At 72.6% G+C, this 114517-nt stretch carries 102 protein-coding genes (2 of these 102 running past the window's edge); 47 read left to right on the top strand and 55 right to left on the bottom strand.

Annotated elements, in window-relative coordinates; genetic code table 11:
• Positions 1–2812, bottom strand: the 5' portion of a protein-coding gene (secA, locus tag BM339_RS10645; protein WP_075020734.1) for a preprotein translocase subunit SecA. Its footprint begins 68 nt before the window's first position; only the first 2812 of its 2880 coding nucleotides appear in the window; it begins with the start codon at positions 2810–2812; its stop codon lies beyond the left edge, outside the window.
• Positions 2813–2995: 183 nt separating this feature from the next.
• Here secA and BM339_RS10640 point away from each other — a divergent pair, with 183 nt between their 5' ends.
• Complete coding sequence (locus BM339_RS10640; RefSeq protein ID WP_021598983.1) at positions 2996–3334, top strand: HGxxPAAW family protein; 339 nt, start codon at positions 2996–2998, stop codon at positions 3332–3334.
• 5 nt (positions 3335–3339) lie between these two features.
• On the opposite strand, the gene BM339_RS10635 is transcribed toward BM339_RS10640, so the two are convergent.
• The 7 genes from BM339_RS10635 to mtrA form a co-directional block, all read right to left on the bottom strand.
• On the bottom strand, positions 3340–4596 hold the full coding sequence (locus BM339_RS10635; protein ID WP_256255291.1) for a winged helix-turn-helix domain-containing protein: 1257 nt from the start codon (positions 4594–4596) through the stop codon (positions 3340–3342).
• Positions 4597–4657: 61 nt separating this feature from the next.
• A complete protein-coding gene (locus BM339_RS10630; protein WP_021598985.1) occupies positions 4658–5407 on the bottom strand; it encodes a response regulator in 750 nt (249 codons plus the stop codon).
• Positions 5408–5580: 173 nt separating this feature from the next.
• The gene (hpf, locus tag BM339_RS10625; RefSeq protein WP_075020733.1) at positions 5581–6222 is read right to left on the bottom strand and encodes a ribosome hibernation-promoting factor, HPF/YfiA family; all 642 of its coding nucleotides are present in this window, start codon (positions 6220–6222) and stop codon (positions 5581–5583) included.
• 691 nt (positions 6223–6913) lie between these two features.
• On the bottom strand, positions 6914–7579 hold the full coding sequence (locus BM339_RS10620; RefSeq protein WP_024934327.1) for a ComF family protein: 666 nt from the start codon (positions 7577–7579) through the stop codon (positions 6914–6916).
• A gap of 78 nt (positions 7580–7657) precedes the next feature.
• The gene (locus tag BM339_RS10615; protein ID WP_075020732.1) at positions 7658–9454 is read right to left on the bottom strand and encodes an LpqB family beta-propeller domain-containing protein; all 1797 of its coding nucleotides are present in this window, start codon (positions 9452–9454) and stop codon (positions 7658–7660) included.
• On the bottom strand, positions 9451–11076 hold the full coding sequence (gene mtrB, locus BM339_RS10610; protein WP_075020731.1) for an MtrAB system histidine kinase MtrB: 1626 nt from the start codon (positions 11074–11076) through the stop codon (positions 9451–9453). Before mtrB ends, BM339_RS10615 begins: the two co-directional genes overlap by 4 nt.
• A gap of 23 nt (positions 11077–11099) precedes the next feature.
• A complete protein-coding gene (mtrA, locus tag BM339_RS10605) occupies positions 11100–11777 on the bottom strand; it encodes an MtrAB system response regulator MtrA (protein ID WP_021598338.1) in 678 nt (225 codons plus the stop codon).
• Between the two features lie 287 nt (positions 11778–12064).
• On the opposite strand from mtrA, the gene BM339_RS10600 reads away from it, so the two are divergent.
• Genes BM339_RS10600 through BM339_RS10580 form a run of 5 tightly spaced genes read left to right on the top strand, consistent with a single transcriptional unit; the run spans position 12065 to position 17352 of the window.
• Positions 12065–13156: a hypothetical protein gene (locus tag BM339_RS10600; protein ID WP_075020730.1), complete on the top strand. Its 1092-nt coding sequence runs from the start codon at positions 12065–12067 to the stop codon at positions 13154–13156.
• Positions 13153–13830 (top strand): DUF4129 domain-containing protein, encoded by a 678-nt coding sequence (locus tag BM339_RS10595; protein WP_024934325.1) that lies wholly within the window; start codon positions 13153–13155, stop codon positions 13828–13830. The genes BM339_RS10600 and BM339_RS10595 overlap by 4 nt, the downstream gene beginning before the upstream one ends.
• Complete coding sequence (locus BM339_RS10590) at positions 13824–15029, top strand: DUF4350 domain-containing protein (RefSeq protein ID WP_075020729.1); 1206 nt, start codon at positions 13824–13826, stop codon at positions 15027–15029. The genes BM339_RS10595 and BM339_RS10590 overlap by 7 nt, the downstream gene beginning before the upstream one ends.
• 29 nt (positions 15030–15058) lie before the next feature.
• The gene (locus BM339_RS10585; protein WP_021598334.1) at positions 15059–16060 is read left to right on the top strand and encodes an AAA family ATPase; all 1002 of its coding nucleotides are present in this window, start codon (positions 15059–15061) and stop codon (positions 16058–16060) included.
• Positions 16060–17352: a DUF58 domain-containing protein gene (locus BM339_RS10580; RefSeq protein ID WP_021598333.1), complete on the top strand. Its 1293-nt coding sequence runs from the start codon at positions 16060–16062 to the stop codon at positions 17350–17352. Before BM339_RS10585 ends, BM339_RS10580 begins: the two co-directional genes overlap by 1 nt.
• 21 nt (positions 17353–17373) lie before the next feature.
• On the opposite strand, the gene BM339_RS10575 is transcribed toward BM339_RS10580, so the two are convergent.
• Complete coding sequence (locus BM339_RS10575) at positions 17374–18369, bottom strand: stage II sporulation protein M (RefSeq protein ID WP_075020728.1); 996 nt, start codon at positions 18367–18369, stop codon at positions 17374–17376.
• Positions 18370–18440: 71 nt separating this feature from the next.
• On the opposite strand from BM339_RS10575, the gene BM339_RS10570 reads away from it, so the two are divergent.
• Positions 18441–19478: an RDD family protein gene (locus BM339_RS10570; protein ID WP_075020727.1), complete on the top strand. Its 1038-nt coding sequence runs from the start codon at positions 18441–18443 to the stop codon at positions 19476–19478.
• A gap of 4 nt (positions 19479–19482) precedes the next feature.
• Here BM339_RS10570 and BM339_RS10565 read toward each other — a convergent pair whose 3' ends face one another.
• The 4 genes from BM339_RS10565 to ahcY (BM339_RS10550) all read right to left on the bottom strand — a co-directional run bounded on the left by BM339_RS10565 (position 19483) and on the right by ahcY (BM339_RS10550) (position 24064).
• Positions 19483–20454, bottom strand: a complete 972-nt coding sequence (locus BM339_RS10565) for an LppU/SCO3897 family protein (protein ID WP_143118351.1) — start codon at positions 20452–20454, stop codon at positions 19483–19485.
• Between the two features lie 58 nt (positions 20455–20512).
• Positions 20513–21091 (bottom strand): hypothetical protein, encoded by a 579-nt coding sequence (locus BM339_RS10560; protein ID WP_021595981.1) that lies wholly within the window; start codon positions 21089–21091, stop codon positions 20513–20515.
• Positions 21091–22347, bottom strand: coding sequence for an adenosylhomocysteinase (gene ahcY / locus BM339_RS10555; protein WP_024934321.1), 1257 nt, complete (start codon positions 22345–22347; stop codon positions 21091–21093). Before ahcY (BM339_RS10555) ends, BM339_RS10560 begins: the two co-directional genes overlap by 1 nt.
• A gap of 286 nt (positions 22348–22633) precedes the next feature.
• On the bottom strand, positions 22634–24064 hold the full coding sequence (ahcY, locus tag BM339_RS10550; RefSeq protein WP_021595983.1) for an adenosylhomocysteinase: 1431 nt from the start codon (positions 24062–24064) through the stop codon (positions 22634–22636).
• 167 nt (positions 24065–24231) lie between these two features.
• Between ahcY (BM339_RS10550) and BM339_RS10545 the strand changes: the two genes are divergently transcribed.
• Together BM339_RS10545 and BM339_RS10540 are read left to right on the top strand one after the other, a co-directional pair.
• Positions 24232–24585: a MerR family transcriptional regulator gene (locus BM339_RS10545; protein WP_021595984.1), complete on the top strand. Its 354-nt coding sequence runs from the start codon at positions 24232–24234 to the stop codon at positions 24583–24585.
• Between the two features lie 38 nt (positions 24586–24623).
• Positions 24624–25085, top strand: a complete 462-nt coding sequence (locus tag BM339_RS10540) for a hypothetical protein (protein WP_075020725.1) — start codon at positions 24624–24626, stop codon at positions 25083–25085.
• Here the strand turns inward: BM339_RS10540 and BM339_RS10535 are convergent.
• The 10 genes from BM339_RS10535 to BM339_RS10490 all read right to left on the bottom strand — a co-directional run bounded on the left by BM339_RS10535 (position 25082) and on the right by BM339_RS10490 (position 35738).
• Positions 25082–25756, bottom strand: a complete 675-nt coding sequence (locus tag BM339_RS10535; RefSeq protein WP_075020724.1) for a response regulator — start codon at positions 25754–25756, stop codon at positions 25082–25084. The two genes, BM339_RS10540 and BM339_RS10535, sit on opposite strands and share 4 nt — an antisense overlap.
• Positions 25757–25810: 54 nt before the next feature.
• Positions 25811–27382 carry a sensor histidine kinase gene (locus BM339_RS10530; RefSeq protein WP_021595987.1) on the bottom strand — a complete coding sequence of 524 codons (1572 nt, stop codon included), beginning with the start codon at positions 27380–27382 and terminating at the stop codon, positions 25811–25813.
• Between the two features lie 431 nt (positions 27383–27813).
• Positions 27814–28869, bottom strand: coding sequence for a cation diffusion facilitator family transporter (locus BM339_RS10525; protein WP_021595988.1), 1056 nt, complete (start codon positions 28867–28869; stop codon positions 27814–27816).
• Positions 28870–30015: an SIS domain-containing protein gene (locus BM339_RS10520; RefSeq protein WP_075020723.1), complete on the bottom strand. Its 1146-nt coding sequence runs from the start codon at positions 30013–30015 to the stop codon at positions 28870–28872.
• On the bottom strand, positions 30012–30194 hold the full coding sequence (locus BM339_RS10515; RefSeq protein WP_021595990.1) for a Trm112 family protein: 183 nt from the start codon (positions 30192–30194) through the stop codon (positions 30012–30014). The genes BM339_RS10520 and BM339_RS10515 overlap by 4 nt, the downstream gene beginning before the upstream one ends.
• 43 nt (positions 30195–30237) lie before the next feature.
• The gene (locus tag BM339_RS10510; protein ID WP_075020722.1) at positions 30238–31593 is read right to left on the bottom strand and encodes a phosphomannomutase/phosphoglucomutase; all 1356 of its coding nucleotides are present in this window, start codon (positions 31591–31593) and stop codon (positions 30238–30240) included.
• 154 nt (positions 31594–31747) lie between these two features.
• Positions 31748–32128: a DUF3499 domain-containing protein gene (locus BM339_RS10505; protein WP_021595992.1), complete on the bottom strand. Its 381-nt coding sequence runs from the start codon at positions 32126–32128 to the stop codon at positions 31748–31750.
• A 111-nt stretch (positions 32129–32239) separates the two neighbouring features.
• A complete protein-coding gene (locus BM339_RS10500) occupies positions 32240–32905 on the bottom strand; it encodes a response regulator (protein ID WP_075020721.1) in 666 nt (221 codons plus the stop codon).
• A complete protein-coding gene (locus BM339_RS47505) occupies positions 32902–34131 on the bottom strand; it encodes a sensor histidine kinase (RefSeq protein ID WP_075020720.1) in 1230 nt (409 codons plus the stop codon). Before BM339_RS47505 ends, BM339_RS10500 begins: the two co-directional genes overlap by 4 nt.
• Positions 34119–35738, bottom strand: a complete 1620-nt coding sequence (locus tag BM339_RS10490; protein ID WP_177287665.1) for a substrate-binding and VWA domain-containing protein — start codon at positions 35736–35738, stop codon at positions 34119–34121. The genes BM339_RS47505 and BM339_RS10490 overlap by 13 nt, the downstream gene beginning before the upstream one ends.
• 166 nt (positions 35739–35904) lie before the next feature.
• Between BM339_RS10490 and BM339_RS10485 the strand changes: the two genes are divergently transcribed.
• Positions 35905–36342, top strand: a complete 438-nt coding sequence (locus tag BM339_RS10485) for a metallopeptidase family protein (RefSeq protein ID WP_256255289.1) — start codon at positions 35905–35907, stop codon at positions 36340–36342.
• Here BM339_RS10485 and BM339_RS10480 read toward each other — a convergent pair.
• The 4 genes from BM339_RS10480 to BM339_RS49725 form a co-directional block, all read right to left on the bottom strand.
• A complete protein-coding gene (locus BM339_RS10480) occupies positions 36321–37784 on the bottom strand; it encodes a DUF5719 family protein (RefSeq protein WP_075020717.1) in 1464 nt (487 codons plus the stop codon). The two genes, BM339_RS10485 and BM339_RS10480, sit on opposite strands and share 22 nt — an antisense overlap.
• A complete protein-coding gene (locus BM339_RS10475) occupies positions 37784–41002 on the bottom strand; it encodes a glycosyltransferase family 2 protein (RefSeq protein ID WP_143118349.1) in 3219 nt (1072 codons plus the stop codon). The genes BM339_RS10480 and BM339_RS10475 overlap by 1 nt, the downstream gene beginning before the upstream one ends.
• 148 nt (positions 41003–41150) lie before the next feature.
• Positions 41151–41414 (bottom strand): WhiB family transcriptional regulator, encoded by a 264-nt coding sequence (locus tag BM339_RS10470; protein ID WP_021594342.1) that lies wholly within the window; start codon positions 41412–41414, stop codon positions 41151–41153.
• A 236-nt stretch (positions 41415–41650) separates the two neighbouring features.
• Entirely contained in the window at positions 41651–42616 is a 966-nt protein-coding gene (locus BM339_RS49725) for a hypothetical protein (protein WP_075020716.1), read from the bottom strand.
• 121 nt (positions 42617–42737) lie between these two features.
• Here BM339_RS49725 and cofD point away from each other — a divergent pair, with 121 nt between their 5' ends.
• From cofD to BM339_RS10445, 4 genes are all read left to right on the top strand, one after another.
• Positions 42738–43691 carry a 2-phospho-L-lactate transferase gene (gene cofD, locus BM339_RS10460; RefSeq protein ID WP_075020715.1) on the top strand — a complete coding sequence of 318 codons (954 nt, stop codon included), beginning with the start codon at positions 42738–42740 and terminating at the stop codon, positions 43689–43691.
• Complete coding sequence (locus tag BM339_RS10455) at positions 43688–44974, top strand: coenzyme F420-0:L-glutamate ligase (RefSeq protein WP_021594345.1); 1287 nt, start codon at positions 43688–43690, stop codon at positions 44972–44974. Before cofD ends, BM339_RS10455 begins: the two co-directional genes overlap by 4 nt.
• A gap of 87 nt (positions 44975–45061) precedes the next feature.
• Complete coding sequence (locus BM339_RS10450; protein ID WP_075020714.1) at positions 45062–47620, top strand: bifunctional FO biosynthesis protein CofGH; 2559 nt, start codon at positions 45062–45064, stop codon at positions 47618–47620.
• Between the two features lie 7 nt (positions 47621–47627).
• On the top strand, positions 47628–47894 hold the full coding sequence (locus tag BM339_RS10445) for a hypothetical protein (protein WP_075020713.1): 267 nt from the start codon (positions 47628–47630) through the stop codon (positions 47892–47894).
• An 82-nt stretch (positions 47895–47976) separates the two neighbouring features.
• On the opposite strand, the gene BM339_RS10440 is transcribed toward BM339_RS10445, so the two are convergent.
• Together BM339_RS10440 and BM339_RS10435 are read right to left on the bottom strand one after the other, a co-directional pair.
• Complete coding sequence (locus BM339_RS10440; protein ID WP_075020712.1) at positions 47977–48921, bottom strand: LysR family transcriptional regulator; 945 nt, start codon at positions 48919–48921, stop codon at positions 47977–47979.
• Between the two features lie 288 nt (positions 48922–49209).
• Positions 49210–50058, bottom strand: a complete 849-nt coding sequence (locus BM339_RS10435) for a DNA-3-methyladenine glycosylase family protein (protein ID WP_021594348.1) — start codon at positions 50056–50058, stop codon at positions 49210–49212.
• Positions 50059–50219: 161 nt separating this feature from the next.
• Here BM339_RS10435 and BM339_RS10430 point away from each other — a divergent pair, with 161 nt between their 5' ends.
• Positions 50220–50702 carry a hypothetical protein gene (locus tag BM339_RS10430; protein ID WP_021594349.1) on the top strand — a complete coding sequence of 161 codons (483 nt, stop codon included), beginning with the start codon at positions 50220–50222 and terminating at the stop codon, positions 50700–50702.
• A gap of 51 nt (positions 50703–50753) precedes the next feature.
• Here the strand turns inward: BM339_RS10430 and BM339_RS10425 are convergent, their stop codons facing one another.
• Together BM339_RS10425 and BM339_RS10420 are read right to left on the bottom strand one after the other, a co-directional pair.
• Entirely contained in the window at positions 50754–50957 is a 204-nt protein-coding gene (locus BM339_RS10425) for a DUF397 domain-containing protein (RefSeq protein ID WP_075020948.1), read from the bottom strand.
• Between the two features lie 16 nt (positions 50958–50973).
• Positions 50974–51831 carry a helix-turn-helix domain-containing protein gene (locus tag BM339_RS10420; protein ID WP_075020947.1) on the bottom strand — a complete coding sequence of 286 codons (858 nt, stop codon included), beginning with the start codon at positions 51829–51831 and terminating at the stop codon, positions 50974–50976.
• 312 nt (positions 51832–52143) lie between these two features.
• Here BM339_RS10420 and BM339_RS10415 point away from each other — a divergent pair, with 312 nt between their 5' ends.
• Entirely contained in the window at positions 52144–52797 is a 654-nt protein-coding gene (locus BM339_RS10415; RefSeq protein ID WP_075020710.1) for an ATP-binding protein, read from the top strand.
• A 20-nt stretch (positions 52798–52817) separates the two neighbouring features.
• On the opposite strand, the gene BM339_RS10410 is transcribed toward BM339_RS10415, so the two are convergent.
• The 5 genes from BM339_RS10410 to BM339_RS10390 all read right to left on the bottom strand — a co-directional run bounded on the left by BM339_RS10410 (position 52818) and on the right by BM339_RS10390 (position 57984).
• On the bottom strand, positions 52818–53636 hold the full coding sequence (locus tag BM339_RS10410; protein ID WP_143118347.1) for a class I SAM-dependent methyltransferase: 819 nt from the start codon (positions 53634–53636) through the stop codon (positions 52818–52820).
• Positions 53633–54820 (bottom strand): hypothetical protein, encoded by a 1188-nt coding sequence (locus BM339_RS10405; RefSeq protein ID WP_143118346.1) that lies wholly within the window; start codon positions 54818–54820, stop codon positions 53633–53635. Before BM339_RS10405 ends, BM339_RS10410 begins: the two co-directional genes overlap by 4 nt.
• Before the next feature lie 80 nt (positions 54821–54900).
• Complete coding sequence (gene manB / locus BM339_RS10400) at positions 54901–55968, bottom strand: mannose-1-phosphate guanylyltransferase (protein ID WP_075020707.1); 1068 nt, start codon at positions 55966–55968, stop codon at positions 54901–54903.
• Between the two features lie 38 nt (positions 55969–56006).
• Complete coding sequence (locus BM339_RS10395) at positions 56007–57155, bottom strand: glycosyltransferase family 4 protein (protein ID WP_024934315.1); 1149 nt, start codon at positions 57153–57155, stop codon at positions 56007–56009.
• 124 nt (positions 57156–57279) lie between these two features.
• Positions 57280–57984, bottom strand: a complete 705-nt coding sequence (locus tag BM339_RS10390) for a methyltransferase domain-containing protein (protein WP_075020706.1) — start codon at positions 57982–57984, stop codon at positions 57280–57282.
• A gap of 66 nt (positions 57985–58050) precedes the next feature.
• Here BM339_RS10390 and BM339_RS10385 point away from each other — a divergent pair, with 66 nt between their 5' ends.
• Together BM339_RS10385 and trxA are read left to right on the top strand one after the other, a co-directional pair.
• Complete coding sequence (locus BM339_RS10385) at positions 58051–59019, top strand: lysylphosphatidylglycerol synthase domain-containing protein (protein WP_033330243.1); 969 nt, start codon at positions 58051–58053, stop codon at positions 59017–59019.
• The gene (gene trxA, locus BM339_RS10380; RefSeq protein WP_021594357.1) at positions 59016–59339 is read left to right on the top strand and encodes a thioredoxin; all 324 of its coding nucleotides are present in this window, start codon (positions 59016–59018) and stop codon (positions 59337–59339) included. Before BM339_RS10385 ends, trxA begins: the two co-directional genes overlap by 4 nt.
• Here the strand turns inward: trxA and BM339_RS10375 are convergent.
• The 3 genes from BM339_RS10375 to BM339_RS10365 all read right to left on the bottom strand — a co-directional run bounded on the left by BM339_RS10375 (position 59314) and on the right by BM339_RS10365 (position 63596).
• Positions 59314–60462: a glycosyltransferase family 4 protein gene (locus BM339_RS10375; protein WP_075020705.1), complete on the bottom strand. Its 1149-nt coding sequence runs from the start codon at positions 60460–60462 to the stop codon at positions 59314–59316. The two genes, trxA and BM339_RS10375, sit on opposite strands and share 26 nt — an antisense overlap.
• A 4-nt stretch (positions 60463–60466) precedes the next feature.
• The gene (locus BM339_RS10370; RefSeq protein ID WP_218163629.1) at positions 60467–61372 is read right to left on the bottom strand and encodes a glycosyltransferase family 2 protein; all 906 of its coding nucleotides are present in this window, start codon (positions 61370–61372) and stop codon (positions 60467–60469) included.
• A gap of 130 nt (positions 61373–61502) precedes the next feature.
• On the bottom strand, positions 61503–63596 hold the full coding sequence (locus BM339_RS10365) for a hypothetical protein (RefSeq protein WP_337959907.1): 2094 nt from the start codon (positions 63594–63596) through the stop codon (positions 61503–61505).
• Between the two features lie 70 nt (positions 63597–63666).
• Between BM339_RS10365 and BM339_RS10360 the strand changes: the two genes are divergently transcribed.
• From BM339_RS10360 to BM339_RS10325, 8 genes are all read left to right on the top strand, one after another.
• A complete protein-coding gene (locus BM339_RS10360) occupies positions 63667–64578 on the top strand; it encodes a TIGR03089 family protein (RefSeq protein WP_075020702.1) in 912 nt (303 codons plus the stop codon).
• 113 nt (positions 64579–64691) lie between these two features.
• Entirely contained in the window at positions 64692–66113 is a 1422-nt protein-coding gene (locus BM339_RS10355; RefSeq protein WP_024934313.1) for an LCP family protein, read from the top strand.
• A 12-nt stretch (positions 66114–66125) separates the two neighbouring features.
• Positions 66126–67358 (top strand): acyltransferase family protein, encoded by a 1233-nt coding sequence (locus tag BM339_RS10350; protein ID WP_081842270.1) that lies wholly within the window; start codon positions 66126–66128, stop codon positions 67356–67358.
• A 16-nt stretch (positions 67359–67374) separates the two neighbouring features.
• Positions 67375–68547, top strand: coding sequence for an acyltransferase family protein (locus BM339_RS10345; protein ID WP_075020701.1), 1173 nt, complete (start codon positions 67375–67377; stop codon positions 68545–68547).
• A 59-nt stretch (positions 68548–68606) separates the two neighbouring features.
• The gene (locus tag BM339_RS10340) at positions 68607–70853 is read left to right on the top strand and encodes a bifunctional glycosyltransferase/CDP-glycerol:glycerophosphate glycerophosphotransferase (RefSeq protein ID WP_337959906.1); all 2247 of its coding nucleotides are present in this window, start codon (positions 68607–68609) and stop codon (positions 70851–70853) included.
• 112 nt (positions 70854–70965) lie between these two features.
• Complete coding sequence (locus tag BM339_RS10335; RefSeq protein WP_075020700.1) at positions 70966–74367, top strand: bifunctional glycosyltransferase/CDP-glycerol:glycerophosphate glycerophosphotransferase; 3402 nt, start codon at positions 70966–70968, stop codon at positions 74365–74367.
• 91 nt (positions 74368–74458) lie between these two features.
• Positions 74459–75238, top strand: coding sequence for a hypothetical protein (locus BM339_RS10330; RefSeq protein ID WP_143118345.1), 780 nt, complete (start codon positions 74459–74461; stop codon positions 75236–75238).
• A complete protein-coding gene (locus BM339_RS10325) occupies positions 75235–76416 on the top strand; it encodes a glycosyltransferase family 4 protein (protein ID WP_021599348.1) in 1182 nt (393 codons plus the stop codon). Before BM339_RS10330 ends, BM339_RS10325 begins: the two co-directional genes overlap by 4 nt.
• Here the strand turns inward: BM339_RS10325 and BM339_RS10320 are convergent.
• Positions 76413–77912: a hypothetical protein gene (locus tag BM339_RS10320; RefSeq protein WP_021599347.1), complete on the bottom strand. Its 1500-nt coding sequence runs from the start codon at positions 77910–77912 to the stop codon at positions 76413–76415. The two genes, BM339_RS10325 and BM339_RS10320, sit on opposite strands and share 4 nt — an antisense overlap.
• A 125-nt stretch (positions 77913–78037) precedes the next feature.
• Between BM339_RS10320 and BM339_RS10315 the strand changes: the two genes are divergently transcribed.
• Positions 78038–79042, top strand: a complete 1005-nt coding sequence (locus BM339_RS10315; RefSeq protein WP_075020699.1) for a CDP-alcohol phosphatidyltransferase family protein — start codon at positions 78038–78040, stop codon at positions 79040–79042.
• A 38-nt stretch (positions 79043–79080) separates the two neighbouring features.
• Here the strand turns inward: BM339_RS10315 and BM339_RS10310 are convergent, their stop codons facing one another.
• A complete protein-coding gene (locus BM339_RS10310) occupies positions 79081–79890 on the bottom strand; it encodes a class I SAM-dependent methyltransferase (RefSeq protein ID WP_075020698.1) in 810 nt (269 codons plus the stop codon).
• Positions 79891–80004: 114 nt separating this feature from the next.
• On the opposite strand from BM339_RS10310, the gene BM339_RS10305 reads away from it, so the two are divergent.
• Entirely contained in the window at positions 80005–80679 is a 675-nt protein-coding gene (locus tag BM339_RS10305; protein ID WP_075020697.1) for a winged helix-turn-helix transcriptional regulator, read from the top strand.
• A gap of 14 nt (positions 80680–80693) precedes the next feature.
• Here BM339_RS10305 and BM339_RS10300 read toward each other — a convergent pair whose 3' ends face one another.
• Genes BM339_RS10300 through wecB form a run of 3 tightly spaced genes read right to left on the bottom strand, consistent with a single transcriptional unit; the run spans position 80694 to position 84737 of the window.
• Positions 80694–82823: a glycosyltransferase family protein gene (locus BM339_RS10300; protein WP_075020945.1), complete on the bottom strand. Its 2130-nt coding sequence runs from the start codon at positions 82821–82823 to the stop codon at positions 80694–80696.
• Positions 82824–82876: 53 nt separating this feature from the next.
• On the bottom strand, positions 82877–83605 hold the full coding sequence (locus BM339_RS10295; protein ID WP_075020696.1) for a hypothetical protein: 729 nt from the start codon (positions 83603–83605) through the stop codon (positions 82877–82879).
• Positions 83598–84737 carry a non-hydrolyzing UDP-N-acetylglucosamine 2-epimerase gene (wecB, locus tag BM339_RS10290; RefSeq protein WP_033330215.1) on the bottom strand — a complete coding sequence of 380 codons (1140 nt, stop codon included), beginning with the start codon at positions 84735–84737 and terminating at the stop codon, positions 83598–83600. The genes BM339_RS10295 and wecB overlap by 8 nt, the downstream gene beginning before the upstream one ends.
• 24 nt (positions 84738–84761) lie before the next feature.
• On the opposite strand from wecB, the gene BM339_RS10285 reads away from it, so the two are divergent.
• From BM339_RS10285 to BM339_RS10275, 3 genes are all read left to right on the top strand, one after another.
• Positions 84762–86201 carry a glycosyltransferase family 4 protein gene (locus BM339_RS10285; protein ID WP_244938439.1) on the top strand — a complete coding sequence of 480 codons (1440 nt, stop codon included), beginning with the start codon at positions 84762–84764 and terminating at the stop codon, positions 86199–86201.
• A gap of 19 nt (positions 86202–86220) precedes the next feature.
• Positions 86221–87483: a nucleotide sugar dehydrogenase gene (locus BM339_RS10280; RefSeq protein ID WP_024934309.1), complete on the top strand. Its 1263-nt coding sequence runs from the start codon at positions 86221–86223 to the stop codon at positions 87481–87483.
• A gap of 125 nt (positions 87484–87608) precedes the next feature.
• Positions 87609–88748: a glycosyltransferase gene (locus BM339_RS10275; RefSeq protein ID WP_075020695.1), complete on the top strand. Its 1140-nt coding sequence runs from the start codon at positions 87609–87611 to the stop codon at positions 88746–88748.
• Positions 88749–88780: 32 nt separating this feature from the next.
• Here the strand turns inward: BM339_RS10275 and BM339_RS52270 are convergent, their stop codons facing one another.
• Positions 88781–90676, bottom strand: coding sequence for an outer membrane protein assembly factor BamB family protein (locus tag BM339_RS52270; RefSeq protein ID WP_143118344.1), 1896 nt, complete (start codon positions 90674–90676; stop codon positions 88781–88783).
• A 152-nt stretch (positions 90677–90828) separates the two neighbouring features.
• On the opposite strand from BM339_RS52270, the gene BM339_RS10265 reads away from it, so the two are divergent.
• The 6 genes from BM339_RS10265 (at position 90829) to BM339_RS10240 (ending at position 96724) form a co-directional block, all read left to right on the top strand.
• On the top strand, positions 90829–91425 hold the full coding sequence (locus tag BM339_RS10265; protein ID WP_021600104.1) for an HD domain-containing protein: 597 nt from the start codon (positions 90829–90831) through the stop codon (positions 91423–91425).
• A 32-nt stretch (positions 91426–91457) separates the two neighbouring features.
• Entirely contained in the window at positions 91458–91955 is a 498-nt protein-coding gene (locus BM339_RS10260) for an SRPBCC family protein (protein WP_075020943.1), read from the top strand.
• Positions 91956–92010: 55 nt separating this feature from the next.
• A complete protein-coding gene (locus BM339_RS10255) occupies positions 92011–92748 on the top strand; it encodes an acetoacetate decarboxylase family protein (protein WP_021600106.1) in 738 nt (245 codons plus the stop codon).
• The gene (locus tag BM339_RS10250) at positions 92745–93368 is read left to right on the top strand and encodes an SDR family NAD(P)-dependent oxidoreductase (RefSeq protein WP_075020694.1); all 624 of its coding nucleotides are present in this window, start codon (positions 92745–92747) and stop codon (positions 93366–93368) included. The genes BM339_RS10255 and BM339_RS10250 overlap by 4 nt, the downstream gene beginning before the upstream one ends.
• Before the next feature lie 91 nt (positions 93369–93459).
• Positions 93460–95910, top strand: coding sequence for a HelD family protein (locus tag BM339_RS10245; protein ID WP_075020693.1), 2451 nt, complete (start codon positions 93460–93462; stop codon positions 95908–95910).
• A 112-nt stretch (positions 95911–96022) separates the two neighbouring features.
• On the top strand, positions 96023–96724 hold the full coding sequence (locus BM339_RS10240) for a TetR/AcrR family transcriptional regulator (protein WP_075020692.1): 702 nt from the start codon (positions 96023–96025) through the stop codon (positions 96722–96724).
• Positions 96725–96837: 113 nt separating this feature from the next.
• Here the strand turns inward: BM339_RS10240 and BM339_RS10235 are convergent, their stop codons facing one another.
• Genes BM339_RS10235 through BM339_RS10215 form a run of 5 tightly spaced genes read right to left on the bottom strand, consistent with a single transcriptional unit; the run spans position 96838 to position 100695 of the window.
• The gene (locus BM339_RS10235) at positions 96838–97692 is read right to left on the bottom strand and encodes a glycosyltransferase family 2 protein (RefSeq protein ID WP_052357271.1); all 855 of its coding nucleotides are present in this window, start codon (positions 97690–97692) and stop codon (positions 96838–96840) included.
• A 23-nt stretch (positions 97693–97715) separates the two neighbouring features.
• Positions 97716–98579 carry a CDP-alcohol phosphatidyltransferase family protein gene (locus BM339_RS10230; protein ID WP_083597533.1) on the bottom strand — a complete coding sequence of 288 codons (864 nt, stop codon included), beginning with the start codon at positions 98577–98579 and terminating at the stop codon, positions 97716–97718.
• Entirely contained in the window at positions 98569–99624 is a 1056-nt protein-coding gene (locus BM339_RS10225; RefSeq protein ID WP_075020941.1) for an iron-containing alcohol dehydrogenase family protein, read from the bottom strand. Before BM339_RS10225 ends, BM339_RS10230 begins: the two co-directional genes overlap by 11 nt.
• Before the next feature lie 49 nt (positions 99625–99673).
• Entirely contained in the window at positions 99674–100405 is a 732-nt protein-coding gene (locus tag BM339_RS10220; RefSeq protein ID WP_021599501.1) for a phosphocholine cytidylyltransferase family protein, read from the bottom strand.
• On the bottom strand, positions 100402–100695 hold the full coding sequence (locus BM339_RS10215) for a hypothetical protein (RefSeq protein ID WP_021599500.1): 294 nt from the start codon (positions 100693–100695) through the stop codon (positions 100402–100404). The genes BM339_RS10220 and BM339_RS10215 overlap by 4 nt, the downstream gene beginning before the upstream one ends.
• A gap of 112 nt (positions 100696–100807) precedes the next feature.
• On the opposite strand from BM339_RS10215, the gene ispD reads away from it, so the two are divergent.
• Both ispD and BM339_RS10205 read left to right on the top strand, forming a co-directional pair.
• Entirely contained in the window at positions 100808–101512 is a 705-nt protein-coding gene (gene ispD / locus BM339_RS10210) for a 2-C-methyl-D-erythritol 4-phosphate cytidylyltransferase (RefSeq protein ID WP_021599499.1), read from the top strand.
• Positions 101509–102273, top strand: coding sequence for a glycerophosphodiester phosphodiesterase (locus BM339_RS10205; protein WP_021599498.1), 765 nt, complete (start codon positions 101509–101511; stop codon positions 102271–102273). The genes ispD and BM339_RS10205 overlap by 4 nt, the downstream gene beginning before the upstream one ends.
• 30 nt (positions 102274–102303) lie before the next feature.
• On the opposite strand, the gene BM339_RS10200 is transcribed toward BM339_RS10205, so the two are convergent.
• Positions 102304–103050 carry a hypothetical protein gene (locus BM339_RS10200; RefSeq protein ID WP_075020691.1) on the bottom strand — a complete coding sequence of 249 codons (747 nt, stop codon included), beginning with the start codon at positions 103048–103050 and terminating at the stop codon, positions 102304–102306.
• Between the two features lie 102 nt (positions 103051–103152).
• Positions 103153–104202 (bottom strand): glycosyltransferase family 2 protein, encoded by a 1050-nt coding sequence (locus BM339_RS10195; RefSeq protein ID WP_075020690.1) that lies wholly within the window; start codon positions 104200–104202, stop codon positions 103153–103155.
• A gap of 266 nt (positions 104203–104468) precedes the next feature.
• Between BM339_RS10195 and BM339_RS10190 the strand changes: the two genes are divergently transcribed.
• From BM339_RS10190 to BM339_RS50630, 3 genes are read left to right on the top strand one after another with little or no spacing between them, the layout of a single operon-like run.
• On the top strand, positions 104469–106124 hold the full coding sequence (locus tag BM339_RS10190) for an LCP family protein (RefSeq protein ID WP_075020689.1): 1656 nt from the start codon (positions 104469–104471) through the stop codon (positions 106122–106124).
• 60 nt (positions 106125–106184) lie between these two features.
• Positions 106185–106994 carry a thioesterase family protein gene (locus BM339_RS10185; RefSeq protein ID WP_021599019.1) on the top strand — a complete coding sequence of 270 codons (810 nt, stop codon included), beginning with the start codon at positions 106185–106187 and terminating at the stop codon, positions 106992–106994.
• Between the two features lie 60 nt (positions 106995–107054).
• The gene (locus tag BM339_RS50630; RefSeq protein WP_161790968.1) at positions 107055–107534 is read left to right on the top strand and encodes a hypothetical protein; all 480 of its coding nucleotides are present in this window, start codon (positions 107055–107057) and stop codon (positions 107532–107534) included.
• A 338-nt stretch (positions 107535–107872) separates the two neighbouring features.
• On the opposite strand, the gene BM339_RS52595 is transcribed toward BM339_RS50630, so the two are convergent.
• Entirely contained in the window at positions 107873–108049 is a 177-nt protein-coding gene (locus BM339_RS52595) for an acyl-CoA dehydrogenase family protein (RefSeq protein ID WP_420883408.1), read from the bottom strand.
• A 161-nt stretch (positions 108050–108210) separates the two neighbouring features.
• Between BM339_RS52595 and BM339_RS10165 the strand changes: the two genes are divergently transcribed.
• Complete coding sequence (locus BM339_RS10165; protein WP_021599022.1) at positions 108211–109545, top strand: UDP-glucose dehydrogenase family protein; 1335 nt, start codon at positions 108211–108213, stop codon at positions 109543–109545.
• A 40-nt stretch (positions 109546–109585) separates the two neighbouring features.
• Positions 109586–110005 carry a CoA-binding protein gene (locus BM339_RS10160; RefSeq protein ID WP_024934299.1) on the top strand — a complete coding sequence of 140 codons (420 nt, stop codon included), beginning with the start codon at positions 109586–109588 and terminating at the stop codon, positions 110003–110005.
• A gap of 68 nt (positions 110006–110073) precedes the next feature.
• Here the strand turns inward: BM339_RS10160 and BM339_RS10155 are convergent, their stop codons facing one another.
• Both BM339_RS10155 and BM339_RS48555 read right to left on the bottom strand, forming a co-directional pair.
• Positions 110074–110763 carry a hypothetical protein gene (locus BM339_RS10155; protein ID WP_075020688.1) on the bottom strand — a complete coding sequence of 230 codons (690 nt, stop codon included), beginning with the start codon at positions 110761–110763 and terminating at the stop codon, positions 110074–110076.
• A gap of 244 nt (positions 110764–111007) precedes the next feature.
• The gene (locus tag BM339_RS48555; RefSeq protein WP_177287663.1) at positions 111008–112150 is read right to left on the bottom strand and encodes an RICIN domain-containing protein; all 1143 of its coding nucleotides are present in this window, start codon (positions 112148–112150) and stop codon (positions 111008–111010) included.
• 76 nt (positions 112151–112226) lie between these two features.
• On the opposite strand from BM339_RS48555, the gene BM339_RS10140 reads away from it, so the two are divergent.
• From BM339_RS10140 to BM339_RS10130, 3 genes are all read left to right on the top strand, one after another.
• Positions 112227–113522 carry a sensor histidine kinase gene (locus tag BM339_RS10140; protein ID WP_075020686.1) on the top strand — a complete coding sequence of 432 codons (1296 nt, stop codon included), beginning with the start codon at positions 112227–112229 and terminating at the stop codon, positions 113520–113522.
• Complete coding sequence (locus BM339_RS10135) at positions 113519–114193, top strand: response regulator (protein ID WP_256255285.1); 675 nt, start codon at positions 113519–113521, stop codon at positions 114191–114193. The genes BM339_RS10140 and BM339_RS10135 overlap by 4 nt, the downstream gene beginning before the upstream one ends.
• 156 nt (positions 114194–114349) lie before the next feature.
• A protein-coding gene (locus tag BM339_RS10130) for a glycoside hydrolase family 16 protein (RefSeq protein ID WP_083597526.1) crosses the window boundary here: on the top strand, positions 114350–114517 show its start. The gene runs 762 nt beyond the window's last position; the window shows 168 of its 930 coding nt (coding positions 1–168); the start codon lies at positions 114350–114352; its stop codon lies off the right edge, out of view.

The raw sequence follows: 114517 nt of genomic DNA, 5'->3' as shown, positions 1-114517 counted from the left end.
GGTCGTTGCGGTTCACGCCCGCGTACTCGTCCGCGGCCTCCTCGCTGTGGTGCTCGACGCCGCCGTCACCGTCGACGGTCGGGGCCGAGTACTCCAGCTTCTTCGGACGCTTCGGCGCGTCGAGGCCCTTCGCCTTGATCGCGGGGGCGTCCTTGGCCTCCTCGGCGTCCTCGGCCTCGTCCTCCTCGGCGTCCTTCTCCAGGTCGACCGAGGAGGCCGACTTGGCGACCGAGACGGGCGCGGCGCCGACGGCGGGCTCCTCCGGCTGCTCGTCCACCTGGACCTCCAGGTTGAACAGGTAGCCGACCGACTCCTCCTTGATGCCGTCGAGCATCGCGTTGAACATGTCGAAGCCCTCGCGCTGGTACTCCACCAGCGGGTCGCGCTGCGCCATGGCCCGCAGGCCGATGCCCTCCTGGAGGTAGTCCATCTCGTAGAGGTGCTCGCGCCACTTGCGGTCGAGGACGTTCAGCACGACCCGGCGCTCCAGCTGGCGCATGACGTCCGCGCTGAGCTCCTCCTCGCGCTTGTCGTAGGCCGCCCGCGCGTCCTCGCGGATGCTCGCGGCGAGGGTCTCGGCGTCCAGGCCGGAGATGTCGCCGCCGACCTCCTCGACCAGCTCGTCCACCGTGACGGAGATCGGGTAGAGCTTCTCGAACGCCTGCCACAGCTTCTCGAGGTCCCAGTCCTCGGCGAAGCCCTCCGCCGTAGCGCCCGCGACGTAGCCCGCGACCACCTCGTCGATCATGTTGCGGACCTGCTCGCCGAGGTCCTCGCCCTCCAGCACCTTGCGGCGCTCGGCGTAGATGACCTTGCGCTGCCGGTTCAGCACCTCGTCGTACTTCAAGACGTTCTTGCGCATCTCGAAGTTCTGCTGCTCGACCTGGCTCTGCGCCGACTTGATCGCGTTAGTGACGATCTTGGACTCGATCGGAACGTCGTCCGGGATGTTCAGCCGGGTCATGATCGCCTCGACGCGGGCGGAGTTGAACAGCCGCATCAGGTCGTCCTCCAGCGACAGGTAGAACCGGGACTCGCCCGGGTCGCCCTGCCGGCCGGACCGGCCGCGCAGCTGGTTGTCGATGCGCCGCGACTCGTGCCGCTCGGTCGCGAGGACGTACAGGCCGCCGAGCTCGACGACCTCCTCGTGCTCGCCCTCCACGGCCTCCTGGGCCTTCTCCAGCGCCTCCGGCCACGCCGACTCGTACTCCTCGGGCGTCTCCAGCGGGGACAGCCCGCGCTGGTGCAGCTCCAGGTCGGCGCGGAAGTCGGGGTTGCCGCCGAGCATGATGTCGGTGCCGCGGCCCGCCATGTTCGTCGCGACGGTCACGCCGCCCTTGCGGCCCGCCTCCGCGACGATCGCGGACTCCTGCTCGTGGTGCTTGGCGTTCAGCACCTGGTGCGGGATGCCGCGCCGCTTGAGCATCTTGCTCAGCTTCTCGGACTTCTCCACCGACGTCGTGCCGACCAGGACCGGCTGGCCCTTCTCGTGCCGCTCGGCGATGTCGTCGACGACGGCCTCGAACTTGGCCTGCTCGGTCTTGTAGACGACGTCCGCGACGTCGTCGCGGATCATCGGCTTGTTCGTCGGGATCGGCACCACGCCGATCTTGTAGGTCTTGTTGAACTCCGCCGCCTCGGTCTCGGCGGTGCCGGTCATGCCGGACAGCTTGCCGTAGAGGCGGAAGTAGTTCTGCAGGGTGATCGTGGCGAGCGTCTGGTTCTCGTCCTTGATCGCCACGCCCTCTTTGGCCTCGATGGCCTGGTGCATGCCCTCGTTGTAGCGGCGGCCGTGCAGGATGCGGCCGGTGAACTCGTCGACGATCAGGACCTCGCCGTTCATGACGACGTAGTCCTTGTCGCGCTTGTACAGCTCCTTGGCCTTCAGCGCGTTGTTGAGGAAGCTCACCAGCGGCGTGTTCACCGAGTCGTAGAGATTGTCGATGCCGAGCCAGTCCTCGACCTTCTCCACGCCCGACTCGGTGATGCCGACGGTGCGCTTCTTCTCGTTCACCTCGTAGTCGCCGGGGCCGTACTCGTCCACCTGCCCGGCCGTGCTGATCAGCTCGGCGCGCTTCAGCCGCGGGACGATCTTGGCGAACTCCGAGTACCACTTGGAGTTCTGCTCGGCCGGACCCGAGATGATCAGCGGAGTCCGGGCCTCGTCGATGAGGATCGAGTCGACCTCGTCCACGATGGCGAAGTTGTGGCCGCGCTGGACGCACTCCTCCAGGCTCCACGCCATGTTGTCGCGCAGGTAGTCGAACCCGAACTCGTTGTTCGTGCCGTAGGTGATGTCGCAGTTGTAGGCCGCTCGGCGCTCGTCCGGGGTCATCTGCGGGAGGATGACGCCGACCTCCATGCCGAGGAACTGGTGGATGCGGCCCATCCACTCGGCGTCGCGCTTGGCCAGGTAGTCGTTCACCGTGACCACGTGCACGCCGTCGCCGGACAGCGCGTTCAGGTAGGCCGGGAGCACGCAGGTCAGGGTCTTGCCCTCACCCGTCTTCATCTCGGCGATGTTGCCGAGATGCAGGGCGGCACCGCCCATCACCTGGACGTCGTAGTGCCGCTGGCCGAGAACGCGCTTGGCGGCTTCGCGGGCGGTCGCGAACGCCTCGGGCAGCAGGTCGTCCAGGGTCTCGCCGTCGGCGAGACGTTCCCGGTACTTGTCGGTCAGCTCGCGCAACTCGGCGTCGCTCATCTCGAGGAAGTCCTCCTCGATCGAGTTGACCTGATCCGCGAGCTTCTTGAGCTTGCGCAGGGTTTTTCCCTCGCCCGCACGAAGGATCTTGTCGATGACTGGCGGCACTCTCGAAAGCTCCTTGCAGATCGTGGTTCACCGCTCCAGGCGGCGCGCACACCACACGTACGATGCCCATCGTAGGCCAGACCCAGAATGGTCTAGGTCACTCTGGAGCGCAATCCACCGCGTGTTCCGTTTGACCTTCCCGGTCCCGGACAGGATCACTGACACCTCAGGAGGGGAGGCGCAATGTCCGAAGAGTCGCACGGATCGCACGCCGGGCGGCCGAGCTCGTGGATCGCCGTCACCATCATCTTCGTGGGCTTCGTCGTCGGCGGCGTCGCGCTCTGCCTCGGCCCGAACTGGATCCTCTTCTACGCCGGCGTGGGCGTCATCGTCATCGGCATGATCGTCAGCTGGATGGTCCACCTGTTCTCGGACGTCGTCGTGGACGCCCCCCGCGTCATCCCTGAAATCGTCGACTACTCCCTGTTCGGCTCGCGCTCGGACAAGCGCCGCGGCGGCGATGCCGGCGAGGTCATCGACACGCCCGTCGCCACCGACACCCAGCAGGCCCCCCACGGCTGACCGCGTCAGGCCGGAGCGGCGGCCCTCAAGGCGGCGTCGACGAGGGGGGCCGCCAGCGTGGTCCGCTCCACGCGCACGTCGTCGCACCCGACCCACGAGGCGGCGCGCCAGAGGGCCGTGGCGAGGGCCGCCACCGACGACTCCGCCCGCGCGGCCGTGCGCGTCGCCCACGGCTCCATGGTCACCTGGCGGGCGATGAGCGTGCGCCCCTCCCTGGCGGGGTCGACCCGTCCGATGAGGCGCCCCCCGGCGAGCAGCGGCATCGCGAAGTAGCCGTGGACGCGCTTGCCCTTCGGCACGTACGCCTCCAGACGGTGGTCGAAGCCGAACACGCGCGAGGCGCGGGCGCGGTCCCAGACCAGCGAGTCGAACGGCGACAGCAGCGTGGTGGCGTGCCTGCCCCTGGGCGGCGCGTCCAGCGCGCCCGGGTCGGCCCAGGCCCGCTGCGACCATCCGGCGACCTCGACCGGGACGAGCCCGGTCGCCTCGATCACGGCGTCGACCTGGTCCTGCTTGATCCGGTAGTAGTCGGCGAGGTCGCCGCGCGTGGCCACGCCGAGCGCCCGCCCCGCCCGGGCGACCAGGGCGGTGAGGCAGGCGTCGTCGTCCGGCTCCTCGGCCAGCAGCTCCGGCGGGACGGCGCGCTCGGCGAGGTCGTACACCCGGCGCCACCCGGCCCGCTGCACGCACACGACCTCGCCGATGTCGAGCAGCCACTCGATGCCGATCTTGTGGTCGCTCCAGTCCCACCACTCGGCGCTCGCCTTCGCGCCGCCGAGCTCCTTGGTGGTGAGCGGCCCGTCCGCCTTCAGGCGGGTCCGGATCTGATCGCAGACGCCCTCGGGGACCTTGTGCCAGCGCCACCCCCGCCGCACGTAGGCCCGGCGGCGGAACGCGAACAGCGGCCAGTCGGCCATCGGGATGATGGACGCGGCGTGAGCCCAGTACTCGAACGCCTCCGGACGACGCCTCTCGCGATCGGCCGACCCGTTGCCCCAGTAGGCGGCCTCGACCTTGGCCCGTCCCACCGCCCCCAGCCGCGCGTAGGGGACCAGCTCGTGCGACCGCGCCAGGACCGAGATCGTGTCGAGCTGCACGGCCCCGAGCCGCTCCAGCACCGCCGGCACGCCCCCCTTCGGGAACGCCCCCAGAAACCCCTGGGCCCGCAACTGAAGCCGCCGCGCCTCGTCCGCACTGAGTTCCACGTCCGCACTGAGTTCCACGTCCGCACTGAGTTCCACGTCCGCACTGAGTTCCACCACGCCCGCGATGCTACGACACAACACCGACAAACCCGCTTTACCGGTCGCGCCTGCGGTGGGGTCAGGTGATCTCTAGGAGTTTTTCGCGGACGGCGTAGACGACGGCTTCCATGCGCGAGTGGAGCTGGAGCTTCTCCAGGATGTTGCGGACGTGGTTCTTCACGGTGTTCTCGGAGATGAAGAGCTCGCGGGCGATCTCGCGGTTGCCCAGGCCCCTGGCGACGAGGCGCAGGACCTCCATCTCGCGCTCGGTGAGGCGAGGGGCGGGGACCTGCTGCGTGCGCTCCTCGCTGCGCTTGGCCAGCGCGGCGAACTCGGTGATGAGCTTGGACGCCATCGACGGGCTGATCAGCGACTGGCCGCCGTGCACGGCGCGGACGGCCTGCGGGACCTCGTCGATGGAGATCTCCTTGAGCAGGTAGCCGCTGGCGCCGGCCTTGATCGCCTCGAAGAGGTCCTCCTCCTCGTCGCTGATGGTCAGCATGACGATCTTCGCGCTGGGCGCGGCGTCCTTGATCGCGGTGCAGGCCTCGATGCCGCTGCGGCGCGGCATGCGGATGTCCATCAGGACGACGTCGGGCAGCAGGTCGCCGGCCATCTCCACGGCCTCGTGCCCGTCGCCGCCCTCGCCGATGACCTCGATGTCGTCCTCACCCTGGAGGACCATCTCCAGGCCCCTGCGGAACAGCGCGTGGTCGTCGACGATGAGCACGCGGATGGGGTCGGCCGCCTCCCGGTCGGCGGGGGTGGCGCCGGCGCCGGACTGACGGGGTACCGCCGCGGCGTCGCGAGCCTCGGGATTCTCGCTCACCAGAGTCGCGGCGTGGAGGAGACGCCGCTTCCCCCCTTCACTATTCAGGGTGTCCCCCGGTCAACCGCCGCGCGTCCCGGGAAGTTCCCGGGACGCGCCGCGTCCGTGGATCGGCTGATGCGCCTTTTCAGATCATGGCATGGTTCGCGCGGTGACGTGAGGCGAGTGCCGCATCACTCTTCGACGAGCCTGATGACTCCGTAGTCCCAGCCTCTTCTCCTATATACGACCGAGGGGTGCCTCGTGGCCTTGTCGCGGTAGAGGAAGAAGTCGTGGCCGACGAGCTCCATCTCGAAGAGGGCCTGTTCGATGCCCATCGGCTCGGCCTTGTGGAACTTCTCGCGGACGACGAGGGGGCCGTCGCCGTCCATGGGGATCGGGACGAGGTTCTCGTCCTGCGAGACGGTCACGACCTCGTCCTCGACGGGACGCTTCACGGGTTCGGGAGGCACGGGCGGGAGCGGTTCGGGGAGCGGTTCCATCGTCGCGAGCTTGGCGCGTCCCTTCCCGCCGTGGCCCTTGCGCCGCTCGGAGTCGCGGCGCAGGCGCGACTCCAGCTTGTCGAGGGCGAGGTCGAGGGCGCCGTAGCGGTCGTCGGCGGCGGCTTCGGCCCGGATCACCGGGCCGCGGGAGCGGATCGTGAGCTCCACCCTTTCGCGCTGGTCGGCCAGCCGTGGGTTGCGTTCCTCGGACACCTCCACATCAACGCGGATGACCTTCTGGTTGAGCCGCTCGATCTTGGCGAGTTTGTTGTCGACGTGCCGACGGAACCTGTCGTTGACCTCGGTGTGCCGGCCCCTCACGGTGATGTTCACGCGGGACCCCCCTTCTCCCGGTTGCGTCTTCGCCCTGCCCGGGGTCCCTGGCCGGCCCCGGACGGGCACCACAGGACGGTGGGTCGCACCCGCCCGGCCGACCTGGTCTTCGTCCCCACATCCGCCTGCTGAGGGGCTCGCGGCGCTCTCGCCACTACTGCCCTTCTCCCGGTTCGGGGGATGTCGGATCCCTCGACGGGGCAGGACTTACCTCTAAGGCGCACCGTGATCGGTCGACGAGAAGTCGCCTTACGTGGGCCGTTTCGCCTGCGCCTGGCATCGGCTAGCCGGATCGTCTGCCGTGCCCCTGACGGGCACTGCGATCCGACGCAACCACGGACCCGGGCGGGTGCCATGTCAGGAACGCTAACCCCTTACGCCACGAATGTCAGGGGGGTGGGCGGAGGAAATACTCACTGACCGTCATCGATGACTGCCGCAGCGGGTTGCCCGGGCGCCCCGCGGACGCCCGTCACGTGCCGTGAGCCCCCGCCCGCCCGGCGCTCGCGGCCCCGGTGACCGGCCAGGTCAGGGGGTCCTGTCGCCGCGGTGAGTTTGGGAAATCTCTACTCCCTCATGACGTGATGTGACGTGAATTACCTGACGTCCCACGGCGAACACGGACAAGGCGGATATCTGCTCTCTACACATTGTCACTGACTGCCATCCCCGACGGCTCGGGGGAAGAAAGTCACCAGGATCTGTGGCGTGGAGTGGCGGCGATGGTCGCCGCTCCCGTCACGTCCGCGCCTGCCGCGCGTAGCGCCCGCGCGGCCTCGGCGAGGGACGCGCCCGTCGTGACCACGTCGTCGACCAGGAGGACCGGGCGTCCGGCGAGCGAGCCGCGCGCCTCGATGGCCCCGGCGAGGTTGGCGGCGCGCTGCGCCACCGAGAGCCCCACCTGGTCCGCGACCCTCCCACGCTGCCGTAACGCGTCCACCGCGGTCACCGGCACCCCGCTCTCCCGCAGCCGCCGGACCGCCGCCTCGACCGCCCCGCGGAGCGGATCGTGCCCGCGCCGCCGCACGGCCCGCCGGCCCGACGGGACCCAGACCACGAGCGGCGGGTCGGGGCCCGGGGTGAGGGCGGCGCGGACGGCGGTCGCCAGCGCCTCCCCCAGCGGGACGGAGAGCGCCGTGCGCCCGCGCTCCTTGTAGGCGCCCAGGATCGTCCTGAGAGGGCCCTCGTAGGCCGCCACGGTCCACGGGGGCGGCAGCCCGGCAGGGGCCGTTCTCGCGGGACGTGCCGCCCCCCGCAGGGGCTTGGCGCACCCGTCGCACAGCAGGGCCGGAGCCAGCCCGCACCCGGCGCAGCGTTCGGGCAGAAGGAACTCGATCAGGTCGGAGAGAACGTTCATGCCCCCGACGATGCCGCGCCGGCGTTGACGGCGTCTCCGGCTCCCTCAACTGTGGATAACTCGCCGCCCCCCAGAGGGTCAGCCAGGGTAGGTGGGGTCCTTGGCCGGGGTCGGGCAGATCCAGGGGCTGTAGGAGTTGCTCGGGGCGCGCTGGCGGCAGATCTGGTCCTTGCCGCCCGAGCGGGTGCCGATGAGGATCGGGGCGCCCGGGGCGGCGGCGATCGTGCGGGGCTCGCCCAGGGAGCCGACGCCGAGGGAGGTGATCGCGCTGCCGCTGATCGGCATCAGGAACGGGAGGGTCTGGGAGTCGCGCTTGGCGCGGCCGAGGACGGCGAGGGTGCCGAAGTCCCGCCACGCGAGGTCGACGGCGTCCTGGAGCTCGGAGCTCACCGGCAGGAACGAGCCCACGTCCAGGGAGCCGTCGGGGGCGTGGGCGATGCGGCCGAGCTGGACCTGGGGGCGGCCGTCCACGCGGGCGATCACCGCGGCGCGGACGCCGTCGCGGGCGACGCGGAAGGCGAGCACCTCGCGGCCGCCGAGGCCCCAGTGGGCTGCGCGGACGGGCGGCCCGCCGCGCGGGCGCACCCACAGCCACGACTCGTTCTCGCCGCTCTCCACGACCCACAGCGTGCCGTCATGGCTCCAGGACGGGGCCGTGAAGCGGGCGCCCCGGTGCGCGGTCAGCAGGACGCGGGACGTCGGCTGGCCGGTGACGGGCGCGGCGACGAGGACCTGCCCGCCGTCCGCGCTCAGCCCGGCGAACTCCTGGTGGTCGGGGGCGACGGCGGGACGGGAGAGGCTCCCGGCGGGGCCGGTCACGACGGGCTGGGCGCGGTCGCCCTCCAGGGTGCCGAGGAAGCCGGACGGGCCGACGACGTAGGCGTTCTGGTGGGCGCTCTCGGGGGGCGCCCCGCCGTCGGGCGAGTTGCCCTCCCAGCCGTTCACCGCCTGGGTGGCGTCCATGCCCTCCGGCGCGACGGTCTCGCCGTCGATCCGCAGCCGCAGCGACTTGATCTCCGAGAGCTGCCGCATCGTCCAGGCGAGCTGGGCCGACATCCGGTCGATGTCGCCGCCGCGGGCCTGCCTGCTGAGGTCGACGGTCGCGACGTCCTTCTCGATCCGGACGCCGTGCCGCAGCCGCGTGCCCTCGGGGAACGCGGTCTGCACGGCTCCGGTCAGCCAGGAGGTCGGTCCGGTCAGCAGCGCCTGGACGAGCTGCGTCGGCAGGGTCTGCCGGTTCACGACCGGCAGGAAGATGCCGTTCGGGACGAGGGTGCGCCGGTCGGGCGCGAAGAAGTACAGGTTGACGGTGCGCATGGCGCGCTCGACGTCGTCCTTGGTGAGCAGCAGGCCGGCCTTGTCGTCGCCGGGGAGGCCGGTGATGCGCCAGACGCCCTGCGGCGTCTTGGTGAGCTGGAACGTGGCGTCGAGGTTCTTCGGCGAGGCGGTGTACTGGCCGTCCGCGGTGATGGTGCCGAGCTCCTCGCCGGTCACGCGGACGGTCGCCTGCCCGCCGGACGACTTGATCACATGCGGGTCGGTGATGCGGCTCGAGAGGACGGTCACGAACGGCCGCAGGCCCGGGTTCCAGGACGTCCGGCCGCCGAGGTACATCTTGGCGACCTTGTGGCCGTCGTCGAAGCTCGCGGACGCCGCGAGGAAACCCGAGACGATCTGCGCGGGCCCCCACTCGGGGCGCGGCTTCACCGGGATGAGCCGGACGTAGGGGTCGTCGACGCGCTCGGCGCGCTCGGCGGGCCGGCCGCTGACCACCTGGCCGCCGCTCGGCACGTTCGCGCAGCCCGCGCCGCCGAGGGCCAGGACGGCGACCACGAGGAGGCACGTGACCCGCCGGGCCCCGGTGCACTCGGTCATTCGCCGGCCTCCAGTTCCGCGAACAGCGGGCGCGCGTCTCCGGCGCCCGGGGGGACGAGCGGCAGCGGCGAGCCCCGCAGCTCGGCGCCGGCGACGCGGGGCAGCGAGAGCCGGAACTGGGAGCCCGCGCCGGGCTCCCCCCAGGCCTGGAGCCAGCCGCCGTGCAGCTGCGCGTCCTCCCGGGAGATCGACAGGCCGAGCCCGGTGCCGCCGGTGGTGCGGGCGCGGGCGGGGTCGGCGCGCCAGAAGCGGTCGAAGACCATCTGCCCCTCCCCCGGCTTGAGCCCGACGCCGTGGTCGCGGACGGCGACGGCGACGGCGTCGCGGTCGGCGCCGACGGAGACGACGATGTCCTCGCCCTCGCCGTGCTCGACGGCGTTGACGAGGAGGTTGCGCAGGATCCGCTCGACGCGGCGGCGGTCGACCTCGGCCATGCACGGTTCGCCGGGGAGCTGCAGGACGACCTTGCTGCCCTTGCGTTCGGAGAGCCCCTGGATGTCGCCGACGACCCGCAGGACGAGGTCGCGCATGTCGAGGGACTCGGCGTCCAGGGTCGCGGCGCCGGCGTCGTGCCGGCTGATCTCCAGCAGGTCGGCCAGGAGCGACTCGAACCGCTCCAGCTGGCTCTGCAGCAGCTCCGCGGAGCGCCCGACGGCCGGGTCGTCGAAGGTGTCGCGGTTCTCGTAGAGCATGTCCGCGGCGATGCGGATGGTGGTCAGGGGCGTGCGCAGCTCGTGCGAGACGTCCGAGACGAACTGGCGCTGCACCTGCGACAGGTCCTCCAGCTCGCCGATCTTCTCCTGGAGGTTCGCGGCCATGTCGTTGAAGGAGCGGGCGAGGCGCGCCAGATCGTCCTCACCGCGGACCCTCATGCGCTCTTCGAGACGCCCGGCGGCGAGCCTCTGCGCGCCCTGGGCGGCCAGCCGCACGGGGATGACGACCTGCCGCGTGACCAGCGAGGCGATGGCCGCCAGGAGCAGCACCAGGACGATGCCCACTCCGGCCAGGGAGCGGCTGACGTTGGTCAGGGTCTGCTGTTCCTCCGTGAGGGGGAACAGGTAGTACAGCTCGAACTGGCCGGTCTTGCCGCCGACGATGAGGCCGCGTTCGTTCGGCCTGTCTCCGACGTAGGAGAGCTTGCCGTAGGTGTAGGCGCGCGCACCCGCGGGCGCGTTCCTCAGCTCTTCGCGCAGCCGTTTGGGGACGCTCTCCTGGCGTAGTTCGTTGGTGGTGTACCCGTCGAAGTACTGCTCGGTGGTGTCGCGGATGTACACCTCGTAGAGCCCGGACGGGCCGCTGCGGGCTTTCAGCCGGTCGATCGTCGAGTTCAGCCTGCTGCCGTCGCCGGCCGAGTTTCCGAGGTCGCGCTGTACCTGGGCCAGGCCGTCGTCCAGTTGGAGACGTGCCGCCTTGACCTTGCCGTCCATGAGGGCGGACGACACCTGCTGCATGAGGAACGCGCCCAGGATGGCCACCACGATCGCCGAGATGAACAGCGTGGACGTGACGACGCGCACCTGGATCGACCGGCGCCACCGCAGGTAGGCGGCCCGCGCGGCTCCGCGCAGCACGCGCCGCACCGTCCCCAGCCCGCGCCGGGCGAGCCGCTTCGCCCTCCTCATGTCGGGCCTCATGCCGGTGCCGGTCAGGCGGGGCCGGCCTTGTAACCGACACCGCGGACGGTGACCACGATCTCAGGCCGTTCCGGATCCTTCTCGATCTTGGCGCGGAGCCGCTGGACGTGCACGTTCACCAGCCGGGTGTCGGCGGCGTGCCGGTAGCCCCACACCTGCTCCAGCAGCACCTCGCGGGTGAACACCTGGCGGGGCTTGCGGGCGAGGGCGACCAGCAGGTCGAACTCCAGCGGGGTCAGGGGGATGTGCCGGTCGCCGCGCTTGACCGAGTGCCCGGCGACGTCGATCGTGATGTCGCCGATCTGCAGGGTCTCGGGCGCGGGCTCGTCGGTGCGCCGCAGCCGGGCGCGGACGCGCGCGACGAGCTCCTTGGGCTTGAACGGCTTGACGATGTAGTCGTCGGCGCCGGACTCCAGGCCGAGGACGACGTCCACGGTGTCGCTCTTGGCCGTCAGCATGACGATCGGCACGCCGGACTCGGCGCGGATCTGCCGGCACACGTCGATGCCGTCGGCCCCGGGCAGCATCAGGTCGAGCAGCACGAGGTCGGGCCGGGTCTCCCGGAACGCCTCGAGCGCCTTGTCGCCGTCGTGGACGAACGAGGGCTCGAAACCCTCGCCCCTCAGCACGATGCCGAGCATCTCGGCGAGCGCGAGATCGTCGTCGACGACCAGTACACGTCCTCTCATGGCCCTCATCGTCACAAAGTCGGGGTTCGGTGGAGTGGGGCGCGAGGCTCCGGCGCCACCTCGCCAGGGAGAGATATGCCTTGGCGTGCAAGGTTACCCGCGTTTGCGTCGTACATGGCTCTCCCGTAACGGGCGGGCGGCTCGGAATTGTAGAGGTGACTCCCGAAACCGGCGCAAGGTTCACAGCTCGCCCGTGACAGGATGACCTGACCGGCGGACGTGCCGGGGCCGGAAGAGGGCCCGGCCGGACGCGCCGCAGACCCCGCCGTAAATCGCAGGGAGACGGGATGCCGGGAACGGGAAGCTGGGACGACGACGCCACCGATGTGGTGCGGAATGTCCCGTTCCGTCCGATGTCTCTCTCGGAGATACTCGACGGCGCGATCACCGGGATCCGGCGCCGGCCGCGCACGACGCTGGGCCTGTCGGTGGCCGCCAGCACGGCGATCCAGGTGACGAGCTCGATCGCCGCCTACTTCTTCATCGGCGACGAGGCCCGCGACGAGGTCACGCCGGACGTGCTGCTGGAGTCGATCGGCGCGCAGTCCACGCTGACGGTGCTGGGGCTGGTGCTGTCGGCGTTCGGGATCCTGCTGCTGTCGGGGCTGGTCGCGCCGATCCTGGGCCGGGAGCTGGTGGGCCTGCCGGTCGCGCCGCGGCAGGCGTGGCGGGACGCGCGGCCGAGCCTGGGACGGCTGGTCGCCACCGCGGTGGCCGTCATCGGCATCTCGCTGGGCGCGCTCGTCCTGCCTATCGCGCCGTTCATCCTGCTGATCGCCGCGGGGGCTCGCCCTGCCTTCGGGGTGCTAGCGGGGATATTCGGCATCCCCATCGGCCTCGGGCTGATGGTGTGGCTCTACATTCTGTTCGTGCAGGCCGTGCCGGCGGTCGTCCTGGAACGGCAGACCGTGAGCGGTGCGCTGCGCCGGGCGGTCACGCTCTCCAAGAGACGATGGTGGCGGACGTTCGGAGCGCTCCTGCTGGCCACGCTGGTCACCGTGTTCATGGGCTTCTTCGCGCTCCGGATCCCGTTCCTGTTCGTGCAGCTGGTCTTCTTCGGCGACTCCTCTGGCAGCGGCTCGACGATGGGCGCGCTCGCGGTGGACACGCTCGGGCGGATCGTGAGCTGGTCGGTGGTGATCCCGTTCGACGCGGGCGTGATCGCGCTGGTCTACATGGACCGCCGGATGCGCCGCGAGGGCTTCGACCTCGACCTGCGCACCCGAGGACGTTCCGCCGCGGCCGTCGCCGCCGGCGAACGCGGTGACGGGCACGCGGACGACGGGCACGCGGACGACGGGGAGGACCCGGAGGGGTTCGCCGGCCTGTGGCGGACCGGTCCGGTACAGGCACGCCCGTGGACGGGGACCGGTTCATGATGCTCGATCCGATCGGCCGCGACGAGGCCCGCGAGATGGCCCGCCGCGAGCTGGAGAAGCAGGTCTACCAGCGCGACAAGCCGTCCTGGCTGGAGCGCGCCTGGGACGACTTCACCGAGTGGCTGCGGGAGCTGACGAGCCGGGCGCCGGACCCCCAGGGGCAGGGCGACGGCGGCGGCTGGCTCTCCATCGCCATCATGGTCGTGATCGCGCTCATCGCCGTCGCGCTGATCGTGTGGCTGATGCGGGGGCGCCGCAACCCGCGCTCCCGCAAGGACCCGCTGCTGGAGGACGGGCCGTCCCGCGCGGTCGACCACCGGGACGCGGCGGAGCGCTACGCCGAGGCCGGGCAGTGGGCCGAGGCGATCCGCGAACGGCTCCGCGCGATCGCCCGCGACCTGGAGGAGCGCGCGGTCCTCGCCGCGCGTCCGGGGCGGACCGCGGACGAGCTGGCGGCGGAGGCCGGGGAGGCCGTCCCCGACCTCGCCGAGGACCTGGGCGCCGGCGTGCGGATCTTCGACGACGTCTGGTACGGCGACCGCCCGGGGACGCCGGAGGGGTACGCGCGGATGACGGAGCTGGACGAGCGGCTGCGGGCGGCGCGGCCGAAACCGCTGGAGGCGGACGACCTCGCGCTCGCCGGGGCCGACGACGAAGGGGGCCCGCGATGGTGACGGCGTCCCCGCCGCGGAGCGGCCGGGCGGAGGGGGCCGAGCCGTCCGCCCGGCAGGTCGCCGGGCGGCGCTGGCGGTCGGCACGCGGCGTCGTCGCGGTCGTCCTCGCGATGATCGTGATCGCGATCGTCCTCGCCGCGCTGCGGCCGGCGACGTCGGCGGACGCGCTCGACCCCGGGTCGCCGAAGCCGGACGGCAGCCGGGCGCTCGCGGAGATCCTCCGGCAGAACGGCACCCAGGTGACGGTCGCCAGGAGCACCGACGACGCCCTCGCCGCCGCCACGCCCGGCTCGGCCATGGTCGTGACCCGTTCGGAGCGGCTCACCGAGGAGGACCTGGGCCGGCTCCGCGCCGCGCCGGTCTTCATGCTCCTCGTCCGGCCGACGTCGTTCGCGCTGGACGCGCTCGCGCCCCAGGTGCGCCGGGACGGGCCGACGTACGAGGAGGCCGACGAGCCGGGCTGCGCCCTGGACGCGGCGACGCTCGCGGGGAAGGTCGCCTTCCACCAGTCGGACACCTACGACGTCACGGGCTCCGGCACGTCCTGCTACCAGACGGAGTACGGCGCTCCCCGGCTCGTCCGGGTCCAGAACGGCGCGAGCACGGTGACCGTCCTCGGCTCCGCGGCGCCGCTGACCAACCGGCGCCTCACCGAGGAGGGCAACGCGGCGCTGGCCATGAGCCTGGCCAGTGGGGGCGGCTCCTCCGTGGTCTGGCTGGTGCCGGACCTGCCGGAGGCGGGCTCGGGCGCCGGGCAGCAGTCGATCGGCGACCTCCTCCCGTTCGGCGTCAAGCTGCTCATCCTCGAACTGCTCGTCGCGGTGGTCCTGGTGGCCCTGTGGCGGGCGCGCAGGCTCGGCCCGGTCGTGGCGGAGGCGCTGCCCGTCGTCGTCCGGTCCGCCGAGACGGTCGAGGGCCGCGCCCGCCTCTACCGCGCCGGGCGCGCCCGCGACCGCGCCTCGGACGCGCTGCGCTCCGGGGCCCGCGAGCGGCTCGTCCCCCTGCTCGGGCTCCCCCGCAGCAGCGCGCAGGACCCTTCGGCCGCGCAGGAGATCGTCACGGCGGTCGCCCGCCGCACGATGTACGACGAGACGTACGTCGGGGCGGCCCTGTACGGTCCTGAACCCTTGGACGACGCCGGGCTGATCGCCCTCACCGACGTCCTCGACGACCTGGAAAGGCAGGTACGCCAGTCTTGAACCACCCTGTAGAGCTCGGGAAGGACGACGTGCCGGGCGCCGGCGGCACGGGGCCCGGCGTGCCGTCCGAGGAGGCCCGGCAGCAGGCCGAGACGGCCCGCGCGGCGCTGACCGCGCTGCGCGGAGAGGTCGCCAAGACGGTCGTCGGCCAGGATTCCGTGGTGACCGGCCTGGTCATCGCGTTGCTCTGCCGCGGCCACGTGCTGCTGGAGGGCGTCCCCGGCACGGCCAAGACGCTGCTCATCAAGACGCTGTCGCGGGCGCTGGACCTGGACTTCAAGCGGGTCCAGTTCACCCCCGACCTGATGCCGGGCGACGTGACCGGGTCGCTGGTCTACGACAACCGGACCGTGGAGTTCGAGTTCCGCGAGGGCCCGGTCTTCACCAACCTCCTGCTGGCCGACGAGATCAACCGGACGCCGCCGAAGACCCAGGCGTCCCTCCTGGAGGCCATGGAGGAGCGGCAGGTCTCCGTGGAGGGCTCCGCGCGCCCCCTGCCCGACCCGTTCGTCGTCTGCGCGACCCAGAACCCGATCGAGTACGAGGGCACCTATCCGCTGCCCGAGGCGCAGCTCGACCGGTTCCTGGTCAAGCTGACCGTGCCCGTCCCCACGCGGGACGAGGAGATCTCCATGCTCCAGCGGCACGCGGCCGGGTTCGACCCGCGCGACCTGTCGGAGGTGAAGGCGGTGGCGGGCGCCGACGAGCTGGCCGCCGGCCGGGCCTCGGTGCGGTCCGTGCACCTCGATCCCAAGGTCGCCGCCTACGTGGTCGACCTGTGCAGGGCGACGCGGCAGTCCCCGTCGCTCCAGCTCGGCGTGTCGCCGCGCGGCGCGACGGCGCTGCTGGCCACCTCGCGCGCCTGGGCGTGGCTGTCGGGCCGCGACTACGTCACGCCGGACGATGTGAAGGCGCTGGCCAGGCCGACGCTGCGGCACCGCGTCCAGCTGCGTCCCGAGGCGGAACTGGAGGGCGCGACGGCCGACGGCGTGCTGGAGGGCATCCTCGCCCACGTCCCCGCCCCGCGCTGATGGCGCTGACCGGACGCCTGGGGCTGCTGGCCCTGCTCGGCGCGCTCGTCCCGCTGTTCGCGCCGAGCTGGTGGACGCTGTTCGCGGTGTGGGGCGTCCTGCTGCTCGGCGTCGTCGCCGACCTGACCATGGCCGGGAACGTGCGGGCCCTGCGGTTCCACCGCGCCGGCGACACCAACGTGCGCCTGGGCGAGACCGCCACGGTGTCGCTGATCGTGGAGAACCTCGGGCGGCGGCGCCTCAAGGCCCGCCTGCGGGACGTGTGGCCGCCCAGCGCGGGCGCCGCGCCCCGCACGGTCAAGGTGAACGTGCCCGCCGGCGAGCGGCGCCGCGTCGAGATGACCTTGACGCCGACCCGCCGCGGCGACCGGAAGGCGGTCACCGTCGTCGTCCGCTCCGTCGGGCCGCTCGGGCTGGCCGCCCGGCAGCTCTCCCGCAAGGCGCCCTGGACGGTCCGCGCCCTGCCCGCGTTCCCGTCCCGCCGCCACCTCCCGGCCAAGCTCGCCCGGCTGCGCGAGCTGACCGGCGCGCACGTGGCGCTGATCCGCGGGCAGGGCACCGAGTTCGACTCCCTGCGCGAGTACGTGGACGGCGACGACGTCCGCTCCATCGACTGGCGGGCCACGGCGCGCCGCCACGACGTGGTGGTCCGGACGTGGCGCCCCGAGCGCGACCGGCGGATCTACATGGTGCTCGACACCGGCCGCACGTCCGCGGGCCGCGTCGGCGACATCCCCCGGCTCGATTGCTCGATGGACGCCGCGCTGCTGCTCGGCGCCCTCGCGTCCCGCGCCGGCGACCGCGTCGACCTGCTCGCCTACGACCGGCGCGTCCGCACCCGCGTCGAGGGCGCGTCCCGCACGGACCTGCTGCCCTCGCTGGTCCACGCCCTCGCGCCGCTGGAGCCGGAGCTCCTCGAATTCGACGCCGCCGGGATGGTGTCGACGCTGCTGGCGCGCGTCCGCCAGCGCTGCCTGGTCGTGCTGCTCACCGAGCTGAACACGGCCGCGATCGAGGAGGGCCTGCTGCCCCTGCTCCCGCAGCTCACCGCCCGCCACCTCGTCATGATCGCCGCGGTGTCGGACCCGCGGGTCGGCGAGATGGCCGGGAGCCGCGGCGACCTGGCCGCCGTCTACGACGCGGCCGCCGCCGAACGCGCCCGCGCCGAACGCCGCCGCCTCACGGCGGAACTACGCGGCCACGGCGTAGAGGTGGTGGACGCCCCACCGGAAGAAATAGCGCCCGCCCTAGCAGACGCCTACCTGGCCCTAAAAGCCGCCGGCCGCCTGTAGCCCGTCGTAGGCGTCAACACCTCATGCCGTCACCGGCTGTTGGTCGGGGCGGAGGTCGGCGTCGCCGGTCTCGCCGGCGCGGACGGCGCGGCGGCCGAGGACGATCACGTAGGTGAGGAAGGCGGCCTCGGCGACGACGCCGATGGCGATGCGCAGCCAGGTGGTGTGCACCCAGCCGGTCACGAAGCCCTCGATGAGGCCGGAGACGAGCAGGACGGCGACGAGGCCGATGGCGATGCTGACCGCGGCGCGGCCTTCCTCGGCGAGGGCCTGGCCGCGGCGCCGCGGCCCGGGGTCGATGATCGTCCAGCCGAGTTTGAGGCCGCCGGCGCAGGCGAGGTAGACGGCGGTCAGCTCCAGCAGGCCGTGCGGGAGGATCAGGCCGAAGAACACGTCGCCCTTGCCGTAGGCGAACATCAGGCCGCCGATGAGGCCGAGGTTGAGCTGGTTCAGCAGCAGGACGTACACGGTGGGGATGCCGAGCAGGATCCCGAAGATCAGCGCGATCGCGGAGACCCAGGCGTTGTTGGTCCACACCTGGAACGCGAACGACGACGCCGAATGCTCGGTGTAGTAGTTCGCGAAGTCGTGCTCGACGAGCTCGCGGATCTCGGCCGGGGTGCCGACGCTGGCCTGCACCTCCGGGCTGTGCACGACCCAGATGGCCAGGGCCAGCGCGACCAGGTTGCCGAGGACGGCGTTGCCGAGCCACCACCACCGCATCCGGTAGGCGGTCGCGGGGAACGACACGGTCGCGAAGCGGCGGACGTCCCGCCAGAGCGGGGCCTGCGCGCCGGCCACGGCGGCCCTGCCCCGCGCCACGAGCGACGAGAGGCGGCTCAGCAGCTGCGGGTCGGGCGAGCTGGACCGGACGACCGACAGGTGCGTCGCCGTCCGCTGGTAGAGCTCGACCAGTTCGTCGGCTTCCGCGCCGCTCAGCCTGCGGCTGTGGTTGATGAGCCACTCCAGGCGCTGCCATTCGGCGTTGTGCGCGGCCACGTAGGCGTCGACGTCCACCCGGGGAGACTAACGCCTCGGTCCGTAGAACCGGCAAAATGGGTCGTCCACCGGCATTGGAGGCACGGGACATGGCCGAACTCGTCACCGGCGAGGCCGTAGCGCTCGACCTGCGCGTCGCGCGGCTGGCCAGCCGTGGCTGCGCCATCCTGCTCGACCTGCTCTTCCAGGCGGTCCTGCTCAACGTCCTCCTCTACGTCACGCTGATGACGTCGCTCGTCGCGGACGACGCGTGGACGGCCGGGCTGACCATCCTGGTCGTCGCCGCCGTCTTCGTCGGGTACCCGTGCCTGTTCGAGACGCTGACGCGGGGCCGGACGCTCGGGAAGATGGCCCTCGGCCTGCGCGTGGTCGCCGACGACGGCGGGCCGATCCGGTTCCGGCAGGCGCTGCTGCGGGCGCTGGCGGGGGTGGTCGAGTTCTGGATGTTCTACGGCTCGCCGGCGCTGATCACATCGTTCTGCAACCGGCGCGGCAAGCGGCTCGGCGACCTGTTCGCCGGGACGATCGTCATCCAGGAGCGGGTCCCGGTGTCGATGCTGTACGGGCCGGTCGCCGTGATGCCGCCGCAGCTCGCCTGGTGGGCCCGGACGCTGGAGCTGTCGATGCTGTCGGACGAGCTGGCGATGACGGCGCGGCAGTACCTGTCCCGGTTCTGGGAGCTGCTGCCGGAGGTCCGCGACTCGCTGGGGGAGCGGATCGCGTCGCAGGTCGTCGCGGTGGTGAGCCCGCCTCCGCCGCCGGGGGTGCGGCCCGAGATCCTGCTGTCGGCCGTGCTCGCCGAGCGCCGCCACCGGGAGGAGCGGCGGCTGGCCGAGCGGTGGGCGCGGCGGATGCGCCGGTTCGGGCCGCAGGCGTGGGGTGCCGCTCCCGCGCAGGCGCCCGCGATGGCGATGGCCGGGCCCGCGCCGTCGGGGCCGCCGCGACAGGGTCCGCCGGCCCCGCCGCCGTTCAGCACCCCCGGGCCGGGGCAGCCGCAGTTCCTTCCGCCGTCCGACTACGGCGCGGGGCCCTACCAGAACGTCCTGAACGCGCCCCCGCGGCCCGGCCCCTACCCGATGGGCCCGGCGGGTGCCCCGACGCCGCAGGGGCCGTATCAGGGCTACTGAGGCGTCAGCTCGGGAGCGACCGGAGCTTCTCGGTCAGGGTGGGGCGCAGCTTCTTCATGCACAGCACCGGCTTGAAGGCGCCCTCGCTGGTCATGAAGTGGGTGGCCTCGGCCGGGCATTCGCGCTCGGCCGTCACCCGTCCGACGACCTTGGCGACGGCCTGGCCGGACCCGCACTCGGCCTTGTCCAGGTCGCCGATGGTGAACGAGGGGTCCTCGATGCAGTCGCCGGGCGACAGGACGCCGCCTCCCGGGCCGAGGCACAGCACGGGCCGGGCGATGTTCCCGCCGCCGAAGGAGCGCAGCCTCATGGCCTCCAGCGTCTGGGACGGGCACGACTTCTCGCCGTCGACGCGGGCGATCACCTTGCCGTACCAGTCGTCCTCGGAGCACGGCTGCTCCTTGCCGAAGCCGATGGAGCCGCTGCTCACGCAGTCGCCGACCGACAGGAAGGCGCCGCCCGCGCCGGGGTCGCCCGGGTGGGGTCCCTTGAGGTTGCGGACGCAGGCCTCGTAGTACCGCTTGCCGTCCTTCTTCTCGCGGACGTTCGTGACGCCGTCCGTCCCGGCCGGGCAGTCGGGCTCGGCGCGGGTGCCGTAGCCGAAGCCCGAGGCCTCCCCCTTGTCGGTGATCTTCACGACCCTGGCCTTCGCTCCGGCGTCGTCGCAGCTCACGCGGAGGCTGGCCGGGATGCGGTCACTCCCCTCCGACCCGAAGCCGGTGTCGACGCACTGCCCGGCCTTCACCGGCCCGCTCGGGTCGCCGCCCGGCAGGAGCATCACGACGACGAGGCCGCCGAGCATGAGGGCGCCCGCGGCGGCCACCGCGACCCACACCAGCGGCGAAGGCCTCTTGGGGGCCGGGACGGGCCCGGGCGGGCCATAGGCCGCGTGCCCGCCGGGCGGCGGGACCGCGGGGCCCGGCGGCGGTGCGGGGTTCCCTGGCCGGCCTTGACCGTCCGGTACCTGTCCGTACACCGCCCGCCTCCCCTTTGATCTCGAAGCGGGATGAAGATACCAACCGCCTAGGACGGCGTCAGCTAAGGAAGCCGGGAGGCGATTCCAGGTCGGTCAGCTCGATCCCCGGCGCGGCCAGGACGACGTCGCCGGCGAGGTGGACCGTCTCGACCTCGCCCGTGGACAGGTCGGTGACCTCGTACTCCGAGACCCGCAGCGGCTCGGTCTCGGTCTCGTGGGAGGACGTCCCGGCGAGCCGCCAGCGCCACGTGGCGGTCAGCGCCGCCAGCGCCGTCCCGCTCAGCCGGACGAGTCGGACGTCGGCCTGCTCGTTCTCGCCGAGGTCGAGGGAGCGGGCGACGGCGACGAGGAACCCGGGCGAGTCGGAGACGAACCCGGCCGCGCGCTCGCCGTGCTCGGTGCCCGTCTCCCCGGCCGCCCGCACCCAGGCCAGCTCGGGACCGGTGACGCCGCCCCGCAGCCACCACTCCGGCGTGACCAGCTCGACGCGGATCTGGCGCCAGCGCGCGTCCACGACCAGGTCCAGGCGGACGCCGTCGGACCGCGTGGAGGTGTAGCGCCACCCGCCGGGGCCTGGCGCGCACCGGAAGCGCTCCTCCAGCTCCCCGTCCAGGTGCAGGTACGTGCCGGAGGGCATCAGGATCCGAGACGCCAGGAGTGCAGGTAGTCCTCCTGGTCCGGGGTGAGCCGGTCGATGGAGATGGACATCGAGGCCAGCTTGAGCCGCGCCACCTCCGTGTCGATCTCCTTGGGCACGTCGTGGACGGCCGGGGACAGCGTCGCGTGCGCGGTCGCGAGCCACGCGCAGGTGAGCGCCTGGTCGGCGAACGACATGTCCATCACCGCCGCCGGGTGCCCCTCCGCGGCGGCCAGGTTGACCAGCCGCCCCTCGGCGAGCAGGACGAGGCGCCGGCCGTCGGCGAGGACGTACTCGTCGGTCTGCGGGCGCACGCCTCGGTGCACCTCGACGGCCATGTCACCGAGCGCCCGCACGTCGATCTCGACGTCGAAGTGCCCGGAGTTCGCGAGGATCGCGCCGTCCTTCATCACGGCGAGGTGGTCGCCGTTCACCACGTCGCGGTTGCCGGTCACCGTGATGAAGACGTCGCCCTCCGCCGCGGCCTCCGCCATCGGCTGCACGGCGAAGCCCTGCAACGCCGCGTCGAGTGCCTTCACGGGGTCGATCTCGGTGACGACCACCCGCGCCCCCAGTCCGCGGGCCCGCTCGGCGAGGCCGCGCCCGCAGTACCCGAACCCCGCGATCACGATGGTCTTGCCGGCGAGCAGCGTGTTCGTGGCCCGGACGATGCCGTCCAGCGTCGACTGGCCGGTCCCGTACCGGTTGTCGAACATGTGCTTGGTGTCGGTGTCGTTCACCGCGACCATCGGGAACTTCAGCGCGCCCTCCAGAGCCATCTGGTGCAGCCGGATGACGCCCGTCGTCGTCTGCTCGCAGCCCGCCTTCACGGTGCCGAGCAGGTCCGTCCGGTCGATGTGCAGCGTGTTGACCAGGTCGCAGCCGTCGTCCAGGACGAGGTCCGGCCCGGTCTCCAGCGCCTGGTGGATGTGCGCGTAGTACCCCTCGCGATCGGTGCCCGCCCGCGCGAAGACCTCCGCCCCGTACTCCCGCACCAGCGCCGCGGCGGTGTCGTCCTGCGTGGACAGTGGGTTGGACGCCGCGAGCGCCACGCTCGCCCCGCCCGCCTGGAGGGTGCGGATGAGCCCGGCGGTCTCGGTCGTGATGTGCATGCACGCCGCGACCTTCAGCCCGTCCAGCGGGCGCTCGGCGGCGAACCGCTCCCGCACCTGCCGCAGCACGGGCATGCTCCGATCGGCCCACTCGATCCGCTTGACGCCCTCATACGCCAGCGAGACATCCGCGATATCGCTCATCACACCCCCAAATGCAGCTGCCGGACGGACCGAAACCCGCCCGGCAGCTTAGCCACGCCCACTCTCCCCCAACCACCATGGTCGTCGCTGCGCGACAACCTCAGCCACCACAGCAACCCCGCGACCACCCCAACACCCGCGATCGCGTGCGAAGCCAGGTTCGAGCTTGCGAGAACCTGATCGCGCAGCGAGCCGCTAGGCGAGTCGGATGCGATGCCAGCGATCGCCCGCGTTTCTCGACGATGGAGGGCCGCCAGGCCCGAAGGAGGAGAGGAATGCAAAAAACTCAGTAACGATAGTGGTCGGGCTTGTACGGCCCCTCGACGTGGACGCCGATGTAGTCGGCCTGCTCCTTGGTGAGCTCGGTGAGCTTGACGCCGAGGGCGTCGAGGTGGAGGCGGGCGACCTTCTCGTCCAGGTGCTTCGGAAGGACGTACACGCCGATCGGGTACTCGTCGGTCTTGGTGAAGAGCTCGATCTGCGCGATCACCTGGTTGGTGAAGGAGTTCGACATCACGAAGGACGGGTGGCCGGTGGCGCAGCCGAGGTTCATCAGGCGGCCCTCGGCGAGCACGATGATGGAGTGGCCGTCGGTGAAGCGCCACTCGTGCACCTGCGGCTTGATCTCGATCTTCTCGATGCCCGGGGTCTTCGCGAGGCCGGCCATGTCGATCTCGTTGTCGAAGTGCCCGATGTTGGACACGATCGCCTGGTGCTTCATCCGGGCCATGTGGTCGGCCGTGATGATGTTGAAGTTGCCGGTGGTCGTGACGAAGATGTCGGCCTTGTCGACGACCTCGTCCAGGGTGGTGACCTGGAAGCCGTCCATGGCGGCCTGCAGCGCGCAGATCGGGTCGATCTCGGTGACGACGACGCGGGCGCCCTGGCCGCGCAGCGCGTCGGCGCAGCCCTTGCCGACGTCGCCATAGCCGCAGACGACGGCGACCTTGCCGCCGATGAGGACGTCGGTGGCGCGGTTGAGGCCGTCGATGACGGAGTGGCGGCAGCCGTACTTGTTGTCGAACTTCGACTTGGTGACCGAGTCGTTGACGTTGATCGCCGGGAAGGCGAGGGTGCCGGCCTTCGCCATCTCGTACAGGCGGTGGACGCCGGTGGTGGTCTCCTCGGTGACGCCCTTGATCCCGGTGGCGGTCTCGGTCCAGCGGCCGGGCTTGTCGGCGATGGTGCGGCGGAGGGTGTCGAGGATGATGCCCCACTCCTCGGGGTCGTCCTCGGTGGCCGCCGGGACGGCGCCCGCCTTCTCGTACTCGGCGCCCTTGTGGACGAGGAGGGTCGCGTCGCCGCCGTCGTCCAGGATCATGTTCGGGCCGGCGCCATCCGGCCACTGAAGGGCCTGGTCGGTGCACCACCAGTACTCTTCGAGCGTCTCGCCCTTCCAGGCGAACACCGGGACGCCCTGCGGGTCGTCCTTCGTGCCGTCCTTGCCGACGACGACCGCCGCGGCGGCGTGGTCCTGCGTGGAGAAGATGTTGCAGGACACCCAGCGGACGTCGGCGCCCAGCTCGACCAGCGTCTCGATGAGCACGGCCGTCTGGATCGTCATGTGCAGCGAGCCCATGATCTTGGCGCCGCGCAGCGGCTTGGCGGCGGAGTACTCCTCGCGCACCGCCATCAGGCCCGGCATCTCGTGCTCGGCGAGCCGGATCTCCCGGCGCCCGAAGTCGGCCAGCGACAGGTCGGCGACCTTGTAGTCCATGCTTTCGTTGCTCCCTTGGTCGTGTGCGCGCTGTCGTACGCGAGGGCTTGACGCGTGTGCCCTGACGTGTGTGCGAGGCGGCGTCAACGCCGCGAGTCTACGGGCGGCGGGCACCTCGAAGCACGGTCGGAGGCGACTTTCTCACACAAATTTGTCAGAATTGCCGTATGCGCATCACGGAGGCCGCCCGGCGGCTCGGCACCTCGCCCCGCATGCTCCGCTACCGCGAGGCCCTCGGGCTGCTGCCCGCCACCCGGGACGCGTCGTTCACCAGGAGCGGAGGAGGCCACCGCCGGTTCGGGGACGCCGAGCTGCGCGCCGTGGCGCTCGCCCTCGCACTGGAGAAGCGCTACGACATCGGCCCGGCAGAGCTGGCGTTCGGGCTGCGCGTCCTGGCCGAGCCGCAGGTGCAGGCGCACGTCCGCGAACTGGGGGAACGCATCGGGCGGCTGTCCGCGCCGCCCACCCGCGCCCTCGACTTCGAGAAGGAGAAGGCGATGCGCCTTCTCCGCCGCCGGTAGCCACTACGATCCCGGCCGTAACCGGAGGAGGCGGCACAGTGCGTTCCATCGTCTACGGCGTGCTCGGCATCGTCATCGGCATCGGCCTCTTCGTGGGCGGCGTCGCATCGAGCGGCGACCGCGACGTCAAGTGCGGGAGCCGGACGATGTCGCCGGGCGACACGTGCACGACGATCCGCGACGGCCGCGCGACCAACCGCTCCTACGACGGGCAGAAGTCGAAGAACGGCCGCGAGAACGTCATCATGATGATCGTCGGGCCGATCGTGGCGATCGGCGGGGTGGTGTTCATCGCCGGCGCGTCCACCGGGCCCCGCCACCGTGCCACCCCGCACGGGACCGGCCCCGGGCAGCCCGCCGCGTACCCGCCCGCGCCGGCGTACCCGCCCGCGCAGCCCGCCGCACAGCCCGCGTACCCGCCCGCGCAGCCCGGATACCCGCCGCCCGCGCAGTCGTATCCGCCGCAGCCGCCCGGCGGGTACCCGCCCTCCCGCGGCTAGCCCGCGGCGTTCTCGCCGGGAACGACCACCCCGGACTCGTACGCCAGCATCACCGCCTGCGCCCGGTCGCGCAGGCCGAGCTTGGTGAAGACGCGTGCGACGTGCGTCTTCACGGTGTGCTCGCTGACGACGAGCCGCTCGGCGATCTCCCCGTTGGACAGGCCGCCCGCGATCAGCACGAGCACCTCGGTCTCCCGCGCGGTCAGCGTGGCGAGCTCCGACGGCGCCTGCGGCCGGTTGCGCCGCTGCTTGGTGAACTCGCGGATGAGCCGCCCGGTCACCTGCGGCGCCAGCAGCGAGTCGCCGCGCGCCACCACCCGGACCGCGGACACCAGCTCGTCGGCCGTCGCGTCCTTCAGCAGGAAGCCGCTCGCTCCGACGGCGAGCGCCTCGTAGACGTACTCGTCGACGTCGAACGTCGTCAGCACCAGCACCCGGACGCCCTCCGCGCCGGGCAGCGCGAGGATGCGGCGGGTGGCCTCGATGCCGTCCATGCCGGGCATCCGGATGTCCATGACGACGACGTCGGGACGGCTCCGCTCGGCGATCCGGACGGCCTCGCGCCCGTCGCCGGCCTCGCCGATCACGCTGATGTCGTCCTGCGCGTCGAGCAGGGCGGCGAACCCGGCCCGCACGATCGTCTGGTCGTCGACGATCAGCACGTTGATCACCGGGGCCGCCCCGCGGGCTCGTGGAGGAGGCGTCCGCCCGGGTGGGCGGCCGGATCAGCGGCCGGGGGGCGCCTGCGAACCGTGTCCACGGATGGAATTCCCCTCCCTCGTCAGCGGAAGCTCGGCCTCCACCAGGAACCCGCCCTCGGTGGCGGGGCCGGCGGAGAACCGCCCGCCCAGCATCGTCGCACGTTCTCGCATCCCCACGAGGCCGTGTCCGCCACCGGACTCCGGCGACTCCAGGCGGGTGCGTCCGGCGTCCACGGAGGTCGGGCCCGCGGGGTCCAGTATCGCTGTACGGGAACCGGGATCCTGCCGGTTCAGGACCTGGGTGGGCGCGGACGCGCCGTCGTCCCGGACGCGGACCGCGAGCCGGTCCGGCAGGAAGGTCAGGTCGACGCGGACGCCGGCGCCGGGCGCGTGCCGCCGCGCGTTGGTCAGCGCCTCCTGCACGATCCGGTACGCCGACAGCTCGACCGTCGCGGACAGGTCGCGCGGGTCGCCGTGCACGGCGAGGTCGACATGGCCGCCGGCGCCGCGGTGCTGGTCGATGAGGTCGGGCAGCCGGTCCAGGCGCGGCTGCGGCGAGTTGGCCGCCTCCGGTTCGGGCTTGGCGTCGGCGCGCAGCACCGACAGCAGCCGGCGCATCTCCACCAGCGCCTCCCGGGCCGTCTTGGCGATCTCGGTGTAGCCGGCGCGGGCCTCGGGCGACAGGTTCTCCATCGTGTACGGGGCGGTCTCCGCCTGCACGGCGATCATGGAGACGGAGTGCGCGACGACGTCGTGCAGCTCGCGGGCGATGCGGGCGCGCTCCCGCATCACGGCCTGCTCCCGCTGGACGGTGTTGAGCCGGGTGAGGGTCTCGTTGGTGCGTTCGGCGGCCTCCGCCTCCGTCCGCCCGGCGGTCTCGACGACGCGCCGCGCGTCCCCGAGCCCGATGGCGGCGAGGACGGCGACGATCGGGGCGGGCCACGGGACGTCGTCGAGCGTCCCGGCGGCGAGGTACACCACCGCGATGGTGGCGACGCTGCCGACCGCGAGGACGCCGGTCGACTGCCGGGGCAGCTGCCGTCCCAGCGCGTACAGCGTGTAGAGGGCGGCGAAGCCGGTGGTGACGAGGAGGATCTGCCCGGTCAGCAGGCTCGCCGCGAACGCGCTGAGCACGACCGCCGCGACCGGCCGCAGGTTCTCCCGGCGCCAGACGAGCGGGAGCGTCGCCGCGACCGCGAACCCGCCGGCGAGGCTGAGCGGCGTGTCGACGCGCGGCGCCAGCTCCGCCAGCGCCGCGATCGTCAGGGCGAGCCCGGTCAGCGGGGCGAAGTACCAGGAGCCGGCGACCTCCCTCCAGGCGTTGATCCACCGGGGCAGCGGCGCCGTCGCCCCCGCCGGGGCGGGCGGCGCTCCGGGCATGCCCGGGGCCGGCCGGCGTCCCGCCGAGCCGTTCAGCCGCGCGCCGAGCTTGACCGCGAGCGGGCGCAGCAGGGTGCCGATGCCGGTGAGTATCCAGAGGAGGAGTTGCCCGACGCCCGCGACGATCCGGCCGGACAGCCGCCACGCGTGGTGCGCGACGGCTGGGCCGAACCCCGCGGGGTCGGGTCCGGTCCGGGCCTTGTCATCGGTGCTCACCCCTCAATACTGACCGCTGAGGCGGGCGGACACCTCACCGTGCGGATGTATGCGGGTGACGGGGATCCACCTGGAGTACCACCCGTGATCCCTCCTTGAGGGGGACGTGCCGGAGAGCACCGCGAACGTAGTGTCTTACTCGTGACCGCGACGGTGGTCGCCGCCGACGTAGGGGGTTCGGCGGGACCGCCGCGGTCACACCAGAACCGCCCGGTTTTCAGGGGTCCGGGCGGGGAGGCATGGGAAAGCACCTCGCCGGACGGCCGCGGTCCGCCTCCTCGGAGGCACTCGCCGGTCTCGCCTGGGCTGGGGTCGGCCGGCACTTCCGCGGTCGCCCGGCGAGGGGTCCCGTGCCGATGACAGGCCCGTCGATGACAGGCCCGCCGGCGGCGGGCCCAGCCGATGTCCGGGCCCGCAGGGAACCGGCCCGTCTAGGACGAGGGCGGCGCGTCCGGGGTCACGACCGCGTCTCCACCCGAACCCCCGTCCGTTCCGGTGTCCGCGCCCGCATCCGCGTCCGCTCCGGTGTCCGCGTCCCCGTCCGGGGTCGCGCCGCCGTCCGCGGCGCCCGCACCGGACGGCTCGTCGAGCGCCGGCTCCAGGTAGATGAGCTTCGCCACCGGGAACTGCTCCCGGATCCTCGCCTCCGCGGCGTCGATGCCGCGGGCCACCTCGGCCGCCGTGTCGTCGTGGTGGACGGCGATCTTCGCGGCGATGAGCAGCGCGTCCGGGCCGATGTACTCGGTCCTGATGTGGATGAGCCGGGCGACCTCGTCGACCGACTCCAGCGCGGTGACGATCCGCCGCTCGGTCTGCGGGTCGACGCCCTCGCCGATCAGGAGGCTCTTGGTCTCGATCGCCAGGATCGTCGCGACCACGCCGAGCAGCAGGCCGATCGCCACGGTGCCGACGCCGTCCCAGACGCCGTCGCCGGTGACCACGGCCGCCGTCACGCCGAAGAGGGCCAGGAACAGGCCGACGAGGGCGGCGAGGTCCTCCAGCAGCACGACGGGGAGTTCGGGCGCCTTGGCGTGGCGGATGAACGACCACCACGACTGCTCGCCGCGGACCGCGTTCGACTCCTGGATCGCGGTGCGGAACGAGAACGTCTCCAGCACGATCGCGACGATCAGCACGCCGAACGCCCAGGCCGGGGCCTTGACCTCCTCCGGGTGGGAGATCTTGTGGTAGCCCTCGTACAGCGAGAACGCCGCACCCACCGTGAACAGGACGACCGCGACGACGAACGCGTAGAAGTAGCGTTCGCGGCCGTAGCCGAACGGGTGCTCCGGCGTCCGGTCCCGTTCGGACCGTTTGCGGCCGATCAACAGCAGGGCCTGGTTGCCCGAGTCGGCGACCGAGTGAATCGACTCGGCCAGCATGGACGACGAACCCGTGAACGCGAACGCGACGGCCTTCGACACCGCGATCCCGAGGTTGGCGGCCAGCGCGGCGACGATGGCCTTCGTTCCACCCTCAGCACTCATCTACGCAATCCTCGCTTTGAGCTCTTCGATGGCAGGCACGGGCGTCGGATCCACGCCCAGCGCGATAGCCAAGTAAACCGTGACATAGTCGGCCAACGCGATCAGAGTCGCGATTCTCTCCAGCGGGTGGGTCCCCTCGGCCCGCAGCTCGGTGACCGCGACGCCCCGGTCGCGGGCCATCATGGCGGACGCGTCGCACCGCCTGCGCACCCGCGGATGCTCTTCCACGTCCCGCAGGACGACGAGGTGCAGGCCGTGCTCGGGGTCGTCGACACGGTCGCGGAAGAAGTCATCGGGGTCGGACAGGTCGGACGAGGACCCGGCCCGCGCGAAGAACCCGTCGAACGCCATCACCTGGTCGTGGCCCGTCTCCGGGACCTCGCCGAGGACGGCCGGGTACTTGGCGTTCGCGTTCAGCTGGCCGCACAGCCGGGAGGCCGCGGCGCCCGCCACGGCGGACGAGCCCCACACCATCGGCACGTCGCCCGCCAGATCGAGCGCGATCCGCTTGGCCGGGTTGACGAACGGCTCGCTGGACGGCCGGCACCGGTGCGCGACGTCCTCCAGCAGCCCGGCCGTGGACTCCAGCACGGCGTCGGGGACGTCCACCAGGCGCAGGGTCCGGGCGGCGAGGACGAGCGGGACGGTCAGGCCCCACAGCGTCGAGCGGGGCTGCCCCGCCGACCGGACGGGGACGAAAACCCCGCGGCTCTGGCCGGCCAGGGCGGCGAGCGGCGAGTCCGCCGCGCCGACGAACAGGAGCCGGCATCCGCGGCGGGCCGCCTCCGCGGCGACCTCCAGCGTCTCCTCCGTGCTCCCGGAGCAGGACACCGCGACGACCAGGTCGGCCGCACCCACCCAGCCGGGCAGCCGGTATCCGCGCACGGTGAACACCGGGACGGCGCAGCCCGCGCCGCACACGGCGGCGAGCACGTCGCCCGAGGCGCCCGACGCGCCCATGCCGGCGACCACGACCGCGCGGGGCCTGCCGTCCTCGGCCAGGCCGGCGATGCCCGCCTCCGCGGCCGCCCGCTGCGCCTCCCTGACCTGGGAGGCCGACGAGGCGACCTGCCGCAGCATCCCGCCGGGGTCGGCGGCCTCGGCCGTCTCCGCGTCCTCAAGGCGCGAAGGGTCGAGGGTGTTCACGAGGCGGGGGTCCTGGCCTCGTCCACGAGGAGAACGGGGATGTCGTCCCGGACGGGGTAGGCGTAGCCGCACGAGCCGGTGCACACCAGCTCGCCGGCCGGCTCGTCGGCCCGCAGGTCGCCGCCGCAGTTGGGGCAGGCGAGGATCTCCAGGAGCCAGGAGTCCAGCTTCATCGTCATGGCAGCGTCACATCTCCCTTGCAGTCGCTTTTCCCTGACCGGGTCAGTTCGCCCTGACCAGGGCCAGGACCTCGTCGCGGATCGCCGCCATCGTGCGCTCGTCGCCGGCCTCCGCGTTGAGGCGCAGCAGCGGTTCGGTGTTGGACGGCCGCAGGTTGAACCACCAGCCGGCGGCCTCGTCGCTCACGGTCAGCCCGTCCAGCTCGTCGATCGCGGCGCCGGGCCGCCCGGCGAAGGCGTCGCGCACCGCGGCGGTGGCGGCGCCCTGGTCGGCGACCTCGCTGTTGATCTCGCCGGACGCGACGTAGCGGGTGTACTCGCCGAGCAGCTCCGACAGCGGGCCGTCCTGCTCCCCGAGGGCGGCGAGGACGTGCAGGGCCGCCAGCATGCCGGAGTCGGCGAACCAGAAGTCGCGGAAGTAGAAGTGCGCGGAGTGCTCGCCGCCGAAGACCGCGCCCGTCTCCGCCATCGTCTGCTTGATGAAGGAGTGCCCGACCCGCGTCCGGACCGGGGTGCCGCCGTGCTCGGCGACGATCTCCGGGACGGCCTTGGACGTGATCAGGTTGTGCACGATCGGGGAGCCGGGGTGCTTGGCCAGCTCCCGCGTCGCGACCAGCGCGGTGATCGCGGACGGGGCGACGATCTCGCCGCGCTCGTCCACGACGAAGCAGCGGTCGGCGTCGCCGTCGAAGGCCAGGCCGATGTCGGCGCCGGTCTCGCGGACCTTGGCCTGCAGGTCGCGCAGGTTCTCCGGCTCGATCGGGTTGGCCTCGTGGTTGGGGAAGGTGCCGTCCAGCTCGAAGTAGAGCGGCACCAGGTCGATCGGCAGGCCCTCGAAGACCGAGGGGACGGTGTGCCCGCCCATGCCGTTGCCCGCGTCGACGACGACCTTGAGCCGGCGGATCGTCGACAGGTCGACCAGGGTCTTCAGGTGCTCGGCGTAGCCCTTGAGGACGTCCCGCTGCGACACGGTGCCGGGCTCCCCGTCGTAGGCGGGGACGCCGTTCTCGATCATCTCGCGGATCTCGGTGAGCCCGGTGTCGCGGCCGACCGGCCGGGCGCCGGACCGGCAGAGCTTGAGCCCGTTGTACCGGGCGGGGTTGTGGCTGGCGGTGAACATCGCGCCGGGGAGGCCGAGGCTGCCGCTGGCGTAGTAGAGCAGGTCGGTGGACCCGAGCCCGGCCTCGATCACGTCCGCGCCCTGGGACGTCGCGCCGCGCGCGAACGCCGCCGCCAGCGGGCCGGACGACGCGCGCATGTCGTGCGCGGTGACGACCGCGTCCGCCCCGGTGACCCGGACGAACGCCGCGCCGGCCGCCTCGGCGACCGCGGGGTCGAGCTCGTCCGGCACGACGCCGCGGATGTCGTACGCCTTGAAGATCGTGGCGAGGTCGCCCACTCCTGCTCCCTGTCCGAAAGACCCCTGCGGAAAACGACGGGTTCACGAGCCTACCGGGAAGGGCGGGCGCCACCGGCCTCGACGCCGTGTCAGGTGGCGGGGTCGGGTGGCGGGGTCAGGGCGCGGGGTCGGCGGGCCGGAGCGGGGCGGGGCCTTACTCCTGGCCGGGCTGGGTTCCCGCGGGTTCGGAGCGCAGCACCCGCAGGTGCCCGCGGCGGCCGACCTCGGTGCCCTGGCCGACCGGCTCCTGACCGGACCCGGGGGCGGGCCTGGCGGCCTCGCGGACGGCGTCGGCGAGCGCCTCCAGGTCGTCGGCGCTGGGCTCGGACTCCTCCTCGACGGGGAGCCGCACCAGTTCCCACCCCATCGGGGCGGTGAGCCGCTCGGAGTGCTCCGCGCACAGGTCGTAGCAGTGCGGCTCGGCGTACGTGGCGAGCGGCCCCAGGACCGCGGTGGAGTCGCGGTAGACGTACGTGAGCGTGAACACTGCGGGCGCCTTGCAGGCGGTGCGGGAGCAGGTGCGGACGGGGCTCACGATGGCTGACCGTACCTCCCCCCACCCGGCTCCGCCACCACCCCGGCGCACGTGTCGCCGTTACCGGTCGATTTCCGGGGTAACAACTACATTCCGTATGGTCCCGAACCCCTACCGTGCGGTGCCCAGCCAGCGGGCGATGGCCGCGCCCCGGGTGCGCACCTGGAGCTTCGCGAAGATGCGGTTGACGTGGTTCTTCACCGTGTACTCCGACACCACGAGGGCCTGCGCGATCTCCCCGTTGGACCGTCCCTGGGCGATGAGGTCCATCACCTGGGCCTCGCGCGGGGACAGGCCGGGATCGTCGCGGACGGGCGGCGCGGGGACGGGCTCGGCCCGCAGCGCCTCGACGACGGCGCGGCTCGCGTGCGGCGACAGCGGGCTGGCGCGCTCGGCCACGGTGTCGCGGACGGCGGCGACCAGCTCGTCCACGGTGAACGCCCCGTGCACCAGGTAGCCGGACGCGCCGTTGCGGATGGCCCGGCCGATCACGTCCGCGTCGGTGTCGTAGGACAGCATCAGGACCTTCGCGACGGCGCTGAGCGGCCCGGCGGCGGCGACGCCGTCCACGCCGGGCATCCGCACGTCCAGCAGGACGAGATCGGGGCGCAGCAGCCTCGCCTGCTCCAGGGCGTGGGTCCCGTCGACGGCCTCGCCGGCTACGACCACCCCGCCGCCCTCCAGGAGGCTCACCAGGCCGGCGCGGACGACCGGGTTGTCGTCCACCACGAGGACGCGCACCCCGCCGCTCACAGGGCCGTTCACAGGGCCGCTCACGGGGCGTGCTCCACCGCTCCGGAGGCGTCCGCGGCGGGCCGCGACGCGTACGGGACGGTCACGGTGACGGTGACGGTGGTGCCGCGCCCGGGGGCCGAGCGCAGGCACAGGTGCCCGCCGGCGCGCCGGGCGCGTTCGGCCATGCCGACGACGCCGTAGTGGCCGTCGCGGGCGAGCAGGTCGAACCGCCCGCCCTCCGGCGGGACGAACCCGGCGCCGTCGTCGCGGACGGACAGCTCCAGCCCGTCCGCCGACCGGGTCAGCCGGACGTCCACGCGGCCGGCCCGCGCATGGCGTTCCACGTTGGTCAGCGCCTCCTTCAGAACCGAGACGATCTCGTAACGGACGGCCACCGGAATGTCATCGCCGGGTGATTCTCCGGAGGAGATGTCGACGGGGACCCCGGCGGTCTCGCTCCACTGCTCGGCCATGTGGGCGACCGCGGCGGGCAGCGGCAGCCCGTAGGCCTCCTCCCGCAGGTCGGCGATCAGCCCGCGGGCCTCCCGGGCGGCCACGTGCAGCGCGGACAGGATGGCGCGGGCGTCGCGTTCGGCCCGGTCGGGGGACGTGCGGATCCAGGCGGGCAGCGCCGCCGCCGACATCGTGATGCCCTGCAGGGTCTTGGCGAGCGAGTCGTGCATCTCGCGGGCCAGCCGGGTGCGCTCCTCGGCCGCGGCGAGGGCGGCCTCCCCGCGGCGGCGCGCCTCCTCCGCCTCGGCGTACTGGTCGAACAGGATCCGCAGGGCGACGCCGGCGCAGGCGGCGAGCGGGTAGAAGACGGGCAGGGCGATGAGGAGGCCGGGATCGTGCCGTTCGGCGGGCGGCGCGGTGCCCATGGCGGCGAAGCACAGCGCGACCTGCGCGGTGCACACCAGCAGCACCGGCCCCCACGCGTACAGGACGCCGGCCATCGCGGCCGTCATCACCGTGAACAGGAAGAACGGCCCGAAGACGCCGCCCTGCACGAGGACGGCGAAGACGAGCACGGCGTCCAGGCAGCAGGCCAGGGGCAGCCGCCGGACGAGCCGCAGCACGGGCCGCCACGCGGCGAGCGCGACGGCGGTCTCGGCGCCGAGCAGCGCGACCGCGACCGCGAGGTTCCGGGTGAGCCCGCCCCCGTGCAGGACGACGGCCATGGCGAGCAGCAGCCCGCGCAGCAGGAGGAGCAGCCGGAACGTGACGGCGAGCCGGGTCGTCGCCGGCCCGCTCCCGGCTAGTCCGGACACCGGGGCGCGTCGCAGACGCGGAGCTGGTCGGAGCGCAGGAAGAGCCGCATCACCGTCCCCGGGTTGTCGATCTTGTAGGCGCCGCCGTCGGTGACGGCCGCGACCTTCCGCAGCGCGGGGGCCGCCTCGGCGCCGAACCCGAGAACGATGACGCTCACCGGGCGCCGCGCCTCGAAGGCCCCCTTCAACTTCTCCACCGTTCGGGCGATCTGTGTTCGCTCGGTGCCGCGCGGCCCTCCCGCGGTGAGGACGAGGACCACGTTGAGCCTGTCCTTCTCGTAGTTGCGTTCGACCTCGCCGTAGGCGGCGCGGATCGCGGCGAACAGCCCGGCGGTCTCGCCCTGCCTCGGCTCGATGTGCTTGAGCGCCTCCTGGAGATTGAGGCGCTGGTTGCCGCCGTTCCGGGTGCGGGCGCCCAGCTCGCCCATCGCGTTGATCTGCCGGTAGGGACGGCCGGGGACGCCGGTGAGCGTCCAGAGACCGAAGGACGCGTCGTCCGGGACGAGCGTGAAGCCCGTGGAGAGGGCCTTCAGCATCGCGTCGAGGCGCGTCCCGGACGTGCCGGGCATCGGGGTGCCGCCGTGCGAGGGGTCGATGAGCGCGATGGCGTTCAGGCCCTGCCCGAGCTTGCGCCATGTTTCCTGGATGCCGGCTGCCGCACCAGGGCGGACCACCGGCAGCGGGCGCGGCGTCCGCCGGCCGGGGCCGCGCAGCCCGGCGCGCTTGAGGTCACCGGCGGTGCGGGCCGACCGCAGCTCCGCCAGGAAGCCGTCCGCGACGCGTTTCCGCTTGGCGTCGGTCGTGGCGACGACGTACGGGAAGTCGAGATAGGGCGTACCCGCGCGGGGGTAGACGGCGGTGATCTGCTCCGCGCCGCCCTTGTCGTGCTGGAGGACGACCTGCTCCGGGACGACGGCGACAGTCGACGCGGCCTCGCTCTGGCCGCTGAACACGCTTTCCGCGCCTTGCCCGTTCGGGAGGGTCGTGGCGGTGCGCAGCACGGCGGTGAACCGGTCGAGGGCCCCCTTGCCGCTCCCGGCGGACGCCTGGATGGCGAGCAGCGACGCCATGCCCGAACCGGTGCGCACGGGGTCGGGCAGCCTGAGCTGGAAGCCCGGCGCGTTCCGGCGTTCCTGGAAGGCGTTCCAGGACTGACGCTCCAGCTCCGTCCGGTACCGGCTCGCCGTGGCCGTGGACACCGCGAACACGATCGGGGACGACGCGACCGACGGCGCCTTTCCGGCGGCCGTCCGTCCCACCAGGTCCGGCCAGAGGGACGAGTCGGGGATCCAGACGTCCGGGGTGCCGCGGGCCGCGCGGAAGACGCCCGCGGTCTCGCCCGAGTCTCCGGCGACGACCCGCACCGACGCGCACTCCCCCGCGCTGCGCCGGTCGGCGTTGAACCGGTCGGCGGCGGACAGGGCGACCGGCGCGACCGCGGGGTCGGCGGTGACCGACAGCCATTGGCGCGTCCCGTCGCAGCCGGTGTCGCGCATCGCGAGGGCCCAGCCGCCGCCCCCGAGCAGGAGCCCCACGGCGAGGGCCATGGCCGCGGCGACGGTGACCTGGTCGCGGCTCCGGCGCGCATGCCGGAACAGGGGATTCACGGAAACCGGCCCTTCATGCACCAGCGGCCGCACGGGCCTGGGAGCCATTTCCTCGCCACTGTAACCACTCTTTTCACAACAGAGGGACATAAATGAGCCGTTGTGCGAGGTATCGCGGACCAGCCTGCTGCGGGGGCCGCCGCACCGGCGGAGGTACTCTTGAGGCGTGCGATCCCGTGTGGCAGGCGTGCGGCGCCGCGACCGGCACGGTCGTGGCCTCCGCGGTCCTCTGACACCCCCGCAGGCGCCGGTCTCGCGAACCCGGGCGGAACGGTTCGCCGACCTCGTGGACGACGAGGTCCGGCGGCTCGGCGCGCGCTGGGGCCGGGAGCTGGCCCGGGTGGAGTTCACGGTCGAGGAGGTTCCCACCGTCGAGCCGTGGTTCGACGGCCCGGTCCCGCTCGGCAAGACCGTGGCGCCGCCCCCGTCCGCCCGCGACCGGGCGGTGCGGATCGTCGTCTTCCGGCGTCCCGTCGAGGCCCGCGCGAACGGCGAGGCCGAGCTCACCCACCTGATCCGCGACCTGCTGGTCGAGGAGGTCGCCGACCTGCTCGGCCTGTCCCCCGAGTCCGTCGACCCGAGCTACGACGGCCCGGACGACTGATCCGGGATCAGGGCACCCTGGGAGTCGGCGGTGCCCGGCAGGCGGAGCGTCGTGGGGGCGGGCACGATCGGCAGCACCGTGAACAGGTAGCCGTCGCCCTTGCCCTTGGCGAGCGTGCGGGAGGCGTGGACGGGCCCCGATCCGGGCTGCGGTGTGAGCACGGCGCCGAAGGCGGTGTCCCCGCCGGCTCCGCCGGGCGCGGCCAGCTCGGCCTCGACCGTCCGGCCGGCCGGGACCTGGACCTCCTGGGGGGCGCCGGCTCCCTGCGCGTTCATCGTGGCGACCCGCACGGTCGCCGCTCCGGCCGGGGCCGTCAGGACGACGGACGCGTCGAACCGGTTGTCGGCGACGACGCCCGGCCCGGACGAGCGCAGCGGCGGCGTGGCGGTGCCGTAGGCGACGTCGGCGCCCCGCTCGGCGGCGAAGCCCGCGAGGATCGGGCGGTCGGCGGTGAGCCGGACGCTCGCGGTCCGGCCCGACAGGGCGGCGTCGAGGGCGACCGCGGTCACGCTCCTGCCCGGCGCGTCCAGGATGTCCTGGCCCTGCGGGGCGAACGAGCCCTCCGCGGTGATCACCCGCACGGTGATCCGGGCGTCGGCCTCGCCGGGCACCGCCACCAGCAGGCGGCGCTTGCCGGAGCCCTCCGGCACGCCGGGCACCAGGAGGGACGTCGCGGGCGCGGGCGACTGCGGCACCCACTCGATGCCCTTCCCCTCGCCGATCCGGGCGCGCAGCGACGCGGCCACCCGGCCGCTGGAGGTGTGCACGCGCAGCGCGAGGTCGGCGGCGGTCTTCACGATGTCGCCGAGCCCCTCGGCCGACCCGCCGATCCGGACGATCTTCGTGGTGTACGGCTCGACCGGCGTGCCGCGGCCCTCGGTGGTGTCGAGCGGCCCCTCGCCCGAGAGGGCGGTGAGGTCGACCGACGCGGGCTGGGAGTCGACATTGGTCAGGTACAGGTCGAGCTCGTCGGCGGAGGCCGGTCCCGGGCCCATGAACCACAGGTCGGTGCCGGGGCGGGCGCAGCGGGCGCCGGCGAGGCCCCGGTCCGGGCCGCCGCCCCAGTGGGTGGTCTGCTCGGCCTCCAGCCCGCCCGCGATGGCGCCGGTGGCGCGGAGCGTGAAGGAGTCCTTCCCGGACTCGGTGTCCTCGTCCCAGCCCTGGCCGGGCGAGGTCATGGACGCCAGCTCCGAGCCGCCCTTGGTCGGCGCCATGGCGACGCGGCCGCCGCGCTTCTTCTGCGGGAGGGACTGCACGGCGAGCCGCCCGCCCTCGTGCCCCGGGCAGACCATCACGGCGTTCGTGACCGGTGCCTCGCGGCCCTCCCCGGACGCCTCACCCGGACGGGAGAAGGACGCCGCCCCGTACAGGGCGGCGACGGCGACCAGCATCAGGGCGGCCGTGGCGTAGCGCATCCCGAGGAGCCGCACGACCTTCTCCATCAGGCCACCTCCTCGGGGCTGGGCTCTTTCACGGGCTCCTTGGGCGGCGCCTCGTGACGAATCCGGGGACGGTACCCGCGGCGGCGTCCTCGCCGTCCGCGGCGGCCGCGTTCCCGCTCACCGGTGAGCATCAAGGTGTCGGCCTGGGCGCCGGGCAGGGCGAGGACGGCCACGAGCAGGACGGCGATGCCCTGGACGACGACCCAGATGTGCCGCATCGTCATCGAGCGGGTCAGCTCGAACGTGCCTCCCGCGGCGGGGAGCGCGTATCCCTGCGCCCAGCCGTCCACCGTGCGTGCCTTGAGGTCCTTGCCGTCCAGCGTGGCCCGCCACCCGCCGTCGGCCGGCTCGGCCAGGAGGAGGGTACGGGCGCCCGTCCCCGCCGGGATCCGCACGCGGGCGTCGATCCGTCCCGCCGGAAGGGGCGTGAGCGTCGATCCCTGCACGAGCATCAGCCGGCCGGACGGCGCCTGGAGCCGCCAGACGGCGAACGTGCCGGTGCGGCTGAGCCGGGTCAGCTCGGGCGAGGCGTCCAGGACCTTGGTGAGCGGGTCCCGGGCGGGGTACGGCACCAGGAGGTACTGGACGCCCATCCGGCTCAGCGCCGTCCCGTCGTCGCCCTCGCGCCCGGCGGCCAGGCCGGCGACGAGGTCGTCCAGGCGGTCGTGGGCCCGCCCGCCGTCGCCGACCTCCGACTCCCCCAGACGGGGGCGCGCGTCCCGGAGGATCGTGTAGGAGATCCGGCCCGTCGGCTCCCGGTGCAGCACGAGCGTCCTCGGCCCGCCGGGACCGTGCACGAACTGCGGGACCGTGTCGGGGTCGGTCTTCCCGAGCGGACCGCTCGCGCCGCCGATCACCCAGAGCGCGGCGCACAGCAGCGGCGCCGTCAGCGCGACCAGCACCACCGCGACCCCGCCCGCCTTGTAGATCAGGTGGCTGCCCGCGGCGGCCTCCGTGGCGCGCTGGACGGCGGCGGTCGCGGCGAGCAGCGTCCCGGCGCCCGCGAACAGCAGCGCCGCCCCGGGCCACACGGGCGCCGCGTCCGCCCCCTTTGTGACGGTGGCGGCGCTGGTCAGCACGGCGAGGAGCAGCCCGAAGACCACCAGCAGCCAGCCCGCGAGCACCTGGCCCCGGCGGCTGCGCAGCGGCAGCGCGAGGACGGCCGCCGCGAGCAGCCCGGCGAGCGCCCACCGCGCGGGCGTGCCCGGCCCGCCCGGGTCGAGCACGAGCAGGCCGGCCGCGGTGGCGGGCTCGAACGGGCGGTGCAGGCCCGCCTCCGTCAGGAACCGGGACGGGTGCAGCAGCAGGCCGACGGTCCACGGGAGCATCAGCAGCGGCGGGACGCCGAGCGCGACGGCGAGGTGGCGGCGTCCCTGCCGTCCCGGCCGGTCCAGCACCGCCCACACCACACCGGCGGCCAGCGCGGCGATCAGCCAGACGAGGGGGACGAACGCCATCGCGACGGCGAGCAGCAGCGCGACCGTCCACGCGGCCCGCCCCACCCGCTTGCGGCGCGTCCGCACGTCCAGCGCCGCCGCCTCCGAGCGGGGGTACCCGTAGACGCGGGCGGCGTGCACGGCGATCAGCGGCAGCAAGACGAGGACGACCGCGGTCCCGAGCCGCCCGCCCGCGATGGCGCCGGTCGCCGCGGGCAGCAGCGCGTACACGGCCGCGAACCAGGCCCGGACGGCCGACACCGGGACGCGGCGGCCGGCCGCGCGGGCCCGCCGTCCCGTCCGCGGCGCCTCGACCACCAGCAGCCGGGACGCGCGGTAGGCGGTGAGCCCGGCGAGCGGGACGCTGCCGAGCAGCAGGATCGACACCGCCAGCCACGGCTTGCCGAACAGGAAGGTGGACACCACGGCGAGGACCCCGACGTACGGGGGGCTCCCGGCGTCGCTGCCGAGCCCGACCGGATGCCAGCCGGACAGGTACTGCGCCCACAGGTCGCTCGCGCCGCCCCACGCCGGGACGAGCGCGCCGCCGCCGAGCCGCCCGGCGGCCGTGAGCAGGGAGCGCTCGGCGGCGACCGCGACGGCGGTGAGCGCCAGCACCAGCATGACGCCGGGACGGGCGAGGAACCGGCGGATCGGGCCCGGCTCGTCCGCCGTGAGGTCGTCCTCCTCCTCGCGGTCCCGCTCGTGGGTGGCGAGGTACTCCGAGAACGTCTCGCTGATCCGGCGGAGCACCACCCAGCGCGGCTGGAACCGGCGGATGCTGCGATGCACGCGCGTCCGGCCCTCCGCGCGCGCGGCCCGCGCCCGCCGCACCTGTCCCGGGGCGCGGAGCACGTCGGCGAGCGCCCGCAGCTCCTCGCGGGCCGCGCCCGGCCGCTTCGTCATCACCAGGTACAGGGCGTGGAAGAGCGACGCCCACACGTTGCGGACGAGGGCGCGCAGCATCGCGGGCAGCGGCTGGTTGACGAGCAGCGTGTGGATCGCGTTCCGGCGGTCGCGCCGGGACGGGTGCTCGGCCGTCATGCCGATCTCGCGGAGCCCGCGCCGGGACGCCTCCGCGTGGTACACGACGGCGTCGGACGCCGTCACGACCCGGTACCCGGCCGCGTGGACCCGCCAGCAGAAGTCGAGGTCGTCGCGGAAGATGCCGTACTCGACGTCGAAGCCGCCGAGCCGCTCCCACACGTCGCGGCGGACCAGCATCCCGGCGCTGCCGACCGCGAGGACGTCCCGGACGCCGTCGTGCTGGCCCTGGTCGAACTCGCCCCGGTCGATGCCCGTGTCGCGGCGTCCCGCGGCGTCCACCGAGACGCCGAGCTCGCGCAGCACGCGGCGGTCGTCCCAGTCGCGGACCTTCGGGCCGAGCACCGCCACGTTGGGGTCGGTGCCGGCGGTCCGCAGCAGCCGGTCGAGCGCGTCCCGGTCGGGCGCGCAGTCGTCGTGCAGCAGCCAGATCCACTCGGTGCGCGGGTTCCCCGGCTCGTCGTCGGGGACGGGGGCGGACGCGGCGCCCTGCCGGAGCGCCTCGGCGATGGCCTCGCCGTAGCCGGTGGTGCGGGGCAGCGTGAGGATCTCGTGGTCGCCGACGACCTCGTTGAGGACGGCGGGGCCGCGGTCGCGGCTTCCGGTGTCCACGGTCACGAGGCGCTGAGCCGGACGCGACTGCGTCAGCAGCGCCTTCAGCGTCTCCGGCAGCCACCGGGCGCCGTCATGCGCGACGAGGACGGCGGTGACGACATCGCGATCGAGAGTGGGGGCCAAGGGTCGCTCGATCTGTAAGACGACGGGTTCCAGGGGACGAGAATGACAGCGGCCGTGCCGGCCCGAGGCCGGCACGGCTGCTTACTGTACGCGTGGCCGCGCGGGGCACGCTCCGGATCCCCAAGATCCCGGGGCGCGGCCCGCCGGGTCAGACCGCCTGGCGCTTCAGCTTGCGGCGTTCCCGCTCGGAAAGCCCTCCCCAGATGCCGAACCGCTCGTCGTGCTGCAGCGCGTACTCAAGGCACTCCGTACGCACCTCGCATGCCCGGCACACCTTCTTGGCCTCGCGAGTGGAGCCGCCCTTCTCCGGAAAAAACGCCTCCGGGTCCGTCTGCGCGCACAGGGCGCGCTCCTGCCAGCCCAACTCTTCGCCGTCTGTGCCGTGCGCCAGCGGGATGACCACCTCGCTCACAGCGCACCTCCCTGCCCGTGGAACCCCCTGGTCAATGCCTTCCCTCCGGTTCCTTCCCCCGGGAAGGCATTGAAACTACACCGACGAAATTACACGCGTGTAGCGGGCGCCCCGTCAAGCCGGAAGGCATTCCCGGGCGACAAAACGGCTTATGCCGGGATGGGCGAGCTGACCTTCCGATGAAGATCAGTTAATCGGGAGGTAACGGTGCGGGACTCACCGCGGCGGTGCCGGGCTCACTGCGGCGGCGGGGGCCGGTTGTCCCGGTACCAGTCGCCGCCCTCCTGCTCGCCGCCCTGCGGCGGAGCGGGCTGCGTCCCCTGCGGGTCCTGCTCCTGGCCCGAGCCGCCGTAGGCACGGGTCCACTCGCCCATGTCCTCCTGCTCGCCCGGCTGCTGCCCCTCCTGCGGCTGGCCCTGCCGGCCGTACTCCGGCTGCCCGTACCCCTGCTGGCCGTAGCCCTGCTGCTCGTACCCCTGCTGCTCGTACCCCTGCTGGCCCGCCTGGTAGCCGCCCTGGGCACCGTACTGCTGGTAGTCCTGCTGGCCGTACTGCTGCTGCCCGTACTGCTGCTGGTCGTACCCGGGCTGCGCGGCCTGCTGCCCCTCGCCGCCCGGCTGCTGCTGCCCGTACTGGCCGTACTGCTGGTACTGCTGCTGGCCGTACTGCTGGGCCTGCCCGTACTGCTGCCCCGGCTGGCCCGGCTGCCCCTGCTGGTAACCGAAGTCGGGGTAGCCCGGCTGCATCTGCGGCTGCGGACGCGGCGGCTGCAAACCCTGGAACACGGTGAAGGCGAACCATCCCGCGATGCCGACGACGGCGAGATCGGCGGCGCCGAGGAGGAACGAGGTCAGCTTGGTGACCGCCCCCGCGTAGTCGGAGTCGGCGAGCATCCCGCCCAGCCACGAGATGATCCCGAACAGCGCGGTCCCGCCGAGAACGCCGAGCGCCCCCATGGTGATCGTCCGGGCCTGCGGCGTCGGGGTCGGCCCCCACGTCGTCAGCGCGATCGCCAGCGCGACAAGGCCGACCATCCCCACCTGGAGGAACACGCCGTCGTTGGTCTGGCCGAGCGCGCGCAGGGTGAAGCTGCCCCCGCCGCCCAGCAGCGAGATGATCCCCGCGAGCAACTGCACACCTGCCGCGGCGAGCAGGACCCAGGCGGCCGGTTCGCGCAGGCGCTGGACGGCATCCTTGTTCACGGTGAAATCTCCAGACCGAGGCAATCCGATTACACGGCAAAGCTTTGCACAGTGTCGCCCGGAGCGGCGACCCCTGTGCTGCTCGGGAGATGCGCCTCCGTGAGTCAGTAGGGTTCTGTTCATGAAGATCGTGGTGTTGGCCGGGGGGATTGGCGGGGCTCGGTTCCTTCGAGGGTTGCGGGGGGCGGCTCCGGAGGCCGAGGTCACTGTCATCGGGAATACCGGGGACGACATCTCGCTGTTCGGTCTGCGGGTGTGTCCCGACCTCGACACCGTGATGTACACGCTCGGCGGTGGCATCAACGAGGAGCAGGGGTGGGGGCGGGCGGACGAGACGTTCACCCTCAAGGAGGAGCTCGCCGCGTACGGGGTCGGGCCCGCCTGGTTCGGGCTGGGCGACCGCGACTTCGCGACGCACATCGTCCGGACGCAGATGCTGGCGGCCGGCTACAAGCTGTCGGCGGTCACCGAGGCGCTGTGCGATCGGTGGAAGCCCGGCGTGCGGTTGATCCCGATGTCCGACGACCAGGTCGAGACGCACGTGGTGATCGAGGACGAGAAGGGACGGCGGGCCGTCCACTTCCAGGAGTGGTGGGTGCGGCTGCGGGCGTCCGTCCCGGCCCTGTCGATCGCGGCGGTCGGGGCGGAGGGCGCCGAGCCCGCGCCGGGGGTGGTCGCGGCCGTCGAGGAGGCGGACGTGGTGCTGTTCCCGCCGTCCAACCCGGTGGTGAGCATCGGGACGATCCTGGCGGTGCCCGGCATCCGGGAGGCGGTCGCGGCGAAGACCGTGGTGGGCGTCTCCCCGATCATCGGCGGGGCGCCGGTGCGGGGGATGGCGGACGCGTGCCTGACCGCGATCGGGGTGGAGACGTCGGCGCGCGCGGTCGCCGAGCACTACGGTCTCGGGCTGCTGGACGGGTGGCTGGTCGACGACGCCGACGCGGACGTGCGGGTGGAGGGGATCGAGGTGCGGTCCCGCCCGCTGCTGATGAGCGACGCCGAGGAGACCGCGGCGATCGCGCGGGCGGCGCTGGATCTGGCGCTGGAGCTGAAGCGGGCGGAGGACGCGCTGTGAACCTGCGGGTGTTCGGTGTCCCGGGGATGCCGGAGGTCGCCGAGGGCGACGACATCGCCGCGCTGATCCCGGCGGGGACCGTCGAGGACGGCGACGTGCTGGTCGTCACGTCCAAGATCGTCAGCAAGGCGGAGGGACGGGTGCTGGTCGCCGACGACCGGGAGAAGGCCATCGAGGCCGAGACCGTGCGGGTGGTGGCCCGGCGGGCGCACGCGCGCGGCGAGACCCGGATCGTGGAGACGCGGCAGGGGCTCGTCCTGGCCGCGGCGGGTGTGGACGCGTCCAACACCCGGCCCGGCACGGTGCTGCTGCTGCCCGAGGACCCGGACGCCTCCGCCCGGCGCATCCGCGCGGGCGTGCGGGAGCGGACCGGGGCCGAGGTCGCCGTGATCGTCTCCGACACGCTCGGGCGGCCGTGGCGCAACGGGCTGACGGACGCGGCGATCGGCGTCGCCGGCCTGGCGCCGCTCAGCGACCTGCGCGGGCGCGACGACGCCTACGGCAACCGGCTGGAAGCGACGATCACGGCGGTCGCCGACGAGATCGCGGCGGCCGGCGAGCTGGTGAAGGGCAAGCTCGACGGGGTGCCGATCGCGGTGGTGCGCGGGCTGTCCGAGCTGGTCACGCGCGAGGACGGGCCTGGGGCGCGGGTGCTGGTGCGCCCGCCCGAGGAGGACATGTTCCGGTTCGGGCCGTCGGAGGTGCTCTACGCCCGGCGGACGATCCGGGAGTTCACCGCCGACCCGGTCGACCCGGCGGCGGTGCGCCGCGCGGTGGCCGCCGCCATCACCGCACCCGCGCCGCACCACACGACGCCGTGGCGGTTCGTCCTGCTGGAGTCGGCGCAGTCGCGGACCCGGCTGCTGGACGCGATGCGCGACGCCTGGGAGGCCGACCTGCGGCGGGACGGCTTCTCCGAGGAGTCGATCACCAAGCGGCTGCGGCGCGGCGAGGTGCTGCGCCGGGCGCCGTACCTGGTCGTCCCGTGCCTGGTCATGGACGGGTCGCACGACTACCCGGACGAGCGGCGGTCCCGCGCCGAGCGGGAGATGTTCGTGGTCGCGACGGGCGCGGGCGTGGAGAACCTGCTGGTCCAGCTGGCGGTGGAAGGCCTCGGCTCGTGCTGGGTGTCGAGCACGATGTTCTGCCGTGACGTCGTCCGCGACGTCCTCGACCTGCCGGACGAGTGGGACCCGATGGGCGCCGTCGGCGTCGGCCACCCGGCCGCGCCGCCGCGCGAGCGTCCGCCCCGGAGCCCGGACACGTTCATCCAGGTCCGCTGACGGGGAATAGTTCCTGAAGATCCTTGGCTGTCCTTTTCGTGGGACCCGGCGGGGTGCGAATTATGACGATTGGCATAGAGTGCCCGCATGGACGCCACGAGCTCCGCTCTTCGCCGGGCCCTGGCCCGCGCGCGTGACGGCAAGACACTGGACCGATCCGAGGCCACCACACTGCTGCGGGCGCGCGGGGGGCAGCTCGACGAGCTGCTCGCCTACGCGGCCCGCACCCGGGACGCCGGCCTGGACGCCGCGGGCCGCCCCGGCGTCATCACCTACAGCCGCAAGGTGTTCATCCCGCTGACCCGGCTGTGCCGGGACCGCTGCGGATACTGCACGTTCGCGACCGTCCCCCACAAGCTGGACTCGCCCTACCTCAGCCCGGACGAGGTGCTGGAGATCGCGCAGCGGGGCGCGGAGATGGGCTGCAAGGAGGCGCTGTTCACGCTCGGGGACCGGCCCGAGGACCGGTGGAAGCAGGCCCGCGAGTGGCTGGACGCGCACGGCTACGACGACACGCTCTCCTACGTGCGCGCCATGGCGATCCGGGTGCTGGAGGAGACCGGGCTGCTCCCCCACCTGAACCCGGGCGTGCTGACCTGGCGCGACTTCCAGCGGCTCAAGCCGGTCGCGCCGTCCATGGGCATGATGCTGGAGACGACGGCGACGCGGCTGTTCAGCGAGCGCGGCGGCCCGCACTTCGGGTCGCCGGACAAGGACCCGGCCGTCCGGCTGCGGGTCCTGGAGGACGCGGGGCGCACGAACGTGCCGTTCACGACCGGCATCCTCATCGGCATCGGCGAGACGGTCGAGGAGCGCGCGGACGCGATCTTCGAGATCCGGCGGACGATGCGGGAGTACGGCGCGATCCAGGAGGTGATCGTGCAGAACTTCCGCGCGAAGCCGGACACCAAGATGCGCGGCGTGCCGGACGCCGAGCTGGACGAGCTGGCCGCCACGATCGCGGTGACGCGGCTCGTCCTCGGCCCGAAGGCGCGGGTGCAGGCGCCGCCGAACCTGGTCGCCGACCAGTACGCGCTGATGCTGCGGGCGGGGATCGACGACTGGGGCGGGGTGTCGCCGCTGACGCCGGACCACGTGAACCCGGAACGTCCCTGGCCGCAGATCGACGAGCTGGCGGAGCGGACGGCCGAGGCGGGGTTCGCGCTGCGCGAGCGGCTGACGATCTACCCCGAGTACGTGCGGCGCGGTGAGCCCTGGCTGGACCCGCGGCTGACCGGGCACGTCGCCGCCCTGGCCGATCCCGCGACCGGGCTGGCGCGGGAGGACGCCGTCCTGGAGGGCCGTCCCTGGCAGGAGCCGGACGGCGGTTTCGAGGCGTCCGGGCGGACCGATCTGCACACCGAGATCGACACGACCGGGCGGACGAGCGACCGCCGGGACGACTTCGACGAGGTCTACGGCGACTGGGACGCGCTGCGCGACCGCATGGCCGCCCCGTCGCGCTTCGACGCCGACGTCAAGGCCGCTCTCGCGCGCGCCGAGCGGGACCCGGGCGGGCTGTCGGACGACGAGGCGCTGGCCCTGCTGCACGCCGACGGCCCCGAACTGGACGCGCTCGCCTCGCTGGCCGACGGCCTGCGCCGGGACACGGTCGGCGACGACGTCACCTACGTCGTCACCCGGAACATCAACTTCACGAACGTCTGCTACACCGGCTGCCGGTTCTGCGCGTTCGCGCAGCGCCGCACGGACGCCGACGCCTACACGCTGTCCCTGGAGCAGGTCGGGGACCGGGTGGACGAGGCGTGGGAGGCGGGCGCCACCGAGATCTGCATGCAGGGCGGCATCCATCCCGATCTGCCCGGCACGGCCTACTTCGACCTGGCCCGCGAGGTGAAGAAGCGGGCCCCCGACATCCACCTGCACTCCTACAGCCCGATGGAGGTCGTGAACGGCGCGTCCCGGACCGATCTGTCGATCCGGGAGTGGCTGCTGGCGGCGAAGGAGGCCGGCGTCGACTCGCTGCCCGGGACGGCCGCCGAGATCCTGGACGACGACGTCCGGTGGGTGCTGACCAAGGGCAAGCTGCCCGCCGACCAGTGGGTGGAGGTCGTCACCACCGCGCACGAGATCGGAATCCCGACGACGTCCACGATGATGTACGGGCATGTGGACACGCCCGCGCACTGGGTCGCGCACATCAAGCTGCTGCGCTCCATCCAGGAGCGGACGGGCGGGTTCAGCGAGTTCGTGCTGCTGCCGTTCGTCCACCACAACTCGCCCATCTACCTCGCCGGGCTGGCACGTCCCGGGCCGACCGTGCGGGAGAACATCGCCGTCCATGCCCTGGCGCGCATCCTGTTGCACGGCGCGATCTCCAACATCCAGACGTCCTGGGTGAAGTTGGGAGACGAGCTGTGTACGCGCGTCCTGCAAGGAGGCGTGAACGACCTGGGCGGGACGCTGATGGAAGAGACCATCAGCCGCATGGCCGGGTCGGAGAACGGTTCCTTCAAGCCCATCAGCGAGCTGGAGGCGATCGCAGGGCGTGCGGGTCGGCCGGCCAGGCAGCGCACGACGCTCTATGGCGAGGTGCCCGCGGAACGTCTGGAGGCCGCTCGCCGCACGGACGGCATCGGCCATTTCGGAAGGCTGTCTCTGACGCCGGTTTCCCGTCCTGTATGACTGACGGGTGGACGACGAGGCGGGCCCGTTCTGGCGGCGTCCGGCCGTCTGGGCGACCGCGGCGCTGCTGCTGTCGGGCGCCGCGGGCGGGGCTTGGGCGTCCGGGCTGATCCCGGGGCCCGCGTCCTGTTCCGGGCAGGTGCGGATCACGGTCGCCGCGCAGCCGGAGATCGCGCCCGCGCTGAGCGACGTGGCGTCCCGCTTCAGCGTGGGACGCGCTCGGCCGCGACACCCTCCAGGAGGCGGGGTTCCGTGCACCCCGACGGCACACTGACGTCCGCGAGCCTGCCGGAGGCTCGCTCCGCGTCCCCACCCGCCCGGAGATCGACGCGGCCCTGTCGTCCTGGACGACCTGATCAGGGAGCGCCGCGGACGCAGCTGGGCCGCCGCTCGACCAGCAGATCCGCGGAGTGGCGCAGCTCCCGGAGGACGGCCTCGACCGACGGCCGCACCTCCGCGCCGACACGCGTCCACAGCACCATGCGGCGGTCGACCGGGGCGTCGGCGATGTCCCGGACGACGATGCCCTCCTCCCGCTCGGCGAGCACCAGGTCGGGCACCAGGCACACGGCGCCGCCCTGGGCGACCATCGCGAAGATGATCAGCAGGTCGTTGGACCGGTAGCGCACCTCGGGCCGGAAGCCGCCCAGCTCGACGCACGTCCGTTCGAGCAGGTCGGCGTGGTTGGTGCCGACGTGCCCGGTCACCCACGGGCTCCCGGCGAGGTCGGCCATCCGGACCGCCCCGGCGTCCCGCGCGAGCGGATGGTCCTCGGGTAGCGCGACCCGCATCATCTCGGTGATCAGCACCTCGGACCGCAGCTCCGGCCTGCGCGGGCGCGGGAGGTGCGAGTACTCGTCGGTCAGGACCACGTCGATCTCCTGGAGCACCAGCGCCTGGAGGACCCGGTGGAACTCCTCGTCCAGGACGTCCACCACGAGGTCGGGGTACTTCGCAGCCAGCCGGGGCAGGGCGGGCGCGAGGACGTGCAGCAGCGCGGTCTGGAACCCGACGAGCCGCACCACGCCCGCCACCCGCCCGCTCGCCGCGAGCGCGTCCTCCTCGGCGCGCTTGGCCCGCGCGAGCAGCACCTCGGCGTGCTCGGCGAGCACCTCGCCCGCCTCCGTCAGCCGCAGCCGCCGCCCGGCCCGCTCGACCACCGGGACGCCGACGTCCCGCTGTAACTGCGCGAGCTGCTGCGACACGGCTGACGGGGTGTAGCCGAGCGCGTCGGCGACGGCCCCGAGCGTCCCGCGCATCTTGAGCTCGCGGAGCACCCGCAACCGCCCGAGATCCAGCATAGTGAAGCGATTCTTACACAATCCCTACAGAAACCGTCGCTGGACCTGAATGTTGGACGGAGTCAAACTGTAGGTGCGACGGGAAGGGACGGAGACCCCGGCTCCACCGATCGCCCCGCGCGGGAACGCCTCCACCGCGATCCCAGGAAGAAGTAGCCATGCTGTACGTGCTCGGCATCATCATCGCCCTCGCCGTCCTCGGCCCCCTGTTCGGCGCCGACAGCAGGGACGGCCTCGACTGGACCCCGAACAACTTCTGGCTCCGCCGCCGCACGGACGTGGACCCGGTCAGAAGGACCGATAGTCCCGGACGGCCAAACGGGGGCCCCGCCTCGGCGGGTGCTTCCCGGACGATTCCAGCAGCCGGGTGACCCGGTACCGATGACCGGCGTAGGGCTCCAGCAGTTCGAGCATCCCGGCGTCGTCGACCTTGCGGCCCGCCAGCGCCCAGCCCACCAGGCCGGGCAGGTGGTAGTCGCCGACGGAGACGGCGTCGGGATCTCCGGCCGCCCGCTGCCGGATCTCGGCGGCCGTCCAGACCCCGATGCCGGGCAGCGACCGCAGCCGCCGCTCGCTCGGCTCCTCCTCCAGCCGCCGCGCCACCCGCGCCGCCCCGATGATCGTCCGGGCCCGGACGGCCTCCAGCCCGGACCGGTGCCACTCCCACGAGGGAATCCGGACCCACACCTCGGGCGGCGGCGGAACCCGCAGGTGCGGCGCCCCCGGCGCCGGCTCCCCGAACTTCCGCAGCAGGTACCCCCAGGCCCGCCACGCCTCCTGCCCGAGCACCTTCTGCTCCATCACGGCCGGGACGAGCGCCTCGAACACCCGCCGCGTCCGTCCGATCCGTAGACCGGGCCGCCTCAGCACCTGGTCCCGCACGACGTCATGCCGCGCGACGAACCCGTCGGGCTCGTCATCGGCCCCGAGCAACTCGGGCACCCCGTCGAGCAGCCACTCGGCCCCGGGCCCCCACCCCGTCGCCTCGACGACGTCACCGACCCACCGGAGCCGCAGCGTCCCCGGCCCGTCAGGCGTGTAGGACGCCCGCCAGAACGACCCGTCCCGCTCCACCCGGAACGCCGGATCGCGAGACCCGCGCCGATGCGGCGACAGCACCTCCGCGAGATCGAGCAACCACGGCGGCCGCCACTCCCGGACCCGGCCGGGGAGATGCCCAGCGGTCCTCTCCCCGGCCGCACGCGAACCGGACGGCACCGGAGCCACCGACCACCCACCCACCCCTCGCTCGACCGCGCTGCCGCGCCCAGTCTGCCACCGTCTGGCAAACTGACCCCATGAGTGCCACGCAGGCCCTATTAACTCTGCTCGGCCTCGCGATGAGCATCTCGGTTCCCCCCTGCGTGTTCACCTATTTCAAAACAAGAGCCAGCGAGAAAAGGGACCGAGAGGAACAAGCGGCGGCCCGTGACGCCCTGGCCAACGCACTCCCCTACTACCGCCGCGTCGAACTCGCCTACATCCGCCTGCGCCTCGAATCACCAGGCACTCAGGCCGCACGCGACGCGCACTCGGCGTCCTTCCGCGTCCGCTCGTCCGCCCATATGGCCCTCGTCGGAGTGCGGTTGTACTACACCGACCCGCGCATCCTGATGCTGGCGCAGCGCGCATTCGACCTCACCGGCGAGATTCACTACGCGAAAACAATGGAACAGGCCGCCGAGGACGCTCTGAAGTCGGCCCAGGCGCTCCTCCACTTCGTGACCGCCACCAACGCCACTGTCCACGCCCTGACTCCCAGTACAGGGATACACCGGTAGAAGGTCCCCACGCCGAACCAGCCCCGGTGTAGGCCGCGCGCTCAGATCGACTCAGAGGTCGCACGCACCCCGCTTGATCTGCGCCACCATCGCCGCCCAGGCACTCGGATCCAAGGTTAGGACGCCGCCTTCGGGGTCCTTCGAGTCCCGAACCAAGTGGTGCGCGTCGCGGACGCAGGTCTCGACGCAACCGTTCGCACCCTCGCTGTGGCTGCTCTTACGAAAGACAGTCCGGGGAAGACGGGGACTGGACATTTGCCCCTCCATGTGCTCATTGTCGCGTTAGCTGTTCGAGCATAGCCACCGACTCCTCGGGGCTCAGCGCCATGGCTGCTATCTCCTCGAACGCCAGCGAGTACGTGTGCACTTCCTTCTCGTCCTCGATGTAGAGAGCGCTCGTCATGTTCTCGACGTACACCACGTTCGGTGTGAACCGTTGGGGGAAGCCCAGAACGGCGAAGCTGCCCACGACTCCGGGATGCCCACCGGCGGCCAAGGGCATAATCTGGAACATCACGTTCGGCTGCTCGGTCAACTCGATGATCCGTCTGTACTGAGCGCACATCACCTCCGAACCACCGATGACCCGCCTGAGTGCGGTCTCGTCCAAGATCGTCCAGAGGCGCATAGGATCTTCCCGCTCCAGCCACGCCTTCTGTCGCGCCATGCGGGCCGCCACGCGACGCTCGACTTCTGAGGCCGGAGAAAAGCGCATCAAGATCGACTTGGCCACGTGGTGGGTGTAGTCCTCGGTCTGCATCAGGCCGTGCACGAGACCCATCGTGTAGGAGTTGAGCCACTCGGCCTCAGCCTCCAGCCCCATGTAGGTGGCATAGTCCGCAGGCAGGCTGTTCTCGTAGACGTCCCACCAGCCGCGTTGCCTGGCGGTGCGAGCGAAGCGGGCGAGTCCGTCCAATCGGGGCCCACTCACGCCATAGAGGGTCAACATCTGCTGAACCTCGGTCACGGTGACCCTGCGGATCGCGTTCTCGATCCTGGACAGCTTGGTCTTGCTCCAACCGAGCCGTTCAGCGGCCTCTTCCAGGTTCAGCGTCGTCGTGGACTCTCTGAGCCTTCGCAACTCACTGGCGAGGCGGCGCTCACGAACACTGGGTGGCCTGGTCGTCATGTGACCGAGCATGCCCGCCGCGTAGTCGCGCCTCAAGTTGTTCAGAGGAAGCTACCCGAAATGATCTTTAGTTTCTTCCTTAAAACTGTTGCGGACCTCATTGCAAACTCGCATCATGTGACCCCAGACACACCACGATGAGTGATTGATTTGTCGCTTTCCGTATCACTTGCGGCGATTCGTCATAGCGGAGGGAGGGCCTCAATGGAGGTCAAGGGGGCGTGGGGGTTGGTGACCGGGGGGTTGTGCGCGTGGCGGTTGCCCGGGGACGAGAGCGGGCCGGCAATGGCACGTCGCCTCGTCCGTCAGACAATGCTCGAACTGCGGCTCGACCCGGACGTGATCGAGGACGGAAAGCTCGCCGTGTCCGAAACCGCGACCAACGCGCTGCGGCACGCCGGATGCGCCCGAGGCGACCGGCCGCCCACTGCACCAGAACTCTGGATCTGGGCGCGGACCGTCCCATCCCCGCAGCTCGTCGTCTCCGTCTTCGACGGGGCGCGATCGACCACGCCGCACACCTCCGGGGCCGGACTGCTGGACGAGTACGGCAAGGGCCTCGAACTCGTCCGCCAAGTCACCGCCGACTGGGGCAGCACTCCGACCCGCTCCCGGGTCGACACGGCGTCCGTCCCCGGCAAGACCGTCTGGTTCGCCTTACCGCTCCCGCGCGACTGGCCCGGCATGCACCACCGCGTCCACCCGGGGACCGCCGCACACCACCTGCTGCTCAACCTCACCCGCCGCGGCTTCAAGGGCCAACGCAGCACCACCGAGGACGGCCTTTCCGTCCTCGTCCTCCCCACCCTCAACGTCTGGGTCCACCGCCGCACCTTCTGCTGGTGGTCCACCCCGCGCCGCTACCTCCGCCGCCCCCTCATCGACCTCCAGGAGACCACCGAACTCCTCGTCCACCACCTCGACACCACCCTCACCCCCGCCTACGTCCCCGCCCCGCACACGTGATGAAGCGACTCGCGCGTCGATCAAAGGGTCACGGTGGCGAGCATGCTCTCCCGGTCGACGCCGTACTTGCGCGCCATGGAGTCGGGAATTGCGACGTTCTGCTTGCGGACGAGAGTCAGCACGTCTTCGATCCTCGTGAGGGCGGGGCCTATCGCTCGCGTGATGATCGCGCGCAGTGTGCTCTCGGTGAAGTAGTACATGTGGTCGCTGTTGAAATGGACGTAGGCGGCCCCTTGCTCGGAGAGCAGCCGGCCGCCGTAGCGAGGGGTCAGGAGCACGATCTTGCCTTCGGGCGCCGTGAGACCGGCCGCCCAGCGCAGGGCCTCCACCGGGTCGGGTAAGTGCTCGATCACATCGATCAGCGTGACCACGTCGAAGGGCGCGGCAGCCGGGAGGTCGGCGGCCCCTATGCCGGCCCGCAGGTACCGTCCTCCGCCGCCGTGCGCCCGCGCCTGCTCGATCGCATGCTCCGAACCGTCCAGGCCGGTCGCTCCGACGCCGCGTTCGACCATCGCGTCGACCAGGAAGCCGCCGCCGCATCCCAGGTCGAGGACGTGCTGCGCGGCAGGCGCGAGGGAGAGCACCGTGTCCGCCAGCGCGCACGAGATCTCCCGGCGGACCGCCTCCTGCGCGCCGAAGTAATCGCTGTAGCCGGGCCCCGGGGCGTCCGCGCGCCGGTAGTAGCGCTCGTCGTAGGAACAGCGCACGAGCTCGCCGGTGCGCCCCACCATGGAGACGAGCGAGCAGCCGTGACACCGCACCACCGTGCCCATGGGCAGGGTGAACTCGGTTTCACGCGTCCTTCCCGCGCAGAGCACGCACGGTCGATAAGCGGTCACACCAATCCCTCAGATGTCGCCAGGTGGCGCCTGGCCTCTCCGAGTGTGTAGACGCTCCCGGGTGAGAACTCGCCGGCGAACAGAGCGTCGGTCAACTCCGCCCCGAAGAGTTCCCAGGCGCTGATGTCTTGTATCTCCCAGTTGGCTTTGAGGGTCGGCAGTTCGCGACGTGCGAACTCCGGGTCCTTGATGTGAGCGAGGCCGCAGATGTCGACTTCGCCGTTCAAAGCGTCGAACCCGAAACCAAGGATCCGGAAGTCCATCCCCCCGTTCTCGGCCGCGGCGATGATCCGGGCGATCGGCGGCTCCTGGTAGAACCACGTCGGATCCACCCGACTGCCGCGCTTTTCGACCTCCTCACCGCCGTACAGTTCCTCATAGACCTCGCGAAGAAAATTGTGGAAGACCGAGACCCTGGTCCGATCGGACAGGTCCATCGACTGGCAGCCGAAGACGGGCACGACGGCCAGCGCTCCGCCGTAAATGGACACCGAATGAGAACGCCGTTGGATCAGGACGCGAAGCCGCCCTTCCTCCGGGAAGACGAACGCGCATTGCATCCCGAACCCGTGCGCTCCGCGGCGGGCCTGGGCCGCGTCGCCCACGCTCGCGAGCACCGCCTCCCGGATGGGGGTCGGCGTTCGCGGGTTGCGGACGGCCGCGTAGGTCTCGTCCTCCAGGGCGCCGCACGCCGTCAAGAACTGGAAGTACTCCGCCAGGGCCAGCTTGATGCGCGGGCCGTCATCGGTTTCCCGAATCTCCTGGACCACCGATAGAAGGTCGTTCCAGGGCTCCCCGTTCTCATCGTCGACGGCTAGATAGGCACGGCGCCTGCGCAGGATCTTCTCGTCCACGACCACATCCGAGCGGCGGTGCGGCGTTTCCTGATCGATCAGCGTGTTCTCGTCGAAGTCGTAGTCGGTCCACGACGGTTTTGTGAGAAACGGGACGATCCGGCGCCGGTTGCCGTCCACCAGCATGTACAGATCGTCCAAGCCGTCCCGTCGCAGGTAGTACTCCAGCAGCCAGGAGTGGGTGAACCTCGGGTGCCGCTGCTCCTTGATCCGGCGGGCACCCGCCGACTCCCTGGCGCTCGTGATGCGCTGCCGCACTGATCGCACGCTTACCCCCAGCGAGAAGGCCAGCCCCGAGGCCACGAGATTGATGATCAGATCTTCCGTCACGGGGCACCCGCCGAGACTCGCCATCGAGGGATTTTTGCCGATCCAGTGCGTGCGGCCGGAAAGTCATCCTCGAAATGAGGCTACTCGGGAGAGAAGCGGACCGCGGACGCGGGAAGTGCCACATTCGGCCAGACCCGGGCGCCGTTGAGCAGTTCGTTGCCGGGCCCCACGGTGGCGCCGTCACCGATGACGCAGTCCTCCAGGACGGCGCCGGAGCAGACGCGGGCGCCATGGCCGATCACGGAGCGGAGCACGTGGGCGTCCTGCTCGATGACGGCGCCGTCGAACAGGACGCTGGACTCCACGCGGGTGTCCGGGCCGATCCTCGCCCCCGCGCCGACGGCGGTGCCGCCGCCGACCAGGGCGCTGGGCGCGACCGCGGCGTCCTCGATCAACAGGACGCCGTGCTCGTTCGCCGTCACGACCGGGGAGGGCATGGTGCCGAGGACGAGATCGGTGACGCCCCGGACGAACGCCGCGGGCGTGCCCACGTCCAGCCAGTACGCGGCTTCGACGTAGCCGCAGATCGCCTCGCCGGAAGCGAGCAGTTCGGGGAAGGTCTCGTACTCGGCCGACACGACCCGTCCCGCCGGGATGCGGTCGATCACCGAGCGGCGGAAGATGTAGCAGCCGGCGTTGACCTGGTTGGTCGGGGGGTTCGGCGACTTCTCCACGAAGTCGAGCACTCGACCGTCCGGCGATGTCGGCACCGAGCCGTACCGGCGGGCGTCGTCCACCAGGGTCAAGTGCAGGGTGACCGCGGCGTTGCCCTTCTCATGCGCCGTGATCTGAGCGGAGATGTCGTGCCCCGAGAGGATGTCGCCGTTGAGGACGAGAACGGGGCTGTCATCATCGCAGGTCAAGGCGGCTGAAGCGTTGCGGATGGCGCCCGCCGTGCCGAGGGGCTCGTTCTCGGTCGCGTAGACGATCTCCATGCCGAGGCGCGCGCCGTCACCGAACGCTTCGGCGAACATCTCGGCGCGGTAGGACGTCGCGAACACGATGCGGGTGACACCCGCGTTGCGCGCGCGCGTCAACTGGTGCTCCAGCAGCGGCACCCCGGCCGTCGGCAGGAGCGGCTTGGGGGTGGAGATGGTCAGGGGGCGCAGGCGGGTGCCCTGGCCGCCGACCAGAAGGATCGCTTCCACTCGGTTCCTTTCTCCACCACGGCCCGGTGGGAGCGAGCCTAGTGGCTGCGAGGCGCGGCGTACTGGTCCACTGCGCGCTGGTAGGAGGCCAGGTGCGCCTCGGCGGAGGCCTGCCAGGAGAACTTCTGCGAGCGGGCGTGGGCCGCCTCGGCCAGCTCGGCGCGGCGGGGCGGATCGTCCATCAGGGCGGTGAGGGCGTCGGCGATGCCGGCCGGGTCGGGCTCGGTGTATTCGACCGCGTCGCCGCCGACCTCCGGGAGGGGCCCGCGGTGGGTGGTGAGGACGGGCGCGCCGCAGGACATCGCCTCCAGGACCGGCAGCCCGAAGCCCTCGCCGCGGCTCGGGAGGGCGACGACCAGGGCGCCGCCGAAGAAGCCGGGCAGCGCCGACCAGGGCAGGTAGCCGGGGCGCAGGACGCGCAGCTCCAAGGGGACGGTGGCGAGGGCGGCGTCGACCTCGTCGTCCCAGCCGCCCCCGCCCGCGAGGACGAGCGCCGGGGCTTCCGGGCGGTCGGCGCAGGCCTGCACCCAGCCGCGGATCAGGCTCGGGACGTTCTTGCGCGGCTCCAGCGCCCCCAGATACGCCACGTAGGGACGGCCGTGCAGGCCGAGGCGGTCGGAGACGTGCTTGATCTCCGCCTCGGACGGCCGGTGGAACACCTCGTGGTCGACGCCGTGGTAGGCCACGTCGATGTGGGACGGGTCGGCGCCGAGGATGCGGACCAGCTCGTCGCGGGTCGCGCGGGACGGCGCGATCAGCCGGGTCGCGCGGCGGGCGGCGGACCGCGTCGCCGACTTGATGTAGGACGTGCGCACCGGGTCGTGCAGCTCCGGCTCGGCGAACAGCGTCACGTCGTGGATCGTCACCACGGTGGGCAGGCCCACGCCCACGGGCATCGTGTAGGTGGGCAGGTGGATGACGTCCGCGCCGACCCGTTCGGCCACGTGCGGCAGGCCCGACTGCTCCCAGGCGAGACGGGTGGCGCGGTGCGACAGCGTCGCCGGGCCGGCCACCACCTGGGCGCCCGGGACGAGACCCTCGTACCGTTTCGCGTCCGCGCGCTGGCAGGCGACGGCGAGATCGGCGCCCTGCGCGTGCAGGGCGCACAGCAGTCCATCGACGTACCGTCCGAGCCCGCCGCGGTCGGCCGGCACGGCGGTGGCGTCAAGCAGAATCCGAGGCGCCACGGTCCACTCCCCCATCCAGCGCGGTGGCGTAGATCACTTTTTACTCTTCGAGCCTACGCCCGCCGGGCGCACGCCCGCCGGATCCCATTCCACGCGATTCACGGTGGGAGCCCTCCCCACCGTCCTATCTCTTACGCGCGCGCACGAGAACGATGCTGCCCCGTTCGTTCGGCGCCTTGCGGTCGGCCAGCGCGACGAGCGGCGTCAGCGGCGCCGCCGCGTTGAAGCCGACCTTGCCGCCGTAGGTGGACAGCGACAGGTACAGGCGCTCGGTCGCGGCGGTCCGGAACTGGTAGCTGTGCTGGACGAGGTCGAGGCCCCGCTCGTCCATCAGCTTGCGCAGGCTGTCATGCGTGTAGGTGTGCTGGACGTGGTACCTGGCCTTGTGCGCGTCCCGCAGCTTCGGCCACGTGTCGGCGCGGCTCAGCACGTCGGCGGACATGAAGATCTCACCGCCGGGCTTCAGCACTCGCGCCATCTCGTCCAGCGACTTCCCGCCGTCGTCGAAGTGCTCGATCGCGCAGACCGACAGGATCGCGTCGAACGCGCCGTCCGCGAACGGGAGCCGGAGCGCGTCGCACTCGATCAGCGCGGGCGCGTGCGCGAGCGTCCGGCCGTAGACCATCTTCCCGCGGGCGAGGTCGATCGACACCGCCTCGGCCCCGCGCCTGCGCGCCCGGCCGGCCCAGTAGCCGTCGCCGCCGGCGACGTCGAGGACCCGCTTGCCGCGCAGGTCGCTTCCCATCCAGCCGAGCAGCGTCCCCGCCTCGCGGTACCGGCACACGTGCACCTGGTGCCCCATGAAGGCGACCACATCCGAAATCTTCATCGCACCCCAACTCTAGGCCGCCCGGACGGCTGCGACGCCACGTTCGCCTACGCTGGGCGCGTGAAGATGAAGGTCGTCGCCGTCCGGGCACTGCGCGTGTTCCTGGTACTGCTCGCGCTGGCGTTCTGCGGCTACAGCGTGGCGTCGCAGTGGGACGCGACGGTGGACGCGTTCCGGCAGATGTCGTGGGCCGCGCTCGCCGGCGCGCTCGCCGCGGGCCTGGCGGGGCTCTTCGTCTGGATGCTCGGGTGGCGGGAGTTCCTCGGCGGGCTCGGCTCGCCGCTGCCGGTCCGGGCGATCTTCCGGATCTCCGGCATCTCCCAGCTCGGCAAGTACGTGCCGGGCAAGGTGTGGGCGCTGGTCACGCAGATCGAGATGACGCGCGAGCACAAGGTGCCGCCGGAGCGCAGCTTCGGGTCGACGATGCTGGCGGTCGCGACGTCCACGTCCTGCGGGCTGGCCGTCGCCGCGGTGACCCTGCCGCTGACGTCCGAGGCGGCGCGCGACCGGTACTGGTACCTGTTCCCGCTGGCGCCGGTCCTGCTGGCGCTGCTGCATCCGAGGGTCGTGACGTGGGCGCTCGGCGTGATGCTCTCGCTCATCCGGCGGCCACCGCTGGAGCACCCGGTGAGCCTCGGCGTCACCCTGCGGGCCATCGGCTGGACGGTCCTCGGCTGGGCGCTGTTCGGCGTCCACACCTGGCTGCTGTGCATGGCCGTGGGCGGCGACGGCACGGGCCTGCCGTTCGTCGCGACCGGGGCGTACGCGCTGGCGTTCGTCGCGGGCTTCCTGGTCTTCATCGCGCCGGGCGGCATCGGGGCGCGGGAGGCGGCGCTGACGGTGGTCCTCACGCCGGTGCTGCCGGCGGGCGCGCCGGTCGTGGTCGCGATCGCGTCCCGGGTGCTGCTGACCGCCGCCGATCTGATCAACGCGGGGGTGGCGCTCCTGCTCGGGCGTACGGCGCCCGCCGCCGGGAATGAACCGCCGTCCAAGGAGCTTGTGACGGGTACACAGCCTACGAAGGAGGGACCGTGACGGCCCCGATCACCGTGACCGACGCGACGTTCGCGGACGAGGTCCTCAACAGCGACACCCCGGTGCTGGTCGACTTCTGGGCCGACTGGTGCGGGCCGTGCCGCATGATCGCTCCGGTGCTGGAGCAGATCGCCGAGGAGCAGGACGGCAAGATCAAGATCGCGAAGCTCGACTACGACGCGAACCCGGAGACGCCGAACAAGTACGGCGTGATGGGCCTGCCGACCCTGCTGCTCCTCAAGAACGGCGAGGTCGTGGAGCAGATCGTCGGCGCCAAGCCCAAGCGGGCCCTGCTCAAGGTGCTCGAACCGCACCTGTGAGCGCGTCGCCGGTGAGGATGTCCAGATAGGCGGCCCAGACCGGGCCGTGGTCGACCGGGCGGACGCCGGAGCGCAGGCGCTCCGGCTCCCCCGGCTCATAGAAGCGGCGGACGGCGGCGGCGAGCGACGCCGCGTCGTCCGGCGCGCAGATCAGGCCGTCCACGCCGTCGCGGATCTGCTCGGCGAACCCGCCCACGTCCGTGGCGATCACCGGCAGGCCGTGCTCGTAGGCCATCCACACGTTCTGCGACGAGGTCGCCGACCGGTAGGGCATCACGAGCGCGTCGGCGGCGGCGAACAGCCCGGGGATGTCGGCGGCCGGGACGTACCCGGGCCTCAGCTCCACCCGCGACGCCAGGTCCAGTGACCCGATCAGCTCGCGGGTCTCGTCCAGGCCGCCCCAGAACTCGCCCGCGACGGTGAGCCCGACGTCGCCGGGGCCTTCCGCCAGGGCGCGCAGGAGGACGTCCAGCCCCTTGTACGGGCGGACGATCCCGAAGAACAGCAGGCGCCGGCGCACCTTCTCGTCGCCGGGCGCCGCGGTGCCGGCCGACGGCAGATGCGCGGCCATCTCGGCGACGCGCACCGGGCGGCGGGTGAGCGTCCGCGCCAGGTCCGCCTGCGCCTCGGTGTGGACGAGGACGCCGTCCACCCTCCGCAGCAGCCGCCTCATCAGCGGCTCGTCATAGGCCTTGCGCTCGTGCGGCAGCACGTTGTGGCACAGCGCCACCACCCTGCTTTTCGAGGGGGGACGACCCCCCACACCCCCCGGGACCTTCTTGGTGTCGCGTCCCAGGCCGGCGAGGATCCCCAGGTAGGACGGGACCTGGACGGTGCTCAGCACCACCAGGACGACCAGGTCGGACGAGCGCAGCGCGCGGCCGGTGCGCCACCAGCCGTCCGGGCGCCGCCAGTCGAGGCGGCGCCGCGTGCCGGGGAACGGCTCCCCCTCCGGCTCGGAGATCGTCTGCTGCCCCGGGTACAGGAAGGACGGGTACTGGGCCCGCCACGACTCGATGACGACGTCGTGCCCGGCCGCCGCCAGCCGGTGCGCCAGCTCGGTCGTGTGCCGGGCGCCGCCGCCCTTGTACGGGAACGCCGGCCCGACGATCGCGATCCGCATGCCGCTAGACGTCGCCGCGCGATCGGACGATCAGGTCGGCGAGCAGCGCCAGCGACGCGATGATCAACCCGGTCACGAAGATCATGATGGTGTTGTTGGCGAAGTAGCCGAAGTGCACCACCATGTCGAACACGCCCTTGAGCAGCCCGATGACGATCAGCCACAGCGCGGGCGGCATCAGCACCTTGAGCGGGTTGAAGTACATCACCATCCGCAGCACCTGGAGGATGTAGCGGTAGGCGTCCTTGGTGAAGTGGAACTTCGACTTGCCGGCCCGCTTGGCGTAGTCGATCGGCATGTACCGGACCGGGTGCTGGTTCGACAGGAACGCGATCGTGATCGTGGTGACGCAGGAGAACCCGGGCGGCAGCAGCCGCAGGTAGGGCAGCGACACCTCGCGGCGGAACGCGCGCAGCCCCGAGTTCAGGTCGGGGATCTTGGTGTTGGTGAGCCGCTCGGCGACCTTGCGGATGAACCACTTGGCGGGCACCCGCAGCGCCTTGTGCGTCCCCTCCTCCGACGTGCGCGCCCCGACGACCTGGTCGATGGCCGGGTCGGTGTCGAGGACGTCGACCAGCTCGGGGATCCGCTCGTTCGGGTAGGACATGTCGGCGTCGGTCCACACCACGATCTCGCCGCGCGCCTGCTGCGAGCCGATCCGCCGGACGGTGCCCGACCCGCTGTTGTGCTGGAAGGCCAGGATCCGCATGTTCGGGAACCGCGGCTCCGCCTCGCGCAGCCGGGCGAGCGTCTCGTCGGTCGAGCAGTCGTCGACGGCCAGCAGCTCGTAGGTCTTGCCGGCGGCGTCCATCGCCTTGCAGATGCGCTCGACCTCGTCGAGCACGTGGTCCTGCTCGTTGTAGCAGGGCAGGACGATCGTGACGTGGACCGGCCCGGACGGCGGTTCCACGGCCTGGGGAACGGCCGCGGGCGCGGGCGCGGGATCCGGCGGCGGCTCGGGCGCGTGCGTGGGCCTCGGCTCGGCAGACTGGGTGCTCACGCAGCGCGAGGATACTCGCACCCGCGCACCGGGGAGGCATCTACGGCCGGGCGGGCTCGGCGATCCAGACGTCCATGGACAGGCCCCACGTCCCGCCGGGGGGCTCGGTGAGGGTGCGCCCGTCCTGCCGGGTCCGCACGTGCAGGACCCGGCGCGGCGGCCCGTACCGGGCGACCTGCTCCCGCGTCGCCGCCATGATCACCGGAGTCCGGCCGGCGGCCCGTACCCTGCCGGCGACGCGCTCGACGTCGCCGGGCGTGGTCGCGCCGCCGGTGCGCGCGGCGGGCAGCCCGCACATCCCCCGCACGACCTGGAGGAACCGGTCGGCGGTGGACTGCTCGACCATCACCACCGAGGCGCGCGGGTCCAGCTCGCGGCACATGCCGTCGACGGCCGCGACCTCGTGCTGCTCGGTGCGGGTCACCAGGAAGCCGCCGGAGGTGATGAGGACCGGCACGAGCATCAGCGCGACGCCGGCGACGGTGCCCGCCCGCACCACCGCCGGGCCGTACCCGAGCCGCCGGACGCGCTTGACCGTCCACGCGCACGCGAACACGGTGAACAGCAGCAGCCCGGGGATGACCAGGCCGATCAGCCGGCGGGACGCCCACGGATGGTCGGGCGTGATCCCGGGCCGGACCAGCACCTGCGCGGTGGTCCAGACGATCATCGTGTAGGGCAGCAGCCACTCCGGGGACCGCCCGCGCAGCAGCCGCCGCACCAGCAGCCCCGCGCCCAGGGTGGCGAACAGCAGCGCGGGGATGCCGATGTACCAGCCGACCCAGTAGAGGGACAGCTCGGAGTACTGGCGGGTGCCGTCCAGCGGGAGGTGCTGGATCTTCTGGATCGTCTCGATGAACCGGACGTTCATCTCGTCGTCCTTCGTCGCCGGCACGCGCCGGACGGTCTGCACGAGCGGCCGGACGGCGAAGCCCGCCATGACGACCACGGTGAGGACCGCGGCGGCCCCCGGCACCCGGCCGCGGGCGACCGACGCGCCCGCCCGGCGCAGCCACGCGCCCGTCCCGCCCCGGCGGAGCAGCACGACCATGGCCGCCGTGGCGACGATCACCGCGGCGGTGATCGCCAGCAGGGGCTTCAGGGAGGAGCCCAGGTAGGAGAGGTACGGCCTGGACAGCACGACCCCCTCGACCAGCCCGGCGCCCGCCCCGAGCACCAGGCCGCCCGCCGTCCAGTACCCGGCCGGCCGCCGGTGCGCGACGAGGAGGCCGGCGAACGCCAGGACCGGCAGGACGTCCCGCAGCCCGTCGATGCGGACGAGCACGATCAGCCCGAGCACGGCCCCGGCGAGGAACGCCTTCGCGTCGGCGGCCCGCCCCTCCTCCCGCCGGACGTCGTCCATCAGCGACAGGCCGCCCAGGAGCAGCACGAGCGCGGGCAGCTCGCTGAAGGTGCTGCGGGAGACGTAGAGCATCGGCAGCGTCAGCGCGAGCAGCAGCGCCCCGGCGGGCGCCCAGCGCGGTCCGACGAGGCGCGCCACCAGCCCGGCGAACGACAGCACGCAGCACGCGCCGAGCAGGGGCGCCATGAGCAGCATCCCGTGGGTGCCGCCGATCCATCCGGCGGGCGCCAGCACCAGCGGCAGCCCCGCCATGAACTGCGGGACGACGGCGCCGTCGTGCTGGTAGAAGGCGGGGCTCTGGAAGTGCAGCGCGGCGTCCGGGCCGCCGAAGGCCGCCTCCCGCGTCGGGATCGGCAGGGACCCGTGCTCCGCCAGCCAGGTCGCGAACTGGACGTAGGACGCGGGGTCGCGGCGGACGACGATCTGCTCCGCGCACATGACCGCCTGGAGCACCAGGAACGCGGCCGTGATCGCGAAGACCGCCCACGCCGGCCACCGCTGCGCCGCGTGCGCGCTCCCTGGGCGACCCTCGCGGGCGGGACGGGCGGCGGCGGGACGGGAGCGCAGGCCCGTCCACAGCAGCAGTGCCGCGACCGGCACGAACAGCGCGACCGCCGGCGCCGGACGGAACACCCCCGCGAGGAGCAGCGGCAGCGACACCGCCAGCCAGGCCGCGACGAGGAGCGCCGGAGCCACGGTGGCCCGGGCGAGCAGCCGGCCCGCGTTCATAGTCCCCGCCCCATGCTCGCTCGCGTGAGTTCCGTCATCCACCCGTGCGGAGCGTAGCGGCACCGGCGAGGTGCCGCCGCACCGGCGATCATGCGCGCCTACGCTCGGACCCATGAGCGCACATGACGGCGGGGCGGCCACGCCCGCGGAGCTGCTGCGGCGGCGGGTCGGCGACGACCCCTCCCGGCCGCTGGTCACCTTCTACGACGACGCGCGCGGCGAACGCGTCGAGCTGTCCGCGCGGACGTTCGACAACTGGGTGGCCAAGACGGCGAACTTCCTCGTGGACGGGCTCGCGGCCGAGCCGGGGACCCGCGTCGTCCTCGTCCTGCCGCCGCACTGGCAGACGGCGGTGTGGCTGATGGCCTGCTGGTCGGCCGGGCTGGTCGCCGAGCCGCTCGACCCGGACGCGGTCCGGCGGGACGGGGCCGAACGCAGCAGGGCCGAACCGATCGCGGGATCGGCGCCGTATCAACGTGGGGGGACGACCCCCCACACCCCCCGGAACGGCCCTTACATAGTGGCGGCGGCGCAGGAGGTGCTGGACGAGGTGACGGCGGACGACGTGCTCGCGGGCGGGGCCGAGGAGATCGTGGGGCTCTCGCTGCACGCGCTGGGCGGCCCGCTCGCCGCGTGCCCGCCCGGGGTGACCGACTACGCCGCCGAGGTCCGCGCCTACGGGGACCGGTTCACGCCTGGGCCGGAGGTGACCCCGGAGACGCCTGCGATGAGTGTGACAAAGGCCACATTCACCGCGGGGGAGCTGGTGACCTCGGCCCGCGAGGCCGCCGCGAAATGGGAGCTGGACGCCCGCGACCGGCTTCTGGTTGACATGTCGTTCGCCACACTCGACGGGGTACTGACCGGCCTTCTCGCACCACTAGCCTCAGGTGCTTCCGTCATAATCCAACGAAACTTTGACAAAGCCACCCTAGATCGTCGCCTGACCGTGGAGCATGTGACGGTGGTGGCCGGTCCGCCCGGACCGAATGACGAATCCGGGTCCCCGTACCGGCTCCCCTGACCTACGCTCTCCCTTGCCCCAGTCCCGTCACCGACCCCTGAAAGCGGTCCAACCCCGTGGGGGGCCGACCCCACACCCCCGGGAACCGCCCAGACCCCCGGACCTCGGAGCCGATGAACAGCAACCCGATGTACATGGAGTACGTCGACGACGCCGACCCGCAGTCGGCGCCTCGACGCGGCTGGCGCATCCTCGGTTGGGTGTGCATCGGACTGTCGGCGGTCATGGTGGTGGGCTCTCTCACCGCCTACGGCCTGTACCGCAAGGCGTTCGGCAACATCTCCCACGAGGACGTCAACGCGCAGCTCGGACCCAACCGGCCGAAGAAGCTGAACAACGCGATGAACATCCTCCTGCTCGGGTCCGACACCCGCGCGGGGGCCAACGCCAAGTACGGCCGGCGGCTGAAGAACGAGGCGCCGCGCTCGGACACGATGATCCTGCTGCACCTGTCGCCCGGCGGCGGGCAGGCGATGGGCATCAGCTTCCCGCGCGACCTGATGGTCCGGATGCCGTCCTGCAAGAGCCGCAACGGCGGGGTGATCCCGGCGCAGTCCCGCGCGCAGATCAACTCCGCGTTCACCAACGGCGGCGCGGCCTGCGTCATCAAGACGATCGAGAGCCTCTCCAACATCCGGATCGACCACTTCATGCAGGTCGACTTCAACGGCTTCAAGACCATCACCAAGGCGGTCGGCGGCGTCCCGGTGTGCCTGTCGAAGAGCGTCAACGACCCGAAGTCCGGCCTCCGGCTGAGCAAGGGCAAGCACGAGATCAGCGGAGAGACGGCGCTGGCGTACGTGCGCGTCCGGCACGGCCTCGGCGACGGCTCCGACACCGACCGCATCAAGCGCCAGCAGAAGTTCATGGGCGCCCTCGCCGCCAAGGCGATGAGCGCGGGCGTGCTGAGCAACCCGCGCAAGCTCTACACGCTGATGAACGCGGTCACCAAGTCGCTCACCACCGACAAGGAGCTGAAGCCGCAGGTCATGATGGACATCGCCCAGGAGATGCAGGGCATGACCTCCGGCAAGCTGCGGTTCGTGACCGTCCCGTCCGGGCCCGACCCGGCCGACCCGAACCGGGTGGCGCTCACCGACGCGGCCACGCCGTTCTTCGCGGCCGTCCGCAACGACAAGACGGTGCCGAAGGAGCCCAAGCCGGGCGCCTCGAAGATCCCGCCGAGCCAGGTGCGGGTGCGGGTCTACAACGGCAGCGGCATCGACGGCCAGGCCGGCCGGGTGGCCGACGACCTGGAGTCGCAGGGCTTCCAGGTCACGGTCGGCGGGAACGCGCCCGCCCCCGCCTCCGCCACGAAGGTGCTGTACGGTGCCGGCGCCGACCAGCAGGCCCGGACCCTGACCGCGCTGATCCCGAGCGCCCCGCAGCCGACGGCGCGCACCTCGGGCGGCACGCCGGGCGTCGTCGACCTCGTGGTCGGGCGGAACTGGACGAACCTCAAGAGTTCCGGCGGCGGCATTCCGAAGCAGCAGGGCGAGATCCGCGCAAGTGACGACATCTGCAAGGGAACCTGACCGGGCAGCCGTATGACCTACACCACCAGGCCCAGTGGGGGCGAGACGGCACAGCGGACCGATCCAACGGCGTTCGGCGACCCGGGCGCGCCGCCCGCGGAGGCGATCCCCCCAGAGACGGTGCCTTCAGAGACGGTGCCCTCCGCGGCGGAGGCGCCCGGCGTCGCCGTCGCAGGAGCGGCCGCGGCTCCCGGCACCGCGACGGCTCCGGCCACCACGCCGGCGCCGCGGCCCGCCAAGAAGCGCGACCCGTTCTTCGACAACGCCAAGTACTTCGCGATCCTGCTGGTGGTGGCGGGGCACTCCCTGGCCAACCTGCTGAACGTCCCGCTGGCCAAGGGCCTGTACATCTTCATCTACATGTTCCACATGCCGCTGTTCATCGTGATCACCGGCTACTTCTCGCGGAACTGGACGTTCGCCGGCGGCAAGGCGCGCAAGCTCATCACCAACGTCGGCGTGCCGTACGTGGTGTTCGAGGTCGCCTATTCGCTGTACGACTGGCTCGCCGGGCGCAACGAGCTGGAGATCAGCCTGCTGAACCCGTACTACCTGACGTGGTTCCTGTGCGCGCTGTTCATGTGGCGGCTGTCCACCCCGGTCTGGCAGCAGATCCGCTGGCCGCTCGCCGTCGCGCTGGTGTTCGCGCTGCTGTCGTACATGAGCGACATCGGCGGCACGTTCGACATCCACCGGGTGCTCGGGCTGCTCCCGTTCTACGTCCTCGGCCTCTGCCTGAAGCCGGTGCACTTCGAGCTGCTGAAGAAGCCGATCGCGCGGCCGATCGGGGCCGTGGTGCTCGCCGCCGGCCTCGCCGGGACGTACCTGGTCATGAACCACATGTCGCGCAACTGGATCTACTGGAAGCACGCGCACGAGGACCTCGGGGTCGGCAACTTCGCCGGGACGCTGATGCGGCTCGCGATGTTCGCCTTCGCGATCGTGTGCGTCGCCGCGTTCCTCAGCCTGATCCCGCGCCGGGAGCACTGGTTCACCCACCTCGGCGCCTACACGCTGTACGCCTACCTGCTGCACGGGTTCGTCACCCGCCTCCTGAACTTCACCGGCTGGTGGGGCGCCGACTGGATGCACACCCCGCCCGGGGTGGTCATCGTGATCGTCGGCGCCCTGGTGGTCGGTACGTTCCTGTGTTCCAAGCCCGTCGTCCGGACGATGAGCTGGGCACTGGAGCCGAAGATGACCTGGGTGTTCACCCCCCTGCGACGGCCCGCACGCTCCCGCTAGGGCCAGCCCCGGAGCTATGACCGACATCCTCCCGACCCCGCATCCCGCCACCGGCGGCGCACCCCCCGTCCCGGGCGGTGCGACCGCCCCGGGCGGCACGTCCCCGGCCATCGCGCCGGACGTCAGGACGCCCGCCGGCGAGCCGGCCACGCCCCCGCCCGCTCCCGCGCCCAAGCAGCGGGACGCCTACTTCGACAACGCCAAGTTCTTCACGGCCATCCTGGTCGTGCTCGGCCACGTGTGGGCGCAACTCGGCGACAGCAACGCGGTGGACGCCGCCTACGTCGTCCTGTACGCCTTCCATATGCCGGTCTTCGTCTTCATCTCCGGCTACTTCTCGCGCGGGTTCATGCGGTCGACGGACAAGTTCCGCAGCATTTTCCCGACCCTTGTCGTTCCCTATGTGATATTCATCCTGCTTTACCGGGCGCAATTGATATTCATCAACGACGTCGACTTCCGGTTGAGCGAGATCTTCCGGCCGCATTTCCTGATGTGGTTCCTCGTGGCGCTGGTCCTGTGGCGGCTGAGCGCCCCGCTCTGGGGCCACCTGCGCCACCCCGTGGCGATCTCCGTCGCGCTGAGCCTGGTCGCGGGCAGCTGGGCGTTCACCGCCGACTCGACGGTCAGCCGGGCGGCCGGGCTGCTGCCGCTGTTCGTCCTCGGGCTGACGATCAAGCCCGAGCACGTGCGCCGGCTGCGCGCCGGATGGGCGCGCTGGGCGGGGCTCGCCGTGCTCGCCGCGGCGCTGCCCGTCGCCTACGTCTGGCGGCTCGGCGACGTCGTCCCCAGGATCGACACGGGTTTCCTGTACTGGAACAAGGGCTACGCGGACCTGGGGTTCGGCGCCGCGGAGGGAATGACCTGGCGTCTCGTGACGCTGGCGTTCGCCGTCCTGCTCGGCGCCGCGTTCCTCGCCTGCGTCCCGCGCGGGCGCGCCTGGTACACCGAGATGGGCACCCGGACGATGTACGTGTACCTGCTCCACGGGCTCATCGTGAAGACGTTCGACTACACCGGCATGCTGGACAAGCCGTTCCTGCACGAACCGCTCGGCATCGTCGCGGTCACGCTCGCCTGCGTGGCGCTCGGCGTCGTCCTCGCCACCGCGCCCGTCCAGCGGCTCACGCGGTGGGCCGTGGAGCCCGACGCGCGGTGGTTGCTCAAGCCCGCCCATGGGCGGACATAAGATTCAACGGCGATCTGCGGGTATAGTCCAGATTCACCGAGTAGCTGATTGGTCTACGCGTGAGCTCTGATCACCACGTCTCCCTGAGCATCATCGTGCCCGTGCACAAAGTGCAGGGGTACATCCGGCAATGTATGGACTCGATCCTCGACCCGGATCTGCCCAACCTCGAGGTCATCGCGGTCGACGACCACTCACCGGACGGCTGCGGCGAGATTCTGGACGAGTTCGCCGAGCGGGACTCGCGCGTCAAGGTGCGGCACCTCACCGAGAACGTCGGGCTCGGGCACGCCCGCAACGTCGGCCTCGACATGGCGACCGGCGACTACGTCTGGTTCTTCGACAGCGACGACTACGCGACCGAGGGCGCCGTCCGCGCCATCTGCGACCGGCTCGCCGAGACCCGCCCCGACGTGCTCGTCTTCGACTACGCCCGCTCCTACTGGAACGGCAAGGTCAAGCGCAGCATCATCAACCACCTGTTCCGCGAGCCGCCGGCGCCGGACGTGTTCACGCTGGCCGAGCGGCAGAGCGTGCTCGAGATGATGATGACGGCGTGGAACAAGGCGATCCGCCGGGAGTTCCTGCTCGACCTCGGGCTGCGGTTCAGCGGCGGCTACTACGAGGACGTCAACGTCACCTACCCGATCCTGATGGCCGCCGAGCGGCTCAGCCTGCTGGACCGGGTCTGCTACATCTACCGGCAGCGCCGCCGCGGCGCGATCACCAAGACGACCGGCGCCAAGCACTTCGACGCGTTCGCGCAGTACGACCGCATCTTCGAGTTCATGGACGCGATGGGGCCGGAGGCCGACCAGTTCCGGCCGCTGATGTTCAGCCGGACGATCTGGCACCTGCTCGTCATCATCGAGCGCGGCGACCGCGTCCACGAGTCGGAGAACGAGCGGTTCTTCGCCGAGATGTCGAAGACCTACAACCGGTACGAGCCGCCCGGGTACGTCCCGCCGGACCCGGAGGACAAGCCGTACCTCGCCGAGAAGCACCGGCTGATCAAGGCGAACGACTACCGGGGCTTCCAGCGCGTCCGCGCCGCCGAGGCCCGCGACAAGGCGAAGCGCAAGGCCACCAAGAGCGCCCGCATCCGCAGGCGCGGCGTGCTGCTCGGCAAGGAGCTGGCCAAGGAGCGCTACTACCACATGCAGCGGCGCCTCCCGATCGACGAGAACCTCGCCGTGTTCGCCGCGTACTGGTACCGCGGGTACGCCTGCAACCCCGCGGCGATCTACGAGAAGGTCCGCGAGCTGGCCCCGCACATCACCCCGGTGTGGGTGGTGAAGCCGGGGGCGCGCAAGACCATGCCGGAGGGCGTCGACTACGTCGTCGCCGGGTCCGCCGAGTACTACCGGACGCTGGCCCGCGCGAAGTACTTCGTCAACAACGTGAACTTCCCCGACAACTACGTGAAGCGGCCGGGGCAGGTGCACATGATGACGCAGCACGGCACGCCGCTGAAGAAGATGGGCCTCGACCAGATGGAGTACCCGGTCGGCGCCAACGACATGGACTTCAAGGCCCTCATCACCCGGTCCGACCGCTGGGACTACCTCGTGTCGTCCAACCCGCTGTCGACCGAGGCGTGGGAGCGCGGGTTCCCGTGCGACTACGAGATGCTGGAGATCGGCTACCCGCGCAACGACCGGCTCGTGCGGACCACCGAGGACGAGCGCACCCGGATGCGCGCCGAGCTGGGCGTCCCGGGCAACGCGACCGCGATCCTGTACGCGCCGACGCACCGCGACTACCAGCGCCGCTACAGCCCGATGTTCGACATCGGGCGGGTCATGGCCCGGCTCGGCGAGGGGCACGTGCTGCTGCTGCGGGCGCACTACTACTACAAGATCAAGAACTTGGCGGCGGACATGGGCTGGCCGGAGGGCCGGGTCATCGACGTCTCCAAGCACCCGTCCGTCGAGGACCTCATGATCGCCTCGGACGCGCTGCTCACCGACTACTCCTCGGTGATGTTCGACTACGCCAACCTCGACCGGCCGATCGTGATCTACGCCAACGACTGGGAGACCTACAAGCTCACCCGCGGCGTCAACTTCGACCTGACGGCCACGCCGCCCGGGGTCGTCGCCGCGACGGAGGCCGAGCTGGTCGACGCGTTCGTGTCCCGGGCGGCCTGGAGCGACGCCGCGGCGAAGAACCTCGCGAACTTCCGCGCCCGGTTCTGCCCGTGGGACGACGGCAACGCCGCCGAGCGCGCCGTCCGGCGGATGTTCCTCGGGGAGAAAATCCCGAATCCTCCGCACCAGCCCCCATCGTCGCCCGCGCCGCAGTAGCATCCGGCGCACACCCCCTCACGCTCCCAGGCGCCCGCCCGCCGCGTGAAGTACCGACAGGCCCGCCGGCATCGCCGCGGGCCCTGGCCAAGTGAACAAAGGAGTGGGTCGCTTGTCCGTCAGCAGGATCAGCGTGATCGTGCTCGCGCACGGAGCCGGAGAGTCTCTGGACGGCACCCTCGCGTCCCTCGCCGCCCAGACGCACCCGGACCTCGCCGTGCTCGTGATGGACGACGGCACCGGCGCGACCGCCGAGACCGCCGTCCCCGACGACCGGTTCCGGATCGTCCGGCAGGGCGCGCTCAGCCGGGGCGCCGCGCGCAACCTCGGCGTCGCCGAGAGCGACGGCGAGTTCCTGCTGTTCGTCAACGGCGGCGACGAGTTCCCCGCCGACGCGGTGGCGACGCTGGGCGCGGCGCTGGAGGCGTCCGGCTCGGACATCGCGCTCGGCCGCGAGGCCGTGCACCGGTGGACGGGGCAGGTGCACGCGTGGCGGCCCGTCAGGGCGTCCCTCGACCCGGTCACCGGGACGGACGTGCGGCGCACCCCCGACCTCGTCGCCGAGCGCAGGATCTCCGGCAAGCTGTTCCGCCGGTCCTTCTGGACGGCCCGCGGGCTGGAGTTCCCCGATCTCGGCCGGTACGACGACCTGCCGGTCGTGCTCCAGGCGCTGCACCTCGCGCAGGGCGTCGACGTGCTGCCCGACGTCGTCCTGCACCGGCGGCGCGAGCCGATCCCCGCGACCACGGAGGCGCAGGAGATCGCGGACGGGTTCGGCGCCGTCACGCTCGCCACCGGCTGGCTCGGCGAGCACGGCCACACCCGGTCGCTGCGGCGCGTGCGGCTGCTCGCGACCGGCGACGAGCTGCGGGTGTTCCTGGACGCGCTGCCGGACGTGCCCGCCGAGGAACGCGACCAGGTCGTCGCGCAGGCGGCGGCGTACGCGTCCGGGCTGCCCGCGAAGCTGCTCGGCGAGGTGCCCGCGCTGACCCGGCTGAAGTGGCATCTCGCCACCACGGGCCGCACGACGGAGCTGGTGAAGGTCGTCCGGTACGAGCGCGGGAAGGCGTCGCCGTCGATCGTCCGCGACCCGCTGCGCCGGTACGTCGTCTACCCGTACTGGAAGGACGCCAAGCTCGACATCCCCCGCGAGGTCTACCGGGCCCGCGACGAGGTGCGGCTGCGGGGCCGGGTGCACGCGGTGAGCTGGTCGGGCGACACGCTCACCGTCACCGGCGAGGCCTACATCAACTCGGTCAGCATGCGGCGCCGCTGGACGTCGGTGAAGACGATGACGCTGCGGTCCGGCGACCGGAAGATCGTCGCGCGGGCGCGGCAGACGCCGAAGCCCGGCAAGAAGTCGGGCTGGTCGGGGTTCGAGTTCACCTTCGACGCGAACCGGCTCCGCGACCACGGGCGCTGGGAGGAGGGCACCTGGAGCGTCGACGCGTCCGTGCTGAACGCGGGGGTGTTCCGGCAGGGCCCGCTGCGCGGCGGCAGCTCCGGCAGCGGCGCCCACCCGCCGTACCACTACGTCGCCGACGACGTGCGCGTCGTCCCGCGGATCGAGGACGGCCGCCTCGTCATCAAGGTCGAGAGGGTCACGGCGCGCGCCACCGCGCTGCGCTGGGAGGACAACGCGCTGGCCGTCGAGGTGGCCGCGGAGGGCCCGGCGCCCGCGGAGCTGGAGCTGGCGCTCGGCGACGACCGCGTCCGGGTGCCGGTCACCGCGGCCGAGGGCGGGTTCACCGCCCGGATCGATCCGGCGGACCTGGAAGGGTCTCCGATGCCGGCCGAGCAGATCGACGACACCCGCGACTGGACGGCCTCCGTCGCGGGCCGCCCCCTCGTCCTCGCCGAGGGCGTCGACGACGCCGAGCGCACGTTCGGCCCGCTGGAGGTGAGCGCGGGCCGCGGCCCGAGCGGCTACCTGCGGGTGCGGCGCACCACCGTCCGGCTCGCCGTCGACGACTGCGTCTGGCGGCCGGACGGCACGCTGGCGCTGACCGCGACGCACCCCGCCCACGACGGCGGGCAGATCGTGCTGCGCGGCCGGGGCCGCCGCAAGGAGCACGCGTTCGACCTCGTCGCCGACCCGTCGTCGGGCGTGCTGCGCGCCGAGGTGCCGGTCGCGGCCGTGCCGGGCGTCGCGGGCGTCCTGCCGCTGCGCCCCGGCCGCTGGGACGTGCTGTTCCGCCCGCAGGGCGGCCGGGCGCTGACCGTCCGGCTGTCGGGGCCGGCGCAGCAGGGCCTGCCGGAGCCGCTGGAGGTCGCGCGCCGCGGGTACGCGCTGGAGTCCCGGGACGGGCGGCTCGCCGTCGCGGTGACCGGCGACGTCTCCGCGGAGGAGAGGAGCGCCGGCGCCAAGTACAGGGAGGAGGCGCGCCGCCGCGTCGACCGCGACGGCCTGCGCGACGCGGTCGTGTTCTCCTGCTTCAGCGGGCGGCAGTACTCCGACAGCCCGAAGGCCGTCCACCAGGAGCTGCTGCGCCGCGGCATGGACCTGGAGCAGCTGTGGGTGGTCAACGACGCGCAGGTGGAGCTGCCGAGCACGCTGAAGGCCGTGCGGCTCAACGGCCGCGAGTGGAACGAGGCGCTCGCCACGTCCCGCTACATCGTGACCAACCACCGGCTGGGCGACGCGTTCCGGCGGCACCCCGACCAGGTCGTCCTGCAGACGTGGCACGGCACCCCGCTGAAGAAGATCGGCAGCGACATCAAGGAGGTGCACTTCGCGTACGCGCCCGGCATGAAGAAGGCGCTGCAGGCGAAGTCCGCCGGGCCGTCCGTGCCCGAGTGGAGCCACCTGCTGTCCCCGAACCCGTTCAGCACGGAGATCTTCCGCCGGGCGTTCGCGTTCAAGGGCGAGATGCTGGAGGTCGGCTACCCGCGCAACGACCTGATGCACAGCCCCGAGGCGGACGCGGTCGCCAAGCAGGTCAAGGAGCGGCTCCGCATCCCCCAGGACAAGCGGGTCGTGCTGTACGCGCCGACATGGCGCGACGACCAGTACTACAGCCGCGGCCGCTACAAGTTCGACATGCGGCTCGACCTGGAGCGCGCCCGCGCCGCGCTCGGCGACGACCACGTCCTGCTCGTCCGGCTGCACACCAACGTCGTGGACGGCGTCACCGAGGACGAGCACGGCTTCGTCCGGGACGTGTCGCTGTACCCCGACATCACCGAGCTGTACCTGATCTCCGACATGATGATCAGCGACTACTCGTCGGTGATGTTCGACTACGCCAACACCGGCCGGCCCATGCTGTTCTTCACCTACGACCTGGCCGACTACCGGGACCGGCTGCGCGGCTTCTACTTCGACTTCGAGGCCGAGTCGCCGGGCCCGCTGGTGGAGACCTCCGACGACCTGATCGAGGCGATCCGCGACGTCGAGTCCGCCACGGCCGGGCACCGGGACCGCTACAAGGCCTTCGTCGACCGCTTCTGCCCGCTCGACGACGGCAGGGCCGCGGCCCGCACCGTCGACCGGGTCTTCGACGCGACCGGTTGAGGCCAGTGGGACCGAACACGCGCGAGAGCATCGCGGGGGCGTTGGTAGGCTGCGCGCCTGCGCCCTCGACATCGGGGAAGGCGAAGGGACCGTGAACGCGGTTGCTGATCATTGCAGGGTCGGGCCGGATGACGACCTGCTCATCCGCTGGCCCGCCCCCGTACCGGACGGGACGCGGATCGTGCTGCGGCACGGCGCGTCCGGCGACGGCCGGGCCGAGCCCCTCACCGGCGACCGCCTCTCGGTGACCCTGCCGGTGGCCGGGCTCGCGCCTGGCGCCTGGGAGGTCCTCGTCGAGGCGGGCTCGATCGCCCGCCCGCTGCTGACCGACGACCCCGGCTTCTCCCACGACGGGCTCCGCGCCTACGCCGCCCTGCCCCGCGACCGCGCCGCACGCGTCGTCCGGCTGCCGGACGGGCGGGCGACGCTGGAGATCCACGAGGTGGTCCCGCACGCCGAGGTCGAGGCCGTGCATCCGGGCGGCGGCGACATCAGGATCGTCGGCCGGCTCGCGTACGCGGGCCCGCAGCCCGGGGAGAAGGCCCGCCTCGTCGCCGTGGCGCGCAAGCGCGAGGGCGCCGTGACGTGGGACGTCCGCCTCGACGGGACCGAGTTCGAGGCCCGCCTGGACGTCCGCGCGTTCGCCGCCTGGGAGCCCGCCCTCTGGGACCTGTGGCTGGACGTCGGCGACGCCGTGCACGCCCGCCTCGCCACCCGGCTGGACGACGCGCCGGGCAAGCGCGGCACGCTGTCCTATCCTCGGCAGGTGACCGCGTCCGCCGACCGGGAGATGACCGTGCGGCCGTACTACACGCTGGACGACGAGCTGTCGATCGCCTGCCACCTCGTCCCCGAGGACGCCGGATCGTGAAGATCACCTTCCTGCTGCTGGAGGCCTTCACGATCGACGGCACGGTGCGCACCACCTTCACGCTGGCCGACGAGCTGTCCCGGCGGCACGACGTGGAGATCGTCAGCGTGCGGCGCACGGCCGACCGGCCGGTGTTCCCGCTGTCGGACCGGGTCCGGGTGCGCTCCCTGGTCGACGTCCGGCCGGAGGCCAAGATCGGGTGGCCGAACGCCGGGCGGGCGAAACGGCTGACGGCCGAGCCGAGCGCGCTCGTCCACCCGGAGGAGCGCAGCTTCAACAAGTACTCCGCGTGGACCGACGAGCGGATCGGCCGGTTCCTGCGCAGGCTCCGCACCGACGTGCTCGTCACCACCCGCGCGGGGCTCAACCTGATGGCGGCGCGGCTGGCGCCCCGCAGGATCATCGTGGTCGGGCAGGAGCACCTCCAGTTAGGCATCAACGACGCCGGGATCCTCGCCGAGATCGAGAAGTGGTACCCGCGGCTGGACGCGCTCACCTGCCTGACGGCCGCCGACACCGAGGACTACGAGCGGATGCTCCCGGACGGGTCCTGCCCCGTCCACACGATCGGGAACGGCCTGCCCGCGCGGGTGTTCCCGCGCTCCCGGCAGGAGAACAAGGTCGTCGTCGCGGCCGGGCGGGTGGTCTGGATCAAGGGCTATGACCTGCTCATCCGCGCGTTCGCGCAGGTCGTGGAGAAGCGTCCGGAGTGGCGGCTGCGGATCCACGGGGACGGCCCGCGGCGCGAGGAGCTGCGCCGCAAGGCGACGAAACTCGGGCTGTACAACAACGTGCTGATGCTGGAGCCGACCGACGACATGGAGGGCGAGCTGGCCAAGGCGTCCATCCTCGCGATGTCGTCGCGCGCCGAGCCGTTCGGCATGACGATCATCGAGGCGTTCGCGTGCGGGGTGCCGGTGGTCGCCTTCGACTGCCCGCGCGGCCCCCGCGAGATCATCACCGACGGGGTGGACGGGCTGCTCGTCCCGCCGGAGGACGTCGGGGCGCTCGCCGAGACTCTGATCCGGCTCATCGACGACGAGGAGCTGCGGCGCACGATGTCGGCGAACGCCCGCGCCTCGGCGGAGCGGTTCGACGTCTCCGTGGTGGCGGCGAAGTGGGAGCGGATGCTGGAGGGGCTGCGCGCCGCGCCCCGCCGTGACACCGGCCGCCGCTAGGACCTGACCTTCTCCCGGGACGCCGGCCGGTCGTCCTCCTCCGCGGCCTCCTCGTCCGGCCGGCGAAACGGCGGGAGCAGCGCCAGGCCGAGCGCGACGCACGCGAACGGCACCGCGGGCACGACGTACCGGTAGTCGAAGTCGGCGGTCGCGGCGGGGATCACCAGCAGCGCCAGGCTCGTCCCCCACGGGAGCAGGGCGCCGGTCCCCCAGTGCCGGACGGGGCGCAGCGGCTCCCAGCGCCCGCGGGACCTCGCGTACGGGAGGGCCGCGGCCAGCCCGCCGAGCAGCAGGACGCCGAGGATCGTCCCCGGCATGGCGACGTGATCCTGGTAGGCGAGGACCTGCCCGGCCCAGGGCCGGACGACCCTGGTCTCGCCGCCGTCGGGGTCGTACTTCTCGGCGGCGAGCGCCTGCTCGTCGCTCCACGCCTCGCCTTCGGGGAACTCGTACTGGAGCCACGTCCAGGGCGTCGGGTACGGCCCGCGGTTCCACTCGAACGCGCGCAGGGTGTCGCGGACGACGACCTTCGCGTAGTCGACGGGCTGGGCCTTGATGGCCTCCACGGCGAACTCGCCGGCGAGGTCGTCGGCCTGGTCGCCGTAGATCCAGCCTGGGATGTCGCGGAACGGGGAGTCGGGCGTCCACATGGCGGCGAACGGCCGGGAGATCCGCGGGTCGGAGCGCTCCGGGCACATGACGCGCAGCTCGGGGCGGGGCTCGATGACCCGGCAGTCGGCGAACGTCGCGGTGCGCCCGTAGAGCCAGATGCTGCCGGCCTTGGCCATCGTGAACCGGCCGTACTCCGCCTTGAACCAGAACATGTAGCCCACGATCGGCAGCGTGAACGCCATCGCGGCCGCCGCGCAGGCCCGCCAGCCCGCCCGCCGGACCAGCATCGCGACGAGGATCACGGCGATCAGCGGGAGACCCGCCGACCGCGTCAGCGCGGCGGCGGCGGCGAGCACCCCCGCCAGGGCCGCGAGCCACCATGGCGCCCGCCGCCGCCACAGGGCCGCGGCCACCGCCGCGAGCAGCAGGAAGGTGAACAGCGAGTCCGACATGAGCATGTGCTCAAGGGCGACCTGGTGGACGGGCAGGAGCACCGGGACCGTGAGCAGCGCCGCGAGAGCCCCGGGCAGCCACGCCCGCCACGCCCACCGTCCGGTCTCGGCGGACGGTGGGCCCGGCGCCACCGCCGCCCGGCCCGCCCGCCAGACCAGGACGTAGACGAGCACGCCGGTCAGCACGCCGATCGCGTGCTGCACCGACACCATCACCGTGAAGCTGTGGAACGGCTTGATCAGCCACAGCAGGAACGGGTAGCCGCTCGGACGCGTCGGCCCGGGCCGGAACTCGATCGCGGACTCCAGGTACTCGGGCGAGTCGCCGAACCACATCGGCGCCGGGTAGCCGAGAACCGCGATCACCCGGATCCAGACCGCCACCGCGAGCACGCAGGCGAACGGCAGGTGGAGCAGGAAACGGACGCGCACCCGGCAACACTACCCAGCGCGATGATCATCATGTGAACCGGCGGATCTCGGATCGGAGACATTGCCGGTGTCCTGAACCGGACAGCCGATAACATCGGACCGCTCCGCACTCTGAAAGGAACTCCATGGCGAACTTCACGCTCGATGACGTTCGGCAACGGACGTACAAGGCGCGTGACGCCTGGTGGACCGTCCTGCTGGTCGACCCGCTCGCGTCCCGGCTGGTCAGGTTCACGGCCAACCGGACGCGCGTGACCCCCAACCAGCTCACCGTGGCGGCGCTGATCCTCGGCCTCGGCGCGGGCGCGTGCTTCGCCGTCGCGTCCTGGCCGTGGCTGCTCGCCGGCGCGGTCCTGTACCACCTGTCGTTCACGCTCGACTGCATGGACGGCAAGATCGCCCGGTTGAAGGGCACCGGCTCGGTCTTCGGCGCCTGGCTCGACTACATCTTCGACCGCGTCCGCGTCCTGGCCTGCGCGATCGCGCTGATGGCCGGCCAGTACGCGGCCACCGGCAACGTCGCCTACGTCTGGACGGCCCTCGGCGTCGTCTTCCTCGACATGCTCCGCTACATGGACGCCCTGGAGATCTACAAGGTGCGCTCCCAGATGCGGTCGACGCTGAACGCGGCGCGCGAGGAGGCCCGCTCGCTCGAACTCGCGGCCCGCCGCGCCAACGGCGAGATCCCCGACGCCGACGAGGACCTGCGCTCCGCCGAGGCGCTGACCGGGGACCCCGAGGCCGACCTGGAGGACCGGGTGGTCGCCGACGACCCGGCCATCGCGGCGATGCAGCAGGGCTTCAACCAGCGCTTCCCCTGGTACGCCCGCATCCGCAACGTGCTGATGGCGGGCGGGATCCGGCCGCACCTGATCAGCGGCATCGAGTTCCAGATGGGCGTGTTCATCGTCGCGCCCATCGCCGCCGCGATCGTCTCCGGCGCCATCATCCCCGTGGTGATGGTCAGCGGCGCCGGCCTGCTGGTCTTCGAGCTGATCATCATCTACAAGTTCTGGCTGTCCAGCCGCGACTACAGCCGGAGCCTCGCCAAGCTGAACGCCAAGATCGAGACCTACCGCTCCGAGCTTCCGGCCGAGTACGCCGAGGCCGCCGTGGGCAGCTCCGGCTGACCCGGCGGCCCGGCGCGGCCCGGCCCGATGCGATCCGGCTACGCCTTCTGCGCGGTGACCAGCAGGTACTCCCAGTCCAGGGTCAGGCCCGTGCCTCCCTGATCGTGGTCGCGGGCGAGGTCGGCCAGCGCCTGGTCGAGGTCGGCGACCTTGCCGGGGTCGTCCGCGATGCGGTCGTAGACGGCGATCGTCGGGCCGTAGTAGTTCTTGAAGTAGTCGCGGAAGCCGTCCGGCTTCTCGAAGAGGTCGACGCGGACCGTCTCCCGCCGGGCCGTGACGCCGGTGACGCGGTCGCCGAGCAGCGCCCGGACGTGGCCGGGGTCGCCCCAGAGCGGCGGCGGCTGCGCACCCGGCGGGGGCGGCGGCGCGTAGGGCTTCATCGTGGCGAACATCCGGCCGATGAAGCCCTCCGGCGTCCAGTTGAGCAGGCCGATCGTGCCGCCCGGCCGGCAGACGCGCACCAGCTCGTCCGCCGCGGCCTGGTGGTGCGGGGCGAACATGACGCCCACGCAGGACAGGACGGTGTCGAACTCGTTCTCCGCGAACGGCAGGGCCTCGGCGTCGGCCTCCCGCCACCGCAGCGTCGCGCCGCGGCGTGCCGCCGCGTCCCTGCCGGCGTCCAGCAGTTCCGGCGTCAGGTCGCTCGCGACCACGTCGGCGCCCGCGAGCGCGGCGGCGACGGCGGCGTTCCCCGCGCCCGCCGCGACGTCCAGCACCCGCTCGCCGGGGCCGACCCCGGCGGCCTGGACCAGGACGCGGCCCAGGTCCGGGATGACCTCCGCGGCCAGCTCCGGATAGTCCCCCAGCGCCCACATCCTCCGGTGCGCGGTCTTCAGCGCGTCCCCCATGACGGCTCCCCTCGTGTCGAGGTGTCCACGCTAGGAGCCGGGCGGGCGCGCTCCTAGTACAGGATCTGTACCGGGATCTGGTGGTTGGAAGCGCGGCGACCTAGCCTTCCCGGTATGGGGGCTTCGTACTACCAGTTCTGTCCCGTCGCCAAGGCGATGGAACTGCTCGACGAGCGCTGGACGCTGCTGATCGTCCGCGAGCTGCTGTCCGGGAGCGAGCGCTTCAACGAGGTGCGCCGCGGCGTGCCGCGCATGTCGCCCACGCTCCTCGCCAAGCGCCTGAACCAGCTGGTCCGGGCGGGGGTGGTCGACAAGCGGGGCGACCGCTACGTGCTGACCCCGGCGGGCGAGGAGCTGCGCCCCGTCGTGGAGGCCCTGGCGGTGTGGGGGCTCCGCTGGATCGGCGAGCTGGGCGACCGGGACCTCGACCCGAAGCTGCTCCTCTGGGACATGCGCCGCAACGTCGACCACGGCAACGTCCCGGACGGCCGGACCGTGATCCTCTTCGCCTTCGAGGACGTCCCGGCGCGTGCCCGCCACTGGTGGTTCGTCCTCTCGGCCGGCGGCGCCGACGTGTGCGACGAGGACCCCGGCCACGACGTCTCGGTCACGGTGGCCACCGCCCTGCGCACCATGGTCCGGATCTGGCGAGGCGACCTCCGCTGGCCCGAGGCCCTCCGCTCCGGGGCCGTCGACATCCAGGGGCCGGAGCCGCTGCGCCGCGGCCTGCCCGGCTGGTTCGCGCTCTCCCCCTTCGCCTCCGTCCCTCGCCCCGCCCTCCAGGGCTGAGCTGCACGGCCGGACTACAGGGCCCCGGCGAGGAGGTCCGTCCACTGGCGGCAGACCTCGTCCAGGCCGTAGGCGGACGTCACCTGGCCGCGGGCCGCCTCGGCGTCGTCCTGCCAGCGGTCCAGGGCGACCGTCGTGGCGATGGACGCGGCCATGGCCGCGGTGTCCTCGTGGATCCAGCGCGGGTCGTAGATGGTGTCGGCGCCGGGCCACGGGAGCAGGGCCGGGACGGCGCCGGACGCCATGCCTTCAGCGGGGGCCAGGTGGAAGCTCTCGTCGTCGCTCGTGGAGAGGACGAAGCCGATGCGGCGCAGCCAGGACGCCACATCACGGCCGTAGGAGTCGAAGACGACGCCTCCGGACAGCAGGCGGGACCGGCGGATGCGCCGGAAGACCTTGTCGTAGTGGGCCCGCTCCTCCTCCTTCTGCCAGATCCACCAGTACTCCCAGGGGAGCTTGGACTTGACGAAGAGGGTGAAGCGGGGGTCGTCGCGGCGCAGCTCCTCGACGACGTCCAGCGCGAGGTCCAGGCGCTTGCGGGAGGGCGCGATGCCGATCATCCCGAGGTGGTGCTCGGCGCCGGGGAGCTTGGCGCGGTCGAGCTGGTGGTCGTCCACCCAGTTCGGGATCGTGACGACCTTGGCGTCCGGCCAGCCGGTGATCTCCCGCGTCAGCGAGGAGTAGTGCGGGCTGACGCAGACCACCCGGTCGACGGCGTCGATGTCGAGCTGCTTCGGCCAGTTCGCGTACAGCTCGAAGCGGTGGAGCCGGACGACGAGGCGCTGGTCCGGGCGTTTGCGCGCGGCGAACCAGAGGGCGTTCGGGCCGCACCACTCGCAGACGACGACGTCCGCCCAGTCGACGAGGTCCTGGCTGCGCTTCTCGTCGTGGGCCTTCAGGGCGGCCCAGTGGTCGACGCGGACCTCCATGTCGGGACGCGAGCGGAGGTAGTCGAGGAGGCGGGTGAAGAACTTCAGGTCATGGCCCGCCACCCCCACGCGGAGGCGGCGCTCCTTGACGGCCATGACCTTGGCGGACGGTTCGGGGAAGGCCTGGGACAGGTACGCGCGGAGCCGCCCGGCGGCGGCGTCCAGGGTGAACCCGGCGGCGGCCGCGCGGCAGCGGTCCGCGGCGAGGGTGAAGACCTCGGGGTTCTTGCCGATGAGGGTCAGGGAGTCCAGGACGTCGTCCTCGGTGGCGGCGAAGAGCGGGTAGTCGGCGCCGAGGAGCCGCTCGTGCATGGGGGTGCGGTTGAGGACGACCGGGACGCCGAGCGCCCCGCACTCCAGGACCTTCGTGGACAGTTCGAGGCTCGTGTCCATGGACGGGTCGCGCCAGGACAGGCCCACGTCGCCGGCGGCGGTCAGGCGCATCGCCTCGGCGCGGGGGTGGCCGCCGTGCCAGACGACGCCCTGGCCCGTCTCCAGCGCGGTCCGCATCCGGGCCGCGAAACCGGGGTCGGACGGGTCGTCGTGGATCTTGTCGCCGACCATGTGGAGTTCGGCGTCCACGCCGCGGACGGAGAGCAGGCGCGGGAGCGACGTCATCTCGTAGGTGTTCCAGCGCGGGGCGAACTTGCCCGTGTAGACGAGGCGGAGCGGGCCGTCCGGCGGTCCGGCGGGACGGGGCTCCAGGCCCTCGGGAAGCACCACGACCGGCGGGAACAGCACGCTCTTCCCGGCCGTGGCCGGGACCGCGCCCTCCAGGAACCCGCGCAGCTCCTCGGTCTGGCACAGCAGGACGCGGGAGGCGTCGGCGATCCGGCGCAGCTCGCCCTTGGCCGAGGCGCCGAACTCGGCCGCGGACTGGGGGACGTCGGTGAGGTACGTCCAGAGCCGCCCGGCGAGCGGGCCCATGGCCAGCTTGCCCGCGAGGCGGCGGCCCCGGACCACGACGAGGTCGTGCGGGTTCTCCGCGTCGACGCGGGCGAGGATCGCGGCGGCGTGCCGGGGCACCATGCCGCCGGGGCCGTCGAACAGCCCCTCGGCGTGCGGGCTGCGGACGGTGACGCCGGGCAGGGCGCGCAGCGGGTCGACGAGCCGGCCGGTCCGCACGGGCGCCTTGAGGACCAGGGTCACCTCGCAGCCGGCGCGGGCGAGCGCCTGGACCATGCCCTGGGCCCAGATCGCCGAACCGTCGATCATGTTGAGGTCGACGTCGCCGTAGACGAGGGCGCGTGGTCGCACGGTGGTTCCTTTCACCTGGTTGAGCCTTTCGAGGGGGGACGACCCCCCACGCCCCCCGGCAACTGCGCGGGCTCCAGCAGCTCGGCAAGCCGGCCCGGCGTCGTGGCGGTGGCGTCCCAGCGCAGGGACGCGAGGGCGGCGGGCGGCGCCTCGCCCCACAGAACGAGCGGAAGCGAGCGCGCGGCGGCGATCCGGCGGATCTCGTCCAGCGCGAGATCGCGGTCGTACATGCCGGGCACGCCCAGGTACGCCCAGGGACCGCCGGGCTCGCCGGCCGCCGCGTCCACCACGACCATGTCCACGTCGGCGGAGCCGAGGGCGGTCGCGGCGTCGTGCGGGTACAGCGGGACGACCTTGGCGTGCGCGGCGAGCGCGGACGCCGTGGCGGGGTTCAGCACGCCCGCGATGATCAGGCCGTCCTGCACCCCCGCGACGAGCAGGCGGTTCTCCGGGCGGTCGGCGCGATCGGGCTGGACGCCGCCCGCGCCGCCCGAGCCGGACGCCGGCACCGGCGCGTTGCGCTTGCGCCACAGCCGGTACAGGTCCTTGGGCAGGCGCTTGCCGCGCTTCGGGTTGCGGGCGGCGCCCGCGACGAGCCGGCCGAACTGGACGGCCGTCGAGGTCTCCAGCGCGGCGAGCCGCTTCTCCATCTCGCCGAGCCGCGCCTCGCGCTCCCGCAGCGTGGCCTTCAGCCGCGCGACCTGCTGGTACGCCTTGGCGTCCCGGGCTGCGTCAGTCACTCAGGTACTCCATGATCACTTCGGCGATGCGGGGCCCGGCCTGGCCGTCCCAGAGGGGCGGCCTGCGGTCCCCCGCCCCAGCGCCCGACTCTCCGTCGCTCAGGGGGGACGACCCCCCTGGCCCCCCGTCCAAGCATTTGCGAACCCCAGGCACCAGATCCTTGAACGTGACGAGCCGGTTGGTGCCGTGCGTGATGGTGATCGGCCGCTCGGTGTTCGGGCGGACGGTCAGGCACGGCACCCCGAGGATCGTCGTCTCCTCCTGGAGGCCGCCCGAGTCGGTGACGACCGCCGCCGCGCCCCGCACCGCCGCGATGAAGTCGACGTACCCGAGCGGCTCCAGGATGTGCACCCCGGCGTGCTCGTCCAGGCCGGCGGCCAGCAGGTTCGCCCGGCCGCGCGGGTGGACGGGGATGACCAGGTCGGCGAGGTCGGCGACGCCGTGCAGGTGCCGGACGAGGACCGCCGCCGTCTCCGGGGCGTCCACGTTCGCGGGGCGGTGCATGGTCGCGAGGACGTACCGCTCCGGCAGCCCGTGGGCCTCGCGCACCGCGGCCGTGTCGAAGGAGTCCAGGTTCGCCAGCAGCGTGTCGATCATCGGGTTGCCGACCAGGTGCGTCCGCTCCACCGGGACGCCCTCGGCGGCCAGGTGCCCGATCCCCTCCGGGCTGGTGACGAAGCACAGCGCGGACAGCTGGTCGGTGACCCGGCGGTTCACCTCCTCGGGCATGGTCATGTCGAAGCTGCGCAGCCCGGCCTCCACATGGGCGACCGGGATGTGCAGCTTGGCCGCGACGAGGGCGGCGGCGATCGTCGAGTTCACGTCGCCGTACACGATGGCGAGCGCGGGTGAACGCCCGGTGAACTCCCGCTCCAGCCCGATCATCAGCGCGGCGGTCTGCTCGGCGTGCCCGCCGGAGCCGACGCCGAGGTTGACGTCGGGCTCGGGCAGCCCCAGCTCGTCGAAGAAGATCTCCGACATCCGCGCGTCGTAGTGCTGGCCGGTGTGGATCACGGTCTGCTCGGCGCCGGCGGCGCGCAGCGCGGAGATCACCGGCGCGGCCTTGACGAAGTTCGGCCGCGCCCCGAGGACGTGCACGATGGGTGCCAACACGATTTCCCTTCTGTTCATCGGGCTTGCCTAACGTCCGGCCCTGTGGCCGAGAAATCCGTGAAGAAGTCCGTCTACCTGGCCGGGCTCGCCTGGCGGCAGCTCCGCGACGACCCCGGCCGGGCGTCCCGGCTGGCCGTCCGGCTGGCCGCCCGCACCCCGGCGGGCGCCCGGCTGCGGCGCTCCCGCCTCGCCGTCCCGAGGCCCAGGGACGTCCGGCGCGAGACGCGGGACCTGCGCCTGCTGCTGGACGAGCCCTCGCGGCCGCGCGAGCGCCGGGCCGTCCAGGGCGGGACCGTGCTGCAGTTCGTCACGAACGCGCTGCCGCGCACGAACGCGGGCTACACCGTCCGCACGCACCGGATCGCGCTCGCGCAGCGGGCCATGGGCCTCGACCCGCACATCGTGACCCGGCTCGGGTATCCGCTCAGCCAGGGGATCGGCGACGCGCGGGCGCGGGTGGACGTGGACGGCGTCCCGTACCACCGGCTGCTGTCCTGGATGCCGGAGGCCGATCCGCGGCGCGTCGTGGAGAAGAGCGCCGACCTCGCGGGCCGGCTGGTGGAGGAGCTGCGCCCGGCGGTCCTGCACGCGGTCAGCAACCACCTGAACGCGGCCGTCGCGCTGGAACTCGGACGGCGGCACGGGCTGCCCGTCGTGTACGAGGTGCGCGGCTTCCTGGAGGACTCGTGGCTGTCGCGCGACCCCGCGCACGACGAGGCCGACGACTTCTACCGGCTGACCCGCGAGCTGGAGACCCGCCGCATGGCCGAGGCGGACGCGGTCGTCACGCTGGGCGAGGCGATGCGGGCGGAGATCGCGTCCCGCGGCGTCCCGGCGGAGAAGATCTTCACGGTGCCGAACGGGGTGGACGAGGCGTTCCTGGAGCCGCTCCCGGACGCGTCCGGCCTGCGCGAGCGGCTCGCCGTCCCGCCGGGCGCCACAGTCGTCGGGCTCACCTCGTCCTTCTACGGATACGAGGGCATCGACACGCTCATCGACGCGGCGGCGCTGCTCCGCGACCGCGGCGCGCCCGTCACGCTGCTGCTGGTCGGGGACGGCCCGGAGCGCGGCGCGCTGGAACGGCGCGCGGCCGGGCACGGCGTTCACGCCGTGTTCACCGGACGGGTGCCGATGGAGCAGGTTCGCCGCTATCACGCCGTCCTCGATGTGTTCGCGGTCCCGCGCAGGGCGGACCGGGTCTGCCAGTTGGTGACGCCCCTGAAACCGATCGAGGCGATGGCCGGGGGAATCCCGGTAATAGCCAGTGATGTCAAGGCTCTGCGCGAAATCGTGGAACCGGGCGTGACCGGCGCGTTAACAGTTCCGGAAGACCCGGAAGCATGGGCGAATTGCCTGGAAGATCTGGCTTACAGTCCGGAAAGAAGACAGAAAATCGGGCGGTCGGCCCGCGAATGGGTCGCGGCGGAACGCACCTGGCGCGCCGTGACGGCCGGATACCGGGCCGCCTACCGAAGGACATAGACCGAAGGGAGCCGGCCGCGTGGATCTTGTGGTCATCGGACTCGGCTACGTGGGCCTGCCGCTCGTGCGGGAGGCCTGCCGGGCCGGCCTGCGGGCCGGCGGGCTGGACCGGGACGCGCGGGTGGTCGCCGGGCTGAAGGCCGGGCTGTCGCACGTCGACGACGTGTCGCCCGGCGAGGTCGAGCGGATGCTGGCCGCCGGGTTCGCGCCGAGCCTCGACGAGGACGTCCTGGACGGCGCCCGCACCGTGGTGATCTGCGTGCCGACGCCGCTGTCGCCCGAGGGCGGCCCCGACCTGACGGCGGTCCGCGGCGCCGCCGAGACCGTCGCCCGGCACCTGGAACCGGGGACGCTGGTGGTCCTGGAGTCGACCACCTACCCCGGCACGACCGAGGAGGTCGTCCGGCCGATCCTGGAGACGTCCGGCCTGGTCGCCGGGGAGGAGTTCCACCTGGCGTTCTCGCCGGAGCGGATCGACCCCGGCAACCCGGTGTACGGCGTCCGCAACACCCCCAAGATCGTGGGCGGGCTCGGCCCGGCGTGCGCGTCGGCGGCCGCGGCCTTCTACGGCAAGTTCGTCGACCGGGTCGTGCAGGCCAAGGGGACGCGCGAGGCCGAGATGGCCAAGTTGCTGGAGAACACCTACCGGCACGTCAACATCGCGCTGGTCAACGAGATGGCGGTGTTCTGCAACGAGCTGGGCATCGACCTGTGGGACGCGATCGACTGCGCGGCCACCAAGCCGTTCGGGTTCCAGGCGTTCCGGCCGGGGCCGGGCGTCGGCGGGCACTGCATCCCGATCGACCCGAACTACCTGTCGTACAAGGTCCGCTCGCTGGGCTACCCGTTCCGGTTCGTGGAGCTGGCCCAGGAGATCAACGACCGGATGCCCCGGTACGTGGCGGAACGCGCGCAGCAGCTGCTGAACCGGGAGGGGCGCGCGCTCAAGGGCGCCCGGGTCCTGCTGCTCGGCGTCACCTACAAGGCCGACATCGCCGACCAGCGCGAGTCGCCGGCCCGCCCGGTGGCCCGGCGGCTGGCCCGGCTCGGCGCCGAGCTGTCGTTCCACGACCCGCTCGTCGCGTCGTGGGACGTCGACGGGACGCCGGTGCCGCCCGCCGGAGACGACCTCCCCGCCGCCCTGGAGGCGGCCGATCTGGCGATCGTGCTGGCCGACCACGCCGCCTACGACGCGGCGACGCTGGCCCGGCACGCGCGGCTGCTCTTCGACACCCGGGGCCGCACCAGGAACGTCCAATCGGACACCGTCGAGCTTCTCTAGCAGACGGGAACGAGTCGCCCGGCAGCGTCCATGTCAGGGACAGCGGGAATTCATCGGCAATTTCCATCGACGTCCGAGACTCGGCGGCGAGGGCACGTTTTTCGGCATGTTGCGGAGTGAGTGTTATGCGGGTCTGCGTCTGCACGGTGGTGCACCATCCCGAGGACGCGCGCATTCTGCACCGGCAGATACGCGCGCTGCTCGACGCCGGCCATGAGGTCACATATATCGCGCCATTCCGGGCATGCAATGCGACGCCGTGGCGGCAGATCAGCCCGGTGGACATCCCGCGCGCCACGGGGCGGCGGCGCCTGCGGGCCCTGCGCGCCGCCCACCGGGCCCTCGCCGAGCACGCCTCCTACGCCGACCTGATCCTGCTGCACGACCCCGAGCTGCTGGTGTCCCTCCCCCGCCAGGTCCGCGAGCGGACGGTCGTCTGGGACGTCCACGAGGACACCGCCGCCGCCCTCACCGCCAAGGGCTGGCTGCCGGGCCCGGCCCGGCCCGTGCTGCGCCCGGCCGTGCACCGCCTGGAGCGGCGCAGCGAGCGGCGGCACCGGCTGCTGCTCGCCGAGGAGGGCTACCGGTCCCGGTTCCGCGAGGACCACCCGGTCGTGCCGAACACCACCTACGTCTCCGACCTGCCCCCGGGCCCGCCGGACGGCCGCCGCGCCGTGTACGTCGGGCAGCTGTCCCGGGCCCGCGGCGCCCTCGACATGATCGAGATGGCCCGCACGCTGACCGCCGCGGGCGTGCTGGTCGAGCTGATCGGCGCGGCCGACGCCGACGTCCGGGAGGAGCTGCGGGAGGCGCAGCGCGAGGGGATCGTGCGCTGGTACGGGTTCGTCCCGAACGACCGGGCGCTGCGCATCGCCGAGGGCGCGATGGCCGGGCTGGCGCTGCTGCACGACGAGCCCAACTACCGGCACTCGATGCCGACGAAGGTCGTGGAGTACATGGCCCGCGGCGTGCCGGTGGTCAGCACGCCGAACCCGCCGGCCGTGGACATCGTCGAGCCCGCCGGATGCGGGCTGATCGTCCCGTTCGGCGACCCGGAGGCCGCCGCCAAGGCCGTGCTGCGGCTGCGGGACGGCCCCGACCTCCGCGCCGACCTCGGCAGGCGGGGCTACGAGGCCGCCCGGCAGCGGTTCCACTGGCCCGTCCACGCCGAGCGCTTCGTCGCCCAGCTGGAGGCCTGGGCGGGCCGCTCCCCGAGCGCCGCGCCGGACCCGGAGCCCGAGGCGCGGCCGGTGCCCGAGTTCTGAGCCGGCCGCCCTGTCGGGGGGCGGGTGGCGCGTCAGGACGGGTGGTGCAGCCGGTAGGCGACCGACCGGGCGACGCGGGCCGCCGCCCCGGGCGGGCGGCTGGCCTCGACCGCCACGACGTACCGGCCCACCCGCAGCACGATCATCCCGGCCGCCGGGCCGATCTCGTACGCCTCGTCGGCGCCGATGTCGCGGCGCCGCCGCGCCTGCGCCTGCGTGGCCTGGAGGGCGTCCAGCATCCGCGAGGCCGCCTGGTCGGTGTCGCCCACCCAGCGGACGCTGACCGCGAGGCCGCGGACCGTCATGTCCGGCCGGCCGGTCTCCTCCGGGCTCGCCGACGGATCGGGCGCCGCGGACCCGGTCGCGCTCGGCTCCGGCTCGGGCGACGCCCGCTCGCCGGGCTCCGGCGGGTCCTCCGGCTTCGCCTTGCGGCGCGGTTCGTAGGCGCACGAGACCGGGTGCGGCAGCTTCATCGTCCCGGCGGAAGTGCGCCGCGGCCGGGTGACGTGGTCGGTCAGCCGGGCGGCGGCCAGGTCGGGTTTCCTCAGCAGGGCGCACGCGTCCGGCCAGTCCGCCACCGGGACGCCGCCGAGCTCGGCCGGGCCGGGGCCGGTGAGCCCGCCGCGCAGCGCCAGCAGCCGCGCCGCGCCGTCCGGGCGGGGCGCCGCCTGCGGGACGGCCACGTACAGCAGCCCGCCCGCCGCCGCCAGCCATGGCCGGGCGCCCGGCAGGTCGGGGTCCAGCGAGAACGGCACCGGCGCGGTCGTGGCGCCCCCGCCGCCGGGGTCCACGATGTCGACGGCCGCCGGCAGCAGGTCGGCCGACAGCCGGGGGCGCAGCGCGAACACGCGCCCGCCGGCCTGGGCGAGCGCCGCGTACGCGGGCACGTCGCGGCCCCACCGGACGCGCCCGGTCGAGACGTCCACCGCCTCCATGCGGGCGTCGTCCGGGCCGGAGCCCTCCGGGTGGTAGACGACCAGGAGCCGGTCCGAGACCCGCACGCCGGGGCACATCAGGTCGCCGCACACCCCGTCGCCCTTCCAGACCCCGACCTGGCGCCCCTTGTCGTCGTAGGCGCGCAGGGCCGTCCCGTCGGAGGCGAGGGTGACGCCGTCCAGCATCGACACCTCGGGCGACTCCCTGGACCCGAGGCGCCGGTCCCAGCGCACGGCGCCCTTCGCCGGATCGACGGCGAGGAGCCGGCTGCCCGCCCCCTCCTTCCCCGCGGCCGCCGTGCAGTGCAGGCCCAGCGCCGCGAGGCTCTCCCGGCCGTCGGACGGGTGCGCGCCGCCCTCGAACAGCCGGCAGCCGCGCGGCAGGGCCATCCGCCACACCCGGTTGCCGGAGACGGCCGAGACCCCGAACAGCGTCCGCCGCGCGTCGTCGGTGGTGAGCAGCACGTCCGACCCGGCGGGCCAGCGCAGCGTCGTCCGGGAGACGGCGGCGGGACGCTCCCCCTCGCGCCGCCACAGCAGGCCGCCCGACAGCGCGTCGAACGCGACGAGCACCCGGTCCGTCCGGTCGCCGTCCCGCTCGAAGTAGGCGACCAGCCGGGACCCGGTGGACGCCCAGCCGAGCAGCGTCCACCCGGAGCGGCGGTAGCTCCAGCGGCCGTCACCGGTGCGCGCGTCCCGCACCTCGACGCCGTTCCCGGACGCCGTCACGACCTGCCCCTGCGCGACCTCGTGCGCGATGCCGTCGTAGCCGGCGACGGAGCCGTGGTGGGTGCGCGTCGTCCGCTCCCAGCTCACGGCGAGCGGGCCCGGCGGCGGCCCCACCTCGCTCTGCGGGGTGACGGGGGTCCCGGTGACGGTGTGGCGGACCTGCCACCACTCGGCGCGCAGGACGTACTTGTCGACGAGCACGACGCACAGCACCACGGCCACCACCGCGGAGACCAGCCCGAGAGCGACGCGGACCCTGCCCACGGACTCCGGTCGGCCGTCAGGCCGCTGCCGGCTCCCGACCACGACCGCGCCGCCTCCTCCCCTACTGTGCTCACCAAGGCTCATCTAGGACGACACCCACCATGCCCTGTGCGGGCCTCCCGCGCGACACGGGAGGGAAGAACGGAGGAACCGTGGAGCTCTTCACCCGCTGGCACGCCTGGGAGACGGCCCGCGCGGACATCGCCGCGTCCGGCGCGGACATCGGCCTGGACGGCCTGGACGAGGCCGTCGCCGCCGCCGAGCGCTGGCACGGCGACCAGCGGCGGCCGACGGGCGCGCCCTACGTCGAGCACCTGCTGGAGGCCCTCGAAGTCCTGGTGCGCGGGGCCGGGGTGACGGCGCCCGCCGTCCTGTCCGCGGCCATTCTGCACGACGCCGTCGAGGACACGCCCGCGACGCTCGCCGACGTGGAGGCCGGATTCGGCCCCGAGGTGACCGAGCTGGTCGACTGGGTGACCAAGCCGCCCGCCACGGGCACCGGGCGGCAGGCCAAGCGCGCCGCCAGGGCCGCCTACCTCCGCCGGCTGAACGACGCCCCGCCCGAGGCGGTGCTGGTCAAGCTCGCCGACCGCGCCAGCAACGTGCAGACCCTGGACCGGATGCCCCCGGACTTCCAGCGCCGCTACTACGCCGAGACCATCACCTACATCGTCCCCCTCGCCGAGGACGAGCCGTGGTTCCGGGACTGGTACTCCTCCTGGCGGCGGCGGTTCGCCCACCTTAAATGACCAGATGGTCATGAAGTGGGATGATCGGGGCCATGAACCGTGAGTGGGTGGTCGAGGAGAGCGTGGCCGTCGCGGCCGACGCGCGCACCGTGTACGCGACGGTCGCCGATCTGCGCCGCATGGGCGAGTGGAGCCCGGAGGTGTTCGCGATCTGGGTGCGCGGGCGGTCGGTCGCGCCGGGCGCGAAGTTCGTCGGGTTCAACCGGCTCCGGTGGCGCGTTTGGTTCACCACGTGCCAGGTGACCTCGGCCGTGCCGGGCCAGGCGTTCGCGTTCCGCGTGTCGAGCTTCGGGATGCCCGTGGCGCTGTGGGGCTACCGCATCGAGGACGTCGCCGCCGATCCGGCCTCGCCCCGGACCCGGCTGACCGAGTACTGGGAGGACCTGCGGCGCGACAACCGCGGCGCGGCGTTCGTCTCGCTGCTCGGGAAGGTCTTCACCGGCGTCCCGGCCGAACGCCGCGCCGAGGTCAACCGCACGGGCATGCGCGCGACCCTCGACCGGATCCGGACGGCCGCCGAGAAGGGGTGACCTCCGCGCGCGCCACCGCTTGGCAGCAAAACGAGAACCTGTTCTACTAAGCGGTGTGACAAGCACCGTGCACGCGTATCCGATCCAGGGCGAGCGGGTCACCCTTCCGGTGCGGATCCGCGACGCCGCCGTCGGGTCGGCGATGTTCGCCGTCCCCGCCGGCGCCGCCCAGGCCGTCATCGCCTACTCCGGTCTGGAGGTCGCCGAGCCGCTGCCCGGCAAGGCGATCTGCTCGCTCGCCTTCGTCCGGTACGCCGACGGGGACCTCGGCCCGTACCACGAGTTCGCCGTCGCGTTCCTGGTGCGCCCGCCCGGCGGGACGGGATCCGCCGGGGTGCTCGGGCGGCTTCGCGGGATCGGCGCGTTCATCCACTGGCTCCCGGTCAACCAGGAGTTCACCCTGGAGGCCGGCCGGACGATCTGGGGCTTCCCCAAGGAGATCGCCGACATCCCCATGGACCTGTCCGGACGCGTGCGGCGGTGCGCGGTCCGGTTCGGCGGGCGGACGGCGATCGAGGTCGCCGTCCGGCCGGGGATCCCGATGCCGGACGCGGCCGGCGCGCCGAGCATGGACGCCTACTCGTGCCTGGACGGAGTGACCCGCCGGACGCCGTGGACGCTGACGCCGTCGCGGGTCCGGACCCGTCCGGGCGGGGCGAAGGTCGTCCTCGGCGACCACCCGGTGGCGGAGGAGCTGCGCGGGCTCGGCCTGGACCGGGCGCGGGCGCTGAGCAGCAGCACCGTCGGGCACCTGCGGATGGTGTTCCAGGGCGCCGAGGAGGTGCGCGCATGAGACGGACCGCGCTCGTGACCGGTGCCGCGGGCGGGCTGGGCGCGCTCGCGGCGCGGCGGCTCGCGGCGGCGGCCTGGGACGTCGTCGCCGTCGACGTGGACGAGGCGGGCCTGGCCGCGACGGCGCTGCGCTCCCCCAACACGCACGTCCGGACGTGCGACGCCACCGACCCCGCCGCCCTGGCGGACGTGCTGGCGATGGCGGGCCCCGTGCACCGCGTCGTGCACGCCGCCGCGGCCACCGCGCCCGGTCCGGTGCTGGCGCAGTCCCCCGCCGAGGTGGAACGCGTCCTGCGGACCATCGTCCTCGGCGCGGTGACGGTCGTCCAAGCGACGCTGCCGGGGATGCTCGACCGCGGAGCCGGCGAGCTGTTCCTGTGCCCCGGCGGATCGGGCCCGCCGGCGAGCGCCGCCGCCGCGGCCGTGGCCGCCTACGCCGACGCGCTCTGGGCCGAGCGCGGCGGGCAGGGCGTGACGCTCCGTTGCGTCCACGCCGACGGGGCCTCGCACGGGCTCGTCCTCGACGCGATGGACCGCTCCCTCGCGCGGCCCGCCGCGCGGATCCACGTGCGGGCCCGGCCGACCCGCCGCCCACCTGCCCTGATCCGCGCCCCGCGATGAACCCCCGCGGGACCGCATAAGCTGTCTCTTTCGCCCCTTCGGGGTGCCGGGGGACGTCCCCGGCGCGAGACACGCGCGAGGAGCAGCCTGCATGTCGTCCCAGGTCAACGGGCGGCCGACCGGCCCCGGCGGCACGGTGAAAGACCAGGAGATCGCCGCCGAGCAGCGCTATGTCGACATCGCGTACGCGCGGCTGGAGGAGATGCGCGCGGACGCCCAGGCCATGATCCGCGAGGGCTACCGGCAGTCGCTCGCCGGCACCAAGGGCTCGCTGGTCGACCGGGACGCGATGGTCCACCAGGCCGCGCTGCGCGCCCAGGCCCTCGACGTCGCCGACGACGGCCTGGTCTTCGGCCGGCTCGACCTGGCCTCCCGCGAGGTCCGCTACATCGGCCGCATCGGCGTCCGCACCAGCGAGCACGACTCCCTGGTGATCGACTGGCGGGCGCCCGCCGCCGAGGACTTCTACCGCGCCACCCCCGAGGACCCGCGCGGCGTCGTCCGCCGCCGGGTGCTGCACTCGCGCGGGCACACGGTCGTCGACCTGGAGGACGACCTGCTCGACCCGGACGCCTCCGACGGGATGACGATCGTCGGCGACGGCGCGTTCCTCGCCTCGCTCGCCCGCACCCGCGAGGGCGCGATGCGCGACATCGTCGCGACGATCCAGCGGGAGCAGGACGAGGTGATCCGCGCGCCCGCCGACGGGACGGTCCTGGTGCGCGGCGCCCCCGGCACCGGCAAGACCGCCGTCGCCCTGCACCGGGTCGCCTACCTGCTGTTCCGGCACCGGCGCCGGTTCGGCTCGCGCGGCGTCCTGGTGATCGGCCCGAACCGCCGGTTCACCGCCTACATCGAGCGGGTGCTGCCGTCGCTCGGCGAGGGCTCGGCCACGCTGCGCTCGCTCGGCGACCTCGTCGAGGGCGTCACCGCGACCGTCCACGACCCGCCGGAGACGGCCCGCGTCAAGGGCGCGGGCGCGATGGCGGCCGTGCTGCGCCGCGCCGTCGCCGACCACCCGCCCGGCGCGCCCGACGAGCTCCGCGTGGTGCACAAGGGCGTCGTCGTGACGCTCGACCGCGCCCGCCTCGACCGGATCAGGACCGAACTGCACCGGCGCGGCCGCGGGAGCGTGAACGCGGCCCGCGGCCGGGCCGCGGAGATGCTCCTGGACGCCCTCTGGGAGCGCTTCACCGACATCGGCGGCCCGGAGGCGGCCGAGGCCGAGGAGGGCGCCGAGGCGGGGCTGTGGAACGCGATCCTCGCCGCCGACGGCCTCGCCTCCCTCGACGACGAGCCGGCGCGCGGCGGGCGGAACGGGAACGGCGACCCCAAGCGCGGCCAGTTCGACGCGCGGGTCCGCGAGCAGCGCGCCTTCACCGACTTCCTCGTCTCCTGGTGGCCGATCCGCCGGCCGCTGGACGTGCTCCGCTCGCTGGGCGACCCCGCCCGGCTGCGCCGCGCCGCCGGCCGCGACCTCGACCGCGCCGCCGTCGAGCCGGTCGCCGCGTCCTGGGCCGGCGACGACGCTCCGCTCAGCTACCAGGACGTCGCGCTGCTCGACGAGCTGGACGCGCTGCTCGGCCCGCCGCCCCGCCCGTCCCGCCGCCGGACCGCCCCGTCCGAGGACGACCCGTTCGTCGTCGACGGCGTCAACATCCTCACCGGCGAGGAGGTCGTGGACGACACGTGGGAGCCGGAGATGCAGGAGCTGACCACGTCCATCGAACGGGTGGAGCGGTCGCGGCGCGTGGACGACGGCGTGGTGGAGGAACGCCCCGAGTACGCCCACATCGTCGTGGACGAGGCGCAGGACCTCTCCCCCATGCAGTGGCGCATGCTCGGCCGCCGCGGCCGCCAGGCCAGCTGGACGATCGTCGAGGACCCCGCGCAGAGCGCCTGGGAGGACCTGGACGCCGCCCGGCAGGCGATGGAGGCCGCGCTCGGCGGCGAGCGGCCGTCCCGGGGCCGCCGCCGCACCCGCAAGGCGGCGCCCCGCACGCGGCACGAGTACGAGCTGACGACGAACTACCGCAACTCCACCGAGATCGCCGCGGTGTCGGCCCGGGTGCTGGCCCGCGCGCTGCCGGACGCCTCCCCCGCCCGCGCCGTCCGGACGTCCGGCATCGACCCGATCGTCTCCATCGTCCCGGAACACGATCTGGCCTCGGCCGCCCGGGAGGCCGCCGAGGAACTGCTGGGCCAGGTCGACGGCACGATCGGCGTGATCGTCCCGCTCCCCCTGGCCGCGCCGCCGGAGGCCCAGACGTCCCTGTTCGACCCTTCGCCCGGCCATGCCGCCTGGTCGGAGGCCGACCGTGAACGGCTGGGCGAGGGGCTGCCGGAACGGGTGCAGGTGCTGGACGTCCTGGAGGCCAAGGGCCTGGAGTTCGACGCGGCCGTGATCGTGGCGCCCGAGACCGTCGCCGCCCAGTCGCCGCGCGGCCTCCGCGTCCTGTACGTGGCGGTGTCGCGGGCGACGCAGCGGCTGACCGTCCTCACCGCCGACCCCGACTGGAAGCACACGCTGCTCGACGGCTGACCGCGCGTCACCGCCGGCCGCCCGCGGGCCCAGGCCACGCGCTGAGAACGAAACCGCCCCCGCGCGGAGTTAGGCTGACGCTGCCCCCATTCGGACGCGTGGACGGAGAGCGATGAGCGGCCGCAACCCCGCGCCCCGACGCAGTTACGGAGGCCGTTCGGCCGAGGAGCGCCGCGCCGAACGGCGGGAACGCCTGCTGGCCGCCGGGCTGGAGCTGTTCGGCACCCGCGGGTACGCGGCGACGTCCATCGAGCGGCTGTGCGCGACCGCGAGCGTGTCGACCCGCAACTTCTACGAGGAGTTCTCCGGCCGCGAGGAGCTGCTCACCACGCTGCACCGCGGCATCAACGAGCGCGCCGCCGAGGCCGTGTCCGCCGCCTACGCCGAGGCGGCGGACGCCGACCTCGCCACCCGCGTCGAGCGGGCCGTCCGCGCGTTCGTCACCGCCACCGCGAGCGACCCGCGCCGCGCCCGCATCGCCTTCGTCGAGGTCATCGGGGTCAGCGCCGGCCTGGAGCGGCACCGCCTCGGCTGGCGCACCCGCTGGGAGGAGGCGCTGCTGGCGATGACCCGCGAGGCCGTGGAGCGCGGCGAGGCCGTCGACCGCGACCACCGCCTCACGATGATCGCGATCATCGGGGCCGTGAACAACCTCGTCCACCACTGGTCGGCCCGCGACCAGGACGTCCCCCTGGACGACATCACCGCCGAACTCACCCACCTGATCCTCGCGGTGTTGACCCAGGGGGGCGACCCCCTGGAACCCCCGTCACGAGCCGGTCGCTCCCCACGGCACGGTTCAGGTGAGCTGTGACCGTGCGGGCCTGCGACGCGCCGCTGCGGTCGCCCGGCTCGACGGGCATGCGCCCTCCGCTCGCTGCACTCGCTCCACGCGCCTGCCCGTGACCGCCGCTTCGGTCTTGCGAATTAAATAATGGGGGGGCGGCCGGTGCGGGTCATGCGCCAGGCGGTGCGGTAGGAGATGGGGCGGCGGGGGCCGGCGGGCTTGCGCCAGCCCTCCAGGAAGCCCTTGAACCACGGCTTGAGCGCGCTCGGCCTGCGTTCGCGGAGGAGGGTCATGCCGACCCACACGGCGAGGTAGGTCAGGGCGAGCGGCCACGGGAGGTTGCGGCGGGCCAGCCAGACGCGGTTGCGGGCGTTGTAGCGGTAGAACATGTCGTGCCGCGTCGGCAGGACCGCCGGGTGGAACATGACCGCCGAGGCGTCGTAGACGATCCGGTACCCGGCGTTGAGGATCTGCCAGGCGAGGTCGGTCTCCTCGTGGGCGTAGAAGAAGTCCTCGGGGAGGCCGCCGCCGGCGTCGAACGCGGCGCGGCGGATCGCGGAGGCGCCGCCGAGGAAGGTGGTCGCGGCGGACGAGCGCTCCGGGTCGCCGGCGCGCAGCCGCGGCACGTGGCGGCGCTCGCCGCGGCCGCCCTCGGGGTCGCGGACGCGGAACGAGACCACGCCGAGGTCGGGCTCGGCGGAGAACCGGTCGCGCAGGTAGGTGCCGAGGCGGGTGGAGCGGTACCAGCCGTCGTCGTCCAGGAACAGGATCACATCGCCGCTGGACGCCTCGACGCCCCGGTTCCGGCCGCCCGGGATGCCGAGGTTCTTCGGGAGGGTGACGGTCCGGACGCGCTCGTCGTCGAAGGGGGCGGCTCCGGCGCGGTCGCCGACGGGGTCGACGCCGTTGCCGACGAGGACGACCTCGATGTCCACGTGCTCCTGCTCCAGGGCGCTGCGGACGGCGCGGGCCAGCTCCTCCGGCCGGTTCCCCATCGTGAGGACGACGACGGACAGTTTCACTTCAGCCTCCGGGAGGCCAGGATGCTGACCAGGTGGAGCAGCGTCTGGACGACGGCGACGGCGGCCACCGCGACCATCAGCACGCGGACCGCGACGGGGTCGTCCGCGCCGGAGACGGTGTCGATCACGGCGGCGGCGAGGATCAGCAGCGACAGCTCGACCGCGCCGATGATGCGGTGGAAGCGCAGCATGGACGCCGCCTGCCGGGCGAGCGCGATGCCGGTGGAGCGGGGGCGCAGCGCCCGGTCGCCGCCGGACGGGTCGGCGGGCAGCCCCGACTTGGCGCGCGCCACGACGACGTTGTCGGTCTCGGCCTTGATCAGCGCGGCGCCGAGCGCGGCGACGAGGCCGAGCTCGACCCAGCCGCCGTTCGACCAGCCGCCCTGCGCCATGAAGCCGAGCCCGATGAGCAGCGACACCTCGGACAGGTAGTGGCCGATCCGGTCGAGGAACACCCCGGCGACCGACGTCTGCCGCAGGTAGCGGGCGACCTCGCCGTCGACGCAGTCGAGCAGCAGGTAGACCTGGATGAGGAGGGCGCCGCCGAGCGCCGTCCACAGGGCGGAGACGGGCAGCGACACCACGGCGCCGGCGGCCACGCCGCAGGCCATCATCAGGTAGGTGAGCTGGTTGGGGCTGAAGCCGAGGCGCAGCGCGATCCACGCGAAGTACGGGGACAGGTCGCGCATGTAGAGGCGGCCGGCCCAGTGCTCCTCGTTGCGGCGGTCCTTCAGGCCGGGCGGCTGCCCGTACCGGCGGATGTCGGCGACCCGGGCGCCCTTGCGGTGCGGCCGGTGGTCGTCGGCGGGCGGCTCGGGGGATTCCGGGGGACGGTTCCGCCCGGGCAGCTCAGCCTCCATGGGCCTGGACATACTCTTCCACCGCCTTGCGGGTCTCGCCCTCGTCGAGGCTGAGGTGTTCCAAGATCGTATAGCGGCCGGGCCGGGTCCGCGGGGCGTAGTGCACGGCCTCGGCGAACTGCTCGGCGGTCAGCCCGACGTCGCCGGGTACCCGCGGCAGCCCGTGCCGGTCGAGGCAGGTGAGGATCTCGCCGAGCCGCTCCTCGCCCGCGCCGAGCCGGGTGGCGCGCAGGTGGTAGCAGAACGCGGCGCCGATCCCGGCCAGCTCGCCGTGGTTGGCGGTGTTGGGGTACAGGTGGTCGATGGCGTGCAGGATCTCGTGGTCGCCGCCGCTCGCCGGGCGGGAGTCGCCCGCGAACGCCATCGCCATCCCGGACAGGACGAGCCCCTCGGCGAGGACGGTGAGGAACCGGTCCGAGCCGATCGTGCCGGGCTGGTGCAGCAGCGCCTCGGCGGCGGTGCGGGCCACGGTGAGCGCCATCCGGTCGACCCGCTCGCCGCACTCGTCGGCCGCGAGCAGCCAGTCGTCCACGGCGGAGAAGTTGCTGACCACGTCGCCGATCCCGGCGCGGACGAGCCGGTCGGGCGCCGCGTGCACGTAGTCGAGGTCGACGATCATCGCCAGCGGCATCACGACGCCGAAGGAGCCCTTGCCCTTGTCGTGGACGAGGGACGCGACCGGCGAGCAGATCCCGTCGTGGGACAGGTTGGTGGCGACCGACACCATCGGGATGCCCGACAGCGTCGCCGCGTACTTGGTGGCGTCGATCGTCCGGCCGCCGCCGATGCCGATGACGGCCTCGTAGGACCCGGCGCGCAGCTTGGAGCCGAGGCTGACGGCCGCGTCGACGGTGCCTCCCTCGACATGGAACACCTCGCAGGCGGCCAGCGAGGGTCTCACCTGCTCGGCGATCTGGTCGCCCTGGCCGGGGCCGACCGCGATCGCGACGCGCCCCTCGGTGGCGATCCGCCGGTCGGCGAGCAGCTCGCCGAGGGAGGCGACGGCGCCGCGCCGGACGTCGATGGACAGCGGCGCGTTCAGCATCCGCGTGAGCAGGGGCATGGGCCTCCTCGCGTCGTGCCGGGCGTTGCGGTCAGTAGCCCTTGGCGATCCGGCGGGCCTTCTCCAGGTCGTCGTGGTTGTCGACCTCGACCCAGGCGGTGTCGCCGATCGGCGCGACGCCGATGCGGCCGCCCCGGTTCACGAGCTCCTGGTAGCCGTCCTCGTAGTAGAGGTCCGGGTCGCGCTCCCAGGTGGCCTTGAGGGCGTCGGCGAGCGGCTCGGCGGCCGCGGGCTCGATCAGGGTGGCGCCGATGTACTCGCCGTTCGCGGTGGCCGGGTCCATCAGCTTGGTGATGGTCTTCAGGCGGCCCTCGCCGTCGAGGATGACCTTCATCTCCTCGTCGGCGAGTGTTTTCACGTCGTCCACCGCGAGGAGGATGTCCGGTCCGCGGCCGGCCAGTAGCGTCTTCTCGACGCTCACCGGATGGACCGTGTCGCCGTTGACCATGAGGACGCCCTTGGAGAAGTGCTCGCGAGCCAGCCACATGGAGTAGGCGTTGTTCCACTCCTCGGCCTTGTCGTTGTGAACCAGCGTGAGGGTCACGCCGTACCGCTCCTCAAGGGCGGCCTTGCGCTCCTCCACCGCGCCCGCGCAGTAGCCGACGACGATGACGACGTCCGTCAGCCCGACCTCGGCGAGGTTGCCGAGGGCGATGTCGAGGATGGTGGTCTCGCCGTCGACGGGGACCAGGGCCTTGGGGAGGGTGTCGGTATACGGCCGCAGCCTCCGGCCCGCGCCCGCCGCCAGCACCATGCCGATCATGATCTTCTCTCCCTTTCCTCGTGGGGGCCGCCCCCCACGTCCCCGGACAGGACGCCAAGGTAGGCGGCCGGCGCCGCGTACGCGAACGGAAGCGGCCCGGCCGGACCCGTGCGGGCGGCGGACGGCATCCGGCCGTCGCAGCCGAGCCGGACCCGGTGGCCTTGGCGGGTGCCGTGGGCGGTGTCGCAGTGGTGGAGCGCGAGGACCGTGATCAGCGCGTAGACGAGCGGCGCCGATACTGCCCGCGCGTCCCCCAACACGGCGAGGTAACCATACTCGATTGCGCGCATGAAGGGCGGGACGAGCCGATCTCGGCGGCTTCGGCGGCCTTTCGGTCCGGGCGGGTGGGCGCGGGACGCTCCTGTTACGTTGAGCGTGACCAGTCGTGGAAACCGGGGAGAGATGGCGACGCGGACGGTTGCGGTGGTACTCGCCGGCGGGGTCGGCGAGCGGATGGGCGCCGGGCGCCCCAAGCAGCTCATGGAGATCGGCGGGCGGCCGATCCTGGCGCGCGCGATCGCCGCGTTCGACGCGCACCCGGGGATCGGCGAGGTGGTGGTCGTGATGGCGGCCGGCCATCTGCGCGAGGCCGCCGCCATCGCCGCGCCGTTCCGCAAGACGGCGGCGGTGATCGAGGGCGGCGCGACCCGGACCGCGTCCACGGTCGCGGCGCTGCGCGCGCTGGACGACCGCCCCGACGACGCCCGCGTGCTGTTCCACGACGCCGCCCGCCCGTTCGTCGACCGCCCGGTGATCGACCGCGTGCTGGACGCGCTGGACGCGGGCGAGGCCGTCGCGGTGGGCGTGCCCTCGTCCGACACGATCGTGGTGGTGGACGGGGACGGCATGGTCGTGTCGATGCCGCCGCGCGAGACGATGAGCCGGTTCCAGACGCCGCAGGGGTTCCGGCTCGGCACGATCCGCAAGGCCTACGAGCTGGCCCTCGCCGACCCGGCGCTGCGCGCGACGGACGACTGCGGGATCGTGCACCGCTACCTGCCGGACGTCCCGATCCGGGTCGTCGCGGGCAGCGAGCGCAACCTCAAGGTCACCCGGCCCCTCGACGCCGTCATCGCCGAACATCTCGCCACCGAGGACTCCCCTTGATCTTCGAGCACGCCCCCACGGTCATCGGCCACCGCGGCTACGGGTCGGGCGACCCGACGCCGCCCGGGTCCGAGACGCCGGTCGCGGAGAACACGCTGCCCTCGCTGCTCGCCGCAGCGGAGGCGCTGCGCGGCGCCCCCGGCGGGCCCTGGGTGGAGATCGACGTGACCCGGACCGCCGACGACCATCTCGTGCTGCGGCACGACCCGACGACGTCGGAGGGCGACCACCTGGTCGACCTGCCCGCCACGGCGAGCGGGCTGCCGCTGCTCACCGAGATCTTCGCGGACCTGCCCGCGGACGTCCCGGTGGACGTGGACGTGAAGACCGTCCTGGAGGACGCGCTGGACGAGCCGTCCCGCCGCACCGGGGCGCTGCTGCTGCCGGTGCTCCGGCGGGAGGCGCGGCGGCGCCGGCTGCTCGTCACCTCGTTCGACCCGTCGCTGCTGATGTTCCTGAAGGACGAGCTGCCCGGCGTCCCGCTGGGGCTGCTGACGTGGCTGCGGTTCCCGCTGTGGCACGCCGTCCCGGCGGCGGCGGGCCTCGGCCTGGACGCCGTCGCCGTGCACACCGGGTCGTGCGGCATCGAGCATCCCGACACGCGGCTGCGCCCGCTGGAGCACTGCGTGGACGTCGCGCGCAAGGCGGGCCTGGAGACGATCGCCTGGTGCCCGAGCGCCGAGGCGGCGCCGACCTACGCCGCCGCCGGGTTCGACGCGATGGTGGTCAACGACGTCCCGGGCGTCCTCGCGGCCGTCTGAGCTCCGCTCCGACCGCGCTACGTCCGCACGCTACGTGGGGCGGTTCCCGCCGTACATCCGCGTCCAGTCGCCGGGCTCCTCGTCGTCCGGGCCGGAGCCGGACGAGGACGGCTTGGGCTTGTCGCCGGACGCCGGAGCGGGCGGTGGCGACGGCGGGGACGGCGACTGCGCCGGAGGGGCGGCGGACGCCGGCTGAGCGGGCGGCTGCCCGTACTGGGGCGCCCCCTGCCAGGGCGGGCTCTGGCCGGGCGCGGGAGGCGGCTGAGGCGCTCCCAGGGGCGCCGGGGAGCCGGGCAGGGGCGGCGGGCCCATCGGCGCCGGCGGCGGCCCCGCGAAGCGCGGCGCGGCCCCTGTACGGGCCTTCCAGCGCGACGGCGCGACCGAGGCGGCGAGGAGCGCGACGCCCAGCAGCAGGAAGATGCCGTAGGGAGCGATGAACGTGTAGCCGAGGTAGAGCTCGCGAGGGAGCAGGTCCCGCCCGGAGTGCCCGATCGCCCAGCGCGGGGACGCGACCCAGAGGACGCCGACGGCCGTGTAGACGAACCCCGGGATCAGCGAGGCGAGCGGCGAGATCCTGGATCCCACCACCACGCCCACCAGGACGGCCGCGACCAGCACGACCGCGGCGCCGAGCCAGCGGTCGCCACCGCCTCGGGTGTAGAAGTACCGGAAGTACTCGCTGAACTTCGTCGTGCTGTACATCAGGCACACCGCGATGACCGGTGTCACCACGAGACCGATCACCACGCCGAGGCCGTGGCGTGCTCCGCTGGACATGGCCACCTCCGAACAGCGGCGGGCAAGATCCCGCCAAACCTAACGGCTCCGACGGCCCGAAGACCACGGAGGTTCGCAGGTGGATCTAACTTTTGTCCGCTATTAGATGGATTCGCCCGGTTTCACCGGGGTCGGCTGGCCCAGCCGCGGCGGGCTGGTCAGGAACCCGACACCCCACGTCACGTGCATGGTCGCGAACACCAGCGGAAGCCGCGCCCAGGCGCCGAGCGGCAGGCCGCGCCCCTCCACGGCGGCACCGACGATCATCGCGGCCGCGTACCCGCCGGGCAGCAGCCAGCCGGGCCAGAACCCGAACGCCCCGGCGACCGCGCCCGCCGTCATCGCGACCACGGCGATGGGCGGCGCGAGGTAGCGCAGGCTGAGGGTGCCCTGGTGCTCGCGCCCCACGACGCGCCGCCAGCGCCCGGTGTGGAAGTACTGCTTGGCGAGGGCCCGCAGGTTGGGGCGCGGCCGGTAGGTGACGCGCATCCGGGGCGTGAAGAAGATCCGGCCGCCGGTCTCCCGGATGCGGTGGTTCATCTCCCAGTCCTGCGCGCGGACGAACGTCTCGTCGTACCCGCCGACCCGGTCCAGCGCGCTGCGGCGGAACGTCCCGAGGTAGACCGTCTCGACCTCCCCGGCCTCGCCGCCGGTGTGGAAGCGGGCGTTGCCGACGCCGAGCTTGGACGTCATCGCGCGCGCCACGGCCTTCTCGAACGGGGTGACGCCCTCGGCCGCCATGATCCCGCCCACGTTGTCGGCGCCGGTCTCCTCCATCGTCTCGACGGCGGCGCGGACGTAGTCGGCGGGCAGCAGCGAGTGCCCGTCCACCCGGACGATGATCGAGTACTGCGACGCCTTGATCGCGATGTTGAGGCCCTGCGGGGTGCGCCCGGTCGGGTTCTCGACGACCAGGACGCGCGGGTCCTCGGCGGCGAGCTTGCGGGCGATCTCCTCGGTGCGGTCGCGGGACGGCCCGATCGCCAGGACGAGCTCCAGCTCGCCGGGGTAGTCCTGGCTCAGGATGCCGCGCACGGCGTCGGTGAGGTGGCGTTGCTCGTTGAGGACCGGCATCACGACCGAGACGGCGGGCCAGGTGCGCTCACCGGATTCGGAGAGGGGCTTCACGGCGTACCGGGTTTCCTGGTTCATGGCGCGCTGGGCATGGGGAGACGGATTCATGTGGGCTCGCGGGCGCACCCGTCCGGAGGACCGGAGCAGGGCACCTCTTCCTCTCTGCTCGCTCGTCTGACGCAGCCCACGCCACCCAGGTTTGCGTGCGGGCCGCCGGGGTGTGGTCAAGACGGCGCCACGTTACTGCAAGGACACGAGGCTCAGGTAGCGAACGGACGGGTGTCCCCCACTTTAGAGTGGTGTGGACTCGCGTCAGAACGAGATCTCCGGGAGGCGGCGGCCGCATGGCAGACGGGCACGACTCTGGTCGCGGCGACACCGACCCGCTGGAACGCTACTTCCGGCCGCGTCCCGGTTCCCACGCGGCGGACGACGGCGACGGCGACATCGAGGGCGTGACCATCGACGGGATGCCCGCGCCGCGGGTCCCGGTGGAGAGCCCGCGCGGGCCGCGCCGCCCCGGCCGGCAGCTGAGCCCGCGCGCCGCGATGAGCGCGCGGCGGCAGAAGCGGTTCCTCACCCTCACCGGGACGGCGTCGGCGTTCGTCCTGCTGACCTCGGGCGGCGCGTGGGCGTTCCAGAACTACGTCACCGGCATGATCGACAAGGTGTCGGTCGGCGGGCTCGGCAAGGGCAAGGACGCGCCCAAGGGCGCGATGACGATCCTCGTCGCGGGCGTCGACCGGCGCGAGGGGCTGACGAAGGAGCAGCAGAAGGCCGCCAAGCTCGGGCACTTCGAGGGCGAGCGCTCCGACACGATGATGCTGGTGCACGTGTCCCGCGACCACGACAGCGTGTCGGTGGTGAGCCTGCCGCGCGACTCCTACGTGACGATCCCGCCGCACAAGTCGAACGGGTCGGAGGGCGCGAAGGGGACGCGGGTGGGGGCCCGTCCGGGCAAGCTCACCTGGGCGTACCAGTTCGGCGGGCCCGACCTCACCGTCAGCACGATCAAGCAGGCGACGGGCGTGTCCATCGACCACTACGTCGAGGTGAACTTCTACGGGTTCGTCCGCATGGTGGACGCGCTCGGCGGCGTGGACGTCTGCACCGAGCAGGCCGTCGACGACAAGAAGAGCGGGCTGCGGCTCCCGGCCGGCACGTCGCACGTGGACGGCCTGAAGGCGCTCGCGTTCGCCCGCGCCCGCTACTCGCTGACCGGCGGCAGCGACCTCGGGCGCATCGACCGGCAGCAGCAGTTCATGGCGTCGCTGATGAAGCAGGCGCTGTCGACGAAGACGCTCAGCGACCCGGTCAAGTCGACGCGCTTCCTGAACGCATCGCTGAAGTCGCTGCGCGTCGACGAGGAGCTGGCCGACGACCTGCCGAAGCTCGCCGACCAGATGAAGAACCTGTCGACCGACGACCTCACGTTCGCGAAGGTGCCGCTGGCCAACCCCGATTACAACGCCGTCCTGTGGAACTCGCCGACGCCGCAGTCGACCGTCCAGTGGGACCAGCCCAAGGCGCGCGACCTGTTCACCAAGCTCCGGCGCGACCAGCCGCTCACCGAGCACACCGCCAAGCCGAGCGCCTCGCCGACGAAGAAGCCGCGGGACGAGCTGACGGTGCCGCCGGACGACATCTCCCTCCGCGTCCTGAACGCGATCGGCACCCAGGGTCTCGCGACCACGGCGGGCAGGCAGCTGCGCGGGCTCGGGTTCGAGGTGACGGTGGTGCCGGGCGTGGCGCGGCGCGGTCTCCAGACGACCCAGGTCCAGTACGGGCCGGGCCGGGAGGACTCGGCGAAGACGGTGGCCGCCGCGATCCCGGACGCCAAGCTGAAGAAGGTCTCCTCGCTCGGATCGCGGGTGCAGGTGATGGTCGGCGCGAACTGGGACGGCGTGAAGAAGGTCAAGGTGAAGCCGTCCCCGGGCGCGTCGCCGTCCACGAGCCCCGCGATCGAGACCGGGACGGCCACCCAGAAGCTCTGCGGCTGACGCGCGCCCTGTCGCCCCCATCTTCTAGAGTGGGATTCTAGTCTTGTGGGGAGGAGCCGCATGACCGAGGACGCGCCCGCCGAGGCGTTCTACGAGCCGCTCGGGGACGGGCGGTTCGCCGCCACCCCCGCCACGGCCGGGCCCTGGTCGCCGGAGCTCCAGCACGGCGGCCCGGTGTCGGCCCTGATCGGGCGGGCGTTCGAACGGCACGACCCCGTCCCGGGCACCCGGGTCGCGCGGGTGACGGTCGAGATCCTCGCGCCCGTCCCGGTGGCGGAGCTGGAGGTCGCCGTCCGGACCGTCCGCCCCGGCCGGCGCGTCACCCTCCTCGAAGGGACGATCACCCACGAGGGCAGGCCGGTCGTGCACGCCACCGGATGGCGGATCCTGGCGGCCCCGTCCCGCCTCGAACCCGTCGTGCACGCCCCCGCCCCGCCGGACCTGCCCGGGACGCCGCGCCCGTTCGGCGACTGGCCGGGGGTGCACCTGGACGGCTACCTGTCCGCGATGGAGTGGCGCATCGTCCACGGCGCCTTCGGCGAGCCCGGCCCCGGCACGGCCTGGGCGCGCTCCCGGGTCCCGCTGGTGCCCGGCGAGCCCGACACGCCGCTGGTGCGCGCGCTGACGCTGGCCGACAGCGCGTCCGGCATCGGCAGCCAGCTCGACCTGGCCAAATGGCTGATCATCAACACGGACGTGACCGTGGCGCTGCACCGCGACCCGGCCGGCGAGTGGCTGTGCCTGGCCGCCTCCCTCGACGCCAGCCCGGGTGGCAGCGCCCTGTGCCACGGGACGCTGGCGGACCGTTCCGGCGAGGTCGGCCGCGTGATGCAGACGCTCCTCGTGGACGAGCCCCCGCCCCGTTCCTGATCGAACACTCTGGGTAACATTCTGGTGACAGAACGTAGTCACACGTCAGGAGTCACCAGCATGTCCGCAAGGATTCCCGTCCTGTTCAGCACGACCGCCGCCGCGCTGGCGCTCACCGCCGGCATGGCGGGCTCGGCGCTCGCGGCGCCGCCACCGGGCGACCCGGCCTCCGTCAAGGCGCCGGAGGTCGCGCCGCCCGCCTCGTCCGTGTCGTCCACGTCGTCGTCCACGTCGTCCGCGTCGTCGTCGTCCAGCGCCAAGGACGGCACCGACCTGGCGGCCTGCATGGACGCCACCTGCGAGGTCCAGGTCCGCGACGGCCAGAAGATCCCGCTCGACCGCAAGTACGGGCTGAAGCCGGTCGAGGTCGACGTCCGCGGCAACCGCGCGATCTTCACCCTGGAGGACGCCCGCAACCCGAAGACGAAGACCGTGATGGACGTGGCGGGGGGCGACTCCAGCGCCACCTACAACGGCATCACGTTCCGTCCGCGCATGACGAAGGACGGCAACGTCATCGTCGACGTCTCGCACGCCTGACCCGCCACCGGGGGACGGGCACCGTCCCGTCCCCCGGGGTCGGCGGGACCTCCTACCGCCGGCCTGCTCCCCCGCCATCCCCCGCTCGGACTTGATCGCCGCGTGATGGGCCGACCGCCGCGCCCCCTCCAGCCGCGTCGCCACATCCGCCAGCATGAACCGCACACCCTGGAAAAGGGTCATCCCGGTGGGGTCCAAGGTGGCCGGCGCCGTCTCGAACCCGGCGCCCCGCGCACCGAGCAGCCGATTCTCCACCACGAATTCCGAGACGCCGCGGGCACCGGTCGACGGGTCCGCCACCGCCATCGCGGTGGAGAACTCCGAGACACCGGCATCGATCACCGTGGGCGGCGCGTCGGCTCCCACGCCCCGTACGATTCGGGCACGTGCCCCGCGTGCAGCCCGCCGGCCTCCAGCGCCTCCAGCGCCTCCCGCCGGAAGCGGGACTCCCCGTCCGCCTCCGCCGGGAAAGGAGCGATCTTGGCCTCGGCCGGTTCACGTACCGTGGCCCTCAGCAGCTCACGCTTCCCGGACGGGGCGTAGGCGGGAAAGTCGGAACGAACGCCGCGGATTCTACCGGCCGGTAGCGGAGGCCGGGCGGCGCAGGTATCGGCCCGCAGCGGGCACGTTGGTAGCAGGCCGCTCGTCGGCGACAGCGAATCGGAAGGAGCAGGCCTTGTCCCACCGGCTGACGGTCATCGGAACCGGGTACCTCGGCGCCACCCACGCGGCGTGCATGGCCGACCTCGGCTTCGAGGTGCTCGGGCTCGACGTCGACGCGGAGCGGATCGCGCGGCTCTCGGCCGGTGACCTGCCCTTCTACGAGCCCGGCCTCGAACCCGTGCTGCGCAGGGGCCTGGAGACGGGGCGGCTGCGGTTCACCACGTCCTACGCCGAGGCCGCCGAGTTCGGCGACGTCCACTTCCTGTGCGTGGGCACCCCGCAGAAGGCCGGGGAGTACGCGGCCGACCTGCGCTACGTCGACGACGCGGTCGCGTCGCTCGCGCCGCTGCTGCAGCGGCCCTGCCTGATCGTCGGGAAGTCGACCGTGCCGGTCGGCACGGCCGCCCGGCTGGGCGAGTTCCTGGCCCGGACGGCGCCGGCCGGCGGCGACGCGGTGCTGGCGTGGAACCCCGAGTTCCTGCGCGAGGGGTTCGCCGTCCAGGACACCCTGCACCCCGACCGGATCGTGGCCGGGCTGCCCGCCGACCAGGGCGCCGCCGAGCGGGCCGAGAAGGTGCTCCGCGAGATCTACCGGACGATGATCGCCGAGGGCACCCCGTTCATCACCGCGGACTTCCCGACGGCCGAGCTGGTCAAGGTGTCGGCGAACGCCTTCCTGGCCACCAAGATCTCGTTCATCAACGCGATGGCGGAGGTCTGCGAGGCCGCGCACGCCGACGTGACCAAGCTCTCGGAGGCGCTGTCCTACGACGACCGGATCGGCGGCAAGTTCCTCGGCCCGGGACTCGGGTTCGGCGGCGGGTGCCTGCCGAAGGACATCCGGGCGTTCATGGCCCGCGCCGGCGAGCTGGGCGCCGACCAGGCGCTGACGTTCCTGCGCGAGGTCGACGAGATCAACATCCGGCGCCGGATCCGGATGGTGGACCTCGCCCGGCAGCTGCTCGGCGGGTCCTTCGTCGGCCGCACGGTCGGCGTGCTCGGCGCCGCGTTCAAGCCGAACTCCGACGACGTGCGCGACTCCCCCGCGCTGGACGTGGCCGCGTCGATCCGCGCCCAGGGCGCCCGGGTGACGGTGTACGACCCGCAGGCCATGCGGAACGCGCGCCGCGCCCAGCCGTCCCTCGACTACGGCGACTCGGCGCTGTCGGCGGTCCGCGGCGCCCACGTCGTCCTGCTGCTGACCGAGTGGGCGGAGTTCCGCGGCATGGACCCGCACGAGGTCGCCGGGGCCGTCACCGAGCGCAACATCGTGGACGGGCGCAACGCCCTCGACCCCGAGCGGTGGCGCGCGGCGGGCTGGAACTACCGGGCGCTCGGACGTCCGTGACGGCGGAACTAAAGCCGCCGCGGGCGGTGTTGTGCCCGGCATGAGCGCTGAATTCGCCGACCAGGACGTGATCCGGCGGCTGCTGAACGAGTCGAGGACGTGGGCGTTCGTCGGGCTGGGCGACAATCCAGCGCGGGAGGTCTACGACCAGGCGCGGCTGATGCGGCAGCGGGGGAAGCGGATCATCCCCGTGCACCCGGCGGCGCGGGAGGTGCTCGGCGAGAAGGGGTACGCCTCGCTGGCCGACGTCCCGGACGCCTCCGAGATCGACGTGGTGGGCGTCTACCGCCGCGCCGCGCACGCGGGCGCGGCGGTGGACGAGGCGATCGCGGTCGGCGCGAAGGCGGTCTGGCTGCCGCTCCAGGTCATCGACGAGGCGGCGGCCCGGCGCGCGCGAGCCGCCGGGCTCGACGTCGTCATGGACCGCTGCCCCGCCGTCGAATGGGCCCTGCGCCGCTAACGGCCGCGGGGGTCTGGCGCGCGGCGCGACGGCGGGCCCCCGGCCGCGGCCGGGGCCCGCCGGCCCGGCTACGCCTCGTTGCCGACGAGCTTGTAGGTGTGGGCCCCGTTGACCGCCCACATGCGGTACTGGACCTTCGGGCGCCGGATGACCTCGAACCACGGGTTCGGCCGGACCACGTTCGCGCTGATCATCACCGTCACGGCGGAACGGTTCTTGTTGAAGACGATGCGGTTGGGCTTCGCTTCCTCCTTGACGTTCCAGGACGCGTTCTTCAGGTAGCTGTTCGCCCGGACGATCCGCACCGTCTTGCCGTTCCAGCAGTACTTGACGCTGGAGTGCCACTCGTACTTCGGGATGGTGGCGGAGTTGATGTAGCGGTCGACGGTGTTGCACTTCTCCTTCTTCTTCGCGGTGACCCCGGCACCGCCGGCGGATCCGCCGGCTGAGGGAGCCTCGGCACCGGTGGGCGCCTCGGAACCGGTGGGCGCCTCGGAACCGGTGGGCGTCTCGGTCTCGCCGCCGGTGGGCGCCTCACTGCCGGTGGGGGCCTCGGCGCCGGCGGAGGCTCCGCCGACCAGGGCGGGCGCGTCCTGCCCGGACACCGCGGAGACCTTGTCGACCGGCGCGGGCTGCGAGCCGCCGGCCACGAGCACGCCGGCGGCGATGGCGCCGCCCAGCGCGGTGACGCCCACCGCCGCCGCGATCGTGGTCCGGCGCCGCGACGGCTTGCTCTCCACAGAGTTCTCCTCGCGCATTTCTCCACTCCCTTTCCATTCACGGGCCTCTGGATATGCGGCCCGATCGATGGAGAAAAAGATACGGAGAATGGTGCTCGACCCCCTAGGGCCATAGGACCCCAACACGACCCCTCGCAGGCCCTAATGATTCTTGTCCGTTTCAGCGCATGCCAGAACGGCGGCCGGATTGACCGGCCGCCGGAATTCGGGCGCACCCGGTGGCTTGTTCGCGTCGAACGCAGGGCAAGCGGGACTTACCAGGTCAGGTGCCGGCGGGGGGCGTGGTCTGGACGAAGCTGTAGCCCCATATCCCCGTCTTGGTGCAGGTGGTGTGCATCGCCTGGATGCTGCCCTTCCGTGTCGAGTCGATGCCCACGCACATTCCGTTCTGACGGGTCTCAGGGGACCGCAGGTTGAAAAGGGGTGTCGGCTGGGACGTGCCTTTTCCTGCCGCGGTCTCACCCTGCGGCCTGGTCGCCTCCAGATTGAACCGCTGCCACTTGTTGGCCTCGTCGCATGCGGTCAAGTGCAGGCGGGATCCTTCGCCGGGCGCGTCGAGCGTGAGGCACCAGAGCCTGCCGTCGACGGTGTGCCCCTGAACGACATGCGTGTTGGCGGTGTGGGTTTCAAGCCAGAAACGTTGTAGATCGTCCTCCTCATCACACTCCTCAAGCGAAAGAGTCGGCGCGAACTGATCATCCGGAAGGATCGTCAGGCAGTTCCCCACCGATACGGAGGCCTCGGGTTGAATGGAGTACCAGCCGTTGCCCGGCGGGCTCGCGAGGGACGGCTTGCCGCTCTCCTTGTTCTCGTGCTTCCCGGAGTCGTCGCCGAGTGCGGTCACCATGGCTATCGCGACGACCGCGACGGTGATGAACGCCGGCGCGGCGACCAGCGGCGAGAGCGAACGGCGCGCTGAACGGTCGCGCCTCCCGGAGGACTTGCGATGACGAGGGCGCCGTTTCGGCTGCTCTTCGGCTTGCCTCTTCTCGGGGGGCGGGGGCACGGGCGGCTCCGGAGCGGCGACGGGTTTCGCCGAGGCGACGAGTTTCGCCGGGGCAACGGCGGACGGCCTCGGCGATGGTGAGGATACCCGTGCGTACGCGCGCATCCATTCCGCCTGAACCTCGGGCACGCATCCGCACGCGCTGACGAACGCCGAAACCACTTCACGACGTGGCAGAGTGCTGCCACCCAGTATTCCGGCCAGCCCTCCGGGCATGAGGACGGGCGCCTGCGCCGTTCTGGCTTCGAGTTCCTGGAGACTCAGTCCGGACCAGCGTTGAAGCCGCCGCATCATGGCGATGAACTCGGCGGTGCCGCGGACATCGTTCGGCTGCGGAACGGTCCTGCGACCTGACGTTTTCGTCCCTTCTTCAAGGGATGTGTCGTTGATCGTGGGCATAGTAGCGACCTCCACCAGAGATGTGGCTAATGTTCCTTTTGCAGAAAGCTGTGCTGCCCGCGGGAGGACCACCTCGATGCCCGACCTGACCCAGCACGTCTCCGGGTCTTCGCGCAGGTCCGTGGAATCCCGGATCGGCACGACGTTCGTCCTGCTCATCCAGGTGCGGGTGCTGGTCGTCGGGGTGACGGTGCTGATCGATCGCCAGGTCCGCGGCGACTTCTGGGCGCTGAGCGCCCTGGCCGCGGTGGCGCTGTTCTCCGGGCTGATGCTGCTCGGCTGGGAGCAGGTGGTCTCGCGCCTGTACGCGCAGCCCGCCCTGCTGGCCTGCGACGTGCTGCTCGGCTTCGCGGTGCTGAAGACGGGCGGGATCATCGGCCCGTACTTCCTGGTCACGGTGATCGCCGCCGGTCTGGCGGGGCTGCTGTACCGCTGGCCGACGACGCTCGTGCTCTGCCTTCAGCAGACCGTGCTGTACTACGTCGCCCTCCTGGACGGCGACGGCACGGGCGGCATTCGGGGTGGCGACACGCTCCCGCTGCTGCTCGCGATGCCCGCGTTCTACGGGATCGGCGCCCTGGTCGGGAGCGTGATCCGGCGGCTGTTCGACGAGCAGGCCGCGGCCGAGGAGGCGCTCTGGCGCTCGGAGGCGATGGCCATGGCCGCCGAGGAGCGCTCGCACCTGGCCCGGGAGCTGCACGACTCCCTGACCGGCACGCTGTCGGGGATCGCGCTCACCGCGACCAGCCTGCCGATGGTCGTACGCAAGTCGCCGGACCGCGCGGTGAAGGAGTCCCAGCGCATCGCCGCCGCCGCGCAGATCGCCACCCGGCAGGCCCGGTCCCTCATCGCCGATCTGCGCGCGGACGCCGTGCAGCGCCCCCTGCACGTCGTGGTCCGCGAACTGGCCGCGGAGTGGGGCGAGTCGACCGGCGTCCGGGTGGCCGACCGCGTCCAGGACGGCGCCGACCTGCCGCTGCACCCCCGGCACGAGGCCGTGGCGATCGTCAAGGAGGCGCTGGAGAACGTCCGCCGGCATGCCGGCGCGACGGCCGTCGAGGTCGCGGTGACGGACGGCCCGGACGGCCTGCGGGTCGTCGTCCGCGACGACGGCCGCGGCCTCCCCGAACGCCCCGGCCGCGACGGCTGGCTGGACGCGCTCGCCGACGGCGGCCATTACGGCCTCCTCGGCATGCACGAGCGAGCCCGCAGAGCCGGAGGCGAGCTCACCGTGGACTCGACCCCGGGCGGCGGCACCCGCATCACCGTCCGATTCCGCCACGCCCCCTCCCCGGACGACGCGTCCGAGAGCGACGCCGTGGTGGCGGCAGGTGGGAACGGCACCGCATCGGTAGACCGGAGGAGCCTGTGAACATCGATTCGCCGTGCCGGGTGCTGGTGGTGGACGACAACCCGTTCATCCGCTCGGGCCTCATGCTGGCGCTTGAGGCGAGTGACGAGATCGAGGTCGTGGGAGAGGCGGGGGACGGCCGGCGGGCGATCGAGCTGGCGCGGGAGACGGTCCCGGACGTGATCCTTCTCGACGTGCGCATGCCGCACGTCGACGGGGTCTCCGCGGCGGCCGCCCTGAGCGGGATCGGCCGGGTCATCATGCTCACCCAGGTCGAGGACCCCGAGGTGGTGCTGGCGGCCGTCCGCAACGGGGCCGTGGGCTACCTGGTGCACAACACCTTCACTCCCGCGGAACTGTGCGCGGCCGTCCTGAACAGCGTCCGGCAACGGGCTCACCCCCTTTCCCAGGCGGCGTCGGCGGCCCTGATCGACGCCGCGCGGACGGGCCCCGCCGGCGCACCGGTGGCGGCCGATCCGGTGGAGCAGCGCAAGCGCTTCGGGCTCTCGGAACGCGAGGCCGAGGTGATGAACCTGATCGCGCAGGGCCATCCGAACTCGACGATCGCGGCCAAGCTATTTCTGACCGAGAAGACCGTCAAGAATTACATCAATAGGCTTTATGCGAAGCTCGGGGCCCCGAACCGCTCCACAGCCATCGTGACCTGGCTCGGAATACCGCCGCAGGACTGATCTGCCCGTTCGAATTGAGGCCCCTATCGCCCGGGCTAGGGCCCTAGAGCCCTAGGGCCCCGATGCGCGCCCGGCTAGATTCCGACTGAATAAGTCGTGCGCTTGGCGAGCCGGAATCGGCCGCGAAAGCGATTCGTTCAGTTCGGAGGTTGTACCATGCCCTTTTCTTTCCGGAGACAGGTCGTCATAGTGACGGTCACCGCGGTGACCGTCGGCGTCCTGATATTCGCCGCTCTGCACGAGAGCGCGGCCGACATCGGGCGCACCGGGGCGGCCGCCGACTCTCATCCGCTTCCCGCCGGGGAGCGGACGTCCGCCCACGCT

Source organism: Actinomadura madurae (genome assembly GCF_900115095.1).
Lineage (GTDB): Bacteria > Actinomycetota > Actinomycetes > Streptosporangiales > Streptosporangiaceae > Spirillospora > Spirillospora madurae.
The sequence above is the reverse complement of the archived record's forward strand: the minus strand, read 5'-3'. Positions and strand labels throughout refer to the sequence as shown.

What these genes read in the sequence shown, in the direction of transcription:
- BM339_RS10640 (WP_021598983.1), top strand. Translation starts at nt 2,996, where the DNA reads ATGTCCGAAGAGTCGCACGGATCGCACGCCGGGCGGCCGAGCTCGTGG.
- BM339_RS10620 (WP_024934327.1), bottom strand. Translation starts at nt 7,579, where the DNA reads ATGAACGTTCTCTCCGACCTGATCGAGTTCCTTCTGCCCGAACGCTGC.
- BM339_RS10615 (WP_075020732.1), bottom strand. Translation starts at nt 9,454, where the DNA reads ATGACCGAGTGCACCGGGGCCCGGCGGGTCACGTGCCTCCTCGTGGTC.
- mtrB (WP_075020731.1), bottom strand. Translation starts at nt 11,076, where the DNA reads ATGAGGAGGGCGAAGCGGCTCGCCCGGCGCGGGCTGGGGACGGTGCGG.
- mtrA (WP_021598338.1), bottom strand. Translation starts at nt 11,777, where the DNA reads ATGAGAGGACGTGTACTGGTCGTCGACGACGATCTCGCGCTCGCCGAG.
- BM339_RS10600 (WP_075020730.1), top strand. Translation starts at nt 12,065, where the DNA reads ATGCCGGGAACGGGAAGCTGGGACGACGACGCCACCGATGTGGTGCGG.
- BM339_RS10595 (WP_024934325.1), top strand. Translation starts at nt 13,153, where the DNA reads ATGATGCTCGATCCGATCGGCCGCGACGAGGCCCGCGAGATGGCCCGC.
- BM339_RS10590 (WP_075020729.1), top strand. Translation starts at nt 13,824, where the DNA reads ATGGTGACGGCGTCCCCGCCGCGGAGCGGCCGGGCGGAGGGGGCCGAG.
- BM339_RS10580 (WP_021598333.1), top strand. Translation starts at nt 16,060, where the DNA reads ATGGCGCTGACCGGACGCCTGGGGCTGCTGGCCCTGCTCGGCGCGCTC.
- BM339_RS10570 (WP_075020727.1), top strand. Translation starts at nt 18,441, where the DNA reads ATGGCCGAACTCGTCACCGGCGAGGCCGTAGCGCTCGACCTGCGCGTC.
- BM339_RS10560 (WP_021595981.1), bottom strand. Translation starts at nt 21,091, where the DNA reads ATGCCCTCCGGCACGTACCTGCACCTGGACGGGGAGCTGGAGGAGCGC.
- ahcY (WP_024934321.1), bottom strand. Translation starts at nt 22,347, where the DNA reads ATGAGCGATATCGCGGATGTCTCGCTGGCGTATGAGGGCGTCAAGCGG.
- ahcY (WP_021595983.1), bottom strand. Translation starts at nt 24,064, where the DNA reads ATGGACTACAAGGTCGCCGACCTGTCGCTGGCCGACTTCGGGCGCCGG.
- BM339_RS10545 (WP_021595984.1), top strand. Translation starts at nt 24,232, where the DNA reads ATGCGCATCACGGAGGCCGCCCGGCGGCTCGGCACCTCGCCCCGCATG.
- BM339_RS10525 (WP_021595988.1), bottom strand. Translation starts at nt 28,869, where the DNA reads ATGAGTGCTGAGGGTGGAACGAAGGCCATCGTCGCCGCGCTGGCCGCC.
- BM339_RS10515 (WP_021595990.1), bottom strand. Translation starts at nt 30,194, where the DNA reads ATGACGATGAAGCTGGACTCCTGGCTCCTGGAGATCCTCGCCTGCCCC.
- BM339_RS10480 (WP_075020717.1), bottom strand. Translation starts at nt 37,784, where the DNA reads ATGGAGAAGGTCGTGCGGCTCCTCGGGATGCGCTACGCCACGGCCGCC.
- cofD (WP_075020715.1), top strand. Translation starts at nt 42,738, where the DNA reads ATGAAGATCGTGGTGTTGGCCGGGGGGATTGGCGGGGCTCGGTTCCTT.
- BM339_RS10450 (WP_075020714.1), top strand. Translation starts at nt 45,062, where the DNA reads ATGGACGCCACGAGCTCCGCTCTTCGCCGGGCCCTGGCCCGCGCGCGT.
- BM339_RS10440 (WP_075020712.1), bottom strand. Translation starts at nt 48,921, where the DNA reads ATGCTGGATCTCGGGCGGTTGCGGGTGCTCCGCGAGCTCAAGATGCGC.
- BM339_RS10430 (WP_021594349.1), top strand. Translation starts at nt 50,220, where the DNA reads ATGAGTGCCACGCAGGCCCTATTAACTCTGCTCGGCCTCGCGATGAGC.
- BM339_RS10425 (WP_075020948.1), bottom strand. Translation starts at nt 50,957, where the DNA reads ATGTCCAGTCCCCGTCTTCCCCGGACTGTCTTTCGTAAGAGCAGCCAC.
- BM339_RS10420 (WP_075020947.1), bottom strand. Translation starts at nt 51,831, where the DNA reads ATGACGACCAGGCCACCCAGTGTTCGTGAGCGCCGCCTCGCCAGTGAG.
- BM339_RS10415 (WP_075020710.1), top strand. Translation starts at nt 52,144, where the DNA reads ATGCTCGAACTGCGGCTCGACCCGGACGTGATCGAGGACGGAAAGCTC.
- BM339_RS10390 (WP_075020706.1), bottom strand. Translation starts at nt 57,984, where the DNA reads ATGAAGATTTCGGATGTGGTCGCCTTCATGGGGCACCAGGTGCACGTG.
- BM339_RS10385 (WP_033330243.1), top strand. Translation starts at nt 58,051, where the DNA reads ATGAAGGTCGTCGCCGTCCGGGCACTGCGCGTGTTCCTGGTACTGCTC.
- BM339_RS10375 (WP_075020705.1), bottom strand. Translation starts at nt 60,462, where the DNA reads ATGCGGATCGCGATCGTCGGGCCGGCGTTCCCGTACAAGGGCGGCGGC.
- BM339_RS10360 (WP_075020702.1), top strand. Translation starts at nt 63,667, where the DNA reads ATGAGCGCACATGACGGCGGGGCGGCCACGCCCGCGGAGCTGCTGCGG.
- BM339_RS10355 (WP_024934313.1), top strand. Translation starts at nt 64,692, where the DNA reads ATGAACAGCAACCCGATGTACATGGAGTACGTCGACGACGCCGACCCG.
- BM339_RS10350 (WP_081842270.1), top strand. Translation starts at nt 66,126, where the DNA reads ATGACCTACACCACCAGGCCCAGTGGGGGCGAGACGGCACAGCGGACC.
- BM339_RS10345 (WP_075020701.1), top strand. Translation starts at nt 67,375, where the DNA reads ATGACCGACATCCTCCCGACCCCGCATCCCGCCACCGGCGGCGCACCC.
- BM339_RS10315 (WP_075020699.1), top strand. Translation starts at nt 78,038, where the DNA reads ATGGCGAACTTCACGCTCGATGACGTTCGGCAACGGACGTACAAGGCG.
- BM339_RS10310 (WP_075020698.1), bottom strand. Translation starts at nt 79,890, where the DNA reads ATGGGGGACGCGCTGAAGACCGCGCACCGGAGGATGTGGGCGCTGGGG.
- BM339_RS10305 (WP_075020697.1), top strand. Translation starts at nt 80,005, where the DNA reads ATGGGGGCTTCGTACTACCAGTTCTGTCCCGTCGCCAAGGCGATGGAA.
- BM339_RS10300 (WP_075020945.1), bottom strand. Translation starts at nt 82,823, where the DNA reads ATGATCGACGGTTCGGCGATCTGGGCCCAGGGCATGGTCCAGGCGCTC.
- wecB (WP_033330215.1), bottom strand. Translation starts at nt 84,737, where the DNA reads ATGAACAGAAGGGAAATCGTGTTGGCACCCATCGTGCACGTCCTCGGG.
- BM339_RS10275 (WP_075020695.1), top strand. Translation starts at nt 87,609, where the DNA reads ATGCGGGTCTGCGTCTGCACGGTGGTGCACCATCCCGAGGACGCGCGC.
- BM339_RS10260 (WP_075020943.1), top strand. Translation starts at nt 91,458, where the DNA reads ATGAACCGTGAGTGGGTGGTCGAGGAGAGCGTGGCCGTCGCGGCCGAC.
- BM339_RS10250 (WP_075020694.1), top strand. Translation starts at nt 92,745, where the DNA reads ATGAGACGGACCGCGCTCGTGACCGGTGCCGCGGGCGGGCTGGGCGCG.
- BM339_RS10245 (WP_075020693.1), top strand. Translation starts at nt 93,460, where the DNA reads ATGTCGTCCCAGGTCAACGGGCGGCCGACCGGCCCCGGCGGCACGGTG.
- BM339_RS10240 (WP_075020692.1), top strand. Translation starts at nt 96,023, where the DNA reads ATGAGCGGCCGCAACCCCGCGCCCCGACGCAGTTACGGAGGCCGTTCG.
- BM339_RS10235 (WP_052357271.1), bottom strand. Translation starts at nt 97,692, where the DNA reads ATGGGGAACCGGCCGGAGGAGCTGGCCCGCGCCGTCCGCAGCGCCCTG.
- BM339_RS10230 (WP_083597533.1), bottom strand. Translation starts at nt 98,579, where the DNA reads ATGGAGGCTGAGCTGCCCGGGCGGAACCGTCCCCCGGAATCCCCCGAG.
- BM339_RS10225 (WP_075020941.1), bottom strand. Translation starts at nt 99,624, where the DNA reads ATGCTGAACGCGCCGCTGTCCATCGACGTCCGGCGCGGCGCCGTCGCC.
- BM339_RS10220 (WP_021599501.1), bottom strand. Translation starts at nt 100,405, where the DNA reads ATGATCGGCATGGTGCTGGCGGCGGGCGCGGGCCGGAGGCTGCGGCCG.
- BM339_RS10215 (WP_021599500.1), bottom strand. Translation starts at nt 100,695, where the DNA reads ATGCGCGCAATCGAGTATGGTTACCTCGCCGTGTTGGGGGACGCGCGG.
- ispD (WP_021599499.1), top strand. Translation starts at nt 100,808, where the DNA reads ATGGCGACGCGGACGGTTGCGGTGGTACTCGCCGGCGGGGTCGGCGAG.
- BM339_RS10200 (WP_075020691.1), bottom strand. Translation starts at nt 103,050, where the DNA reads ATGTCCAGCGGAGCACGCCACGGCCTCGGCGTGGTGATCGGTCTCGTG.
- BM339_RS10195 (WP_075020690.1), bottom strand. Translation starts at nt 104,202, where the DNA reads ATGAACCAGGAAACCCGGTACGCCGTGAAGCCCCTCTCCGAATCCGGT.
- BM339_RS10190 (WP_075020689.1), top strand. Translation starts at nt 104,469, where the DNA reads ATGGCAGACGGGCACGACTCTGGTCGCGGCGACACCGACCCGCTGGAA.
- BM339_RS10185 (WP_021599019.1), top strand. Translation starts at nt 106,185, where the DNA reads ATGACCGAGGACGCGCCCGCCGAGGCGTTCTACGAGCCGCTCGGGGAC.
- BM339_RS50630 (WP_161790968.1), top strand. Translation starts at nt 107,055, where the DNA reads ATGTCCGCAAGGATTCCCGTCCTGTTCAGCACGACCGCCGCCGCGCTG.
- BM339_RS10160 (WP_024934299.1), top strand. Translation starts at nt 109,586, where the DNA reads ATGAGCGCTGAATTCGCCGACCAGGACGTGATCCGGCGGCTGCTGAAC.
- BM339_RS10155 (WP_075020688.1), bottom strand. Translation starts at nt 110,763, where the DNA reads ATGCGCGAGGAGAACTCTGTGGAGAGCAAGCCGTCGCGGCGCCGGACC.
- BM339_RS48555 (WP_177287663.1), bottom strand. Translation starts at nt 112,150, where the DNA reads ATGCCCACGATCAACGACACATCCCTTGAAGAAGGGACGAAAACGTCA.
- BM339_RS10140 (WP_075020686.1), top strand. Translation starts at nt 112,227, where the DNA reads ATGCCCGACCTGACCCAGCACGTCTCCGGGTCTTCGCGCAGGTCCGTG.